Source organism: Rosenbergiella sp. YN46, from assembly GCF_036620675.1.
GTDB lineage: Bacteria > Pseudomonadota > Gammaproteobacteria > Enterobacterales > Enterobacteriaceae > Jejubacter.
In genome coordinates, this window is record NZ_JAZHEE010000017.1 from 1 (window position 1) to 84,204 (window position 84,204).

The 84,204-nt window shown below is 56.6% G+C and carries 76 protein-coding genes and 1 pseudogene; 32 read left to right on the forward strand and 45 right to left on the reverse strand.

The window, feature by feature from the left end; translation table 11 throughout:
• Nucleotides 1-150: 150 nt before the first annotated feature.
• Nucleotides 151-711 (reverse strand): D-glycero-beta-D-manno-heptose 1,7-bisphosphate 7-phosphatase, encoded by a 561-nt coding sequence (gene gmhB / locus V3W49_RS13225; RefSeq protein WP_500146068.1) that lies wholly within the window; start codon nucleotides 709-711, stop codon nucleotides 151-153.
• A 185-nt stretch (nucleotides 712-896) separates the two neighbouring features.
• On the opposite strand from gmhB, the gene metN reads away from it, so the two are divergent.
• From metN to V3W49_RS13260, 7 genes are all read left to right on the forward strand, one after another.
• The gene (metN, locus tag V3W49_RS13230) at nucleotides 897-1,928 is read left to right on the forward strand and encodes a methionine ABC transporter ATP-binding protein MetN (protein WP_500146070.1); all 1,032 of its coding nucleotides are present in this window, start codon (nucleotides 897-899) and stop codon (nucleotides 1,926-1,928) included.
• A complete protein-coding gene (locus tag V3W49_RS13235; RefSeq protein ID WP_500146071.1) occupies nucleotides 1,921-2,574 on the forward strand; it encodes a methionine ABC transporter permease MetI in 654 nt (217 codons plus the stop codon). Before metN ends, V3W49_RS13235 begins: the two co-directional genes overlap by 8 nt.
• Nucleotides 2,575-2,604: 30 nt before the next feature.
• Complete coding sequence (locus tag V3W49_RS13240; protein ID WP_154777578.1) at nucleotides 2,605-3,420, forward strand: MetQ/NlpA family lipoprotein; 816 nt, start codon at nucleotides 2,605-2,607, stop codon at nucleotides 3,418-3,420.
• 116 nt (nucleotides 3,421-3,536) lie between these two features.
• Nucleotides 3,537-3,941 carry an envelope stress sensor lipoprotein RcsF gene (rcsF, locus tag V3W49_RS13245; protein WP_500146073.1) on the forward strand — a complete coding sequence of 135 codons (405 nt, stop codon included), beginning with the start codon at nucleotides 3,537-3,539 and terminating at the stop codon, nucleotides 3,939-3,941.
• Complete coding sequence (tsaA, locus tag V3W49_RS13250) at nucleotides 3,938-4,660, forward strand: tRNA (N6-threonylcarbamoyladenosine(37)-N6)-methyltransferase TrmO (protein ID WP_500146075.1); 723 nt, start codon at nucleotides 3,938-3,940, stop codon at nucleotides 4,658-4,660. Before rcsF ends, tsaA begins: the two co-directional genes overlap by 4 nt.
• Before the next feature lie 158 nt (nucleotides 4,661-4,818).
• Nucleotides 4,819-6,537, forward strand: coding sequence for a proline--tRNA ligase (proS, locus tag V3W49_RS13255; RefSeq protein ID WP_500146076.1), 1,719 nt, complete (start codon nucleotides 4,819-4,821; stop codon nucleotides 6,535-6,537).
• A 63-nt stretch (nucleotides 6,538-6,600) separates the two neighbouring features.
• Nucleotides 6,601-7,389: a YaeF family permuted papain-like enzyme gene (locus tag V3W49_RS13260; protein WP_500146078.1), complete on the forward strand. Its 789-nt coding sequence runs from the start codon at nucleotides 6,601-6,603 to the stop codon at nucleotides 7,387-7,389.
• Nucleotides 7,390-7,432: 43 nt separating this feature from the next.
• On the opposite strand, the gene nlpE is transcribed toward V3W49_RS13260, so the two are convergent.
• The 3 genes from nlpE to V3W49_RS13275 are packed head-to-tail and all read right to left on the reverse strand — an operon-like array spanning nucleotide 7,433 to nucleotide 9,124.
• Nucleotides 7,433-8,131 carry an envelope stress response activation lipoprotein NlpE gene (nlpE, locus tag V3W49_RS13265; protein WP_500146080.1) on the reverse strand — a complete coding sequence of 233 codons (699 nt, stop codon included), beginning with the start codon at nucleotides 8,129-8,131 and terminating at the stop codon, nucleotides 7,433-7,435.
• A 31-nt stretch (nucleotides 8,132-8,162) separates the two neighbouring features.
• Complete coding sequence (gene arfB, locus V3W49_RS13270) at nucleotides 8,163-8,585, reverse strand: alternative ribosome rescue aminoacyl-tRNA hydrolase ArfB (RefSeq protein ID WP_500146082.1); 423 nt, start codon at nucleotides 8,583-8,585, stop codon at nucleotides 8,163-8,165.
• On the reverse strand, nucleotides 8,582-9,124 hold the full coding sequence (locus tag V3W49_RS13275; protein ID WP_500146083.1) for a YaeQ family protein: 543 nt from the start codon (nucleotides 9,122-9,124) through the stop codon (nucleotides 8,582-8,584). The genes arfB and V3W49_RS13275 overlap by 4 nt, the downstream gene beginning before the upstream one ends.
• A gap of 188 nt (nucleotides 9,125-9,312) precedes the next feature.
• Between V3W49_RS13275 and V3W49_RS13280 the strand changes: the two genes are divergently transcribed.
• Nucleotides 9,313-9,513: a YaeP family protein gene (locus V3W49_RS13280; protein ID WP_500146084.1), complete on the forward strand. Its 201-nt coding sequence runs from the start codon at nucleotides 9,313-9,315 to the stop codon at nucleotides 9,511-9,513.
• A complete protein-coding gene (rof, locus tag V3W49_RS13285) occupies nucleotides 9,500-9,760 on the forward strand; it encodes a Rho-binding antiterminator (RefSeq protein ID WP_500146085.1) in 261 nt (86 codons plus the stop codon). Before V3W49_RS13280 ends, rof begins: the two co-directional genes overlap by 14 nt.
• A gap of 37 nt (nucleotides 9,761-9,797) precedes the next feature.
• On the opposite strand, the gene V3W49_RS13290 is transcribed toward rof, so the two are convergent.
• The 23 genes from V3W49_RS13290 to rpsB form a co-directional block, all read right to left on the reverse strand.
• Nucleotides 9,798-10,112: a c-type cytochrome gene (locus V3W49_RS13290; protein ID WP_500146086.1), complete on the reverse strand. Its 315-nt coding sequence runs from the start codon at nucleotides 10,110-10,112 to the stop codon at nucleotides 9,798-9,800.
• A complete protein-coding gene (tilS, locus tag V3W49_RS13295) occupies nucleotides 10,109-11,422 on the reverse strand; it encodes a tRNA lysidine(34) synthetase TilS (protein WP_500146087.1) in 1,314 nt (437 codons plus the stop codon). Before tilS ends, V3W49_RS13290 begins: the two co-directional genes overlap by 4 nt.
• Before the next feature lie 140 nt (nucleotides 11,423-11,562).
• Nucleotides 11,563-13,701 (reverse strand): lysine decarboxylase, encoded by a 2,139-nt coding sequence (gene cadA, locus V3W49_RS13300; RefSeq protein ID WP_500146089.1) that lies wholly within the window; start codon nucleotides 13,699-13,701, stop codon nucleotides 11,563-11,565.
• 94 nt (nucleotides 13,702-13,795) lie between these two features.
• The gene (gene cadB / locus V3W49_RS13305) at nucleotides 13,796-15,118 is read right to left on the reverse strand and encodes a cadaverine/lysine antiporter (protein ID WP_500146090.1); all 1,323 of its coding nucleotides are present in this window, start codon (nucleotides 15,116-15,118) and stop codon (nucleotides 13,796-13,798) included.
• A 284-nt stretch (nucleotides 15,119-15,402) separates the two neighbouring features.
• The gene (cadC, locus tag V3W49_RS13310) at nucleotides 15,403-16,908 is read right to left on the reverse strand and encodes a lysine decarboxylation/transport transcriptional activator CadC (RefSeq protein WP_500146091.1); all 1,506 of its coding nucleotides are present in this window, start codon (nucleotides 16,906-16,908) and stop codon (nucleotides 15,403-15,405) included.
• A gap of 69 nt (nucleotides 16,909-16,977) precedes the next feature.
• Entirely contained in the window at nucleotides 16,978-17,367 is a 390-nt protein-coding gene (locus V3W49_RS13315; protein WP_500146093.1) for a VOC family protein, read from the reverse strand.
• A gap of 156 nt (nucleotides 17,368-17,523) precedes the next feature.
• Nucleotides 17,524-18,483: an acetyl-CoA carboxylase carboxyl transferase subunit alpha gene (accA, locus tag V3W49_RS13320; protein WP_500146094.1), complete on the reverse strand. Its 960-nt coding sequence runs from the start codon at nucleotides 18,481-18,483 to the stop codon at nucleotides 17,524-17,526.
• A gap of 12 nt (nucleotides 18,484-18,495) precedes the next feature.
• Nucleotides 18,496-21,978, reverse strand: coding sequence for a DNA polymerase III subunit alpha (dnaE, locus tag V3W49_RS13325; protein WP_500146095.1), 3,483 nt, complete (start codon nucleotides 21,976-21,978; stop codon nucleotides 18,496-18,498).
• A 21-nt stretch (nucleotides 21,979-21,999) separates the two neighbouring features.
• Nucleotides 22,000-22,596 carry a ribonuclease HII gene (gene rnhB, locus V3W49_RS13330; protein WP_500146096.1) on the reverse strand — a complete coding sequence of 199 codons (597 nt, stop codon included), beginning with the start codon at nucleotides 22,594-22,596 and terminating at the stop codon, nucleotides 22,000-22,002.
• On the reverse strand, nucleotides 22,593-23,741 hold the full coding sequence (gene lpxB, locus V3W49_RS13335) for a lipid-A-disaccharide synthase (RefSeq protein ID WP_500146097.1): 1,149 nt from the start codon (nucleotides 23,739-23,741) through the stop codon (nucleotides 22,593-22,595). Before lpxB ends, rnhB begins: the two co-directional genes overlap by 4 nt.
• A 15-nt stretch (nucleotides 23,742-23,756) precedes the next feature.
• A complete protein-coding gene (gene lpxA / locus V3W49_RS13340) occupies nucleotides 23,757-24,545 on the reverse strand; it encodes an acyl-ACP--UDP-N-acetylglucosamine O-acyltransferase (RefSeq protein ID WP_500146099.1) in 789 nt (262 codons plus the stop codon).
• 3 nt (nucleotides 24,546-24,548) lie between these two features.
• Entirely contained in the window at nucleotides 24,549-25,004 is a 456-nt protein-coding gene (gene fabZ, locus V3W49_RS13345; protein WP_500146100.1) for a 3-hydroxyacyl-ACP dehydratase FabZ, read from the reverse strand.
• 130 nt (nucleotides 25,005-25,134) lie between these two features.
• A complete protein-coding gene (gene lpxD / locus V3W49_RS13350; RefSeq protein WP_500146102.1) occupies nucleotides 25,135-26,157 on the reverse strand; it encodes a UDP-3-O-(3-hydroxymyristoyl)glucosamine N-acyltransferase in 1,023 nt (340 codons plus the stop codon).
• A gap of 3 nt (nucleotides 26,158-26,160) precedes the next feature.
• Complete coding sequence (gene skp, locus V3W49_RS13355; protein ID WP_500146103.1) at nucleotides 26,161-26,640, reverse strand: molecular chaperone Skp; 480 nt, start codon at nucleotides 26,638-26,640, stop codon at nucleotides 26,161-26,163.
• Between the two features lie 120 nt (nucleotides 26,641-26,760).
• Nucleotides 26,761-29,169: an outer membrane protein assembly factor BamA gene (bamA, locus tag V3W49_RS13360; RefSeq protein WP_500146104.1), complete on the reverse strand. Its 2,409-nt coding sequence runs from the start codon at nucleotides 29,167-29,169 to the stop codon at nucleotides 26,761-26,763.
• 34 nt (nucleotides 29,170-29,203) lie between these two features.
• On the reverse strand, nucleotides 29,204-30,556 hold the full coding sequence (gene rseP, locus V3W49_RS13365) for a sigma E protease regulator RseP (protein ID WP_500146105.1): 1,353 nt from the start codon (nucleotides 30,554-30,556) through the stop codon (nucleotides 29,204-29,206).
• 13 nt (nucleotides 30,557-30,569) lie between these two features.
• Nucleotides 30,570-31,430: a phosphatidate cytidylyltransferase gene (gene cdsA, locus V3W49_RS13370; protein ID WP_500146106.1), complete on the reverse strand. Its 861-nt coding sequence runs from the start codon at nucleotides 31,428-31,430 to the stop codon at nucleotides 30,570-30,572.
• 12 nt (nucleotides 31,431-31,442) lie between these two features.
• Nucleotides 31,443-32,201, reverse strand: a complete 759-nt coding sequence (gene ispU / locus V3W49_RS13375; protein WP_500146107.1) for a (2E,6E)-farnesyl-diphosphate-specific ditrans,polycis-undecaprenyl-diphosphate synthase — start codon at nucleotides 32,199-32,201, stop codon at nucleotides 31,443-31,445.
• A gap of 197 nt (nucleotides 32,202-32,398) precedes the next feature.
• Nucleotides 32,399-33,595: a 1-deoxy-D-xylulose-5-phosphate reductoisomerase gene (gene ispC, locus V3W49_RS13380; protein WP_500146108.1), complete on the reverse strand. Its 1,197-nt coding sequence runs from the start codon at nucleotides 33,593-33,595 to the stop codon at nucleotides 32,399-32,401.
• Nucleotides 33,596-33,731: 136 nt separating this feature from the next.
• Entirely contained in the window at nucleotides 33,732-34,289 is a 558-nt protein-coding gene (gene frr, locus V3W49_RS13385) for a ribosome recycling factor (protein WP_500146109.1), read from the reverse strand.
• A gap of 142 nt (nucleotides 34,290-34,431) precedes the next feature.
• Nucleotides 34,432-35,157 (reverse strand): UMP kinase, encoded by a 726-nt coding sequence (gene pyrH, locus V3W49_RS13390; RefSeq protein WP_500146110.1) that lies wholly within the window; start codon nucleotides 35,155-35,157, stop codon nucleotides 34,432-34,434.
• A gap of 222 nt (nucleotides 35,158-35,379) precedes the next feature.
• On the reverse strand, nucleotides 35,380-36,231 hold the full coding sequence (gene tsf / locus V3W49_RS13395; RefSeq protein ID WP_500146111.1) for a translation elongation factor Ts: 852 nt from the start codon (nucleotides 36,229-36,231) through the stop codon (nucleotides 35,380-35,382).
• A gap of 185 nt (nucleotides 36,232-36,416) precedes the next feature.
• Nucleotides 36,417-37,142, reverse strand: a complete 726-nt coding sequence (gene rpsB, locus V3W49_RS13400) for a 30S ribosomal protein S2 (protein ID WP_500146112.1) — start codon at nucleotides 37,140-37,142, stop codon at nucleotides 36,417-36,419.
• A 317-nt stretch (nucleotides 37,143-37,459) separates the two neighbouring features.
• On the opposite strand from rpsB, the gene map reads away from it, so the two are divergent.
• From map to V3W49_RS13420, 4 genes are all read left to right on the forward strand, one after another.
• Entirely contained in the window at nucleotides 37,460-38,254 is a 795-nt protein-coding gene (gene map / locus V3W49_RS13405) for a type I methionyl aminopeptidase (RefSeq protein WP_500146113.1), read from the forward strand.
• A gap of 42 nt (nucleotides 38,255-38,296) precedes the next feature.
• Nucleotides 38,297-40,966 (forward strand): bifunctional uridylyltransferase/uridylyl-removing protein GlnD, encoded by a 2,670-nt coding sequence (gene glnD / locus V3W49_RS13410; protein WP_500146115.1) that lies wholly within the window; start codon nucleotides 38,297-38,299, stop codon nucleotides 40,964-40,966.
• Nucleotides 40,967-41,008: 42 nt separating this feature from the next.
• Nucleotides 41,009-41,833: a 2,3,4,5-tetrahydropyridine-2,6-dicarboxylate N-succinyltransferase gene (gene dapD, locus V3W49_RS13415; RefSeq protein ID WP_500146117.1), complete on the forward strand. Its 825-nt coding sequence runs from the start codon at nucleotides 41,009-41,011 to the stop codon at nucleotides 41,831-41,833.
• A 246-nt stretch (nucleotides 41,834-42,079) separates the two neighbouring features.
• Nucleotides 42,080-42,466, forward strand: coding sequence for a DUF3461 family protein (locus tag V3W49_RS13420; protein WP_154777606.1), 387 nt, complete (start codon nucleotides 42,080-42,082; stop codon nucleotides 42,464-42,466).
• A gap of 2 nt (nucleotides 42,467-42,468) precedes the next feature.
• Here the strand turns inward: V3W49_RS13420 and V3W49_RS13425 are convergent, their stop codons facing one another.
• The 3 genes from V3W49_RS13425 to dgt form a co-directional block, all read right to left on the reverse strand.
• Nucleotides 42,469-43,638 (reverse strand): CdaR family transcriptional regulator, encoded by a 1,170-nt coding sequence (locus tag V3W49_RS13425; protein WP_500146119.1) that lies wholly within the window; start codon nucleotides 43,636-43,638, stop codon nucleotides 42,469-42,471.
• A gap of 155 nt (nucleotides 43,639-43,793) precedes the next feature.
• Nucleotides 43,794-45,221 carry a serine endoprotease DegP gene (degP, locus tag V3W49_RS13430; protein ID WP_500146120.1) on the reverse strand — a complete coding sequence of 476 codons (1,428 nt, stop codon included), beginning with the start codon at nucleotides 45,219-45,221 and terminating at the stop codon, nucleotides 43,794-43,796.
• 150 nt (nucleotides 45,222-45,371) lie between these two features.
• Nucleotides 45,372-46,886 carry a dGTPase gene (gene dgt, locus V3W49_RS13435; protein WP_500146122.1) on the reverse strand — a complete coding sequence of 505 codons (1,515 nt, stop codon included), beginning with the start codon at nucleotides 46,884-46,886 and terminating at the stop codon, nucleotides 45,372-45,374.
• A gap of 64 nt (nucleotides 46,887-46,950) precedes the next feature.
• On the opposite strand from dgt, the gene mtnN reads away from it, so the two are divergent.
• Genes mtnN through V3W49_RS13450 form a run of 3 tightly spaced genes read left to right on the forward strand, consistent with a single transcriptional unit; the run spans nucleotide 46,951 to nucleotide 49,085 of the window.
• Nucleotides 46,951-47,649 (forward strand): 5'-methylthioadenosine/S-adenosylhomocysteine nucleosidase, encoded by a 699-nt coding sequence (gene mtnN, locus V3W49_RS13440; RefSeq protein WP_500146124.1) that lies wholly within the window; start codon nucleotides 46,951-46,953, stop codon nucleotides 47,647-47,649.
• Complete coding sequence (btuF, locus tag V3W49_RS13445; RefSeq protein ID WP_500146125.1) at nucleotides 47,642-48,454, forward strand: vitamin B12 ABC transporter substrate-binding protein BtuF; 813 nt, start codon at nucleotides 47,642-47,644, stop codon at nucleotides 48,452-48,454. The genes mtnN and btuF overlap by 8 nt, the downstream gene beginning before the upstream one ends.
• 10 nt (nucleotides 48,455-48,464) lie before the next feature.
• Nucleotides 48,465-49,085 (forward strand): TRIC cation channel family protein, encoded by a 621-nt coding sequence (locus V3W49_RS13450; protein WP_500146127.1) that lies wholly within the window; start codon nucleotides 48,465-48,467, stop codon nucleotides 49,083-49,085.
• A 52-nt stretch (nucleotides 49,086-49,137) separates the two neighbouring features.
• Here V3W49_RS13450 and erpA read toward each other — a convergent pair whose 3' ends face one another.
• The gene (erpA, locus tag V3W49_RS13455) at nucleotides 49,138-49,482 is read right to left on the reverse strand and encodes an iron-sulfur cluster insertion protein ErpA (RefSeq protein WP_500146128.1); all 345 of its coding nucleotides are present in this window, start codon (nucleotides 49,480-49,482) and stop codon (nucleotides 49,138-49,140) included.
• A gap of 81 nt (nucleotides 49,483-49,563) precedes the next feature.
• Nucleotides 49,564-50,991 carry a H(+)/Cl(-) exchange transporter ClcA gene (gene clcA, locus V3W49_RS13460; RefSeq protein WP_500146129.1) on the reverse strand — a complete coding sequence of 476 codons (1,428 nt, stop codon included), beginning with the start codon at nucleotides 50,989-50,991 and terminating at the stop codon, nucleotides 49,564-49,566.
• A gap of 178 nt (nucleotides 50,992-51,169) precedes the next feature.
• Between clcA and hemL the strand changes: the two genes are divergently transcribed.
• Nucleotides 51,170-52,450, forward strand: coding sequence for a glutamate-1-semialdehyde 2,1-aminomutase (gene hemL / locus V3W49_RS13465; protein ID WP_500146131.1), 1,281 nt, complete (start codon nucleotides 51,170-51,172; stop codon nucleotides 52,448-52,450).
• A 36-nt stretch (nucleotides 52,451-52,486) separates the two neighbouring features.
• Here hemL and V3W49_RS13470 read toward each other — a convergent pair whose 3' ends face one another.
• Complete coding sequence (locus tag V3W49_RS13470) at nucleotides 52,487-53,269, reverse strand: NAD(P)H-dependent oxidoreductase (protein ID WP_500146132.1); 783 nt, start codon at nucleotides 53,267-53,269, stop codon at nucleotides 52,487-52,489.
• A 91-nt stretch (nucleotides 53,270-53,360) separates the two neighbouring features.
• Here V3W49_RS13470 and V3W49_RS13475 point away from each other — a divergent pair, with 91 nt between their 5' ends.
• On the forward strand, nucleotides 53,361-54,272 hold the full coding sequence (locus V3W49_RS13475) for a LysR family transcriptional regulator (protein WP_500146134.1): 912 nt from the start codon (nucleotides 53,361-53,363) through the stop codon (nucleotides 54,270-54,272).
• On the opposite strand, the gene fhuB is transcribed toward V3W49_RS13475, so the two are convergent.
• From fhuB to hrpB, 6 genes are all read right to left on the reverse strand, one after another.
• Nucleotides 54,269-56,254, reverse strand: coding sequence for a Fe(3+)-hydroxamate ABC transporter permease FhuB (fhuB, locus tag V3W49_RS13480; RefSeq protein WP_500146135.1), 1,986 nt, complete (start codon nucleotides 56,252-56,254; stop codon nucleotides 54,269-54,271). The genes V3W49_RS13475 and fhuB overlap by 4 nt on opposite strands.
• Nucleotides 56,251-57,147 carry a Fe(3+)-hydroxamate ABC transporter substrate-binding protein FhuD gene (gene fhuD / locus V3W49_RS13485; RefSeq protein ID WP_500146136.1) on the reverse strand — a complete coding sequence of 299 codons (897 nt, stop codon included), beginning with the start codon at nucleotides 57,145-57,147 and terminating at the stop codon, nucleotides 56,251-56,253. Before fhuD ends, fhuB begins: the two co-directional genes overlap by 4 nt.
• Complete coding sequence (fhuC, locus tag V3W49_RS13490; protein WP_500146137.1) at nucleotides 57,147-57,944, reverse strand: Fe3+-hydroxamate ABC transporter ATP-binding protein FhuC; 798 nt, start codon at nucleotides 57,942-57,944, stop codon at nucleotides 57,147-57,149. Before fhuC ends, fhuD begins: the two co-directional genes overlap by 1 nt.
• A 49-nt stretch (nucleotides 57,945-57,993) precedes the next feature.
• Nucleotides 57,994-60,231: a ferrichrome porin FhuA gene (gene fhuA, locus V3W49_RS13495; protein WP_500146138.1), complete on the reverse strand. Its 2,238-nt coding sequence runs from the start codon at nucleotides 60,229-60,231 to the stop codon at nucleotides 57,994-57,996.
• Nucleotides 60,232-60,506: 275 nt separating this feature from the next.
• On the reverse strand, nucleotides 60,507-63,014 hold the full coding sequence (gene mrcB, locus V3W49_RS13500) for a bifunctional glycosyl transferase/transpeptidase (protein WP_500146140.1): 2,508 nt from the start codon (nucleotides 63,012-63,014) through the stop codon (nucleotides 60,507-60,509).
• A 100-nt stretch (nucleotides 63,015-63,114) separates the two neighbouring features.
• Nucleotides 63,115-65,544: an ATP-dependent helicase HrpB gene (gene hrpB / locus V3W49_RS13505; protein ID WP_500146141.1), complete on the reverse strand. Its 2,430-nt coding sequence runs from the start codon at nucleotides 65,542-65,544 to the stop codon at nucleotides 63,115-63,117.
• 74 nt (nucleotides 65,545-65,618) lie between these two features.
• Between hrpB and thpR the strand changes: the two genes are divergently transcribed.
• The 9 genes from thpR to panD all read left to right on the forward strand — a co-directional run bounded on the left by thpR (nucleotide 65,619) and on the right by panD (nucleotide 72,653).
• Entirely contained in the window at nucleotides 65,619-66,149 is a 531-nt protein-coding gene (thpR, locus tag V3W49_RS13510; protein ID WP_500146142.1) for an RNA 2',3'-cyclic phosphodiesterase, read from the forward strand.
• A gap of 8 nt (nucleotides 66,150-66,157) precedes the next feature.
• Nucleotides 66,158-66,862 carry a DNA/RNA nuclease SfsA gene (sfsA, locus tag V3W49_RS13515; protein WP_500146144.1) on the forward strand — a complete coding sequence of 235 codons (705 nt, stop codon included), beginning with the start codon at nucleotides 66,158-66,160 and terminating at the stop codon, nucleotides 66,860-66,862.
• Between the two features lie 166 nt (nucleotides 66,863-67,028).
• Nucleotides 67,029-67,484 carry an RNA polymerase-binding protein DksA gene (gene dksA, locus V3W49_RS13520; RefSeq protein ID WP_500146145.1) on the forward strand — a complete coding sequence of 152 codons (456 nt, stop codon included), beginning with the start codon at nucleotides 67,029-67,031 and terminating at the stop codon, nucleotides 67,482-67,484.
• A 59-nt stretch (nucleotides 67,485-67,543) separates the two neighbouring features.
• Nucleotides 67,544-68,446 (forward strand): tRNA glutamyl-Q(34) synthetase GluQRS, encoded by a 903-nt coding sequence (gene gluQRS, locus V3W49_RS13525; RefSeq protein ID WP_500146146.1) that lies wholly within the window; start codon nucleotides 67,544-67,546, stop codon nucleotides 68,444-68,446.
• A gap of 51 nt (nucleotides 68,447-68,497) precedes the next feature.
• Nucleotides 68,498-69,892 (forward strand): polynucleotide adenylyltransferase PcnB, encoded by a 1,395-nt coding sequence (pcnB, locus tag V3W49_RS13530; protein WP_500146164.1) that lies wholly within the window; start codon nucleotides 68,498-68,500, stop codon nucleotides 69,890-69,892.
• Nucleotides 69,889-70,368, forward strand: a complete 480-nt coding sequence (folK, locus tag V3W49_RS13535; protein WP_500146147.1) for a 2-amino-4-hydroxy-6-hydroxymethyldihydropteridine diphosphokinase — start codon at nucleotides 69,889-69,891, stop codon at nucleotides 70,366-70,368. Before pcnB ends, folK begins: the two co-directional genes overlap by 4 nt.
• A 143-nt stretch (nucleotides 70,369-70,511) precedes the next feature.
• The gene (panB, locus tag V3W49_RS13540; RefSeq protein ID WP_500146149.1) at nucleotides 70,512-71,306 is read left to right on the forward strand and encodes a 3-methyl-2-oxobutanoate hydroxymethyltransferase; all 795 of its coding nucleotides are present in this window, start codon (nucleotides 70,512-70,514) and stop codon (nucleotides 71,304-71,306) included.
• A gap of 15 nt (nucleotides 71,307-71,321) precedes the next feature.
• Nucleotides 71,322-72,176, forward strand: a complete 855-nt coding sequence (panC, locus tag V3W49_RS13545) for a pantoate--beta-alanine ligase (RefSeq protein WP_500146151.1) — start codon at nucleotides 71,322-71,324, stop codon at nucleotides 72,174-72,176.
• 96 nt (nucleotides 72,177-72,272) lie between these two features.
• Nucleotides 72,273-72,653: an aspartate 1-decarboxylase gene (panD, locus tag V3W49_RS13550; protein WP_138095807.1), complete on the forward strand. Its 381-nt coding sequence runs from the start codon at nucleotides 72,273-72,275 to the stop codon at nucleotides 72,651-72,653.
• Between the two features lie 65 nt (nucleotides 72,654-72,718).
• Here the strand turns inward: panD and V3W49_RS13555 are convergent, their stop codons facing one another.
• The gene (locus V3W49_RS13555; RefSeq protein ID WP_500146152.1) at nucleotides 72,719-73,489 is read right to left on the reverse strand and encodes an ABC transporter permease; all 771 of its coding nucleotides are present in this window, start codon (nucleotides 73,487-73,489) and stop codon (nucleotides 72,719-72,721) included.
• On the reverse strand, nucleotides 73,486-74,412 hold the full coding sequence (locus V3W49_RS13560; protein ID WP_500146153.1) for an ABC transporter ATP-binding protein: 927 nt from the start codon (nucleotides 74,410-74,412) through the stop codon (nucleotides 73,486-73,488). The genes V3W49_RS13555 and V3W49_RS13560 overlap by 4 nt, the downstream gene beginning before the upstream one ends.
• Nucleotides 74,413-74,698: 286 nt before the next feature.
• Here V3W49_RS13560 and can point away from each other — a divergent pair, with 286 nt between their 5' ends.
• Nucleotides 74,699-75,361 (forward strand): carbonate dehydratase, encoded by a 663-nt coding sequence (gene can / locus V3W49_RS13565; protein ID WP_500146154.1) that lies wholly within the window; start codon nucleotides 74,699-74,701, stop codon nucleotides 75,359-75,361.
• 191 nt (nucleotides 75,362-75,552) lie between these two features.
• Here the strand turns inward: can and hpt are convergent, their stop codons facing one another.
• The gene (gene hpt, locus V3W49_RS13570) at nucleotides 75,553-76,089 is read right to left on the reverse strand and encodes a hypoxanthine phosphoribosyltransferase (protein WP_500146155.1); all 537 of its coding nucleotides are present in this window, start codon (nucleotides 76,087-76,089) and stop codon (nucleotides 75,553-75,555) included.
• A 204-nt stretch (nucleotides 76,090-76,293) separates the two neighbouring features.
• On the opposite strand from hpt, the gene V3W49_RS13575 reads away from it, so the two are divergent.
• On the forward strand, nucleotides 76,294-78,681 hold the full coding sequence (locus V3W49_RS13575) for a glucose/quinate/shikimate family membrane-bound PQQ-dependent dehydrogenase (RefSeq protein WP_500146156.1): 2,388 nt from the start codon (nucleotides 76,294-76,296) through the stop codon (nucleotides 78,679-78,681).
• 48 nt (nucleotides 78,682-78,729) lie between these two features.
• Here the strand turns inward: V3W49_RS13575 and cueO are convergent, their stop codons facing one another.
• The 3 genes and pseudogenes from cueO to V3W49_RS13590 form a co-directional block, all read right to left on the reverse strand.
• A complete protein-coding gene (gene cueO / locus V3W49_RS13580) occupies nucleotides 78,730-80,313 on the reverse strand; it encodes a multicopper oxidase CueO (RefSeq protein ID WP_500146157.1) in 1,584 nt (527 codons plus the stop codon).
• 111 nt (nucleotides 80,314-80,424) lie between these two features.
• A pseudogene (locus V3W49_RS13585) lies at nucleotides 80,425-81,259 on the reverse strand (HlyD family secretion protein).
• Entirely contained in the window at nucleotides 81,259-81,624 is a 366-nt protein-coding gene (locus V3W49_RS13590; protein ID WP_500146158.1) for a DUF3302 domain-containing protein, read from the reverse strand. The pseudogene V3W49_RS13585 and the gene V3W49_RS13590 overlap by 1 nt, the downstream one beginning before the upstream one ends.
• 331 nt (nucleotides 81,625-81,955) lie before the next feature.
• Between V3W49_RS13590 and V3W49_RS13595 the strand changes: the two genes are divergently transcribed.
• The 3 genes from V3W49_RS13595 (at nucleotide 81,956) to speD (ending at nucleotide 84,080) form a co-directional block, all read left to right on the forward strand.
• Nucleotides 81,956-82,303 (forward strand): YacC family pilotin-like protein, encoded by a 348-nt coding sequence (locus tag V3W49_RS13595; RefSeq protein WP_500146159.1) that lies wholly within the window; start codon nucleotides 81,956-81,958, stop codon nucleotides 82,301-82,303.
• Between the two features lie 101 nt (nucleotides 82,304-82,404).
• Nucleotides 82,405-83,271: a polyamine aminopropyltransferase gene (speE, locus tag V3W49_RS13600; protein WP_500146160.1), complete on the forward strand. Its 867-nt coding sequence runs from the start codon at nucleotides 82,405-82,407 to the stop codon at nucleotides 83,269-83,271.
• A 14-nt stretch (nucleotides 83,272-83,285) separates the two neighbouring features.
• The gene (speD, locus tag V3W49_RS13605; protein ID WP_500146162.1) at nucleotides 83,286-84,080 is read left to right on the forward strand and encodes an adenosylmethionine decarboxylase; all 795 of its coding nucleotides are present in this window, start codon (nucleotides 83,286-83,288) and stop codon (nucleotides 84,078-84,080) included.
• Nucleotides 84,081-84,204 lie beyond the last annotated feature (124 nt).

Here is an 84,204-nt window from a genome sequence, read left to right on the forward strand (position 1 = left end):
TAAATTTTCAGGCTTTTCCCTTCGAATCACCGCGTCGCGTTGCCGCTGCGCCGTGTCGATGGAGGCGCATTATAGGGAGCCGCCGCGGGATAGCAAGCGCTAAAACAGAAAAAACTCTCAACCGCTCAGTTTTCGCGCATAAAGGTGATTTTAGCGCCTTTTGATCAATTCGGGCAGCGCGGCCAGAGAATCAATCACCCAATCCGCAGCCGCCTCGGCATCCGCCGTCACCGGCTTGCCGGTACGAACCAGCACCTTATTGCCTACGCCTGCAGCGGCAGCAGCCAGCATATCTTCCTGCTTATCCCCCACCATATAAGAAGAAGCCATATCGATATGAAGAAAATCACGTGCCGATATCAACATCCCCGGCTGCGGCTTGCGGCAATCACACTGCTGGCGGAACGCGTCTACTTTTCCGTCCGGATGATGCGGGCAGTAATAGATGCCGTCGAGATCGACGCCGCGATCCGCCAGCGACCAGTCCATCCACTCCGTCAGTTGTTCAAACTGCGCCTCGCTGAAAATGCCGCGCGCGATCCCCGACTGGTTAGTGACCAGAACCAGCGCGAACCCCATAGCTTTCAGCTCGCGCATGGCGTCGATAACGCCATCGATAAACTGAAACTGGTCTATCTCATGGACATAGCCGTGATCGACATTGATAGTGCCGTCACGATCGAGAAAAATGGCGGGGACGTTTTTGGCCACCGAATACTCCTGTGATCGCTGATAATAACTGGCGCACATCATATCCCTGCCGAACGCTAATGGCGAATCAGACATTGATTGATTTAGACGTCTGGATGCCTTAACATCCATCTCCAATACGGTCATCCCCGTACACGGCAGCAGAAAATGCCACGGCTTACTTATATAAGATAATAAATAATCTGATGATTAAACTTTCCAATATCACCAAAGTGTTCCAGCAGGGGAATCGCACCATCCAGGCGCTGAAAGACGTTAGCCTGCATGTGCCTGCCGGACAAATTTATGGGGTGATAGGCTCATCCGGCGCAGGTAAAAGCACGCTCATCCGCTGCGTTAACCTGCTGGAGCGCCCCACCCAGGGAACCGTTCTGGTCGACGGCCAGGATCTGACCGCCATGAGCGCCGCCCAGTTAACCCGAGCGCGTCGTCAGATTGGTATGATCTTTCAGCACTTCAACCTGCTCTCTTCCCGTACCGTTTTCGGTAACGTCGCGCTGCCGCTGGAGCTGGATAATACTCCGCGCGACGAAATCAAACGCCGCGTGACAGAGCTGCTTGATCTGGTCGGCCTGAGCGAAAAACAGGATGCCTACCCGGCCAACCTGTCAGGCGGTCAGAAGCAGCGCGTGGCCATCGCCCGCGCACTGGCCAGCAATCCAAAGGTGCTGCTGTGTGACGAGGCCACCAGCGCTCTCGATCCGGCCACCACCCGTTCGATTCTGGAACTGCTGAAAGACATTAACCGCCGTCTGGGCCTGACCATTCTGTTAATCACCCACGAAATGGATGTAGTTAAGCGCATCTGCGACTGCGTGGCGGTGATTAGCAACGGCGAATTGATAGAACAGGATACCGTGGGTGAAGTGTTCTCCCACCCTAAAACACCGCTGGCTCAACAGTTTATCCAGTCCACCCTGCATCTGGATATCCCCGAGGACTACGCTCAGCGCCTGAGCGATAAAGCGGGCACGGATACCGTTCCCCTGCTGCGACTGGAATTTACCGGCCAGTCGGTCAACGCGCCGCTGCTTTCAGAAACGGCACGCCGCTTTAATGTGAATAACAACATTATTAGCGCCCAGATGGATTACGCCGGTGGCGTGAAATTCGGCATTATGCTGACTGAAATGCACGGCGAACAGAAAGATACCGAGGCAGCGATTGACTGGCTCACGCAGCAGCATGTGAAAGTGGAGGTACTGGGTTATGTCTGAAGCAATGATGTGGCTCCTGGGTCGCGGGGTGTGGGAGACCCTGATGATGACCTTTGTCTCCGGTTTCTTCGGTTTTGTAATTGGTCTTCCGGTTGGTGTACTGCTTTATGTCACCCGCCCGGGACAAATTATGGAAAGCGCGAATCTGTACCGCGTTGTTTCGGCGCTGGTTAACATCTTCCGCTCCATCCCCTTTATTATCCTGCTGGTGTGGATGATCCCCTTTACCCGCGTGATCGTCGGAACCTCCATCGGGCTGCAGGCCGCCATCGTTCCGTTGACCGTCGGTGCCGCGCCCTTTATCGCCCGAATGGTGGAAAACGCGCTGCTGGAAATTCCATCGGGCCTGATTGAGGCTTCGCGCGCCATGGGCGCCACACCAATGCAAATTATTCGCAAGGTTCTGCTGCCGGAAGCGCTGCCGGGCCTGGTGAACGCGGCCACCATCACACTGATCACCCTGGTCGGCTACTCCGCCATGGGCGGCGCCGTCGGCGCCGGCGGTCTGGGACAGATAGGCTACCAGTACGGCTATATTGGTTATGACGCCACCGTGATGAATACGGTACTGGTTCTGCTGGTCGTTCTGGTCTACTTGATCCAGTTCGGTGGCGATCGCATCGTCCGCGCTGTAACACGCAAATAACGCACTATCACATTTACGTAAGGAAGAGATATGTCTCTCAAATTTAAGACCGTTGCAGCAATTGGCGCCCTGGTCGGCGCCCTGGCTCTGGCAGGCTGCGGCCAGGAAGAGAAAGATCCGAACCATATTAAGGTCGGTGTGATTGTCGGCGCTGAGCAGAAAGTTTCTGAAGTCGCTCAGAAGGTCGCGAAAGAGAAATATGGTCTGGACGTTGAGCTGGTCACGTTTAACGACTACGTTCTGCCTAATGAAGCATTGAGCAAAGGCGATATCGACGTTAACGCTTTCCAGCACAAACCGTATCTGGATCAGCAGATTAAAGATCGCGGTTATAAGCTGGTTCCGGTCGGCAAAACCTTCGTTTACCCCATCGCCGGCTATTCCAAAAAAATTAAGTCGCTGGACGAACTACAGCCAGGTGCCCAGGTCGCGCTGCCTAACGATCCGACCAACCTCGGTCGCTCCCTGCTGCTGTTACAGAAAGTGGGGCTTATCAAACTAAAAGACGGCGTTGGCCTGATGCCGACCGTACTGGACGTGACCGAAAATCCGAAAAATTTGAAGCTGCTTGAGCTGGAAGCCCCACAGTTGCCGCGTTCACTGGATGACGCTCGCATCGCGCTGGCGATTATCAATACCACTTATGCCAGTCAGATTGGCCTGACGCCAGCCAAAGACGGTATCTTCGTTGAAGATAAAGACTCACCGTACGTGAATCTGATTGTGGCGCGCGAAGACAATAAAGACGCTGAAAACGTGAAGAAATTTGTTCAGGCGTTCCAGTCCGACGAAGTCTCTGAAGCCGCGAATAAAATCTTCAACGGCGGCGCAGTGAAAGGCTGGTAATATCCGGTTGCCACTTTTTTGGTAAAAATGAAAAGACGGGCTCAGGCCCGTCTTGTTATTTTAACAAGAGCTTGCTTCAATAAAGCCCATTTCGATTTATTTATTGAGGAAAAATTATGCGTGCTTTACCGATCTGTTTATTAGCACTCATGCTAAGCGGCTGTTCCATACTAAGCAGATCTCCTGTCGAACCCACTCAAAGCACAGCAATAGCGCCGAAAAAAGAACCGTCGCGACCGAAAATTACGCGGACGACGCCGGTCAAGATTTACACCGATGCTGAAGAGCTGGTCGGGAAACCGTTCCGGGATCTGGGTGAAGTCAGCGGTGACTCTTGCCAGATGAGCAACCAGGACTCACCGCCGAATATTCCTACCGCCCGTAAACGCATGCAGATTAATGCATCCAAAATGAAGGCTAACGCCGTTTTGTTGCACAAGTGCGAAGTAACCAGCGGTGCGCCGGGTTGCTATCGGCAGGCAGTTTGCGTCGGTTCGGCGCTGAAAGTTAATGCCAAATGACCTCGTTCAGTTTTGAACAAATCGGCGTTATCCGCTCCCCCTATAAAGAGAAGTTTGCCGTCCCCCGTCAGCCAGGACTGGTAAAAAGCGGCGGCGGCGAACTTCATTTGCTACCCCCCTGGCATCAGCCAGAGGCCGTTCGCGGCCTGGAAGGCTTCAGCCATCTGTGGATTCTGTTTGTATTTCACCAGACCATGGGCAGCGGATGGCGTCCGACGGTACGTCCACCGCGGCTGGGCGGCAATACGCGAATGGGGGTATTCGCCACCCGCTCCACCTTTCGCCCAAACCCCGTCGGTATGTCGCTGGTTGAGCTAAAAGGCATAGAAAGCCAGCGCGATCGTCTGATACTTAAACTGGGCAGTCTGGATCTGGTGGACGGCACGCCAGTGGTGGATATTAAACCCTACCTGCCTTTCGCCGAAGCGCTTACCCATGCTCAGGCGGGCTATGCGGGCGAGGCGCCCGTTGCCGAGATGGCGGTGAGTTTTACACCAGAAGTACAGCGACAGCTGGAGCGGGCGTCACGGCGCTATCCACAACTTGCGCGTTTTATCAGCGAAGTGCTGGCTCAGGATCCGCGCCCGGCCTATAGAAAAAGCGAGGAAGCTGGCCGTGAGTATGCCGTCTGGCTACTGGACTTCAACGTGCGCTGGCGCGTAACCGAACAGGGTGCCGAAGTTTTTGCCCTGGAACCCCGGCAAGAAAGCGCCGAATAGTAGTGAAAATGCATAACATAAAGATGAGGAGTGACGAATCGTTGAATTTCCACTCTCTCTCTTTTGGCAACTCTGCCACACTGGTACACTAAGCCACTTTTTCCGACTGGCCCTTTCCGGGGCCTGCGTTAGATCGTTCAAATGGAACCATTACAAACATGCGTACTAGCCAATATCTGCTCTCCACTCTGAAGGAGACACCCGCCGACGCCGAAGTTATCAGCCATCAGCTGATGCTGCGCGCCGGGATGATCCGCAAGCTGGCCTCCGGGTTATATACCTGGCTGCCGACCGGCCTGCGCGTCCTGAAAAAAGTCGAAAACATCGTGCGTGAAGAGATGAATAACGCCGGTGCCATTGAGGTGTCCATGCCAGTGGTTCAACCAGCTGACCTGTGGCAGGAAAGCGGTCGCTGGGAGCAGTATGGTCCGGAACTTTTGCGCTTCGTCGATCGTGGCGATCGTCCGTTCGTACTCGGCCCGACCCATGAAGAGGTCATTACCGATTTGATCCGCAACGAGCTGAGCTCCTATAAGCAGCTGCCGCTCAACTTCTTCCAGATCCAGACCAAGTTCCGTGACGAAGTGCGCCCGCGCTTTGGCGTCATGCGTTCGCGTGAGTTCCTGATGAAGGATGCCTACTCCTTCCATACGACTCAGGCCTCCCTGCAGGAGACCTATGACGCAATGTACACCGCCTACAGCAAAATCTTTACCCGCATGGGTCTGGATTTCCGCGCCGTACAGGCAGACACCGGCTCAATTGGCGGCAGCGCCTCCCACGAGTTCCAGGTACTGGCCCAGAGCGGCGAAGACGATATTGTCTTCTCTACCGACTCCGAGTTTGCCGCCAACATTGAACTGGCCGAAGCCGTCGCACCGGCAACCGAACGTGCAGCCCCCACCCAGGAGATGGAGCTGGTTGATACCCCGAACGCAAAAACCATCGCCGACCTGGTCGAGCAGTTCAATCTGCCTGTCGAAAAAACCGTGAAGACGCTGCTGGTGAAAGCGGAAGAAGGTTCCGCCTATCCGCTGGTCGCATTACTGGTACGCGGCGATCACCAGCTTAACGAAGTGAAAGCCGAAAAACTGCCGCAGGTCGCCGCTCCTCTTACTTTCGCAACGGAAGAAGAGATTCGCGAAGCCATTAACGCAGGGCCCGGCTCTCTGGGGCCGGTAAAAATGCCGCTGCCGGTAGTGGTTGACCGCAGCGTGGCCGCCATGAGCGACTTCGCCGCTGGCGCCAACATCGACGGTAAGCACTATCTCGGCATCAACTGGGAGCGCGATGTGGCGCTACCGGACGTCGCCGATATCCGCAACGTTGTGGAAGGCGATCCCAGTCCGGACGGTAAAGGCACCCTGCAGATCCGCCGCGGCATCGAAGTGGGCCACATCTTCCAGCTCGGCACTAAATACTCCGAAGCGATGAAAGCCAACGTTCAGGGCGAAGACGGCCGCAACCAGATTCTGACCATGGGCTGCTACGGCATTGGCGTCACCCGCGTAGTGGCTGCCGCCATTGAGCAGAACCATGACGAACGCGGTATCGTCTGGCCGGAAGCGCTTGCCCCGTTCCAGGTCGCCATTCTGCCGATGAATATGCATAAGTCGTTCCGAGTGAAAGATCTGGCTGAGCGTCTCTACAGCGAACTGCGCGCTCGCGGTGTGGACGTGCTGCTGGACGACCGCAAAGAGCGCCCTGGCGTGATGTTTGCCGATATGGAGCTTATTGGTATTCCGCATACTGTCGTTATCGGCGATCGCAATCTGGACAACGATGACGTGGAATATAAATACCGCCGCGCCGGTGAGAAAGAGCTGATAAAGACCGATGATATTCTCGAATTCCTGATGGAAAAAATCACCGGATAAGCCACTCACGCCCCGCTGGATGCGGGGCGTTTTTTTATCTTCGCAATGACAATGGAGTGTCTGATGGCGCCAAAGCTCCCCGCCCTGTTGTGTATATCGCTGCTTGCTGGCTGTACCCTGGATATCTCTCCTGCATCTGAAAAACAGCGCATGGCCATAAAAATACAGCGCCAGAGTTCTGCCCCCGGCAACAGCCTGCGAGATATCACACCTGAACAGTTGCGCGCTGGCGATGTCCTGTTCTCTTCCAGTCTGGGGCTGACTTCTTTGGGGATTCGGCTGTTCAGTACCTCTTCGGTCAGCCACGTCGCCATCTATATTGGCGACGGCATGGTCGCAGAGGCCGTCGGTGACGGCGTACAGTTAGCGCCACTTCAGGACGTGCTGAAACATAGCGACAAGCTTTTTGCGTTACGCCTGCCCGACCTAACCCTGTCACAGGCGGAGGCAATCACCCGCTTTGCCCGGGACAAAGAAGGCAGCCGCTATAATTACGGCGGAATCGTCGAAATGGTTCCCTTTATGCTCACCAGACAGCTCTGTTCGCTGAACCCCTTTTCCCGCGAGTTTCGCCAGCAGTGCGTTCAGGGGTTAGCCAGCGCTCAGCTCAGTACGCCCGATGGCCGCACGCAGGATAGCTATTTCTGTTCCGAATTTGTATTAGCCGCCTATGCCGCGGCGGGCCATCCGCTCACCACCATGGCCGCGGGCTGGGTGAGTCCGGCCGATCTGATGCATATGCGTGATGGTGACGTCGCATCGATGGCACCGGAACGGCCACTTAATTACGTCGGGCACCTGAAGCAGGGGGTTTACCTTAAAGCACGTAAAATGGCGCGACTGTGGCACTAAAACAGCAAATGCAGGTGGCGAGCATCGCCACCTGCCTATCGCATTAGTCGTTACAATCCTTGCCTGGAGCAAAGCGACCGTCGCTGTCAGGAACCACCGTCATCTGCATCTCACCGCTGTCCGGATTCGGCGTCAGCGTAAAGTGCGCTTCCAGCCTTACCAACACCGGTTGCATGTCCCGATCGCGCACCTGGCTATAGGCCCGCTCCATCTGCACATTATTGTCGAAGATGAAGGTGCGTCCGGTCGCGCAATCGGTGAAGACGGCGGCATCGGCCATATACTTATATTTGCCTTTCATCGCCATCGGGGTTTTGGGAAGCTGGCTCTGCACCGGATCCAACCGATAGTTCAGCGTCGACTCAATAGGATTACCTTCCCGATCCAGCATCTCCAGACCATCGCCATCAGGGCGGAAATAACGCTTCTCGCCACTGGCATCGGTCAGCACCAGCTTATCGGCAGTCCGCGCCCAGGTACCCCAGGATGCGAAAATATCAGGCTTTTTCGCCCCGATACCGCGTTCATTCATCACCCAGGTTCCGTCCTTTTCCAGGAACAGAGAGGTTTCTATACCCTCGCAGTCGGCGCAGGGCAACACGCCGCGGAAGCTCTGCTGCATGGGTTTCAGTTCGGCAGTCTGGGTTTCCGGCGCGCCCCTGACGCCGTCAGAAGGGTTGTTACATCCAAATAGCGACAATAATGTACAAACTGCAACTGCAGAAAAAATTAACTTTTTCACCGGCTTATCCTGTCATTCAATTTAGCGTTCATTACTCCGGCATACGACGAACCCGGCCACGCAGCGATTTAGTCGCCGACTTCTGCGACTTCGCCGCCAGCCGACGCTGCTTTGAAGCACGCGTCGGCCGGGTGGGCCTGCGGGTTTTTCGCGGCGCATTCAGTTCCTGAATCAGCGCCACCAGCCGTGCGATGGCGGCCTCCCGGTTCATCTCCTGACTACGATATTCCTGCGCTTTAATCACCACTACGCCTTCGGCGGTGATCAGATGATGGCTGACGGCCAGCATTCGCGCCTTATACTCTTCCGGCAGGCTGGATGCGCTAATGTCAAAACGCAGATGCACCGCCGTTGAAGCTTTATTTACATGTTGACCACCCGCCCCCTGGGCACGAATCGCGCTCAGGGCTATCTCATCATCGGGGATGGCCACGCGTCGGGATATCTCAATCATCGCTGCAGCCACGACACTGGCTTCAGCTCCAGATGGTTTTGAGCGTCAGAAAGCCAGAGAGTTCCCTCCTGCAATGTCGCCTGCAGCGTCATATTACGCGCCGCCAGGCTGCTCAGCGCTGCGAGCTGCTCGTCATCCAGATACCAGATGGTCAGATTACGATAGCCCGCCAGCCGCGTCTGGTTCTGCTGCCACCAGACCTGGGCGGCACGGCTATTATAGGCGAACAGCGCCACCTGCGCCCCCTGACTGCAGGCCTTCTTCAGGCGCTTCTCATCCGGCAGGCCCAGTTCGATCCAAAGAATGATATCGCCGCAGTCATTGCGCAACCACAGCTCCGGTTCGTCGTCAGCGCACAGACCGCGGGTAAAGGTCAGCCTCTCATCGGCATACATAATCCAGGCCAACAGACGCAACATCAGGCGCTGTTGGGTTTCCGACGGATGACAGGCAAGCGTCAGGTTGACATCCAGAAACTGGTTACGGTCGAGATCGGCGACATTGACCGCCGCTTTATAAATCGTTGCTTTTAAAGCCATTAGCGCCCCCAAATTTGCTGGCATTATTGTAGCGAAAAGCACCGCAATATTCTGCCGTTGTCCGCCGATTTTTCCCGTCAGTGCGCGCGTCGCCGGAAATTGTGCAACCTTGCGAAAGCCTGTTTATCTTCGTAGGCTTAGCATGTATCCTGGTAAAAGTCTGGCTTCAGACTCGGAAAGGAGGGCATATGGAAAGGTATTGTGAATTAATACGTCGGCGCTACAGCGAAATCGCCAGCGGCGAACTGGGTTACATCCCGGATGCGCTGGGCTGCGTATTAAAGGTTCTGAATGACACGGCTTCCGACGAGACGCTTTCGGATTCAGTCAGGGACAAGGCGGCTTACGCTGCCGCTAACTTACTGGTGAGCGATTATGTCAGTGAATGATACCTATCAACCCATCAACTGCGATGACTATGAGAATCTCGAACTCGCCTGCCAGCACTATCTGCTGCTGACACTGGAGTTAAAAAACGGAGAGAAACTCCAGGCTAACGCCCGCGACCTGGTGATTCGCAAAAAAGTCGAGTATCTGATTGTCGAAAATGGTGGTGACGAGCGCGCGCTGCGCCTGGACGAAATCAATATGTTCAGCCATCCGGAACTTAAAGGCGATAACTACATTCGCGAATAATATCCCCAGGGGCAGCCAGACGGCTGCCCTTTCACATTCAGGGCTTCATACTGGCGTAGTACGCCGCCAGATTATCAATATCCTCATCAGAAAGGCCACTGACGTAAGCCTTCATAATCTCCGCCTGCCCGCCACTACGCTCCCCCTTTTTGTACGCATGCAGCGCATGAGCCAGGTAGGCTTCGTTCTGGCCGGCCAGGTCAGGATAGAGCGGTACCGATACCTTTCCTTTAGCCCCATGGCAGGCAACGCACATTACCGCTTTCTCTTCCCCGGCTTTGGCATCGCCTTTAGCCAGCACGGGCAGCGCACACAGCAGTAGCGCTGCCGCCAGCCCCGTTCGTTTAATCATGATTCTTGCTCCTTTTGCCACAAAATTCGCCAGCATGGTTCGCCCTGTGGGGCACCTTCCCGGGTCACGAAAATCCCCGGAGCGGCGATAAGGCACTCATTGTAATAGAGCAGAGGCGAGGTAACACGCCGCCAGGGAGCAACCCCCAGCTCCTGCCACAGTTTTTTCATCGGCCGCCCGTGGGCACGCCCCAGAATATGAACCGTTCCTTTAGCCCGAAAGCGAACCGTCACCCGTTCACCCTCGGTGGGCGCTCGCACCGCCGTGCCCTGTCCGTCCAGATGCAGACTCCCCAATGCTTCCGGTAACCTCAGGGGCAGGCTGGGGTCGTTCCAGTCCAGCACCACATCATCCAGCGGCGCCCGGCACTTTACCCTCCACAGCGCCCCCTGGTAACGACGAACGTCCAGATCCCCTAGCCGCAGACGCGGCGCAGCGTCTGCCCGGGCGCAGGCCACCTCATCCCACAGACGAATCAGCATAGCGCGGGAAGGCGCCGGACTGCCGCCGCGAATCAGCCAACGTCGTAATATAGCCGCTCGCCGGATATCGCTCATAGCCGCCAGCGGCGTCAGGCGAAGCTCGCCCTGCGGGCCGATAAGTGCCGCCAGCTCATCCGCCAGCAGCTCATCAATCAGGCGTTCCTGCTCGCCGCACAGCGTCGCGCTACGGGCCACCGTACGGGAAAAGTAAGGCCAGCGCTGCGTCAGTTGCGGCAGCACCCGCAGGCGCAGAAAGTTACGATCGTAGCGATCGTCCTGGTTGCTGTCATCCTCGATCCATTCCAGCTCATTCGCCTCGGCATAGGCTGTAAGCGACGCTCGCGAACTTTCCAGCAGCGGACGTACGATGGCCCCGCCAGCGAACACCAGCGTTTCCGGCATCGCGGCAAGCCCCGCCGGACCGCTGCCGCGTTTTAAAGCCAGCAATAACGTTTCGCACTGATCGTCCAGGTGTTGAGCCGTAACCAGCGCCTCTTCTGGCTGCAGGGCCGCAGCAAAAGCGGCGTAGCGTGCTTCCCGTGCCTGAGCTTCAATGCCCTGTCCATTATCCTGAAGCTGAACCCGAACCACTTCCAGAGGCACATTCCAGCGTTCGCAAATCTGCCGACAGTGTACCGCCCAGTCATCGGCGTAACGGCTAAGGCCGTGGTGAATGTGAATGGCCCGCAGCCGGGCGCCCGTATGTTCGCGCAGCTGCGCCAGGCGATGCAGCAATACCGTGGAGTCAAGGCCGCCGCTAAAGGCCACCAGCCAGTGCGACCAGTGATTCAGTGCGGGAGAGAGTGAAATATCGCCGTAGTTGTCCATGTTCCGGAAGATTTAAAGAGGTATAGCGGCACGTTAACCACTCCGCCCACGACGATCAAGTAGTAACGCCGCGACCGGGAGAAAGTCAGGCGGGCAGGAAAAGACAGGGGGAGAGAGCCCCCCCTCCCCCCAGGCTGTGATTATTTATTTTTCAGCACCTTAACGGTATAACTTTCATCCGGCTGACGATAAGCGCCATGAATATCAGTTTCAAACCCAGGAAAGTGGGCCCCCGTCTCACACAGCATTTGCAGAAATTCCAGCACCGGCAGGCTGGCCTCGGTGATCATCTCGCCCGGCATAACCAGCGGAACGCCTGGCGGATATGGAAGGATCATATTAGCGCTGACTCGCCCGCTCATCTCATTAATGTCAATCTCCTCCACTTCGCCATGTAACTCTTTATGAAAGGCGTGATACGGCGTCATTACCATCTCCGGCAAAACTTCGAAAGCACGAAACATCAGATCCGACAGATTATGGTGCTCCACCAGTTGATGCATATTATGCGCCAGCTCCTGGATACGCATATTCTCATAGAACTCAGGCGCCTCGCTGTACAGCGAAGGCAGCATGTTTTTCACCCTCAAATTCAGACTGAAGGCGCGTTTAAATTCAGTCAACGCCCGCAGCAAACTCAGCGCTTTCGTTTTATCAATGCCGATACTGAATAAGAACAGCAGGTTATAAGGCCCGGTTTTTTCAACAATAATGCCGTGTTCGTCCAGATACTTCGCCACAATGCTGGCCGGAATCCCGAACGCCTCCATCTTGCCGTCTTCATCCATGCCCGGCGTCAGAATAGTGACCTTAATGGGATCCAGATACATATGTTCATTATCGATATGCTTAAAACCGTGCCAGGTACTGTCAGAGCGCAGCGGCCAGCATTCCGGCCCATCGATATGTTCCGGCTGCCAGATATCGAAGAACCAGCCTTCGGATTCGTTGTTCAGCCGTTTAATCTCTTTACGAAACTTAATCGCTCGCTGGATAGACCCCTCAATCATCCTCTTACCGGCATTGCCTTTCATCATCGCCGCCGCGGTTTCGGTCGAAGCCACAATGCCATAATAGGGTGAGGTCGTGGTGTGCATCATATAGGCTTCGTTAAAGGTGGCCTCGTTAATGTCTCCCTTCACATGAATCATCGATGCCTGCGAAAATGCCGCCAGTAGCTTGTGAGTGGACTGAGTTTCATAAATCACCTTACCTTCTACGCGGTCGCCGCTCATGCCGCTTTTCCCGGCGTAAATGGGGTGGAAATTGGTATAAGGCACCCAGGCGGAATCGAAATGGATCGATCTCACGTCCAGGGTTTTCTTGATGAAATCGGTGTTGTACAACAGACCGTCATAGGTAGAGTTGGTAATCACCGCATAGATCGGCCAGCTGGCATTCGGCGTCTCTTTAACCCGTTTAGCGATAGTGGCGTGCTGGAATTCGCTACGCGGAATACCGCCCAGAATCCCCCTGGCGTTACGGGTCGGGCGCAGATAGAGCGGCGTGATATCGCTCATCATCAGCAAATGTGTTAACGATTTATGGCAATTACGGTCAATCAGCACCGTACTGCCCGCCGGAGCGGCATACATCCCCACGATTTTATTAGACGTTGAAGTGCCATTGGTCACCATAAAGCTGCGTTCAGCGTTAAAGGTGCGGGCAATGTACTCTTCCGCCTCTTTATGCGGCCCGCTGTGATCCAGCAGCGAGCCCAGTTCCGGGACCGAAATCGAAATATCCGCCTTCATGGTATTCGCGCCAAAGAAATCGTAAAACAGCGAGCCGACCGGGCTCTTCTGAAATGCGGTTCCCCCCATGTGGCCAGGCGTACAGAAAGTATATTTCCCCTCACGAGCATATTTAAACAACGCTTTCGTCAGCGGCGGCAGGATGGTGTCGATATATTCATCAGTATGATGCCGAATTCTGGTGGCTATATCATCGGCGGAACCCAGGGAATATTCAAAAAAGCGCACCTGCATCCGTAAATCATTCAGACTAACGTCCAGGGTGGAATAGCTATTAGCAAATGCGTAGAGCGGCATATATTCATTAAGGCGACTTATCTCTTCGCAAAGTTCCAGGCTATATTTATCCCAGTCGAAAATCACGCCGCACAGCCGGGCATTGTTCTCTATCAGCTTCAGCAAATCTTCACGGTCATTCGGATAAACGATACGAAAATCCATCGCTTCCAGCGCCTGCCGTAATTCACGAATCGGCTCTTCCTTAAAGTAAACCCCCATGTGGTTCATAATAGCGATAACATTCATAATATAATCTCCAGGTATAGCGAGCCCCACCGGTTACGTTCTGGTGTGCGGAAAGGGCTCAGAAATGAATGGACGTTAATTAAAACGTGTGTGTCTAACGGACGCGTTTTTTGTCATCCGGATGCTGGCGCTGATACATCTTGCGGGCGTAAAACATCAGGATGATCAGACTCACAATGAAGGTGCCAGACAATTCGAAAGAGTTGGCCCCCATCAGCGCAATGAAGCAGAAAACGCATCCCTGAACGGAGCAGATCAGACTGACCAGGTTGCGAACGTTGACCCCTTCAAGGCGAATCAGATCAACGCAGGAATAGAAGTAAGGCAGCATGGTGAGTAGCACGGCAATCCCGGTTAATTCACCGAACAGATCCGATGCTTTGCCACCGCTGGAGTTCATAATAGTGATGAGTACCATCAGCACGGTCATTTTACAGGCCGCCAACAGCAGCCCCTTCTTCGGAATGCCGTTACTGTCCAGCTCGCCATAAATTTGGGGGAAGTTACCGTCATGAGCGGCTCGTACACCAGCCTGCCCGACCAGCATCATCCAGGATCCCAGCGATGTCAGACAGGCAAATGCCGTAAAGGCAGATACCAGCGGCGCGGCCCAGTGGCCCAGAATGGTGGAAGCGCTAATCGCGAACGGCGCGCCAGAGGCGGCGACCCTAGCCGCAGGATACATCCCTGAGATCACCTGCGTCGCAGCAATGTAGACTACACCAGCCAGCGCCGTCCCCATCATGGTCGCCAGCGGTACGGTATGTTTGGGATTTTTCACCATACCGGTACTCACCGCAGCAGACTCCACCCCAACAAAGGCCCACAGGCACAGCAGAATACTTTTGATAACCGCATGAATATCGGTGGTACCCGAAGTATTCCAGTTCGCCTGATAAGTCGCCAAATCGAACCAGTGCCACCCGGCAACGGCCGTGAGTATTATGGGAATCAGCACCAGTATCAGACCGATAGTGGTAAGCCGGCTGACCCAGGTTCCTCCCAGCATATTGATAAAGGTGAACAGCCAGACGATAACAATACAGGCGATAGCGGCAGGAACCGGGCTATTTAAAACGGAGAAAAATGTGGAAAGATATGAGACGGCGGTAATCCCAATGGCGAGATTACCAATCCAGTTAGCGTGGTAATAAAGTACCCCAGTCTGGAAGCCAAATACCGGTGAAATTTCTCCTGCGTAACCAATAGGCCCTCCTTCCTGAGGATCTTTCGTTGCCAGCCGGGCATAAACATAGGCCAGTGACATAGCGCCAATAATAGAAACCACCCATCCCCAGATTGAAATACCTCCAAGGCAGGCAAGGTTCGCGGGCAATAACGCTATCCCGCTCCCCATCATATTTCCGGCGACCACGCCAGTACAGGCTATTAACCCAATCTTTTTGACTGTCCCCATGAGATATATCTCCTGAATAATATTCTGGACAGATACAAAAACCATCCACTCAACAGCCAGAAAGATTACGCCGCGATAAAAACAAACTCCTGAAGATTAGATAAAATAATTCACCACGCTAATTAAATGATAAAATGACCGTATCTTGCTATAGCAGGAAAATAACACAGCGATATCAGGAAAAGATAAAATAACAGTAATTTCAAATGGTTAAGCAATTGAGAAAGGAGTAAGGGAAGGGATACTATGAAAAGCGCCAATGCCCTTCATAGCAGGATATGGGGCTACAGGGAGTGGGTGGATGTCGCTTGCTCTTTCCGGGCGTTAAAATACTTCAGATAAGGAACCACTTTTTCAACAGAACTCTGGAACACCGCATTTTCAATCCAGTAAAGCGTATCCTCTCCCGGTCGCAAATTAAATGCCGTAATATAGGCATCGGCAGCCTGGTGATTTTCCCCCTTCATTTCATAAACTTTCCCTAACAGGACATAATTCAGCCATGACATTTCACGTTTGATGCCCATATTAATCGTCCGATAGGCTTCATCGATTTTTCCTTGCCCTACCAGATCGATGGTTTTTATCTGGTAATAGATTGCATTGTCCTGCATTCCGGGGATTGTCGTTAAATTCGCGATTCCGGCATTCAGATTAACCAACGCTTTTCCCTCCAGCGGTTGTAGCGAATGACGAAGTACATCGACCAGAATTTTTTCGGCTCTGGCATAGGTGAAGGTCGGCCACTGGCGGGATATTGCATCCAGTTGCATGCTGGCTTTATCCAGAGCGTCAGTGCGGCAAGTCAGAAGCAGTCGATGAGCCTGATAAAACTGCGCCAGGGCGATTCCCTGGGGGGGAAGATACTGCGCCAGCATCGCCCGCATTCGCGGGGATGGTGGCTCTTTTAATACCTCACTCAAACTGGCGATCAGATCGGACTGAATACTGAGCTGATTATCGCGGGTAATGAAATAGCGGCGATCGAGCATAATGGAGCTATCGGCATTATCCACCAGTTGTACCGACATAAAGCATTGCTTTGTTCGATAGTGACGCTGATTCGTAAACTCAATGGTCAGAGTTTTACCTGCACCATTCGACTCAGGATAGTTAAAATCGGTCTTATCGTGGACGATAAAAGTTGAGAAGGTATTAAAGTAAGTTGCAATCAGGCCGCCCACGCCAACAGCATAAGAACGTTGAACCGACCAGTTGCTACAGGAGTTGCCGTTTTTCAACCGAATATCGATATCGCGCGGATTAATCAGCAGGCTACCTGTCGTCGCCGACGGGCGAGAAGCTGAACCCGCAGAGAGCATGACCAGCGCCAGACACAGACCCAACGCTACACCAAACACCAGCCAGTCGTAAAGCCACGCCCTTGCCTCCGGTAAATGCACGGATCGCGTATGGCTTACTGGCACAGAGACGCTTTCCCGAACGACAGTTCCGTCTTCTTGCGAGGTACACCAGATAACGGGAGCGGTCAGACGATAGCCACGTTTAGGGACAGTCACGATATAATCGCAACTCGTCGGTTGATCGTCCTTTAACCGTTTACGCAGTTCAGAAACGCTCTGAGTCACGACATGGTCGGTCACAGCGCTGCGGGTCCAGACATTGTCAATTAATTCATCCCGGCTCAATACTTCACCGGGATGGCGGGCAAAGAAGACCAGCAGGTCGATTAAGCGAGGCTCCAGCGTAAGTTGACGTCCTGGGCGGCTGATCTGGTTGGTTGCGGGAGAGACAATCCATTCACCTACACGTACCGCTAGCTGTTGCATAAAAACCCTCTAAAAAGCCAGGAAAGCGAGCATCATAACGTGCCCCGATCTCCTGTTTGGGGCAAAGAGTTACGCCTCGTAGAGTTCAAGCGGCAGCCCGTCCGGGTCAGTAAAGAAGGTAAAGCGCTTCCCCGTCAGAGGATCGACGCGTATCGTTTCACAGGCCACATTGTGCGACGTAAGATGGGCAACGGCCTGATCGACATCCGCTACGCTGAAAGCCAGGTGGCGCAAACCGCAGGCTTCCGGCTGGCTCGGACGTGATGGAGGGAAAGGAAAAGAGAAAAGTTCGATAACATACTGCCCATTCAACGCCAGATCCCCTTTCCAGGAATCACGGGCTTCGCGGTAGACCTCGGACTGGAGTGTAAAACCAAGAATATCGCAATAAAAGGATTTGCTCTGAGCGTAATTGGTAGCGATGATGGCGACATGGTGAACCTGTTGTAAATCCAGCATAATCTCTCCTTTTGTTATGCAGGGACAATAAAGGGCCGTATCGCCAGGCGCAAGACACCGAAGGTGCTTTCAGACGGCTCCTTAAAGGAAACCGCATCTATTGCCGCCATAAAAAAGGGCCGGATAAACCGGCCCTGTCATCGACATACGCGCTAATCAGGCGTAGCCGTAGCTCATCAGGCGCTGATAGCGGCGATTGAGCAGATCCTCTTTACTCAGGACGTCCAGGTCAGCCAGATCGGCCAACAGCTGGGCCTTCAGCGATTCCGCCATCGTTTCCGGATGGCGATGTGCGCCACCCAGCGGCTCCGGAATCACGGTATCAATCAGCTTCAGCTCTTTCAGGCGGTCGGCGATAATGCCCATAGCTTCTGCCGCCAGCGGTGCTTTATCCGCACTCTTCCACAGAATGGAAGCGCAGCCTTCCGGCGAAATGACCGAATAGGTGCTGTACTGCAGCATATTCACTTTATCACCCACGCCAATCGCCAGTGCGCCGCCTGAGCCACCTTCACCGATAACGGTGCAAATAACCGGCACCGTCAGCCTGGACATTTCACGCAAGTTACGGGCAATGGCTTCTGACTGGCCACGCTCTTCCGCGCCCACGCCCGGATAAGCCCCCGGAGTGTCGATGAAGGTAACGATCGGCATATTAAAACGCTCGGCCATCTCCATCAGGCGCAGCGCTTTACGATAGCCTTCTGGCGCAGGCATACCAAAGTTGCGACGAATCTTCTCTTTGGTTTCACGCCCTTTCTGATGGCCAATCACCATCACAGGACGACCGTCCAGACGGGCGATACCGCCAACGATGGCTTTGTCGTCCGCATATGCGCGATCGCCAGCCAGTTCGTCAAAGTCGTCGAACGCCATACGCACATAATCCAGGGTATAGGGACGTAACGGATGACGCGCCAGCTGGGCAATCTGCCAGGCGCCGAGATCGGCGAAGATTTTACGGGTCAGCTCTACGCTCTTTTCACGCAGGCGATGCACCTCTTCGTCGATATTAATATCCAGTTTTTCGTCCTGAAGGCCAACGGCGGTTAAGGAATCGATTTTCGCTTCCAGTTCTGCAATCGGCTGTTCAAAATCAAGGAAATTCAGACTCATAGTATTCCTGTATTAGTCAAACTCCAGTTCCACCTGCTCCGAACCGATCAGACCGCGCAGATCGTTAAGTAAACGATCGCTGGGCGACACGCGCCATGCAGCGCCAAACCGCAGCCGTGCACGCGCATCCGCCCTCTGATAGTAGAGGTGCACTGGAATAGTCCCCGAACGATGGGGTTCCAGAGATTGACGGAGTCGGTTTAAAAGCTGGTCATCAATTTGCCTGTCCGTCAGCGAGATAGCAAGCCCGCGCGCATACTTTTCGCGAGCCTCGTCAATGTCCATAACTTCCCGGGCCATCATTTTAAGGCCGCCGCTGAAGTCATCAAAGCTGACCTGTCCGCTGACGATCAGGATACGGTCTTTTTCCAGCAGTTGCTGGTATTTTTCCAGCGCCTCGGAGAATAGCATGACCTCCAGGCGTCCGGAACGGTCATCGAGAGTACAGATGCCGATGCGGTTTCCCCGCTTGGTGACCATAATGCGGGCGGAAAGCACCAGCCCCGCCGCCGTGGTCACTTTACCACGATCCGTCGGATGCATATCTTTAAGACGCACGCCGCCAACGTATCGCTCGATCTCTTTCAGGTACTGATTGATGGGGTGGCCCGTCAGGTACAGCCCCAGGGTTTCGCGTTCGCCGTCGAGCTGCTGCTGTTCAGGCCAGGGCAGGCAGTTCGAATAAGACTGCTCCACCTGCTCCGGTGCTTCCGCCAGCACGCCGAACATATCGGCCTGGCCGATGGCCTCTGCTTTGGCATGCTGATCCGCCGCTTTCAGCGCATCGCCCAACGAATTCATCAGCGCTGCGCGGTGCGGCCCCAGGCGATCGAAGGCACCGGACATGATCAGCTTTTCCATTACCCGGCGGTTGATCTTCTTGATGTCGGTTCGGGCGCACAGATCGAACAGCTCGCGGAAATAACCGCCGTTGTTACGAGCCTCAATAATGGCTTCGATAGGGCCTTCGCCGACGCCTTTAATGGCCCCGATGCCGTAGACTATCTCACCGTCGTCGTTAACGTGGAAGTGATACAACCCGGAATTGATATCCGGCGGCAGGATCTTAAGCCCCATACGCCAGCACTCATCCACCAGTCCCACTACTTTGTCGGTGTTATCCATATCGGCGGTCATGACCGCCGCCATAAATTCAGCGGGATAGTGCGCCTTAAGCCACAGGGTCTGATACGACACCAGCGCATAGGCGGCGGAGTGCGATTTATTAAAGCCATAACCGGCGAACTTCTCCACAAGGTCGAAGATTTTCATCGCCAGTTCGCCGTCGATGCCGTTCTTTTTCGCCCCATCCTCGAAAATGGAGCGCTGCTTGGCCATCTCTTCCGGCTTTTTCTTACCCATAGCACGGCGCAGCATATCCGCGCCGCCCAGAGTATAGCCCGAAAGCACCTGAGCTATCTGCATCACCTGTTCCTGGTAGAGGATGATGCCATAGGTTGGCTCCAGCACCGGTTTCAGGCTTTCATGCTGCCACTGAATATCCGGGTAGGAGATCTCTTCACGCCCGTGCTTACGGTCGATGAAGTTATCCACCATCCCCGACTGCAGCGGCCCCGGACGGAACAGAGCGACCAGGGCTATCATATCTTCGAAGCAGTCAGGCTGCAGACGCTTGATCAGATCCTTCATACCGCGCGATTCAAGCTGGAACACCGCCGTGGTTTCCGAGCGCTGCAGCATGTCGAAGCTCTTTTTATCGTCCAGCGGGATGGCGGCGATATCCAGCGGTGGTTCGCCCTGCTTTTCGCGCCTTTTGTTAATCATCTCCAGCGCCCAGTTGATGATGGTCAGGGTGCGCAGGCCCAGGAAGTCGAACTTCACCAGGCCCGCATATTCCACATCATTCTTATCGAACTGGGTAACCGGATGGCGGCCTTCTTCATCACAATAAAGCGGCGCGAAGTCGGTAATTTTGGTGGGCGCGATAACCACGCCGCCGGCATGTTTACCCGCGTTACGGGTCACCCCTTCCAGCTTGCGCGCCATGTCGATCAGCGCTTTCACCTCTTCGTCCGCTTCGTAGATCTCCGGTAGCTGCGGCTCTGCCTCGAAGGCTTTAGCCAGCGTCATTCCGGGATCCGGCGGCACCAGTTTGGAGATCCTGTCGACAAAGCCGTAGGGGTGGCCCAGCACCCGGCCTACGTCGCGGATAACCGCTTTAGCGGCCATGGTACCGAAAGTGATAATCTGCGATACCGCGTCGCGGCCATACATATCCGCCACGTGTTCAATAACCTGGTCGCGCTTCTCCATACAGAAGTCGACGTCAAAGTCAGGCATCGAGACACGTTCCGGGTTCAGGAAGCGTTCGAACAGCAGATCGAATTCCAGCGGATCGAGGTCGGTGATTTTTAGCGCATAGGCCACCAGAGAACCCGCGCCGGAGCCTCGTCCAGGCCCTACCGGTACGCCGTTATCCTTCGACCACTGGATAAACTCCATCACGATCAGGAAGTAACCAGGAAAGCCCATCTGGTTAATAACCTGAAGCTCTATCTCCAGACGTTCATCATAAGGAGGGCGCCGCTGGGCTCTGACTTCAGGGTCTGGATAGAGAAATTCCAGACGCTCCTCAAGCCCTTCGCGGGATTTCGCGACCAGGAAATCTTCAGTGGTCATCTCGCCGGTGGGGAACTGCGGCAGGAAATATTCACCCAGTCGTACCGTCACGTTACAGCGTTTGGCGATCTCCACGCTGTTTTCCAGCGCTTCCGGGATATCGGCAAACAGCTCGCACATCTCGTCTTCGCTGCGCAGATACTGTTGATTCGAGTAGTTACGCGGCCGCTTTGGGTCGTCCAGGGTATAGCCATCGTGAATAGCGACGCGAATTTCATGGGCGTCAAAATCGTCGGACACCAGGAAACGTACGTCGTTGGTCGCGACAACCGGTATCCCACGGTCTTCCGCCAGACGCACGGCGGCATGCAGGTAGCTCTCTTCATCCGGGCGTCCGGTACGAATCAGCTCCAGATAGTAGCGATCGGGAAAGTGCGTCTGCCAGAATGACAGGCACTGATTGACCAGGGCATCGTTGCCACGCAGCAGGCTGACGCCCACATCCCCCCGTCGGGCTCCGGACAGCACTATCAGTCCTTCGTTCAGCTCCACCAGCCATTCCTGGTCAATCAGGGGACCGGCAGCGCCGTAGCCGCGCTGATAGGCGCGGGAAATCAGCAGGGTCAGGTTCTGATAGCCAACGTTGTTCATCGCCAGTATGGTCAGTTCGAGTGGCTCATCGCCCAGCAGTTCATTGACCATATGGAAATCGGCGCCCACCAGCGGCTTCATCCCGGCGCCGTGGGCCCCGCCGTAAAACTTCACCAGTCCGCACAGATTGGTGAAGTCGGTAATCGCCATCGATGGCATACCGAGAGCGGCCGCTTTTTTCACCAGCGGCCCCACCTTCGCCAGGCCATCGATCATCGAGTAGTCACTGTGTATCCGCAGGTGGATAAAACGGGGTTCAGCCATATCTCTTTCCGGTTAACGCAGTCAGGCGCTCTGGCCCAGGGCACGTTTGACGGGCGCAAAGCTGCGGCGATGGTGTTCCGTGGCGCCGTACTGCGCCAGCTTCTCTAAATGTAAGGCAGTCGGATAGCCTTTGTGTTTCGCAAAACCGTATTCAGGAAATTCGCGATCCAGCTCCGCCATTTCACGATCGCGGGAAACTTTGGCGATAATCGAGGCCGCGCTGATTTCCGCCACCAGCCCGTCCCCTTTGATCACCGCCATGCTGGGCACTGGCAGAGTCGGACAGCGATTACCGTCAATCAGGACATACTCAGGCGCAATCGCCAATCCGGCTACGGCGCGCTGCATGGCAAGCATGGTGGCGTGCAGAATATTGAGCTGGTCTATCTCATACGGCTCGGCGCGCCCCAGGCTCCAGGCCAGCGCCTTTTCGCAAATCTCATCGTGGAGCTGAAGGCGGCGCTTCTCGGACAGTTTTTTCGAATCAGCCAGTCCTGTGATGGGGCGCTCAGGATCGAGGATCACCGCAGCAGTCACCACTGCGCCGACCAGCGGGCCGCGCCCGACTTCGTCAACGCCGGCCACCAGCCGGGTATGGGGATAGATAAATTCTGTCATCGCGCCAGCTCCAGTACCGCCTGTGCCGCCTGCTCATCCGCATTGCAGCGAATCTGCTGATGTAGCTGGCGGAAGATATCATGCATTTCATGACGCGTTTCGCTCTCTTCCAGCAGCGGCGTCAACGCCTGGGCCAACCGCTGGGGCTCGCACTCTTCCTGAAGCAGCTCTTTTACCAGCTCGCGCCCGGCCAGCAGGTTAGGCAGAGAAACATAATCGGTTTTCACCAGTCGCTTCGCCAGCCAGAAAGTGAAAGGCTTCATGCGGTAGCCCACAACCATTGGGCATTTCGCCAGCATACACTCCAGCGCCGCAGTGCCGGACGCCAGCAGCGCGGCATCGCTGGCGATCATCGCCTCGCGCGCCTGGCCATCCAGCAGCCGTACCGGCATATCCGGCGCCACCCCGGCCAGAATACGCTCAAACTGTTCGCGGCGTTTGCCGTTAACCAGTGGAACCAGCACCTCGAGGTCGGGAAAGCGGCCGCGCAGCAGCTGCGCTGTCTTCAGAAAGTCGGCGCTGAGCATCTCGACTTCCGCGCCACGACTACCGGGCAGTAATGCCAGACAGCGGGCATCGTGAGCTATACCCAGCGTATCCCGGGCGCCGTTTTTATCGGGATCCAGCGGCATGGCGTCCGCCATGGTATGACCGATAAAACGGCAGGGAACATTGAATCTGTCGTAAAACGCTTTTTCAAAAGGCAGAAAAGCCAGCACCAGATCGGTGGCTCGCCCTATTTTGAAAACGCGCTTCTGACGCCACGCCCAGACCGAGGGGCTGACGTAGTGAATGGTCTTAATGCCACGCTGCCTGAGCTTCCCTTCCAGGGTAATGTTGAAGTCAGGGGCATCGATACCAACGAAGACATCCGGCTGAAGTTCGCTAAAGCGGCGGGTCAGGGAGGCACGAATATGAAGCAAACGACGCAGGCGGCCAAGCACTTCGACAATGCCCATCACCGCCAGCTCTTCAATCTCGTACCAGGCTTCACAGCCTTCCGCCTGCATTCTCGGGCCGGCCACGCCAACAAAACGCGCATCCGGCACTTTAGCCTTCAGCGCGCGAATAAGCCCGGCGCCAAGAATATCGCCGGAGGTTTCTCCGGCGACCAGGGCGACAGTCAAAGGACGATTCGCTTTCATCTGCTATACGGCATCCTAGCGAATCAGGCCACGCGTAGAGCGCTCGAAGAACTCCACAAAGCGCTCAACCTCGGGATGTTTGGCCGCCAGCGCTTCAATTTCCGGACGAGCCTCTTCCAGCGTTTTGCCGCTACGGTACAGCAGCTTATAGGCGTTACGGATGGCATGCAGCGCCTCTTTGCTAAAGCCACGGCGCTTCAGCCCTTCAATATTAACGCCGAAGGGCGTTGCGTGGTTGCCCTGGGCAATCACATAGGGAGGCACGTCCTGCGCCACGCCGGAACATCCCCCGACCATCACGTGGGCGCCGATGATGCAGAACTGATGCACTGCGGTCATACCGCCGATAATGGCGTAGTCATCCACCGTCACGTGACCGGCCAGGGTTGCATTGTTCGCGAGGATACAGCGATCGCCTACCTGACAATCATGCGCTACATGAGCGTTGATCATCAGCAGGTTATCGCTACCCACCTTCGTTAGTCCCCCCCCCTGCGCGGTACCGCGATGGATGGTGACGCTTTCGCGAATGCGGTTGCGATCGCCAATCTCCACACGCGTCGGTTCATTCGCGTACTTCAGATCCTGATTCACTTCACCAATAGAGGCAAACTGGAAGATCTGATTGTCGCGGCCGATTTTAGTGTGACCGTTGACGACAACGTGCGATTTCAGCACGGTGCCCTCACCGATCTCAACGTTCGGCCCCACAAGCGAGTACGGGCCAATATGGACGCCGGCGCCGATAACGGCCCCCTCTTCCACAATGGCGGTGGGATGAATAAAGGCGGATTTATCAATCACGGATTAGGCCTCCCGGTTACGGGCACACATCATGGTCGCTTCACAGACAATCTTACCGTCAACCGTCGCTACGCCTTTAAAGCGCGTCAGACCGCGGCGAGTTTTCTCAAAGGTCACTTCCATAATCATCTGATCGCCAGGAGAGACAGGGCGCTTGAAGCGAGCCTCGTCAATGCCGGCAAAGTAGTACAGTTCACCCGGCTCCAGTTTGCCAACGCTTTTAAACGCCAGAATACCAGTAGCCTGCGCCATTGCTTCAAGAATCAGCACGCCGGGGAAAATCGGTTTACCAGGGAAGTGCCCCTGGAAAAACGGCTCATTAACCGAAACATTCTTCACCGCGCGCAGAAAGCGGCCTTCTTCGAAATCCAGTACGCGATCGACCAGCAAGAACGGATAACGATGCGGCAGAAGCTCCAGAATCTCTTCAATGCGCAGAGTATGAGTGTCAGTATTCAAAATACTCTTCCTGTCAAATGTATATTACATAAGGGACAATAATAACACGGCCCGCGGCGATCCGGAGATCGCTGGCAGGCCGCGAATCTGGCTCTGTATTCAGGCGTTATGAATGAGTGGTGCGGTGGACTTAGTCCTGATTAACTTTACGCTCCAGCGCCTTCAGGCGTTTACTCATCTCATCAATATTCATCACCAGCGCTGCGGTTTTACGCCAGACTTTATTAGGTTGCAGCGGAATACCTGATGAATAGACGCCGGGTTCCGTAATGGGGCGCATCACCATGCCCATACCCGTTACGGTCACCTTATCGCAGATCTCCATGTGACCATTGATCACGCTGGCGCCGCCAATCATACAGTAACGACCAATTTTCAGGCTGCCCGCCATAATGACGCCGCCTGCAACCGCGGTATTGTCGCCAATCACCACGTTATGTGCAATCTGGCACTGATTATCAATAATGACACCGTTGCCGATCACAGTATCGTCCAACGCGCCGCGGTCAATAGTAGTGCAGGCGCCAATCTCTACGCGTGAACCGATGATAACCCGCCCCAACTGCGGTATCTTCACCCAGTTGCCGCGATCGTTGGCATAGCCAAAACCATCAGCCCCAATGACGGTACCAGACTGCACCAGGCACTGTTCACCGATTTCCACATCGTGGTAAACGGAGACATTGGCCCACAGCCGCGAACCAGCGCCAATGCGGGTATTTTTGCCCACAAAGCACCCCGGGCCGACGATAACGTCGTCGCCCAGCACCACGCCTGATTCAATCACGGCGTTAGCGCCGACCGCTACGTTTTTTCCAAGCTTCGCGCTCGGGTCTATCACCGCGCCGGGCGCGATATTCTGCGCGGGTTTTGGCGTGGTGTCCAGAATCTGCGCCATACGCGCATAGGTCAGATAGGGATTTTTAACGATAAGCGCCGCACTCCGGGCATAAGGGAGATCGGCTTCGGTCATGACTACCGCAGACGCCTGGCAGTTTGAAAGCTGTTCACGGTAGCGGGGATTGACCATAAATGTAATCTGCCCCGCAACCGCAGACTGCATGGATGCCACACCGGCGATGACGATATCGCCATCGCCGTGCAATTCGGCATCCAGCTGCTGTGCAAGGTCAGCCAGTCGAATTGAAGGCATGAATTATTTAACCTGCTTCAGCACATCAGCGGTGATATCTTTAACGTCGCTACCGTGGTAAGCGATGCTGTTGGCATCCAGAACCACGTCGATATCTTTATCGTCAGCCACTTTCTTCACGGCAGTCTGGATACGAGTAACCAGCTTGCTGCGTTCTTCGTTGGAACGACGAGCGCGATCCTGCTCGAAAGCCTGCGCCTTAGCGGAGAACTTCTCACGATCGGCCATGACTTCTTTTTCCAGGCTGCTACGATTGCCTTTCGCATTCTGCAGACGCTGCATCTTAGACTGCAGGTTGCTTTCCATGCGCTGCAGTTCGCTAGCACGACCTTTGAATTCATTCTCCAGCGTTTTGGTGGTCCCGGTGCTCTGGGCTACCTGCTGGAACAGATTCGCCATGTTAACCACAGCGATGGTATCCGCAGCCTGTGCAGATGCAGCCATAGCCAGACCAAGACCTGCAGCAATAAACCACTTTTTCACTATAAACTCCTTACCATCCCATACGTACCCGCAGGTACCCGTTTTATGCGGACTCCGGCAGGAGGTATTCCTGCCCGGAACCTTCGCTATACTGAAACGCACGCCGTTGGTTCGGCGGCGTTACCAGGTTTTACCGATGTTAAACTGGAACTGCTCCGCTTTGTCGCCGCTGTACTTCTTGAACGGCTGAGCGTAAGAGAAGACCAGCGGTCCCAGCGGAGACATCCACTGTACGGCGATACCGGCAGACATACGAATGTTGCTCGGATCGCTGTAATCCGGAATACCGGCCGCACGAGTTTGAGCGGTGTTTTTCCACTCGGTATCCCAGACCGTACCCGCATCCACGAAGAAAGAAGTACGTACCGAGTTAGCGTACTTCTCGCTCAGGAACGGTGTCGGGGTGATCAGCTCAAGGCTGGCCACGCCCATGGCGTTACCGCCGATAGCATCGTCGGAATCACAGACGGTCGAGCCGTTGGAACAATAGCGGTTATCCGGGCCAAGATAGGCGGCCTTCGGACCGATGTTGTTGGACTGGAAGCCGCGCACCGTGCTGGAACCACCGGCGTAGAAGTTCTCGTAGAACGGCAGCTCTTTACCCCCCAGACCATCGCCGTACCCCCAACGAGTACGACCCAGTACCACCCACTTGCGATCCTGATCGATAGGCATGTAGGTCGCGGTATCAAGAGTCACCTTATAGAACTCGTTGTCGGAACCCGGAATAGTCACCTTACCGTTCAGGTTAACGCGCGACCCTTTGGTCGGGAAGTAACCGCGGTCGAGGTTGTTGAAGGTCCAGCCGTAGTTAAAGGTGAAGTCATCCGCCGAGAAGTCGTCATCTTTACCCGTATTAGACGGATGTTCGCCCTGAGCATTCAGATAACGCCACATGGCGACCTGCGGCTGCATATCGGACAGGTCGTTGTGGACATAGCCCAGACCGACGCGCAGCGTATTGTATTCGTTGATCGGGAAGCCCAGCGTACCGTCAAGGCCGTAGCTCTTGTTGGTGTACGTGGAAAGATCCGCATCATCCGCTTTAAAGTCGTTGTAGAACAGGCGCCCGCCCAGGCTCACGCCATCCACCGTAAAGTACGGGTTGGTGACCGCGAGTTCCGCATAGGTCTGGTAGTCGTTCTTGGTACCGTTGATACCTACGGAATAACCGGTACCCAGCCAGTTATCCTGCTGAACACCCGCCTGGAAGCTTACGCCGCTCTCGGTGCCGTAACCGATACCAAAGTTCAGGCTACCGGTGTTGCGTTCTTTCACCTTGTAGACCACATCGACCTGATCCGGACTGCCCGGAACGCGCTGAGTTTCGGTATCTACGGTTTCGAAGTAACCAGTACGATTCAGACGCTCTTTGCCCTGGTCGACCAGGTTGCTGCCCAGCCACGCCCCTTCCATCTGGCGCATTTCGCGGCGCAGAACGGAATCTTTCGAGGTGTCGTTACCTTCGAAGCGGATCTTACGTACGTAGTAACGGTTGCCGGCATCAACGCTGACGTGCAGCTTAACGGTCTTGTCGGCATCATTGATTTCCGGCTGGGTCTGAACGCGCGGATAGGCATAGCCATAACGACCGAGCAGCTTCTTAATATCGTCCTCCATGCGGGTCACCTTAGTGCCGTTATAGAGTTCGCCAGGCTCGATTTTGGTCAGCTTTTCAATTTCCGCGGAATGGCCGGCCAGATTACCGTTAACCTGAACGCCCGACAGCTTGTACTGCTGGCCTTCAGTGATGTTGACGGTAATGTAAATGCCTTTCTTATCCGGCGTCAGGCTGACCTGAGTGGAGTCGATGTTAAAACGCGCATAGCCGCGATCGAGGTAGAAGCTGCGCAGGGTTTCAAGGTCGCCCGCCAGTTTCTGCTTCTGGTATTTACGATCGCCGACTACGTTCCACCAGGGAACCTCATCGCGCAGCTGGAAGTTGGAGATCAGCTCTTCGGTGCTGTAGGCGTGGTTACCCACAATGTTGATCTGCTGGATCTTGGCCGAAACGCCTTCCTGGAACACCAGTTTCAGGTCAACACGGTTACGCGGCAGCGGTGTGACGACAGCTTTCACGCTGGCGCTGTATTTACCCACGCTGTAGTAGAAATCCTCCAGCCCTTTCTCAATATCAGACAGGGTGGTGCGATCCAGGGACTCCCCCACGCGCACGCCTGAAGCTTCCAGGTTCTGCTTCAGCATATCGTCCTTCACCGACTTGTTGCCGGAGAAAGTAATGCTGGCGATGGTGGGACGCTCCTTCACCTGAACCAGCAGCGTATCGCCGTCGCGCAGTACCCGCACGTCTTCGAAGTTACCGGTAGCAAACAGTGAACGGATGGTATTACCAATATCCTCGTCCGTTACCGTATCGCCGACACGCACCGGCATGCTGAGGAGGGCCGCACCAACGGCGACTCGCTGCAGGCCTTCGAAATGAATATCTCTCACTACGAACCCGTCTGCACCGTATACGGTGGCGCTGCTGAAGAGCAGCGACGCTATGAGCAACTTTTTCATCGCCATCGTTGTTATGCGTTCTTCCTAACCCTAATCTCTCTTATAACCGAGAGAAATCATTGAAAAGTGCAAGCCCCATTAACAGCACCAGCAGAATAGAGCCAATGCGATAACTAAAGTCTTGAACTCGCTCGGAAACCGGCCCGCCTTTCAGCTTCTCAATCGCCAGAAACAGCAGATGTCCACCGTCCAGAACAGGCAGCGGGAACAGATTAATTATCCCCAGATTGACGCTAATCAGCGCCAGAAACATCAGGAAGTAGATTAACCCATAGTCCGCTGACATCCCCGCCCCCTGGGCAATCGAGATTGGCCCACTGAGGTTGTTCAGTTTTACGTCACCGGTTATTAATTTCCCCAGCATGTTAACCGTCAGCTTCATCAACTGCCATGTCTTATCTGTGGCTTCGACGACAGCAGTAAACGGCCCATACTGGCGCACTGTCTTGTACTCGTCCGGCAGCGGGGTGACCTGTGGTACGACCCCTGCAAAACCTTCCGCCTTCGCTTTACCCGGTTTTGTATCCGGTATCAGCGTTAAAGACAAGGTCTTCCCTTGCCTTTTGACTTCAATCTCTAGCTGGCGCCCCGGATTATCGCGCACCAGCTTAACAAACGTCATCCACTCTTTTAGCGGCTGACCATCGACTTTAACGATCCTGTCGCCAGCTTGCAAACCAGCTTTCGCCGCCGCCGACTTCTCCTGAACCTGAGCCAATACCGGTTCGATCTTCGGCCCGAGGGGGATAATCCCCAGTGCGGAGACGGGATCCTGACGGTCAGGCTCGAAGTGCCAGTCCCGCAGATTAAGCGTTTTCTCACTCGTCCGATCGCTGCCAAAGGGCGCGACCGTGACCCGGGCTGACGCATCGCCGATTTTGCCAACCAAAGCGAGACGAACAGCATCCCAGTCAGGCGTTTCGATACCGTCAACCGCCTTAAGTTCCATTCCTGGCGTAATTTGTGCCTGTGCGGCCACGGAACTGGCGGTTATTTCACCAATAACCGGGCGAACGCTGGGGATACCGATAATGAAAACCAACCAGTAAGCAATGATGGCAAACAGGAAATTTGCGATGGGGCCGGCGGCGATAATCGCCGCCCGCTGCGAGACGCGTTTATTGTCGAAGGCCTGGTGACGCATTTCCGGCACTACCGGCTCTATGCGTTCATCCAGCATTTTGACATAACCGCCCAAAGGGATCAGGGCGATGACAAATTCCGTTCCCTGTTTATCGACCCGCCGCCACAGCGCCTTACCAAAGCCGATTGAAAAGCGTTCCACGCGAACGCCGCAGCGCCGGGCAACCCAGAAATGACCAAACTCGTGCACGGTGATCAACACACCGAGCGCCACGATAAAAGCCGCCAGATTCCAGAGAATGCTCAGCATATAAAATGTCCCTTTAGACCGTCCTGAAGACCAACAGTAACAGACAGGCGAAAACCGGCACTGCCGCCGTCAGGCTGTCGATGCGATCCAGAATACCGCCGTGTCCCGGAATCAGGTGGCCGCTGTCCTTAATACCCGCTTCACGCTTAAACATACTTTCCGTCAAATCGCCCAACACTGAAGCCAGAGTGGCAAAAATAGAACAGACGAACAGCGTGGTCGGCGCCACATCCAGATTAGCCCATGAACCAAACAGCCAGGCAATGACCGCAGCAGTCAACAGCCCGCCGATAAATCCCTGCCAGGTCTTACCCGGCGATACGCGTGGCGCCAGTTTGTGGCGACCAAACATCTTACCGAAGACGTAGGCACCGGAGTCGGCGCCCCACACCAACAGCATGACATACAGCAGCCAGATAGCGCCGGTGTAGTGGTTGATATCGTAATGCCAGTTACGCAGCACCAGCATGCCCCAGAAAAAGGGAACGATCGTCATCAAACCGAAGATAAGGCGCAGAACGCGTGAATGACGCCATATTCCCGCAGAAGCAGGATAAAACAGTACCAGAATCAACGCCGCTATCCACCAGGCCAGCGAAACCCAAAGGATGCCGGAAATCAGCGGCAAGTGTGCGCTATGGTGGTGATATTCAGGCAGAGTGTAGAGCATCCCGGCCAAAATCAGGCCGCAGAGTACCGCCAGCCAGACCCGCTGCGACCGGCTTTTAAAGCCACTCAGTTGCCCCCACTCCCAGGCGGCCAGCATACAGACCGCAAGCAGAGTAATCGCGAAGCCAACCGGCGGCAGCCACAATAGCGCGGCGATAACCGCGGGAATCAAAATTAAAGCGGAAATCAGGCGATACTTCAGCAAAAGCTCCCCCCATCAGGCATAGCTGCCACCGGGTGTCGTGCCGCCAAAACGTCGCTCGCGATTTGCAAAGGCATGCAACGCACCTTCAAAGTCTTGTTCATCGAAATCAGGCCAGAGAACATCGGTAAAGTAGAGTTCAGCATAGGCTATCTGCCACAGCAGAAAGTTGCTGATACGATGCTCTCCCCCTGTCCTAATTACTAAATCTACGGGAGCCAGCTCATTCATGCAGATCTGCTGGTTTAGCATCTCTTCATCGATGTGCTCAGGCTGAAGGTCGCCATTCTGAACCTGAGCAGCCAGACGCTTCACTCCCTGAATAATATCCCATCGACCGCCGTAGTTCGCGGCGATATTCAGCGTCAGACCGGTGTTCTGACTCGTCAACGCTTCAGCTTTGCGGATGCGCTCCTGTAGTCGGGCGTTAAAGCGCGAGGTATCGCCAATGATACGCAGCCGCACGTTGTTCCGATGCAGGTTCTTCACTTCGCTATCCAACGCCCAGGCGAACAGATCCATCAGAGAACTGACCTCCTGAGCAGGACGATTCCAGTTTTCGCTGCTGAAGGCATAAAGTGTCAGCGCACTGATGCCGTTATTGGCAGCAAAAGTGACCGCACGCCGGACTGATTTGGCACCAGCCTTATGGCCAAAGACCCTCATCTTCCCTTGTCTCTTCGCCCAACGGCCATTGCCATCCATAATAATGGCGACATGGCGTGCTCCATGCGCAGGTGAATTTTCGCTTAATGGTTGGTTAGCAGACAACATAACGCGTTTAATTTCCCTGATAAGGATTAAGCGGTTCTCAGGAATACAGAAGCCTTCACGTAAAAAAGCCGTGTCAACCACGGCTTAACCACCTGATAAGCACCAATGAGCTTCCATCGGGTGGCGCAGACTATATCACCTCAGCCCTGGAGCCACAAATATACCCTTCATACTTCGGGTATAACGACGCCGCTTTATCAATGGGTAAAGCGCGCAATTTTTGCCGATGCCTGCGCTCGCGCTTCGCTATCCACCCCCAGCACCTCTTCCACGCTGCGAGGCTCCGGGACGGCAAGCGTCGCCAGTACGTCGTGATTTAGCGCCGCAATATCGGTGAATCCAATGGCGCCCTCCAGGAAAGCCGCTACGGCTATCTCATTAGCCGCATTCAGCGCAGTGGTCGCCGCCTGCCCCTGCTCAAACGCCGTCATGGCCAGTTCCAGACAAGGGTAGCGCTGCATATCCGGCATCTGGAAGCTAAGCGAGCCCATCTTGCAAAAATCCAGCGGTTCAACGCCGGAATTAACGCGTTCCGGATAAGCCATAGCATGTGCGATAGGCGTGCGCATATCCGGCTCTCCCAGCTGCGCCAGTACGCTGCCGTCCTGGTAGCGCACCATCGAATGAATCACCGATTGCGGGTGAATCAACACCTCCATCTGTCCGGCGGAGGCGTTAAATAACCAGCGAGCTTCTATGTATTCGAGACCTTTGTTCATCATGGTGGCAGAATCGACGGAGATTTTACGCCCCATCGACCAGTTCGGATGCCGACAGGCCTGCTCGGGGGTTATTTCCCCGAAACTCGCCAGCGGCGTCTCCCTGAACGGGCCACCTGACCCGGTGAGAATGATGGAGCGAACCCCATTTTCCTCCAGGTCAGCGTATCCCAGCTGTTGCTGAATTGTTTCGGGCATACTCTGAAAAATGGCATTATGTTCGCTGTCGATGGGCAAAAGTTGCGCACCTGACTGCTTCACCGCATCCATAAACAGTCGGCCACAGGTCACCAGCGACTCTTTATTGGCCAGCAGCACCTGCTTACCGGCCCGAATCGCCGAAAGCGTCGGTAACAGCCCGGCTGCGCCGACGATCGACGCCATCACCTGATCGACCTCGTCCAGCGCCGCCATATCGCAGGCGGCCTGCCTGCCGGACAGCACTTCGGTGCGGCTTCCCGCCTCTTTCAATCGCGCGCCGAGCTCGCGCGCGCTGGCGTTATCGTCCATCACCGCATAACGCGGCTGGAACTCAAGGCACTGCGACAGCATGCGGGAGACGTTGCTTCCTGCCACCAGCGCGGAAACGGCGAACTGTTCGGAATTGTGGCGAACCACATCAAGGGTGCTGCAACCGATAGAGCCGGTCGAGCCAAGAATGGTCAAATGCTTCATGAAACGCTCTGAAACCCGAGGTATATATCGAACGCGCGGCTTGGCCGCACGACCTGAGAAGCAAAAAACGCCGCCAGCGCAGGCCGCTTGAGCAGCCGCCCTGTACGGCGTTTTTCATAAGGCTTGCGAAGAGCGATTAGAAATCCATCAGCTCTTTTTCTTTGTCTGCCAGCGCCGCATCAATTTTCTTAATGGCCGCATCGGTCAGTTTCTGAACATCATCCTGAGAACGACGCTCATCGTCTTCGCTGATCTCTTTATCTTTAAGCAGCGCTTTAACTTTGTCGTTAGCGTTACGACGAACGTTACGCACCGATACGCGCGCGTCTTCGGCATCGCCACGAACCACTTTGATCAGGTCCTTACGGCGTTCTTCGGTCAGCGGCGGCAGCGGTACGCGGATGTCCGCACCAGCTGAACTCGGGTTCAGCCCCAGATCGGAAGTCATGATAGCCTTTTCGACAGCAGCGGCAATGGAACGGTCGAACACGTTCACTTTCAGCGTGCGGGAATCTTCCGCAGTAACGCTTGCCAACTGACGCAGCGGCGTAGCGGCACCGTAGTATTCCACCATGATGCCGTCCAGCAGGCTCGGGGAAGCGCGACCGGTACGGACTTTGCTGATTTGGTTTTTAAACGCTTCTACGCACTTGTCCATGCGTACTTCAGCATCTTTTCTGATATCGCTAATCACGTTATAAGTCCTTGAATACTGGTTGTCAGGCTGCCCGCACCGCCAGCAGCGGTGTGCTTAAGTATAGCGCTCTTTGTCGGGCCAACCTGTGAGAAATCGATTTCGAAGGCGGAATCTTACCCTGATTCCAGGCAAACGAAAATTAGTCCGTAATCAAAGTGCCTTCTTTTTCACCCATAACCACCCGACGCAGCGCGCCCGGCTTGTTCATGTTGAAAACGCGAATCGGCAATTTATGATCGCGGGCCAGCGTAAAGGCAGCAAGATCCATGACTTTCAGCTCTTTCTCCAGCACGTCCTGATAGTGCAGTTGCTCATACAGGGTCGCGTTCGGATCTTTTACCGGATCGGCAGAGTAGACGCCATCGACCTTAGTCGCTTTCAGTACCACATCAGCTTCGATCTCGATACCACGCAGGCAGGCCGCCGAATCGGTAGTGAAGAAGGGATTCCCGGTACCAGCAGAGAAGATAACCACACGGCCATTGCGCAGCAGGCTGATCGCCTCCGCCCAGCTGTAGTTATCACACACACCGTTCAGCGGAATAGCGGACATCAGACGGGCATTCACATAGGCGCGGTGCAGCGCGTCGCGCATGGCCAGACCGTTCATCACGGTTGCCAGCATGCCCATGTGGTCGCCGACTACGCGGTTCATACCGGCTTCGGCCAGTCCCGCGCCGCGGAACAGGTTACCGCCGCCAATAACCACCCCAACCTGGATCCCCAACTCAACCAGCTCTTTAATTTCCTGAGCCATGCGGTCCAGTATGCTTGCATCAATACCGAAGCCCTCTGCACCTTGCAGCGCTTCGCCGCTCAGTTTGAGCAGAATGCGTTTATAGACGGGTTTTGCATTGGTAGCCATGTTTCTTTCCTGGAACAGTCAACAAATGGGATGGTTAAGCCTGGCGACAGAGTGTTGTCGCATAGCGGTCAAAGCGAAATCAGAGCAGGCTGATAATGGTCTCTGACCGTTGCGCCCGTTTGCCCGTCGGCGAAGGAAAAAATGCCCGACGACCGGAATTCAGGCGCAGTCCGTTAGTTACGGACAAAAAAGAGCCGCCCCCAGGCGGCTCCTTTAACAGCATTACTGCTGTCTGGACATAGCAGCTACTTCAGCCGCAAAATCAGCTTCAACTTTCTCGATGCCTTCACCCACTTCGAAGCGGATGAAACCGGTCACGTCAGCGCCTTTCTCTTTCAGCAGCTGGCCCACGGTTTTGCTCGGATCTTTAACGAAAGCCTGGCCGGTCAGAGAAACTTCGCCGGTGAATTTCTTCATACGACCTTCAACCATTTTCTCTGCGATCTCTTTCGGCTTACCGGACTGCATCGCGATGTCCAGCTGAACCTGGTACTCTTTCTCAACCACGTCAGCAGATACATCTTCCGGCTTCACGAATTCCGGTTTGCTGGCAGCAACGTGCATAGCGAGATCTTTCAGCAGCTCTTCGTCGGCACCGGTTGCGGCAACCAGAACACCGATGCGTGCGCCGTGCAGGTAGTCGCCCAACTGAGCGCCTTCCAGGATAGCCACGCGGCGGATATTGATGTTTTCACCAATTTTAGCAACCAGCGCAACACGCTCTTCTTCGAACTGAGCTTTCAGGGCTTCAACGTCAGATACTTTGCCGTTAGCGGCAGCATCCAGCACTTTGTCTGCAAATGCCTGGAAACCAGCATCTTTAGCCACGAAGTCAGTCTGGCAGTTAATTTCCAGAATCACACCGTAGTCGCCCATGATTTTGGTTTTAACAACGCCGTCAGCAGCCACGTTGCCAGCTTTCTTCGCCGCTTTGATAGCGCCGGATTTACGCATGTTCTCGATAGCCAGATCGATGTCGCCGTTAGCTTCGACCAGCGCTTTTTTACAATCCATCATGCCTGCGCCGGTACGCTCGCGCAGCTCTTTTACCAGGGAAGCGGTAATTTCAGCCATTATTTAATCCTCGGTTATCTCGTGCGATGAGATCTACCCCATACCTTCAAGGTATGGCGGTACAGTACGACTCATCAGAAGAATAGTCTGACAAGTCGGACTCAAACAAAAAAGGGGCCTGAGACAGGCCCCCTAACCAAACTTTTTATACCTGGTTAATAAGGGCTCTAAAAGAGCGAACCTTATTATTCAGCTTCAACGAAGCTTTCTTCCGCCTGGGTAGCCAGATCCTGAGAACGACCTTCGCGGATAGTCGCGGAAACAGCGTTCAGGTACAGGCTAACAGCGCGAATTGCGTCATCGTTACCCGGGATAACGAAGTCAACGCCGTCCGGATCGGAGTTGGTATCAACGATAGCAAATACCGGAATCCCTAAGTTGTTTGCTTCTTTGATAGCGATGTGCTCGTGATCGGCGTCGATAACGAACAGCGCGTCCGGCAGGCCGCCCATGTCCTTGATACCGCCCAGGCTGTTTTCCAGCTTGTCCAGTTCACGGGAACGCATCAGCGCTTCTTTTTTGGTCAGCTTGTCAAAGGTGCCGTCCTGAGACTGAGTTTCCAGATCTTTCAGACGCTTGATGGACTGACGAACGGTTTTCCAGTTGGTCAGCATGCCGCCCAGCCAGCGATGGTTCACAAAGAACTGATCGCAGTTGGTTGCAGCTTCTTTTACCGCTTCGCTTGCAGCGCGCTTAGTACCAACGAACAGGATCTTGCCTTTACGGGCAGAGATTTTGTTCAGCTCAGCCAGAGCTTCGTTGAACATCGGTACCGTTTTCTCAAGGTTGATGATGTGTACTTTGTTACGCGCGCCGAAGATGAACGGCTTCATTTTCGGGTTCCAGTAACGGGTCTGGTGACCGAAGTGAACACCAGCCTTGAGCATATCGCGCATGGAAACAGTTGCCATGTTTAAACCTCTATAGATTAAAGTGGGGTTATGCCTCCACGTATCCCATATTGCCGACTCCGAAGAGCACCCCGGAATATGTGTCGATACGTGTGTGTTATACACAAAGTGAGTTTTCGTCTGTTCCGTTCCGTATGCTACCTGCTATACGAAATAGAATTCCGGCGCGCTTTATACCACAAACCGGCGCTGGACTCCAATAGTTGTTGGCGGGTAACGGATAGCATCATTCGCAATTTGGCTACCTGGATCTGCCCTGATACCATTAGCGCTATCATTAATTATTGTCGAAACCCCGACACAGCGGATCACATTGCATGGCAATCTCAATCAAAACACCTGAAGATATTGAAAAAATGCGCGTCGCGGGCCGCCTGGCCGCCGAAGTGCTGGAGATGATCGAACCCCACGTGGTGCCCGGCGTCACAACCGGCGAGCTGGATCGCATCTGCAACGACTACATCGTCAACGAACAACAGGCAGTTTCCGCCTGCCTGGGCTATCACGGCTTTCCGAAATCGGTCTGTATCTCGATTAACGAAGTGGTGTGCCACGGCATCCCCAGCGACGATAAGCACCTGAAGGATGGCGATATCGTCAATATCGACGTCACTGTGATTAAAGACGGTTTCCACGGTGACTCGTCCAAAATGTTTATCGTTGGCAAGCCGACTATCCTTGGCGAACGCCTGTGCCGCATTACCCAGGAAAGCCTTTACCTGGCGCTGCGCATGGTAAAACCCGGCATCCGCCTGCGCACGCTGGGCGCCGCAATCCAGAAATTTGTGGAAGCGGAAGGCTTTTCCGTGGTGCGTGAATACTGCGGTCACGGCATCGGAGAAGGTTTCCATGAAGAGCCCCAGGTTCTGCATTATGATGCCGACGATGGCGGCGTGGTGCTGAAAACCGGTATGACTTTCACCATCGAGCCGATGGTTAACGCCGGCGATTACCGTATTCGCACCATGAAAGACGGCTGGACGGTGAAAACCAAAGATCGCAGCTTGTCTGCACAGTATGAGCATACTATTGTGGTTACCGAGAACGGCTGCGAGATTCTGACCCTGCGCAAAGATGACACCATCCCGCGCGTAATATCGCATGATGAATAACCGCTGAAGCCGGCGCATGCCGGCTTTTTTATGGGCCCCCGCATGGATAACAGTTCACCTCATCTGAATACGACACGGGCCACCCTCCCCGGCCAGCCGGAAAATCCCAACACCTGGCAGGAAGAAAACTTCTCTCTCGATATCCTGCGCGGTCATCTGGACGACTTCCATCAATGGCTGGGTTGCGCCTTTGACGATGGCGTAACGGTCGATAAACTTATCAACGCCCGCACCGAATTTATCGATCAACTCCTGCAACGTCTGTGGCGCCATAGCGGCTTCGGTGAGGTTCCCGGGCTGGCACTGATCGCCGTGGGCGGTTACGGCCGCGGCGAATTGCACCCCCTGTCGGATATCGATCTACTGCTCCTGAGCCGCGAACCGCTGCCGGAATCAATGGTACAAAAAGTGAGCAACCTGATAACCACGCTCTGGGATTTGCGTCTGGAGCCAGGGCACAGCGTGCGTCCCCTGGAGGAGTGTCTTCAGGAAGGGCTTAACGATCTGACCATCGCCACTAACCTTATCGAATCACGTCTGCTGACCGGCGACGTCACGCTGTTTCTGGAAATGCAGAAGCGGGTATTCAGCGACGACTTCTGGCCATCGGAGAGGTTTTTCGCCGCCAAAGTGGCGGAGCAGGAAGAACGCCATCAGCGCTATCATGGCACCAGCTACAATCTGGAGCCGGATATCAAAAACAGCCCCGGCGGCCTGCGCGATATTCACACTCTTCAGTGGGTAGCCCGTCGCCACTTCGGCGCCACGTCGCTAAATGAGATGGTCGGCTTCGGCTTTCTGACCGACGCTGAACGCGTCGAACTAAACGAATGCCAGATTCAGCTATGGCGTATCCGCTTCGCGCTGCATCTGGAGCTGAAGCGCTACGACAACCGTCTGTTGTTCGACCGACAACTGAGTGTCGCCCGGCGTCTGAACTATAGCGGTGACGGCAATGCGCCGGTCGAACAGATGATGAAAAACTTCTATCGCGTCATGCACCGGGTCAGCGAACTGAACCAGGTGCTGTTGCAGCTGTTCGACGAAGCGATTCTGGCGCTGCCTGCGGATGAAAGGCCTCGCCCTATCGATGATGACTTCCAGCTGCGCGGCTCGCTTATCGATTTGCGTGACGAAACGCTGTTTATGCGCGAGCCTCAGGCTATTTTGCGCATGTTTTACACCATGGTACGCAACCGCGAGATTAGCGGAATTTACTCCACAACCCTGCGCCAGTTGCGTCACGCTCGCCGTAATCTGAAACAGCCGCTGTGCTATATTCCGCAAGCCCGCGAACTGTTTCTGGCCATGCTGCGCCACCCCGGCATGGTGCGCCACGGCCTGCTGCCAATGCACAAATACAGCGTACTCTGGGCCTATATGCCGCAGTGGGGGCACATCGTCGGCCAGATGCAGTTCGACCTGTTCCACGCCTACACCGTGGACGAACACACCGTGCGGGTTTTGTTGAAGCTCGAAAGCTTTGGCGATGAAGAGACCCGCCAGCGCCATCCGCTGTGCGTCGATCTCTGGCCGCGGTTGAGTCACCCCGAACTGATCTTTATCGCCGCGCTGTTCCACGACATCGCCAAAGGGCGCGGCGGCGATCACTCCATACTGGGCGCCCAGGACGTTCAGGCTTTTGCCGAACTGCACGGTCTGAACTCCCGCGAAAGCCAGCTGGCCGCCTGGCTGGTGCGCCAGCATCTGCTAATGTCGGTCACCGCCCAGCGCCGCGACATTCAGGATCCAGAAGTGATCAAACAGTTTGCCAAAGAGGTGCAGACCGAAAACCGCCTGCGCTACCTGGTATGCCTGACGGTGGCAGATATCTGTGCTACCAACGAAACCCTGTGGAACAGCTGGAAACAGAGCCTGCTGCGCGAGCTCTATTTCGCTACCGAAAAGCAGCTCAGGCGCGGAATGCACAATACGCCGGATATGCGTGAGCGGGTGCGCCATCATCAGAGCCAGGCGCTGGCGCTGCTGCGAATGGAGAGCATCGACGAAGAGGCGCTGCATCAAATCTGGCGCCGCTGTCGCGCCAGTTATTTCGTGCGCCACAGTCCGAATCAGCTGGCCTGGCACGCCCGCCACCTGCTACGCCACGATCTGAACCAACCTATTATCCTGCTCAGCCCGCAGGCCACCCGCGGCGGCACCGAAATCTTTATCTGGAGCCCGGACAGGCCTTACCTGTTCGCCGCAGTCTGCGGCGAACTGGACAGACGTAATCTGAGCGTCCACGACGCCCAGGTCTTCACCACCCGCGACGGTATGGCGATGGATACTTTTATCGTTCTGGAGCCAGACGGCACGCCGCTTTCCGCCGATCGCCACGACGCCATCATTCAGGGACTGGAACAGACCATCACCCAGCGCAGCTGGCAACCGCCGCGCCCGCGTCGCCAGTCTGCCAGGCTGCGCCACTTTAATGTGCCGACCGAAATCACCTTTCTACCGACCCATACCGAGCGCCGCTCGTTTATGGAGCTGATTGCCCTCGACCAACCGGGGCTGCTGGCTATCGTTGGGCAGATCTTCGCCGATCTCGGTATCTCCCTGCACGGCGCGCGGATCACCACCATTGGCGAGCGGGTAGAGGATTTGTTTATCCTGGCGACCGCAGAAGGACGGGCGTTGGGGGAAGATCTACAACGCGAAGTACAGCAACGGTTGACAGAGGCCCTTAATCCAAACGATAAAGGGTAACTTCTTTTAAGTAACAATTAGCCATCAGGAAAGAGCAAAACAATGCAGCAGCTTCAAAAAGTGATTGAGTCCGCCTTCGAACGCCGCGCCGACATTACGCCGGCCAACGTTGATTGTGAAACCCGCGATGCTATCAACCAGGTTATCGCCCTGCTCGACAGCGGCGCACTGCGAGTAGCCGAGAAAGTTGACGGCCAGTGGGTGACCCATCAGTGGCTGAAGATGGCGGTCCTGCTCTCCTTTCGCATTAATGATAACCAGGTCATGGAAGGAGCGGAAAGCCTCTATTTCGACAAGGTGCCGATGAAATTCGCCGACTACGACGAAGCGCGCTTCCAGAAGGAAGGCTTCCGCGTGGTGCCGCCAGCCGCGGTACGCCAGGGCGCGTTTATCGCCCGCAACAGCGTACTGATGCCCTCTTACGTTAACATCGGCGCATACGTTGATGAAGGCACCATGGTGGATACCTGGGCGACCGTAGGCTCCTGCGCCCAGATCGGTAAAAACGTACATCTGTCCGGCGGTGTGGGCATCGGCGGCGTCCTGGAGCCGCTACAGGCAAACCCGACCATCATCGAAGACAACTGCTTTATCGGCGCGCGCTCTGAAATCGTCGAAGGGGTTATCGTTGAAGAAGGCTCCGTGATCTCCATGGGCGTCTATATCGGCCAGAGCACCAAAATTTATGACCGCGAAACCGGCGAAGTACACTACGGCCGCGTTCCGGCAGGTTCTGTCGTGGTTTCCGGCAATCTGCCTTCCAAAGATGGCAAATACAGCCTCTACTGCGCAGTCATCGTCAAAAAAGTCGACGCGAAAACTCGCGGCAAGGTTGGCATTAACGAACTGCTGCGCTCTATCGACTAAGCGCCCGTCAGTTACGTTCGGGGCGGCGCCGGCTTCCGGCGCCGCCTTTTTTATCCCTACGCCGCATTGAGCACGCCGCCAGACCGACCTGGCTCTTTCAGCGCTATGTCTTACCGTCTTATGTCCTGACGCCCAATAGTTACGAGAACCCAACCGGGGTTTTCACTCTTCGGACTGGCAAAAAATCCGCTTTCCGGTAACTATCTACTGGTTGCTCTCGTTTCGCTTAAAGGGGAAAACGCCGCTATGTACGATAATCTGAAAAGCCTTGGCATCACCAACCCGCAAGAGATTGACCGCTACAGCCTGCGCCAGGAGGCGAACAACGATATCCTGAAGATCTACTTTCAGAAGGATAAAGGCGAATTCTTCGCCAAAAGCGTGAAGTTTAAATACCCGCGCCAGCGTAAAACAGTCGCTGCAGGCGGCGCCGGTCAGGGATACCGGGAAGTTCAGGAAATCAGTCCTAATCTGCGCTACGTGATCGACGAACTCGATCAAATCTGCCAGCGCGAGCGCAGCGATGTCGATTTGAAGCGCAAGATTCTTGACGACCTGCGCCATCTGGAAAGCGTAGTGGCCAACAAAATCAGCGAGATCGAAGCCGATCTCGAAAAGCTGACCCGCAAATAGCTTTAGCCAACGCCGCCCTGCTGCTCATCCAGTTGCAGGGCGATATACAGCAACAGCCGATCGTCGAAATGACCCAGATTAAGCCCCGTTAACTCCGCGACCCGATTCAAGCGGTATTCCAGCGTATTACGATGAATAAACAGCGCCCTTGAGGTTGCCAGCGGCTGAACATTATGGCGGAACCAGGCATTCAGGGTACGGCGCAGCAGGCCGTTGTTGTCCATCGATTTAAGGCGGGCCAGCGGCCGGGCCAGTTCGTTAGCCTGCCAGCCGCCGCGCAAACCATCAAGCAGTACCGGCAACATCAGATCCTGATAAAAATAGCAGCGCTGTTCCGGCATTCTCTGTTTACCCACCATCATGGTGGTTCGGGCCGTACGCCACGATCGGGCAATCGCCCCCTGGCCGGTGAAATAGTTCCCCAGTGCGATACGAAAACGCGGATGGCCGCTCTCTTCCATACGGGATAATAGCTGTTCTACACGTTTGCGGTGATCGTCCGCGTCCCAGCGGCCAAACGCGTTCAGGGCCGGTTTCAGCACCACCATTTCCGTCAGGGAGACAATCGCTATCAGATTATTACGTTCCGGCGTGGTCAGGGCATTCTGCAGGCGCTGTAACTCCTCCATCGCGCTGTCCACCCCCAACTGGCCGCTGTCCACCTCGACTACGGCCACCACCCGTGGCTGATTAAGATCAATGCCCAGCCGCTGCGCCCACTCCACCAGCGCTGGCGTATGCTCTTCTGCCTGAATCAGGTTCATCACCAGTTCTTCGCGCAGCCGGCGATCCTGGGCCAGCAGATGCATCAGCCGCGACTGCTCCAGCATCATCTCCGCCGTCATACAGACCAGTTCACCATACTGGCGCAGCGTCTGTGGGGCACCAGTCAGCCCGATAACGCCGACTATCTCGCCTTCCAGACGCAGCGGCAGGTTAATTCCCTGACGCACCCCGTGCAGATGGCGCGCTACCGCATCGTCGATATCCACAACCCTTCCCTGAGAGAGCACCAGTAACGCACCTTCGTGCAACTCGCCAACTCGCTCCTGGTCTCCACTACCAATAATCCTGCCACGCGCATCCATGACGTTGATATTGGTATCGATAATGCGCATCGTCCGATCCACAATCTCCTGCGCCATCAGGTCATTCAGGTGCCAGTCCGCCATAATTCCACCTCTTGCTCATCCGACGTTCCAGCATATGCCAGAGATACGGCGATAACATTGTGCAAATGCCCAAAGCATGGCATCAGGATATGGAGATGTGTAAAACTTCACAAAAAAAGGCCGCATAAGCGGCCCTATTCTCGATGGCAGAAAAATTACTGCATCAGCAGGTAGATGGAGGTATCGCCGCGCTGAATGTTCAGCGCCAGTACCGACGGTTTACTGTCGAGAATCTTACGCAGTTCCGCAATATTGTTAACCGGCTGCTGGTTAGCGCCAACGATGATATCGCCCTTCTTCAGGCCGATACGCGCCGCCGGAGTATTACCTTTAACGCTATTGACGATAACACCTTTATCTTTACCCGCGCGGTTGCTCAGTTCAGCCCCTTCGATACCGTTGAAGACGCTGGAAGAGTCCACCTGGTTCTGGCTGCTCTGCTGCAACTCCAGGTTAACGGAAACCTGCTTGCCTTCACGCAGCAGACCCAGCGCCACTTTGCTGCCCACCGGCATGCTGCCTACCTGGGCGCGCAGCGCGGCAAAGCTGCTGACAGGCTTACCGTTCATAGAAACAATAACGTCACCCGCCTTGACGCCAGCCTTCGCTGCGGAAGAGTTCGGCATCACCTGGCTTACGAAGGCGCCACGCTGGGCATCGACCTTCATGGCTTTCGCCAGATCGGAGTTCAGCTCGGTTCCCATAATTCCCAGTTCACCGCGCTTGACCTGACCATATTTCACCATCTGTTCGGTCAGGCTCTTCACCATATTGCTGGGGATGGCGAAACCGATACCGATGTTGCCGCCGTCCGGCGCCAGAATAGCGGTGTTGATACCAATCAGTTCGCCGTTCAGGTTAACCAGCGCGCCGCCGGAGTTACCGCGGTTAATCGCGGCATCGGTCTGAATGAAGTTTTCATAATTTTCCACATTCAGCCCGCTACGCCCCAATGCGGAAACAATACCTGAGGTCACAGTTTCCCCCAGACCATAGGGGTTACCGATAGCGACGGTGTAATCACCCACCCGCAGAGCGTCGGAATCCGCCAGTTTAATCGCGCTCAGGTTCTTCGGATCTTTCAGCTCAATCAGTGCGATATCAGACCTGGGATCCTTACCAACCACCTTGGCGTCGAACTTACGTCCATCGCTCAGTTGAACCTTAATGCTGGTCGCCTTATCGACAACGTGGTTGTTGGTCACCACATAGCCTTTTTCGGCATTAATAATGACCCCGGAGCCCAGCGCCATAAATTTCTGCTGCTGGCCGCCATCAGCACCGCCCTGCTGACAGAAGGGCGAACTCTGGAAAGGCGACCCGTCCTGGCAAAACGGCGAATTATCGCCAAAGAATTGCTGGAAATTACGCGGCATACGCGGTGTATTAACCGTAGTACTCCCTTCTACGTTAATACTCACCACCGATGGCATCACTTTTTCCAGCATCGGCGCCAGACTTGGCATCTGTTGCGACGCGACGGAGGAAGAAGCAGTCTCAGCGGCGGAGGCGAATGACGCAGGGGTCAGCGCCAGGCCCAGACTCAGAGCCAGCGCACTCATTGCTAACGTGGTTTTTTTCATCAGTTTCAATCTCAAATTTCTTTAAATACTGAGCGAGCCAGAATGGCTTTTGTTTATGGCAATAATCAGAGTGAATTTATAGCGCGAAGTTCCCCTAAATAACTTACGGAAAAAGTAAAAATTTATTGTACGTCTTTACAAAGCGGCAACTCAGGTCACCGCCATCAGCCGCCGGTATTCGTCCCAGGCGTAGAGATCGGTCATTCCGCTGATATAGTCCTGAATCAAACGACAGCGATAATAAAACTCCATTACCTCCATGTCAGACGAGTTTTCTGGCAAATTCCTGATTGCCTCAATATAAGAAAGGCAGTGTTTGGTCGATAATTTATGGTACAGCCGGGTTTCGATCGGCAAATGGCGTACGCTATTATTCGCCACCATTTCCTGAAAATCCTGAAACGACATCATTAACAGCGGACGATAAATATCCAGCAGGCCGCTAATGACGCGGTAGCCCTGAAGCTCCAGTTGCTCCACTTCGGGATGGCAAAAAACGTGGCGCTTCGCTACCTGCTTATACAGCTCCAGCAAACGGCTGAATGGGCTGTCGTCCTCCAGCAGCGCATGATTAAACGACCCAGCGTATATTTGCTCAATATTATCAATAAAGCGCTGGGCGGCATAGGGCACCAGCTTGTTCAGCGTATTGACCCGCAGGTACATAAAGAACTGATCTTCCGAACTACGCCGCATGGTATTAGTGCCTGATTTTTCCCAGGCGTCATTAACCACGACAGAAAACAGATCGCCGGGACGAGGTTCTCCCCAACTGGTTTTCAGGTGCTGGTAAAGCTGCTCTACAGTGAAAATATTTTTTTCTACCGCATCTTCCAGATCCGCCACGCAGTAAGAAATATCATCGGCCGCTTCCATAATCCACGTCAAAGGAAAACGACAGTATTCGTCCATATCCAGCTCGCGCCGCAGCCGGGCGATATAGGCCTCTTCAGAAAGATAAAAGCCGGGCTTTTTCATCAGATAGCGAAAGGCTTCCGGTGGTTGGTCGGCATCCCAGGCTGGTCGGGTATATTTCAGAATACAGCCCACCTGAGCCCAGGTTAAATTCATCCGCAGTAGTGAATGCACCAGACGAATGCCCTGGGCGTTACCCTCAAAATGGCAGAGATCCTGACGTACCCGAGCCCGCAGGACATTCTGCTCATGCTCCCCTTCCCGCAGCCGCAGGCAGGCTATTTCACAGCGCGTATCGCGTTCGGCGCCATGACGGGAGTCTTCCGGAAACAGGCGCTGGCGAAACCAGTCATTGATGGCCGCTTCGCCAAAATGGCCGAACGGCGGGTTGCCGATATCGTGCATCAGGCAGGCCATCTCGACGATACTCTCAAAAGGCCCGGTCAGTTCATCAAGTCCGTAAGGTTCCAGCAGCTTCAGCTCTTTCAGGCGGCTCAACACCTCACGGGCGATATAACGCCCTACCTGCTGCACCTCCATGGAGTGAGTTAGCCGGGTACGCACCGCCGCATTGCGCTCCAGCGGAAAGACCTGAGTCTTCTGCTGCAGGCGACGGATAGCCGGCGAATTGATTATCCTGCCGCGATCGCTTTCAAAAATCCGCAGAATTTCATGCTCCGTTTTCTCTCCCTGCGGCGAACGAAACCGGCGGTGCCAGTTTATTTTCCTGCGAAAATCAATACCGTTCATGCTCCCTCCCGTTTTTCCAGCCATGATAGACTATACAGCCAAATTAGCCCTGGAGAGTACCCGAATGAAAGTTGGCATCATTGGTGCAATGGAAGAAGAAGTCACGCTACTGCGCGACAAAATTGAAAACCGCCAGACGCTCAAACTGGGCGGCAGCGAAATCTATACCGGCACGCTGAATGGCGTAGAGGTGGCCCTGCTGAAATCAGGCATCGGTAAAGTGGCCGCCGCGATGGGCGCCGCTCTGATGCTGGAGTGCTGCAAACCAGACGTGGTGATCAATACCGGTTCGGCGGGTGGCCTGGCGCCGTCGCTGAAAGTGGGTGATATCGTCGTTTCCGACGAAGTCCGCTACCATGACGCAGATGTCACCGCATTTGGCTATGAATACGGCCAGATGGCGGGCTGCCCGGCGGCCTTCACGGCCGACAAAGGGCTGATTAACGCAGCCGAACGCTGCATTGACGCATTAAGCCTGCACGCCGTGCGTGGTCTGGTGGTCAGCGGCGACGCATTCATTAACGGCGCGGAAAACCTGTCGAAAATTCGCAGCCGCTTCCCGCAGGCGATTGCCGTAGAGATGGAGGCTACCGCTATCGGTCACGTCTGCCATAATTTCGCTACCCCGTTCGTGGTGGTACGCGCCATTTCCGACGTAGCCGACCAGGAGTCGCACCTGAGCTTCGAAGAGTTCCTGACTGTCGCGGCCCGCCAGTCCAGCCTGATGGTAGAATCGCTGGTGCAAAAGCTGGCCCATGGCTAACTGGCGTGGCAGAGCCATGCTCTGCGCTCTGCTGATGCTGGTACCGGCGTGGCTGTTTGCCGCGCCGCGCGTTATTTCACTCTCTCCTGCTAATACCGAACTGGCCTTTGCCGCTGGCATTACCCCCGTGGCTGTCAGCGCCTGGTCAGACTATCCCGAACAGGCGAAAAATATTGAACAGGTGGCGGACTGGCAGGGCATTAAGGTCGAACGAATTCTGGCTCTGAAACCAGACCTGATCCTGGCCTGGCGCGGCGGAAACCCCCGTCGTCCCATCGAGCAACTGTCCCGATTCGGCGTAAAGGTGCTGTGGCTCGATCCCGTCCGGGTCGAAGAGGTCGCAGACGTACTACAGCAACTGGCGGAGTGGAGTCCGGCGCCAGATAAGGCGCACCAGGCGGCGGCCCAACTGCGCGAACAGTGGAAAATGCTACAGCGGCACTACAGCGAACGCCCGAAACGGCGGGTATTTTTACAGTTTGGCGACCGTCCACTGTTCACAAGTTCTGCCCGTTCACTCCAGAATCAACTGCTGGAAACCTGCGGTGGTGACAACATCTTTGCCGAAAGTAAGGTGCCCTGGCCCCAGGTGAGTCGGGAACAGGTGCTGGCCCGTCGGCCTCAGGCTATTATTACGCCAGGTGGGGAACAAAAAGCGGCTGCCGTTCGGCGCTTCTGGGGAACCACGCTGCCGGTGCCGGTAATTAGCCTGAAAGAGGACTGGTTTGAACGGGCCGGGCCGCGTATTATCCTCGCCGCCCGGCAGCTTTGCGGGGCGTTGTCGCATCTGAAATCACCGAGTTGAGGCTCTCTGCATGCTGGTCTACTGGCTGGATATTATTGGCACGGCCGTCTTTGCGATTTCCGGCGTTCTGCTGGCGGGAAAACTCCGTATGGATCCCTTCGGAGTACTGGTTCTCGGGGTGGTAACCGCAGTGGGTGGCGGAACCATTCGCGATATGGCGCTGGATAACGGCCCGGTATTCTGGGTGAAGGATCCTACCGACCTGGTAGTGGCGATGGTCACCAGCATGCTGACTATTATACTGGTGCGACAGCCCAGACGTCTGCCGAAATGGACGCTACCTGTACTGGACGCTGTCGGCCTTGCGGTATTTGTCGGCATCGGGGTGAATAAAGCCTTCCAGGCCGGAACCGGGCCGTTGATAGCCGTTTGCATGGGAGTGCTGACCGGCGTGGGGGGTGGCATTATCCGCGACGTACTGGCGCGTGAAGTTCCAATGATCCTGCGCACCGAAATCTATGCCACTGCCTGCATCGTTGGCGGTATCGTCCACGCCACCGCATGGGATATCTTTCAGGTTCCGCTGGAGCAGGCCAGTATGATCGGTATGGCCGTGACGCTGAGCATTCGTCTGGCCGCCATCCGCTGGCATCTGAAGCTGCCCACCTTTGCGCTCGAAGACCGCCAGTAAAAACAACAAGGCCGCGCATTATGCGCGGCCCCATGTCAGCCAAAGCTGAAAATTAAATGCTGAACGAAGAACCGCAACCGCAGGTGCTGGTCGCGTTCGGGTTGTTCACCACAAAGCGGGAGCCTTCCAGACCCTCGGTATAATCAACGGATCCGCCGACCAGATATTGCAGACTCATGGGATCCACCACCAGCGATACGCCCTGTTTCTCAATGGTCATATCGCCTTCGTTGACCTGGTCATCGAACGTAAAGCCATACTGGAAGCCGCTGCAACCACCACCGGTGATGTACACGCGCAGCTTCAGATTCGGGTTTTCCTCATCTGCGATCAGGTGTTTTACTTTACTGGCTGCCGCATCGGTAAACTGCAGGGGCAGCGCTACGTCATCACTCATTTTTTGCTCCCAACTAAGGACATCGTCGGGTAAAAATCAACCCGATCTTTGATGCCATTATCCAATACCCTGGTAAATCGTTCAAGTATTCTCCTGAACCGGGACTTTCTCCTTCTGCTGCCCCAGTTGCCTGTCCGCCTCCTGTTTTGCCAGGGTGCGAGCAAGGATCGACGAATAGAGCGGTTTACCTCCCAGGAACTGGGCTAACAGGGTAGCGCCCAGACAGGTGATAATCATCGGCAAAATGAGCTGGTAATTATCGGTCATCTCCAGAACCAGAACGATACCGGTCAGCGGCGCCCGCACCGAGGCGGCGAACAGCGCCCCCATACCGGCAATGGCAAAGGTACCCGCTTCCAGATTATAGCCGGGAAACCAGACCGTGCAGACCATGCCGAATGCGGTACCGAACAGCGTGCCCAGCGCCAGCATCGGTGCAAAAATGCCACCGGGAGCGCCGGAAGAGAAGCACAGCAGCGTGGTCACGACCCGGGCGATAAAAATAAACAGTAGCGTCGTCACCGTATAGTTACCGGCGGCGGCAATGGGGATAAGCGCAAAACCGCCGCCCGCCGCTTCCGGCTCGATCAATCCCAGAACACCGCATATACCACCCAGCAACCCGCCAATCAGCACCCACTTCTTAATATTGCCACCGTGCAAGCGCTGGAACATATCCTGAGTACGAAAGACCATGCCGTTAAATAGCGGCCCCAGCACCCCAAATATCATCCCCAGCACCAGGTAGAGCCAGAGCGTCTCTACCGGCGCGTTAATCAGTTTACCGACTTCGATGACCGCCCCTTCCCCGTTAAAGATGCGGAACACCACACTCGACATAATCACGCCGGTAAAAACGGCTTTAATCGAGATCAGGTTGTATCGGAACTGCGGGCGCATCTCTTCAAGAATGAACAGAATCCCGGCCAGCGGCGCGTTAAAGGCCGCAGAAAGCCCCGCCGCCGCGCCGGTGGCTAGTAGCGTATGACGCGCCTCGGCGCCGCGTACCCGGAAAATATCCAGCACCATACGTCCGATATTGCCACCAATCTGCACCGTCGGCCCTTCGCGCCCCAGCACCATGCCGCCGCCCAGAGTTCCCATACCGCCGATAAATTTGACCGGCAGAACCCGCCACCAGCGTACCGGGCGCATCTCTTCCAGCGCCCCTTCGATCTCCGGAATCCCGGAACCGCCCGCTTCCGGCGCAAAACGCCGCACCAGCCAGTAGCCCACCATCGCAAGCCCCGCCGAAACGATAAACGCCGTCGGCCATACCAGCCACCAGCGATATGCCGTTTCAGCTAATAGCCCGATTCGGTTGTGCTGTACCCAGGTCACGGCCTTCTCAAACGCCACCCCGACCAGCCCAGCCAGGGCGCCGACCACGGCAGCCATCAGCAGAATAGCCAGCGGTGTTTTATCACGATGGATCAGGCGACGCACGATATCACCACGCCGCAGACGGACGACCTGGCGTGACTCGAAAGAGGGAGATTCAGGATTCATAGGTAATCATAAATTGGTATGACCAAAAACCATCGCACATTCTATCACCTTACTGGCTTACGTCATCAGAAAAAACCTTACAAAGCACCATGGTTCCATCGGGCAAAGCTTTTATAAACTTTGCATAATCCCGTAGAATAACCAGTTACACACCACCATACGAATCAGGAGTCGATTCATGAGCCAGTCTGAAAACCTCTACGCTACCGCTCGCCAGCTTATTCCCGGGGGGGTTAACTCACCGGTGCGCGCCTTTACCGGCGCAGGCGGCGCGCCGCTGTTTATCGAGCGAGCCGACGGCGCATACCTCTATGATGTCGACGGCAAGGCCTATATTGACTATGTTGGCTCCTGGGGCCCAATGGTGCTGGGCCATAACCATCCTGGGATTCGAAGCGCGGTTATCGAAGCGGCGCAGCGCGGCCTGAGCTTTGGCGCACCGACCGAGATGGAAGTCAAAATGGCGCAACTGGTCACCGAGCTGGTGCCGACCATGGATATGGTGCGTATGGTGAACTCCGGTACTGAAGCCACCATGAGCGCCATCCGTCTGGCTCGCGGCTTCACCGGCCGCGACAAAATCATCAAATTCGAAGGCTGTTACCACGGCCATGCCGATTGCCTGCTGGTGAAAGCCGGTTCCGGTGCCCTGACCCTGGGCCAGCCTAACTCGCCGGGGGTGCCCGCCGACTTCGCGAAGCACACCCTGACCTGTACCTATAACGATCTCGACTCCGTGCGCGCCGCCTTTGAACAGTATCCACAGGAGATCGCCTGCATCATCGTCGAACCGGTAGCAGGCAACATGAACTGCGTGCCGCCGCTGCCTGAATTCCTGCCGGGGCTGCGAGCGCTGTGCGACGAATTCGGCGCGCTGTTGATTATCGACGAGGTGATGACCGGCTTCCGCGTGGCGCTGGCGGGCGCTCAGTCTTACTACGATGTGGTGCCTGACCTTACCTGTCTGGGCAAAATCATCGGCGGCGGGATGCCGGTAGGCGCCTTTGGCGGCCGCCGCGAAGTAATGGAGGCCCTGGCTCCCACTGGCCCGGTCTATCAGGCGGGTACGCTTTCCGGCAACCCCATCGCCATGGCGGCGGGTTATGCCTGTCTGAGCGAAGTGGCCCAGCCCGGCGTACATGAAACCCTGGACGAACTGACTACTCGCCTGGCGCAAGGGCTGCGTGAAGCGGCTCAGGACGCAGGGATCCCACTGGTGGTGAACCACGTGGGCGGGATGTTTGGCCTGTTCTTTACCGATGCGCCGACCGTCACCTGCTATCAGGACGTAGTGGCCTGCGATGTGGAACGCTTCAAACGCTTCTTCCATCTGATGCTGGACGAAGGCGTCTACCTGGCGCCTTCCGCCTTCGAAGCGGGCTTTATGTCCATCGCTCACAGCGCCGAGGATATCAACCGCACCGTCGACGCCGCCCGCAAGGCGTTCGCGAAGCTGTAACCCCATTCGCCGCCGACCTCCGTCGGCGGCGTTTTCCTACGATCGTAAATGAATCCCGAAGCCGCTCTGCCCCGGCGCAATATCTTCACGCAGCGTCAGATCGGGAATGGTGTAATCACCGCCGTTCTGATAGCGCCAGCCCATGATCGGCTGCTGCCATAGGGTATCCAGCCGCTCCCCCAGTGCGGCGCGCTCCCGGGCAAAGCGCTGCTCGTCCACTTTGCCGGTGCGCCAGACCAGATGCGGCGCCAGCACGTCAAAGCCAGGATACCACAACATGCCGTGATGAATCGGAAACAGAATATCGTCGATCGGGCCGTTAACGCCCCTGGGGCCATAGTGGGACTCCCATCCACCAATCGTGACCACCAGCATGGCGCGCTTACCAACCATGCTGCCTTCCCCATAGCGATCTCCCCAGTGGCGGTCTGAATGCTCCCCGACCCCATAGGCAAGCCCGGCGGCGTAAACCCGCTCCACCCAGCCTTTCATAATCGCCGGCATCGACATCCACCACAGCGGAAACTGAAAAATCACCGCATCCGCCTGGCGCAGTTTTTCCTGTTCCCGGGTGATATCTGCCGCCTGAGTGCCTTCGTTAAACGCCCTGAGCGAATCCATAGTGGGGTTAAGGGGCAACGCTGGATCCCGGGCCGGATAATCCCGGGCATCCAACTGCGCCTTCCAGTTCATGGCATAGAGATCGGAAAGCATCACTCGATGGCCTGCCGCCTCCAGTCGTTCAATGATAAATGTCTTGATCGCCCCATTCAGGGAGCGGGGCTCCGGGTGGGCATAAACCAGCAGAACATGGCTCATCTCTGTCACTCCTTACGGGATTGATGTTATGAGCAGACTAGTGCGCCACCAGGTATAGTTGAAATGAATAACCTAAATAGCAGGTATAGCCATGAACAATTTTGATGGTCTGGATCTGAATCTGCTGGTAACGCTGGACACCCTGTTGCATGAGCAAAGCGTAACGCGCGCGGCGGCCCGGCTTCATCTTTCCCAGCCTTCGGTCAGCATCCAGTTAGCGAAGCTACGCGACCATTTTCAGGATCCTCTACTGATCCCCGGCCCCAGAGGGATGCGCCCCACCGCCAGAGCCGAAGCGCTGCGGGAACCTCTGCATCTGGCGCTCGGCACGCTAAGGCAGGCCGTCGCGCCCCCTTCCCGTTTCATTGCGGAGCAGGCCTGCCTCACCTGGTGCGTGATGGCTTCAGACTTCAGTGAACAAACGGTGTTGCTGCCTGCACTTAACCGGCTACGGGCCGAAGCGCCTGGATGCCGGCTGGCGATTATCAGTCAGGCGCCGTCGCGTCTTGCGGAAATGACCGAGCGCGGCGGCGTCGATCTGGCCTTTAATACCCGGGAGGAAGCCCCGCCGGGGCTACGCAGCCGGGTGCTGTTCGAAGAGCGCTACGTGCTGGCCTGTCGGCGCGACCATCCGCATCTGATGACCCTGCCCACGCTGGAAACCTTCTGCGCACTGGAACACATTGTCATTTCACCGGAGGGGGGTGGCTTCGCGGGCATTACCGATAAAGCGCTGGCGACGCAGGGTATCCGGCGTCGGGTGGCGCTCTCCGTGCCTCGTTTCAGCTTTGCGGCCGCTATTGTAGCCCAGAGCGATATGGTGGCGGTGCTGCCAGAGCGTCTGGTACATGGTCAGCCAGGGCTGCGGACCTGGGAGCCCCCCGTCGCCCTGCCCGGCTTTGAGATGCTGATGCTATGGCCCGAGCGACTGCACCGGGATCCGGCACACCGCTGGTTAAGAGAGCGAATCGCGACTCCGCCCGGGGAGCCGATATCCGTTTAACGCCCCTGCCTGCGCAGCAGCAGCACGAAGTAAGGCGCGCCGATAAAGGTGGCCAGCAGACCCGCCGGAACCTGATCCGGGAACAGCAGCATCCGCCCGCACCAGTCGGCCAGCACCATCAGCGCTCCACCGAGCAGCACCGCGATAATCAGCTGCGGCATGGCGCGACGAAACCCCATCATTCGGGCGATATGGGGCGCCATCAGCCCGACAAAGCTCAGGGGGCCGATGGTCAGGGTCGCCGCGGCCGTCAGACAGGCGGCCAGCAGCAGCAGCGCGATCCGGGTCGGCGTTAGCGCCATCCCCACCGCCCGGGCGGTGGGGCCACCCAGCGGCAGAACCTGTAGCCAGCGGTGGCAAAGCGGCGTCAACGCCAGCAGCACCACCATCACCAGCGCGGTACGACCCGCAGCGGCGCCGGTCACGTTATAGGTCGAACCGGAAAGCCAGGTCAGCAGAGAAGCCATGCGCGGATCGCCGCTCGCCATCAGCATCATCAGCAGCATGGTGAAGGCGGTGCCGATCGCCATCCCCGCCAGCAGCATACGCTGGGGTGAAAAACCGCCGCGTCCGGCAGCGGCCATGATAACCATCAGAGTCAGGGCGGCACCCAGACTCCCCGCCGGCAGCAGCCAGCCGAAGGCGTCTCCCGGCACCATAAACAGCATCACCACCACGCCGAAGGCCGCACCAGAGCTAATCCCCAGCACTTCCGGGCTGGCCATGCCGTTACCGGTCAGGCGCTGGATAATACAGCCCGCCGCCGCCAGCATCATCCCGGCGCTCAGGGCCGCCAGCACTCGCGGCCAGCGCCAGTGCCAGAGCTGCCCCAACAGCTCACCAGAGGCCCAACGCCAGCCGACGGCATCGCGCCCCAGAATCAACGCGACAGCCAGCAACGCCAGCAGCAGCCCGACGCCCAGTAACGCATAGCCAATCACATGGCGGCGCTCCGCACTGACGCTGGCCCCTTCGTTCATTGAGGGGGCGCTCATAGTGCGCAGACGCGGCAGCAGCCACAGCAGCAGCGGCGCGCCGATAAGCGCAGTCACCGTCCCGGTAGAGAGCTCCCGCCACACCCGGGTCAGCCAGACAATAATCTGATCGGAGAGCCACAGGATCAGCGCGCCAGTCAGTGCCGCCAGCACCAGACGGGCCAGCAAGCGCCTGGCTCCCAGCATTCGCGCCAGCAGAGGAGCGAACAGACCGATAAAGCCGACGATCCCCACCGCATTGACCAGCAGCGCGCTGATGGCAATGGCCAGCGCCAGAGTCCCCAGTCGCACCATAGAGAGCGCCAGCCCCAGATTACGCGCCACGCCGTCGTCCAGCCCGATCAGCGTCAGCGGACGCAGCAGCAGCAGGGTCAGCACCACGCCGCCCAACAGCTGCGGCCACAGGCTGTCGACAATGCGCCAGTCGGTCTGATTCAGAGCGCCGGTGCTCCACAGGAACATATTCTGGAGCTGGTCATGGTGGAAAATCGCCAGCAGCTGGTTGATGGCGCCGCAATACAGGCTTACCACCAGTCCCGCCAGGATAAGAGTCACCGGCGACAGCCGCTTGCCCCAGGCCACGCCGAATACCAGCAAACCAACAATGCCGGCCCCGATCAGCGCCGCAAACTGCTGGGTCAGCAGCCCGCCCGGTAACGCCCACAGCGTGGCGACGGTGACGCCCAGCTGCGCGCCGGTGGCGACGCCGAGCGTGGTGGGCTCCGCCAGCGGGTTGCGCAACACCTGCTGGAACAGCACCCCGACCAGCCCAAGACCCGCCCCCACCAGCAGCGACACCGCCAACCGCGGCAGCGCGCTATAGTGAAACAGCATCTGCGCAATACTGTCGATATCTGGCTGACGCAGGGCACGCCCCCATTGCGCCAGCGGTAACTGGGCGTTCAGGTTGAAGCCGGTTATCGCCAGCGCGGCAATGAACAGCACGCTCAGCAGAATTCCCGGTATCATCACGTGACGGTGCCTCATGCACGGCCTCCCAGCGCCTGATCCAGCAGGCGGCAGAAGTGCATGGCCGACAGAGTCGCGCCATAAAACCAGACCGGCGGCATGCGCTGAAAACGCCCGGCGCGCACGAACGGCATAGCCTGCCACAGCGGCGTAGCGGCGATCCTCTCCATCATGGCGTCGTCACCATGGGCGAAACACAGCACGTCGTGGGCTTCGATGGCGGCCAGCCGTTCAAGGCCGACCACCGCGCTGCCCCAGAAATTCACCTCGCCCTGCCAGGCATTTTTCAACCCCAGCATATCCATCACCTGCTGGAACAGGCTGTTAGGCCCAATCACCAGCGCATGGCGCTCATCAAGCAACGACATCAGCAGCAGCGGACGCTCGCCCCGCCCGGCAAAGCGCGGCCGCATCTGTTCGATAAAGGCGTCGAACGCATTCAGATGGGCGCGGGCCTGAGATTCCAGCCCCAGCGTTTCCCCCAACTGGAGAAGCGACTGGCGGGAACTGGTCAGCGGCTGGCGACCATCGCTAAAGTTAACCCCCAGGCCTGGCGCGATACGCTTAATTTTATCTTCTCCCGGCCCGTAGCCGGCGGAGTAAACAATGAGCGAGGGCCGCAACTGGGTCAGCAGCTCCAGGTTGGGCTCGGTACGCAGCCCAACCTCGATAATACCTTCCGGCAGCGGCGGCTCCCCGACCCACAGGCGATAGTTAGTGATATCTGCCACCGCCATCGGGGTAACACCCAATGCGACCAGCAGCTCCACCGGCAGCCACTCCAGCGCCACCACCCGGCGGGGATCGACCGTCGCCGCCCGCACGTTGCGGGAATGCCACAGCAGCGGCGCCAGGGCCAGCGCCGTCACCAGCCGACGACGGCTGATGCCCGTTGCAAACAGATTATTCATTACCAGACAAAACTTACCGGCGAACCGCCCGCCGGATGCGAAAGAATGCCCATCGGAATACCGTAGACTCGCTCCAGAATTTCGCCGTTCATCAGCGCCTCCGCAGAGCCTTCGGCAATCATCTCGCCGCCGCGCAGCGCCACCAGATGATCGCAGTAGCGGGCGGCCATATTGATGTCATGCAAAACCGCTACTACCGTCAGCCCCCGCTTCTGGCTCAGGCGGTGAATCAGCGCCAGCACTTCCACCTGATGGGCGATATCCAGCGCCGAAGTGGGCTCGTCCAGCAGCAGGCACTGGCTGTCCTGGGCCACCAGCATCGCAATCCAGGCACGCTGGCGTTCACCGCCGGAAAGGCTGTCCACCAGGCGTTGAGCCAGCGGTTTCAGCCCCACCAGCGCGATGGCTTCATCCACTTTTTCGCGATCGGCTACGCCAAAGCGCCCCAGCGCCCCGTGCCACGGATAACGACCAATAGCCACCAGCTCGCGCACCGTCATCCCTTCGGCGGCAGGAAGCTGCTGGGGCAGATAGGCCACCATGCGGGCAAACGCCTTGCTGCTCCAGCTCTCCAGCGGTTGGCCTCCGAGCATGATCTCGCCGCCAGAAGCCTTCTGATGGCGTCCCAGCATTTTGAGCAGCGTTGATTTTCCTGAACCGTTATGACCGATAAGGCCGGTCACTTTCCCGGCGGGAAAAGTGAGCGTGAGAGGGTGAAGCAGCGTGCGCCCCGGCACGCGAAAAGAGACATCGGAGAGGCTGAACGTCGCCCCGGGGGCACTCGGTTTATCCTGCATAGCTCGCCAATTGGTTGGTGGGCGCGGCTCTGCCGCGCCCGGGTAAATATCAGAAGCGGAAAGTCGCGGTGGCGGTCACCTGACGCTCTGCGCCCCAGTAGCAGGCGTAGTCGCGATAGCAACTGGAGACATATTCGCGATTAAACAGGTTGGTCACGTTAACCCCCACCGACGACCCCGGCATACCGAAGCGGGCCAGATCGTATTTCACGGTGGCATCGGCAACGGTATAGCTCGGCACGTTAAAGGACTTGTTCCTTTTGCTCTCGTCGTAATAGGTATTGGAGTAGAAGCTGGAACTGGAGCCTACATAGCGAACGCCCGCGCCCATCGTCAGCCCGCTCAGCGCTGTTTCATGGAAGGTGTAATCCATCCACAGCGAAGCCATATTACGCGGCACTTCAACCGGGCGCTGGTGATTATACAGCGTGTCTTCCGTATATTCGGCGTCGGTATAGCTGTAGGCCGCCGTCATATTGATATTGGCCGTCAGCGCCGCTTTCGCTTCCAGTTCGAAGCCGCGTGAACGAATCTCGCCGCCCATGGTGCTATAGAGTTCATTGCGCGGATCCACCGTCAGGTTTTTATCTTTGGTTATCTGGAACACCGAAGCGGTCACACTAACCGGCTTATCTTTAGGAATATATTTCACCCCGGCTTCATACTGCTTGCCGCGTGACGGATCGAACGCTTTTCCATCCAGTGAGCGTCCAGAGTTGGGCTCAAACGACTCGCTGTAGCTGAAGTACGGGGAAACGCCGTTATCAAACAGATAGTTCAGGCCGCCGCGCCAGGTGAAGGCTTCATCACGGTTGATATTGTTAGAGGCGCTGGCATAGCTGGTTTCACGGGTATGCACGCTGGATTTGGCGAAATCATAGCGTCCGCCCAGGGTCAGCACCCACTTATCCCATTCCGCCTGGTCCTGTACATACAGACCTGTCTGCTCAAGACGGTTAACCACCTGATATTTATCCGCATACGGATAAATATTGGACGGCGTTACGCCGCGGCTACCGAGGTCGAGCGGATCGGCATCGCCGTACTGGGCGTCTACGTCGTTACGACTGCGCAGATAGTCCACCCCGGTCAGCAGCGTGTGGGCCACCGGGCCAGTATGGAATTTACTTTCCAGTTGGGTATCGACGCCGAAATCCGTCAGATCTTCATCTGAACGCACATAGCTGCGCTTCAGCATATTGCCCTGCCCCGTCATCCCAAAACCATAGACTGAACGATACAGGGTATGTACCCGGGAGTAGCGCAGATTCTGACGCACGGTAAAGGTGTCGTTAAAGGCATGCGCGAAGCTGTAGCCCACCATCTGCTGGCGGCGCTGCATTTTGTTGTCCGGATCGCCTTCGTTATAGTCGGTCGGCAGCTTGTGCGAGTGGCCGTTAGCATCCACGTATGGCACCAGGGTACCGGTGCGCGGCAGCCAGCCATAGTAGCCCGCGTGTGGATCGCTCTGGAAGTTGCTCAGGAAAGTGAAGTCGGTTTTATCGTCCGGCCGCCAGCTAAAGGAGGGGGCGATAGCATAGCGGTTAGATTTGACCCGATCCTGCTGGGCGTCCTGGCTGAAGGCCAGACCGGTTAAGCGGTACGAGAAAACGCCGTCGTCGTCCAGGGCGTCGCTAAAGTCAAAGCCGGTCTGCCACAGATTACGCGACCCCGCCTTAAACTGAATCTCGCGCAGCGGTTCAGTGGTCGGACGCTTGCTGACCATCGATACCACCCCGCCCGGGTTGCTGTTGCCGTACAGTACCGATACCGGCCCGCGAATCAGCTCCGCACGCTCCAGGAAGTAAGGGTCCATCGACACTTCAGAATAGTTATTGCCCTGTAAACGCAGGCCATCCAGATACTGGTTAGTGTTCACCGTTGAAGGCGAAGTAAATCCGCGAATCGAAACGACGTCGTAGGTACTGGAACTGCCGCGGGTGGCAAATACGCCGGGCGTATAGCTTAACGCCTCTTTCACGGTCTGCGGCTGGCGCATGTCCATCTCTTCACGGGTCACGACGGAGATAGACTGCGGTACTTTCTCGATAGGCGTATCGGTTTTCGTCCCGACGGCGCTCTGTTTGGCGGCAATGGTCAGTGCCGGCCCCCAGGCGCTCTCCTGAGGCACGTTCGCCGCGTCGGCGGAAACGGTAATGGTATCTTCGGGTTTAGCCTCATCGGCGGCGAATGCCGGCGCGGTAAAGCCGCCCAATGCCGCAGCTATCAGCACGGCCAGTCGACAAACAGGGGGAGTGGCTGTCTGTTCGGTGAAACAACGCGTCATGGTAAATTCTCTTAGTGAGAGTAGCCAGGTTGAACGAAAACGAGAATTATTATTATGACTGCGGATGATATGCGAAAGATTGCGCGTATATCAAGCACCGCTCCGCCCGGAGCCCCCTGTAAGCTCGGGAAATAACCAGGCAAAGCGCGCGGTCATTTCATTCTGTGCGAAATGTTGCATTGATGTTCTACGCAACGTTAGAGAAATGGTGGCCGTGTTAGCAAAAAAAATCCCCCGCTAAAGCGGGGGATTTTGCATAGCGTCGTATCGCTCGGTTAGTCGCCGCCGAACATATCTTTAATCCAGCCGGCAACGCCGTCGCTCTTTTTCTCTTGCGGCTGTTGCTGCTGTTGCTGCTGCGGCGCACTCTCAGCGTTATTGAACGGGTTGCGGGCGTCCATCTCCTGCTGACTCTGCTGGCAAAGCGCGTCCGGATTGGTCGTCCAGACCGGAAGCTGACGATAACCGCCTGAACACTGGAAGTTGCCCATATCGTCCACGCCCATCTCCACGATATCTTCCGGCGGGGTCAGGGTCAGCGGAATCGGCGACTGATCGCTGAGATAGCGCTGATAGATAGACATCGCTCCGCTGGCGCCATACAGATGCGTCGGCTGGTTGTTGTCGCGGCCCACCCAGGTAATTACCACCTCTTTACCGTCGATACCGGCAAACCAGGTATCGACCTGATTATTGGTGGTGCCGGTTTTACCCGCCAGGTTAAGACCCGGGAACTTCGCCCCCAGCGCCCGGCCGGTGCCGCGCTTCATCACCTGCTGCATGGTGTAGAGCGTCAGATAAGCGCCCTGAGCCGGAACCGCACGCTCCGCCTGAGGATAGCTCTGGTAGAGCACAGTGCCGTCTTCAGCAATTACCGAACGCAGCACCGACAGTTCGGCCCGGTTGCCGCCGCTGGCGATAGTCTGAAACGCCTGCGCGACTTCAACCGGCGTCAGGTTCAGCGCGCCCAGCAGCATCGCCGGTACCGGATGCAGCTGATCTTTCGGTACGCCCAGTTTAGCCCAGGTATCCGTTACCGCAGGCAGTCCCAGCGACAGACCCAGGTTCACCGTCGGGACGTTCATTGAACGGGTCAGCGCATCAACCAGCATCACCTGACCGCTAAAGCGGCGATTATCGTTCTGCGGCGACCAGGTCTTGCCACCCGGCTGCGGCAGCGAGATAGGCGCATCGGCTATCCAGGTATTGAGCCGGTACTTGTTCGGCTGGCTCAGGGCCGTCAGATAGGTCGCCGGTTTCGCCAGCGAGCCGATAGAACGGCGTGCCTGCATGGCGCGGTTGTAACCGGCAAAGTTGGGATCGGCGCCGCCGACCATAGCGCGAACTTCGCCGCTAAAGCGGTCAACCACCACCATCGCCGTTTCCAGATCCTTCAGCTTACGCTGTTTTTTCAACGCCGGAATACCGTCGGTTACCGCTTTTTCCGCGGCATCCTGCGACACCGAATCGAAGGTGGTGAAGATCTTCACGCCGGAAAGATCTTTCACCTTATCGCCCAGTTTTTCATGCAGCTGCTGGCGCACCATCTGCATAAAGGCAGGCTGCGGCGAAATCACGCCGCCACGTGGCTGAACGCCAAGCGGGCGGGCGCTGAGCATGTCATACAGTTCCTGGTCGATAATCTTCTGCTGTTGCAGAAGTCTCAGCACCAGATTACGGCGCTCCAGCGCCAGCTTCGGATTACGCCACGGGTTATACAGCGAAGCCCCTTTCACCATCCCCACCAGCAGCGCCTGCTGATCGAGACTCAGCTCCTCGACCGGACGCCCGAAGTAATAGAGGCTCGCCAGCGGGAAGCCGCGGATCTGATCGTTGCCGCTCTGGCCGAGATACACTTCGTTCAGATACAGTTCAAGAATACGATCCTTGCTGTAACGGGCATCCATAATCAGCGCCATATAGGCTTCATTGGCCTTACGCCACAGGGTACGCTGGTTGGTCAGAAACAGGTTCTTCACCAGCTGCTGGGTCAGGGTGCTGCCCCCCTGTACCGCTTTACCCGCGGTAATATTGGCGATAAAAGCGCGACCAATGGAGTAAAGGCTGATGCCGTCATGCTCGTAGAAATGGCGGTCTTCGGTGGCCACCAGAGTATCGACCAGCAGCTCCGGGAAGCCGCTGCGCGGCACGAACAGACGCTGCTCGCCGTTAGGCGAAGAGAGCATGGTAATCAGGCGCGGATCGAGGCGGAAGAAGCCAAAGTCGCGACCGGTTTCCATATTCTTGATGGACTCCAGACGGTCGCCGTCAAAGGTGAGGCGCGCGCGAATCTGCCCTTCTTTGCTGTCAGGGAAATCGAACGGACGGCGCAGCATCTCGATGGTGTTGCCCTTCACGGTGAACTCGCCCGGGCGGGTAATCCGCGTAACCTGACGGTACTGCGTCCCTTCCAGCAGCTTCACCATCTCTTTTTCGCTGAAGGCCATATCCGGCTCAAGATTCACCATCCGCCCATAGACCGCCGCCGGCAGTTGCCAGACTTTACCGTCGATGCGGCTGCGAATCTTCTGATCCAGCCAGACGCCGTAGGCGACAAACAGCACCAGCAGTACGATCAGCAGCTTAACGAAAAACCAGATCCAGCTGCGTTTACGGCGTGGCGGACGCCCCTTCTTTACCTTGCGCGACATGGGCGCCTCATCATCATCGTAATCATCATCGTCATACCGCTCATCGCGCAGGCGACGACGGCTCACCTTCTCTTTAGGCGGACGCTTCGGTTTACCTTTGCGTCCGATAGGTTCGCGGTCATTCCCCGCCATTCTCTTTCTCCACAAAAGTGCAGGCGCAAAGGCCCGATTCTCCTGTCTTCCGCCGCTGGCGAAAGAAGAAAGCTCTCAAAATCTGCTCAATCCGGCGCCATTACTGGTAACGTTTAGTGCGTCGGGTGGGCTGCGCCGTCGCCGGAGAGTCCGGCCAGGCGTGTTTGGGATAGCGCCCTTTCATCTCTTTTTGCACCTCGCGGTACGCGCCCTGCCAGAAGGCGGCCAAATCGCGGGTTACCTGCAACGGACGATGGGCCGGAGACAGCAGCTCCAGCACCAACGCGACTCGCCCTTCGGCAATCGCAGGCGTCGTCACTTCGCCAAACATCTCCTGCATCCGCACCGCCAGAGCCGGGGGATTATCCGCATCATAGCGAATGGCGATACGACTCCCGGTCGGCACAGTGTAATGAGTTGGCAGCTTACTATCCAGCCGCTGACGCAGTGACCAGTCAAGCAGACTGTAAAGCCCCGGGCAGAGATCCAGATTCCTCAAGGCCTGGAGCGACTTAACTCCGCCCATCAGCGGCAGCAGCCATTGCTCAAGCGTCGCCAGAAGCGCTTCGTCATCCACCTTCGGCCACGGGTGCTCCGGCAGCCAGCGGGCGGCGCAGCTGATACGCAGCCGCAGCTGCTGCGCCGCCTCGCTCCAGTTAAGCAGGGAAAGCCCCTTATCGCGAATGCCGTTCAGTATCGCCTGATGAAGCTGTCCCTCATCAGGGCGATTCAGCGGCTGGCGTTTGACCGTCAGATTGCCGATACGCCAGCGACGCCAGGCCTTCAGCGTTCCCTGGCCCTCGTCCCACTCCACGCTGTCGCTCTGCGCTAACAGCCCCGGGACATCAGCCGCCAGCCGCTCAGGTTCTACAGGCAACGCCTGAAGAATGCGCGCATCCGGCGAACTCGCCCCCTGGAGCAGCAGCGGTGCCAGCAGCCATTCATGACGGGTCAGGGGGGAATCAGGTTCCAGAGTGGCACCCATACCGTTAGCCAGTAGATAGCGCCCCTGTTGACCACGCCGCAGCGCAATACGGTCGGCGAAGCCGTGCGCCAGCAGGCTCGCGGCCAGCTCAGGGTCGCAGCTTCCGCTTTCCTCTCCAGTGCGTTTAAGCAACTGACGCGAACGCGCCCGCCAGTTGCCCTGGGGACGCATCAGCGCATCGCTCAGTTCATCGCCTGCACCACGCGGCGGCTCTTCAAGAATGGCAGCAAGCATCGCCGCAGTGCTGCGTTGGTCCGGCGTGGTGGCCGCCGTCAGCATCGCCGCCAGCCGGGGATCGACCCCCAGCCGCGCCATCTGTCTCCCCTTCGCCGTCAGGCGTTCCTTGTCATCCAGCGCGCCCAGTCGCTGTAACAGTAACCGTGCCGCCGCCAGGTTTTGAGCCGGAGGCGCGTCCAGCCAGTTCATCTGCGCCGCATCGGTACAGCCCCACAGGCTCAGCTCCAGCAGCAAACCGGAGAGATCGCTTTGCGCTATCTCCGGCTGGCCCTGGGCGGCGGCACGCTCCGCCTGCTCCGCCGCGACCAGATGCAGGCAAATACCCGGTTCCAGACGCCCGGCGCGACCGGCGCGCTGAGTCATCGATGCCTGGCTGATGCGCTGGGTGATAAGCCGGGTTAAGCCACTGCGCGGATCAAACTTCGCCGTACGCTCCTGAGCGCTATCCACCACCAGGCGGATCCCTTCGATGGTCAGACTGGTTTCAGCGATATTAGTCGCCAGCACGACTTTGCGCTGGCCCTGCGGCGCGGGCAGAATAGCTCGCCGCTGTTCGCTCAGTGGTAGCGCACCATACAGCGGACACAGCACCACATCCCGGGGCACCCGTTCGCGCAGTTGTTCCAGCACCCGCTGGATCTCGCCGACCCCGGGTAGAAACAGCAGCAGCGATCCTGACTCCTCACGCAGTAGCTGCGCGGTGGCTATCGCCACTGCTTCGTCAAAACGCTGATGGACAGGCAGCCCCTGGTAACGCCGTTCCACCGGCCAGCTTCGCCCTTCGGAAATCACTACCGGAGCTTCAGGCAGCAGCTGGCTCAGGCGTCGATCGTCCAGGGTTGCCGACATAATCAGTAGCTTCAGATCGTCGCGCAGCCCCTGCTGTACTTCCAGCAGCAGCGCCAGCGCCAGATCGGCCTGCAGGCTGCGCTCATGGAACTCATCCAGCAGCACCAGGGAAATGCCGCTCAGTTCCGGATCGCGCTGGATCATGCGGGTCAGGATCCCCTCTGTCACCACCTCCAGCCGGGTGTTCGGCCCCACGCAACTCTCAGCGCGCATTCGGTAACCTACGGTTTCTCCCGGCTGCTCGTCCAGCTGTTCGGCCAGGCGCTGGGCGACATTACGGGCCGCCAGCCGCCGCGGCTCCAGCAGCAGAATGCGCCCGGCGGGCATCTCACGCAGAAGGATAAGCGGCAGCCAGGTCGATTTACCGGCGCCGGTGGGGGCGATAAGCAGCGTTTGCGGTGCCTGGCGCAGCGCGCTAAGCAGTTCCGGCAGAACCGCCGCAACAGGTAATGTGGACACAATGCGTTTCCCGGGGTTAACAATCGCGTGGCGGCATTGTAGCATCCTGCCAAACCTTTGACCTCGAGAGTGCCATGTCCGCCACGCGTCGCCTGTTTTTCGCCCTGGAGATCCCCGCCGCCATCCAGCAACAGATACTGCACTGGCGTGCTCAGCAGTTCCCCCAGCAGACCGGGCGCCCGGTGGCGGCGGCCAACCTGCATATTACGCTGGCCTTTCTGGGGGAGGTAGGCAGCCAGAAACAGCAGACGCTGGCCACTCTGGCCGGACGAATCCGCCAGCCCGGCTTTGCCCTCACGCTGGATGACGCCGGGCACTGGCCGCGCTCCCGGGTGGTATGGCTGGGAACGCGGCGCGCTCCTCGCGGATTGTTACAGCTCGCCTCTGTGCTGCGCGCTCAGGCCGAGCGCAGCGGCAGCCCCCAGGGAACGCGCCCGTTTCACCCCCATGTGACGCTCTGGCGCCACGCGCAGTCGCAGGTCAAACTGCCCGCGCCAGGCTTCAGCTGGCGCTGGGAGGTGGAAACCTTCGCGCTCTATGAATCACTGTTCGAACAGGGCCGCACCCGCTATCGGGCGCTTGAGCGCTGGTCGCTAATCCAATAAGGAAGAGTATGGAATTCACCCCGCCGCTGCAGCCCGCTACCCTGGTGCGACGCTACAAACGCTTTCTGGCCGATGTCATTACCCCATCGGGAGAAGAACTGACGCTGCACTGCCCCAATACCGGCGCCATGACCGGCTGCGCCACGCCAGGCGATACGGTCTGGTATTCCACCTCCACCAATGCAGCCCGCAAGTATCCCCACACCTGGGAACTGACCGAAACCGCCCAGGGCGCGACTATCTGCGTAAATACGCTGCGCGCCAACGCGGTAGTAAAGGAAGCGCTGTGTAATAATCTGATTTTAGGGCTGGACGGTTATACCCAATTACACAGTGAAGTCAGGTACGGGGCCGAACGTAGCCGCATCGATTTTATGCTCCAGGCGGACGACCGGGTTAACTGCTATATTGAAGTAAAATCAGTCACGTTAGCCGAGGCGAATCGAGGCTGGTTTCCCGACGCAGTCACTGAACGCGGGCAGAAACATCTGCGGGAGCTGATTAGCGTGGCACAGGGGGGTGAGCGAGCTGTACTGCTGTTTGCGGTGCTGCATTCAGCCATCGACAGTGTCTCACCGGCACGGCACATCGATGTGAAATACGGGCAGCTTCTTGACGAAGCCATCGCCCGGGGAGTGGAGGTACTGGCCTGGAAAGCCAGTCTGACCCGCACCGCGCTGCAGCTTAACGCGCCGGTTCCCTTCATTCCTTAGGGTTGTCTGATTTATGATCGGGGGCGCAGGCTAAATACGCTTTCCTTCACAAGGTTGTCAAGAGGCGGATTTAATACAATTGCCATCCGGAAACGCTTCTGTTATTTATAGCGGCCTGATTTTCCCCCGTCATGGGGACCGATAGTGCGTGTTAAGGAGAAGCAACATGCAACAAGGGCAAAACCGTAAGACATCGTCCCTGAGTATTCTCGCCATCGCTGGGGTGGAGCCATATCAGGAGAAGCCGGGCGAAGAGTATATGAATGACGCCCAACTGGCGCACTTCAAGCGGATTCTGGAATCATGGCGTAATCAGCTCAGGGATGAAGTCGATCGTACCGTAACTCACATGCAGGACGAAGCTGCCAACTTCCCCGATCCGGTAGATCGAGCCGCTCAGGAAGAAGAGTTCAGCCTTGAACTGCGTAACCGTGACCGCGAGCGTAAACTGATCAAAAAGATCGAAAAAACGCTCAAAAAAGTGGAAGACGAAGACTTCGGCTACTGCGAATCCTGTGGTGTTGAAATCGGCATTCGTCGTCTGGAAGCACGTCCGACCGCCGATCTATGCATCGACTGTAAGACACTGGCTGAAATCCGCGAAAAACAGATGGCTGGCTGACAGCCCGCGGTAACCACAAACTTTCCCGGGGTGGGGGTAATCCCCCCGCCTTAGAATTCATGTCGCGACAAAACTACATTGGGCGTTTCGCCCCCTCTCCTTCCGGTGAACTGCATTTTGGATCGCTTATCGCCGCGCTGGGCAGTTGGCTTCAGGCCCGCGCCATGCAGGGCAAATGGCTGGTACGTATTGAAGATATCGATCCTCCCCGGGAGCTACCCGGCGCCGGCGACACCATTCTGCGTCAGCTCGAACATTACGGACTAAGCTGGGATGGCGAGGTGCTTTGGCAGTCGCAACGTCATAACGCCTACCGTGCCGCCCTGGCCTGGCTCCATGACCAGGGACTCTGCTACTACTGCACCTGTACCCGACGCCGCATCCATGAGACAGGCGGGATTTACGATGGCCATTGCCGAACACAGGGGCTGGGGCCGGAAAACGCCGCCGTGCGCTTGTGGCAGCGCCACCCGATTTATCACTTCACCGATCGCCTGCGTGGCCGTCTGGAAGCTGACCAGGCACTGGCCCAGGAAGATTTCATCATCCACCGCCGCGACGGCCTGTTTGCCTATAATCTGGCGGTGGTGGTGGATGACCATTTTCAGGGCGTCACCGAAATCGTGCGCGGCGCCGACCTGATAGCCCCCACCGTGCGCCAGATAGCGCTGTATCACACCTTCGGCTGGTCAGCCCCGGACTACATCCACCTGCCGCTGGCCCTTAACGAACGCGGCGATAAACTGTCGAAGCAGAACCACGCTCCTGCGTTGCCCTGGAGCGATCCACGCCCCGTGCTGGTAGAAGCGCTGAGATTTCTTAACCAGGCTCCGCCCCCCGACTGGCGCGATATGCAGCGGGATGCGCTACTGGCTTACGCTGCGGACAACTGGTCGCTGGCGGCGATATTGCCAGAAACACCGCGAATCCGCCATTCTCAAATGCGTCGCACTGAGCTATGATTAGCCGCTGTTTTTTTTGTCCCCTGATGATTGACACAACCGAGGTGTACCATTTTTACTCGAGTCGCTAATTTTTGCCGTAAAGTGCTGAACCGCGAAGACAGCGCCCAGCAGGCGCACTCCGCACAGCCCGCTCTGACGGTGATCCCCCGCGATCGGCACACCATTTCCCGCAAAGACATCAGTGAAAATGCCCTCAAGGTGCTCTACCGTCTCAACAAAGCGGGATATGAAGCCTGGCTGGTTGGCGGCGGCGTCCGCGATCTGCTGCTGGGGAAGAAGCCAAAAGATTTTGACATTACGACCAATGCCACACCGGAGCAGGTTCGTAAGCTATTTCGCAACTGCCGCCTGGTAGGGCGCCGTTTCCGTCTGGCTCACGTGATGTTCGGGCCGGAAATTATCGAAGTCGCCACTTTCCGCGGCCATCATGAAGCACAAACCGACCGCCAGCTTTCGCAGCGTGGACAAAACGGAATGCTGCTACGCGATAATATCTTCGGCTCCATTGAAGAAGATGCCCAGCGCCGCGACTTCACTATTAACAGCCTTTATTACAGCGCGGCCGACTTTACGGTACGCGATTACGTGGGTGGGCTGCGCGATCTGCAGGAAGGCCGCATTCGCCTGATTGGCTCCCCCGAAACCCGCTATCGCGAAGATCCGGTGCGAATGCTGCGCGCGGTGCGCTTTGCCGCCAAACTCGGCATGACCATCAGCCCGGAAACCGGCGAACCGATTCCCCGTCTGGCCAATCTGCTCAACGACGTGCCCGCAGCCCGTCTGTTTGAGGAGTCGCTCAAGCTGCTGCAGGCGGGTTACGGCTACGAAACTTATCGCCTGCTGCGCGAATATCAGCTATTCCAGCCGCTGTTCCCCAGTATCACCCGCTATTTTACCGAAAACGGCGACAGCCCCATGGAGCGTATTATCGCCCAGGTGCTGAAAAACACGGATAACCGTATTCTGAATGGCAAGCGCGTCAATCCGGCCTTCCTGTTCGCCGCCATGCTGTGGTATCCGCAGCTGGAAATGGCTCAGAAGCTCGCACAGGAAGGAGGGCTTGCCTGGTACGATGCCTTTGCCCTGGCCATGAACGAAGTGCTGGACGAAGCCTGCCGTTCCATCGCCATTCCAAAGCGCATCACTTCGCTTATCCGCGATATCTGGCAGCTCCAGCTGCGTCTGTCCCGACGCCAGGGCAAACGCGCCTGGCGTCTGATGGAACACCCCAAATTCCGCGCCGCCTACGATCTGCTGGAACAGCGCGCCGTTGCCGAAAACAACAGCGAGCTGCAGCGCCTGACGCAGTGGTGGGGCGAGTTCCAGGTTGCTCCGCCGCCGCAGCAGAAAAATATGGTCAGCCAGCTTGGCGACGAACCCGGCGGTCGCAAACGCCATCGTCGTCCGCGCCGCCGCGCTCCCCGGCGCGAGGAGAGGTCGTGACCCTGTGCTACATCGCCATCGGCAGTAATCTGGCTTCTCCGCTGGCGCAGGCTCGCGCCGCGCTAGAGGCCATGGACGACATTCCCCAAACCCGGCGCGTGGCGCTCTCTGCGTTTTACCGCACGCCGCCTCTTGGCCCTCAGGATCAGCCCGACTACCTCAACGCCGCCGTGGCGCTGGAAACCGGGCTTGAGCCCGAAGCGCTGCTCGACCACACCCAGCGGATCGAACTGGAGCAGGGGCGTACCCGCAAAGCGGAGCGCTGGGGGCCGAGAACGCTGGATCTCGACATCATGCTGTTTGGCGCAAGAACCCTCGCGACTCCGCGTCTGACGGTTCCTCACTACGACATGAAAAATCGCATGTTTATGCTGTGGCCGCTGTTTGAAATCGCACCGGAACTGGTGTTTCCCGACGGCGAAAGCCTGCGCGACTGCCTGACGAGGCTGCCCGACGAGCCGCCAGTGCCGTGGTAACATACCAGATATAATTTTATTAACGCGCGCTTAAATCAGACATATTATCCGGCATTTGTATTGAATACGGAATAAAATCAAACATCTGGCATTCTTCCCCTGGATCTTCCAGAATGCGCTATCGTTTTGTCACGGGGGATATTATGAAAGCGACAACCATCACCCACCTACGCCAGCTCAAAGAGCAAAACAAGAAGTTCGCCAGCATTACCGCCTACGATTACAGCTTTGCCAGACTCTTCGCCGATGAAGGTATTGGCGTGATGCTGGTGGGCGACTCTCTGGGGATGACCGTTCAGGGTTACGACTCCACGCTGCCTGTTACCGTTGAAGATATCGCCTGGTGCACCCGAGCGGTACGGCGCGGCGCGCCCGGTAGCCTGCTGCTCGCTGACCTGCCGTTTATGGCCTACGCCACGCCCGAGCAGGCGTTTGATAACGCCGCCGAAGTCATGCGCGCGGGTGCCAATATGGTCAAGATTGAAGGCGGCCAGTGGCTGGCGGAAACCGTACGCCTGTTGAGCGAGCGCGCCGTGCCGGTCTGCGGCCATCTTGGCCTGACGCCGCAATCGGTTAACATCTTCGGCGGATATAAAGTCCAGGGCCGCAGCGACGCGGCAGCTCAAACGCTGCTGGAAGACGCCCGGGCGCTGGAAGCCGCAGGCGCACAACTGCTGGTGCTGGAGTGCGTGCCTAAAGCGCTGGCCAAACGCATTACCGACGCCCTTTCCATTCCGGTGATAGGTATCGGCGCCGGTAACGGCACCGACGGCCAGATCCTGGTAATGCACGACGCCTTTGGTATCACCGGCGGCCATACCCCGAAATTTGCTAAAAACTTTCTTGCACAAACCGGCGATATTCGCGCAGCCGTGCGCCAGTATATCGCTGAAGTTGAGTCCGGCGCTTACCCGGGCGCCGAACACAGTTTTGAATGACAGGAGTGAATAGCCGTGCTTATTGTTGAAACCTTGCCGCTACTGCGTCAGCAGATTCGCCGCTGGCGGAAGGAAGGGAAGCGGATTGCACTGGTTCCCACCATGGGCAACCTGCACGATGGCCATATGAAGCTGGTCGACGAAGCCCGCGAGCGCGCCGACGTAGTGGTGGTCAGTATTTTCGTCAATCCGATGCAGTTCGACAGACCTGATGACCTTGCGCGCTATCCACGCACGCTGCAGCAGGATAGCGAAAAGCTCAACAAGCGCCGCGTCGATGTGGTGTTCGCCCCCACTCCCCAGGAAGTCTACCCCAAAGGCATGGAAGGCCAGACCTTTGTCGAGGTGCCGGAGCTTTCCACCATCCTGGAGGGCGCCAGCCGCCCCGGCCACTTCCGCGGCGTGGCGACCGTGGTCAGCAAACTGTTCAATCTGGTGCAGCCGGACGTTGCCTGTTTCGGCGAAAAAGACTTCCAGCAACTGGCGCTTATCCGCAAAATGGTGGAGGACATGGGCTACGATATCGATATCGTCGGCGTTCCCACGGTGCGCGCGAAAGATGGTCTGGCGCTGAGTTCCCGTAACGGCTATCTCAGCGCCGCACAGCGTAAAATCGCCCCTGGGCTGCATCAGGTGATGCAGGAGATAGCCGGCAAACTTAGCGCTGGCGAGCGCGACTGCGAAGAGATCCTCGCCATTGCCGCCCAGACGCTGAATGACAAAGGCTTGCGCGCCGACGATCTGCAAATTCGCGATGCCGACAGCCTGCAGGCCCTGACGCCGGAAAGCCAGCGTGCCGTGATTCTGATGGCCGCCTGGCTTGGCGAAGCGCGCCTGATTGATAATATGCAGGTGGCGCTTACCGAGTAGACAGCAGGCGCCTGATGGGGTAATACTGCCCCTCTTCCCGGGACCAGGCCCGCCTGGCCCCTGTTCCGTATGACTAAATGACCAGGGTTCAACGCTATGATTCGTACTATGCTGCAGGGCAAACTCCACCGCGTCAAAGTGACGCAGGCCGATCTGCACTATGAAGGCTCCTGCGCCATTGACCAGGATTTCCTCGACGCGGCAGGCATTCTGGAATATGAAGCTATCGACATCTATAACGTCACCAACGGCAAGCGTTTCTCAACCTATGCCATCGCCGCCGAACGCGGTTCGCGCATCATCTCGGTGAACGGCGCTGCGGCCCACTGCGCCAGCGTCGGCGATATCATGATTATCGCAAGCTATGTCACCATGCCGGATGAAGAAGCCCGTAGCTGGCAGCCGAAAGTCGCCTACTTCGACGGCGATAACGAAATGAAGCGTATTGCGAAGGCCGTACCGGTTCAGGTCGCCTGATTCCCACGTATAGCGTAAAAAAAACCTGAACGCCGGATGGCGTTCAGGTTTTTTATCGGTGCTAATCAGCTGCGCAAACCGCGTCCGCGCTGAATCAGACGCCAGCACAGCAGATAAAAGACGGCAATAAAAATAAACAGCACGCCAACGGTCAACGGTAGCTGGACGTCGCTCACGCCCAGGAATCCGTAACGGAATCCGCTAATCATATAGACGATGGGGTTCAGCTTCGACAGCGCCTGCCAGAAGGGCGGCAGCAGCGTCAGCGAATAGAACACGCCGCCCAGATAGGTCAGCGGGGTCAGTACGAAGGTCGGAATCAGGCTGATATCGTCGAAGGTAGTGGCGAATATCGCGTTGAGCAGCCCCGCCAGCGAAAACAGAATCGCGGTCAGCAGCAGCGTCAGCGCCACGAACAGCCACGAATGTACGTGAAATGGCACAAAGAACAACGAAATCGCCGTCACCAGAATTCCGACGCACAGGCCGCGCGCCACGCCGCCGCCGACATAGCCGGCGATAATCACGTGGGTGGGCACCGGCGCTACCAGCAGCTCCTCAATATTGCGCTGAAATTTAGAACCGAAGAAAGAGGAAGCCACGTTGGCGTAGGCGTTGGTGATAACCGCCATCATGATAAGCCCCGGGACGATAAACTGCATATAGCTAAAGCCGTGCATCTCGCCAATGCGCGAGCCTATCAGGTTACCGAAGATAATAAAGTACAGGGTCATGGTGATCACCGGCGGCACCAGCGTCTGAACCCAGATACGCATAAAGCGGTGAATCTCTTTCGCCCAGATACTCTTCAGGGCGACCCAGTAAAGCTGCATCATGCCGGCTCTCCTTTCTTCTCGTGTACCAGCGTGACAAACAGCTCTTCCAGCCGGTTAGCTTTGTTACGCATACTTAATACCTGAATACCCTGCGCGCTCAACTGAGAGAACACGCTATTGATGCCCTGTTCGCGCAGCACTTCCACCTCCAGCGTCGAGGTGTCTACCAGTCGGTACTGGTAGCCGTCCAGCTTCGGGATCGGACTTTTTGGTGCCAGATCGAGAATAAAAGTTTCCGATTTCAGTTTGGAGAGCAGCTCTTTCATCGAGGTGTTCTCCACCAGCTCGCCGCTCTGGATAATGCCGATGTTGCGGCACAGCATTTCGGCTTCTTCCAGGTAGTGGGTGGTCAATATGATGGTGGTGCCCTGATCGTTGAGATCTTTCAGAAAAGTCCACATTGAGCGACGCAGTTCGATATCCACGCCAGCGGTAGGCTCATCCAGGATCAGCAGCCGCGGCTCATGCATCAGAGCCCTGGCGATCATCAGGCGACGCTTCATACCACCAGAGAGCATGCGCGCGCGTTCGTTGCGTTTCCCCCACAGGTCGAGCTCTGTCAGGTACTTTTCGCTGCGCGCCAGCGCTTCGCGGCGCGGTACGCCGTAGTAGCCCGCCTGGTTAACAACGATCTGCTGCACCGTCTCGAAGGGGTTAAAGTTAAATTCCTGCGGTACCAGCCCGAGCTGGCGTTTGGCGTTTACCACATCGCGCTCCAGGTCGTAGCCGAAGACCCTGACCTGGCCTGCGCTCTTATTGACCAGTGAGCTGATAATGCCGATGGTGGTGGATTTGCCTGCGCCGTTAGGCCCCAATAGTGCGTAAAAATCACCGGCTTCTACGCGCAGATCGATGCCGCGCAGCGCCTGAACGCCGCCGGGGTAGGTTTTCGTCAGTTGCTCCAGTTCCAGTGCATATGCCATAGATAGTAGTAGCCTTAAGTTATTGCTTCTGCTCTAAATAATTCTGATTGCAGGTCATATATGCCACAGACAGATATGAACGTGCTTCAGCACGGCCCCGAAAGGGCGAGGCCCGCCAGGGTCTTGTAACGCGGCAAACGGGTGAATCCTCGGGAGCTTACATCAGTAAGTGAACGAGTGCAGCCAGCGCATCTGCAACCTGAAATATGACGAGCAGGTTTAAAAAAAAGTTGAGTTGCCCTATATTACCTCAACGCACTAATCTGGTTACAGGTTGTTAACCTCTATGAAAGATATCGACAGTCTCATCAGCAATAACCGTCTCTGGTCTAAAATGCTGGTGGAAGAGGATCCCGGCTTCTTTACTCAGCTTGCACAAGCACAGAAGCCCCGTTTTCTATGGATCGGATGTTCCGACAGCCGCGTTCCCGCAGAACGCCTCACCGGCCTGGAGCCGGGCGAGATCTTCGTGCACCGTAACGTGGCGAACCTGGTTATCCATACCGACCTGAACTGTTTATCCGTGGTTCAGTACGCCGTCGATGTGCTGGAAGTCGAGCATATCATTATTTGCGGCCACTACGGGTGCGGCGGCGTGCAGGCAGCGGTGGAAAACCCCGAACTGGGCTTGATCAACAACTGGCTGCTGCATATTCGCGATATCTGGTTCAAGCACAGCTCCCTGCTGGGCGAGCTGCCGGAAAACCAGCGCATGGATACGCTCTGCGAGCTGAATGTGATGGAGCAGGTCTATAACCTGGGCCACTCTACCATCATGCAGTCAGCGTGGAAGCGTAACCAGAAGGTCACCATCCACGGCTGGGCTTACGGCATTCACGACGGATTGCTGCGCGATCTGGACGTCACCGCCACCAGTCGCGAGTCGCTGGAGCAGAACTACCGCAAAGGCGTCTGCAATCTGCGCCAGAAGCTCCACAATCACAAATAAAGCTAAGGGCCGCATCACGGCCCTTAAGGTTGATGACAAAGAGGGAAAAAACGTGTTTTTTCCCTCTTTGTGGTTATCAGTCGAAAATCAATAAATTGATTTTCCTTGTTTATTTTTCTGGTGGTTCTGGCCGAATGTGTTCGACCCAGGTTTGTCATCAGTCTCAAGGGCCGCATCGCGGCCCTTTTTTATTACTCGTCCAGCAGAACGACTTTGCCAACGTAGGGGAGATGGCGATAGTGTTGGGCATAATCAATGCCGTAACCCACCACAAATTCGTCGGGAATCGAGAAGCCGATAAATTCGACCTTCACATCCACTTCTCGGCGCGAAGGCTTGTCCAGCAGCGTACAGATAGCCAGTGATTTTGGCTCACGCAGGCGCAAAATCTCGCTCACCCGGCTCAGGGTATTACCGGAATCGATAATATCTTCCACGATAAGCACATCTTTACCGCGAATGTCTTCATCCAGATCCTTGATGATCTTCACGTCGCGGGTGCTGGACATGCCGCTGCCGTAGCTGGAAGCGGTCATAAAGTCGACTTCGTGGGGCACTTCCACCGCCCGGCACAGATCCGCCATAAAGATAAAGGAGCCGCGCAGCAGCCCCACCAGCACCATTTCGCTGCCGCTATCGCGATAGCGTTCGTTAATCTGCTGCCCAAGCTCTGCGACACGCGCCGCGATCTCCGCTTCCGGGATCATCACTTCTACTTTATGTTTCATCTGTATAACCAAATAATATGCTGATAATGCTCTGATCCGCGGTCATTCACTCAGGAAAGCGTCCGCGTGAATCGAAAGACCGCAGAGTATAACAGCAAACCCCCCCTCTTCGCTTCTTTGCATCAAAAAGCATTTTTGTGATCGCCGTCACGGGTGTAACTAACTATAATTAATTGCTATTAAAAATTAATGGAATTAATCGCTATGGAAAATCAACAACCCCGACCACGCCTGGTCGTGATGTTATCCGCTCTGTTTGCGCTGCTGACAGGGCTCTGGCTTCTGGGAGGAGGTGTCTGGCTGGTCGCTATCGGCGGCTCCTGGTACTACCCGATAGCAGGCATCATCATGCTGGCGGTCGCCTGGTTGCTGTGGCGTCGCAGCGCCGCTGCACTATGGCTGTATGCCCTGCTGCTGCTCGGCACCATGCTATGGGGCGTCTGGGAAGTCGGCTTCGACTTCTGGGCGCTGACGCCGCGCTGCGATGTGCTGGTCTTCTTCGGGATCTGGCTGCTGCTGCCCTTTATCTGGCGCAACCTCACCTATTCACGCCCGGCGATTCCCGCACTGATCGTCACTCTACTGGTAAGCGCCGGTATTCTCACCTGGGCCGGTTTCAACGATCCTCAGGAAATTCACGGCACCCTGCCGACCGATACCACGGCGGCGGCGCAGAGTTCCGATATTGCGGACGGCGACTGGCCGGCTTATGGACGTACTCAGGAAGGCCAGCGCTATTCACCCCTTAAGCAGATCAACGCCGACAACGTACACCAGTTGAAAGAAGCCTGGGTGTTCCGTACCGGCGATCTGAAGCAGGACAATGACCCGGTGGAGATAACCAACGAGGTCACGCCGATCAAAGTGGGCAATACCCTGTTCCTGTGTACCGCACACCAGCGTCTGTTCGCCCTGGATGCCGCGACCGGGAAAGAGAAATGGCACTTTGATCCCGAACTGAAGACCGATCCTTCGTTCCAGCACGTGACCTGCCGCGGCGTGTCTTATCACGAGGCCAACGCAAGCAATGCCGCGCCGGACGTGGTGGCGGACTGCCCGCGCCGTATCATTCTGCCGGTTAACGATGGTCGTCTGTTCGCCATCAACGCTGACAACGGCAAACGCTGCGCCAGCTTCGCCAATAACGGCGAACTGAATCTGCAAAGCAATATGCCGGTCACCACGCCAGGCATGTACGAGCCGACTTCACCGCCCATTATTACCGACAAGGTTATTGTGATTGCCGGCGCAGTCACCGATAACTTCTCGACCCACGAGCCTTCCGGCGTGATTCGCGGCTTCGACGTTAATACCGGCAAGCTGCTGTGGGTCTTCGATCCCGGCGCTAAAGATCCGAATGCGATTCCAGCCGACGAGCATCACTTTACCCCGAACTCGCCGAACTCCTGGGCGCCGTCGGTCTATGATGCGAAGCTGGATCTGGTCTACATCCCGACCGGGGTGACCACGCCGGATATCTGGGGCGGCAACCGTACGCCGGAACAGGAACGCTACGCCAGCTCCATTCTGGCACTTAACGCCACCACCGGTAAGCTGGAATGGTCGTATCAGACCGTGCATCACGATCTGTGGGATATGGATATGCCTTCCCAGCCGACCCTGGCGGACATTACCGATAAGGACGGCAACACCGTTCCGGTGATTTACGCGCCGGCCAAAACCGGCAACCTGTTCGTACTGGACAGACGCACTGGTAAAACCGTGGTTCCCGCTCCGGAGCGTCCGGTTCCACAGGGCCCGGCGAAAGGCGATCGTCTGTCGCCGACTCAGCCGTTCTCTGAACTGACCTTCCGTCCGGAGAAAAAACTGACTGGCGCGGATATGTGGGGCGCCACCATGTACGATCAGCTGGTATGCCGGGTAATCTTCCACGGTCTGCGCTATGAGGGCACCTTTACACCGCCTTCCGAACAGGGCACCCTGGTATTCCCGGGCAACCTGGGGATGTTTGAATGGGGCGGCATTTCAGTCGATCCGAACCGTCAGGTGGCTATCGCTAACCCGATGGCGCTGCCGTTCGTGTCGAAGCTGATTCCGCGCGGGCCGGGCAACCCAATGGAGCCGCCGAAGGATGCCAAAGGATCCGGCACCGAATCTGGTATTCAGCCGCAGTACGGCGTGCCTTTCGGAGTTACCCTGAATCCGTTCCTGTCTCCCATTGGCCTGCCGTGTAAGCAACCGGCCTGGGGTTACATTTCCGGGATCGATCTGAAAACCCACAGCATCGCCTGGAAAAAACGTATCGGAACCCCGCGTGACAGCATGCCGTTCCCGATGCCGTTCCCGGTTCCCTTTAACATGGGGATGCCGATGCTGGGCGGCCCGATCTCCACTGCCGGTAACGTACTGTTTATCGCCGCTACCGCGGATAACTATCTGCGCGCTTATAACATGACCAACGGCGAGAAACTGTGGCAGGCGCGACTGCCCGCAGGCGGCCAGGCCACGCCCATGACCTATGAGGTTAATGGTAAGCAGTATGTGGTGATAGCCGCAGGCGGTCACGGCTCGTTCGGAACCAAAATGGGCGACTATATCGTCGCGTACGCGCTGCCGGATGAGGCGAAATAACCGCAACGCATAATGCAAAGCGGCTCCCATCGGGAGCCGCTTTTTTTATCAGGAGACGGTAAAGCCCAGCATCATGCCGGTGTCTTCATGTTCCAGCAAATGGCAATGGGCCATATAGCTGTGTTCAGCAGGGGCGGTATGATCGAAACGCACCAGCACTTCGCTGCGTTTACCTTCCACCCGTACCGTATCTTTCCAGCCGCGGCGATGCGCCGCCGGCGGTTTACCGTCTTCCGACAGAATACGGAACTGGGTGCCGTGAATATGGAACGGATGCAGCATCATGTCGCCTTCGCCGGAGATGGTCCAGCGCTCGTATTGGCCGTGCGGCACGTTAAACGACGGCGTATTCATATCAAAGGCTTTTCCATTGATCTTATTGGCGTTATGAATATCCAGCTTCGTCTTGCCATGCGCCATATGCCCCATTGCGCCGTGCGCCATTCCCTCTTTCATCTGCCCCATATCGCCGTGGCCCATCATCGCGCCATGGTTCATACCGGCCATGGCTCCCTGACCATATTTTTTCATCAGCGCCTGCATACCCATCTGATCCAGACGGGGATCCATCATCAGCTGCAGCCAGCGGGTGTTAAGCCCTTCAAGCGCCGGTAATTCAGGGACTTTCACCAGCGTATCCGGCAGCGCGCCAGAGCCGTGAACCGGTACCGGCTGGATGTGTACCACCGGCTGGGGCTTATCAAAGGGTGCCACCTGCATCCCCATCTGCTTTACCGGCAGCGCCATAATATCGAAGGGGCTGGCATCCTTCACTTCCACCAGCACCTCGAAGCGCTCTCCCATCAGGACAGGCAGGCTTTCAACCTTCACCGGCTCCGCCAGCAGACCACCATCGCTACCCACCACGTACATAGGGCGGCCATCGCTGGTCGCAAGTTCCAGCGAACGGGCGTTACAGCCGTTCAGCAGCCGCAGCCGCAGCCAGCCGCGCAGCGCGCCGAACTGAGGGTAGTTCACGCCGTTGCACAGCAGCGTATCGCCAAACCAGCCTACCGCGGCGCTCATCACGTCCAGTTGATAGTCTATCTGGCCATCAGCGCCAAAACGCTTATCCTGGATAATCAGCGGAATATCGTCGATGCCCCACTGCTTCGGCAGCATTAACTGGCGGCTTTCCAGATCGTCAATTAGTACCAGACCGGCCAGCCCCATCGCCACCTGGTGGCCGGTTTTGCCGTGCTGATGCGGGTGAAACCAGCAGGTAGCGGCGCGCTGCTGCGGCGTGAAGGAGACCTGACGGCTCCCACCCGCGGCTATCACGCCCTGGGGGCCGCCATCCACCTCGCCCGGAATCTCCAGTCCGTGCCAGTGAACGGTGGTGGCTTCCGACAGCCGGTTATGAATCTCGACGTTAACCTTTTTGCCCTGTTCCAGGCGCAGCGCCGGCCCCAACAGCGGCCCGTTGTAGCCCCAGGTGGTTGCCTGGTGGCCAGCCAGAACGCTTTTTCCGGCCTGGGCCGTCAGGCGAATCGTACTCTGGGCGTCAGGCTCCAGTAGCGTGGGGATGGGCAGCCGCGGACGCTCTGCGGCGCAAAGACGACGGCTGAGCAAAGGAAAGCTACTGAGTACGCCCAGCGCGGCGGAGTACTTCAGAAAATCGCGGCGATGCATTATCCATTGTTCCTTATTAACCGGTATCGGAGCCCCGAGCATAGACCTTCCCCCAAGGGGAGGGTCAAGTCTTTGCCGGTTATTTGCACAATTTTTTCATCACCGGGGAGATTAGTGATCCAGGTAAAGGAAATTCTGCCAGCTTTTCATACGAATCAGGATCTTACGAATCATCGCCAGGTGGTGAAAATGTTCCGAATAGACCGCCACCTCAACCGAAGCCCCCTGCGGCAGATGATAATGCGCCAGACGCTTGTCGGTAACGTTAAGCTTCACCAGAGCGCGACCGTCAGTCTGCAATGCCGAAGTGGTCAGCAGTTTCCCCTGAGCCTGAAGCTGGCTTTCGCCAATGGCGGGCAAAACTTGCTCAACTTCGCCTGCAAACACCTTGCCGGGAATGGCCGGGAAGATGAACTCCGCTTTGTAGCCGGGCTTCAGACGCTGTAGCGAATTCTGACGAAACGCGGCGACGTAACTTGCGGACTGATGAGGATCGGTCGGAATAAAAGTCATTACCGGCGCCAGCCCCAGCGCCGTCGCCATAACGCCCGGACGCAGCCCCACCTGAGTGACATAGCCATCGGATGGCGCGCGCACTACGGTATGGTCCAGCTTAAACTGCGCTTTGCGCAACTGAGCCAGCAGCGCCGCGACTCTGGTATTAGATACGGAACAGCACATCCCCCTGCCTGAGCGGCTGATTCGGCTTCACCGGCACTGCCGTCACCCGCCCGCGTACCTGCGGCACAATCGGTACCGAACGAAAAACCTGGCTGCCCGTTCGGGTATAGGGCGTGTTGTAGTTCATCACCAGCACAATAGCGCCAATCAGAATAACGCCGCCTAATACCGCAGTCGGTACGGTCCATTTATTAAGAGGTATTTTAAATAGCTTAAAGATAGCAATACACAAGGCCGCATAAGTCAGTAGCAGTAACGTTTCCATTATTGTTCCTCCACCTGCGCACCTGTGTTATTCCGCGATTTAAGGGCGACGATGTCCTGACGTAACGCCTCTATCTGATGATTCAACTGCGTCACATGATGCTGAATATCATGCTGTTCCTGGGCGATTTGCTGAATGCCCCAGCCCCGATCTTCGCGCCACAGCGTGGCCCATATCCACAGTAACGGCCATAAAACATGCAGGGTAAACAGGCTGACCCATCCGGCATAGTGGATGGCATCCTGATGAGGATGATTGCGCTTTTTGGCAATCTCATAGGGAATATCGTGTATCACGATAATGCCGTAGAAAATAATCAACACCACGGCAATGAGTATTCCCAGAGCGATATAATCCAGGGTCATGGTTTCTCCATAAGGGGCGTAGCAAAAACCACCTGAAGCAGGCGAAAAGAGGCAGCTTGCGAACAAACAGAAAAAATAGGATGGCGCCCCGGGCCGGATACCGATGACGAAAAGAGTTCGCACTCGGCCCGAGCGCTGGCGAACGTTATATCAGCCTTATCGAATAATCAGAACTTAATACGTGATTAAGCAAATCTTCTGCAATCTATTGTCAGTGCTCAGCTCAATGCCTTTCGGGCTAAAAAATACGTACATTTCCTGGCAATAACCACTCGTCGGGCTTTGGCAAAATATGCTAACGTCTGGTATCCATCCAGAAGCGGTAGTCGTAATGAAGAAGTTTGTCAGGGTAGTGCTGTTGAGCGGCCTGCTGGGGTTTTCCACCACCAGCCAGGCGCTTAGCGAATCCGAAGCGGAAGATATGGCCGATCTGACGGCGGTTTTTGTCTTTCTGAAGAATGACTGCGGCTACGATCACCTGCCTAACGTCCAGATTCGACGCGCGCTGGTTTTCTTCGCACGCCAGAATCAGTGGGATCTGAGCAACTACGAAAGCTACGATATGAAGCGCCTTGGCGAAGAGAGCTACCGCGATCTGAGCGGTATTGCGGTTCCCACCCAAAAGAAATGTAAAGCGCTGGCCCGCGACTCCCTCAGCCTGCTTGCCTGGGCGAAGTAATCCTCCGTCCTCCTTCGTTGAAATAATGTGCATCCCCCATCATTGTTAGCTATTATGTTGCGCCCATTTTTAGGGGAAGTTAACGAAGGAGGTTTCCGCCAGTGAGCGATAACAAGCTGTGGCATGAAACGCTGCATGACCATTTTGGTCAGTACTTTAGCGTCGACAATGTACTTTACCATGAGAAGACCGACCATCAGGATCTGGTCATCTTCGAAAATGCGGCCTTTGGCCGGGTAATGGCGCTGGACGGCGTGGTGCAGACCACCGAGCGCGACGAATTTATCTACCATGAAATGCTGACTCACGTTCCGCTGCTGGCTCACGGCCACGCGAAACGGGTGCTGATTATCGGCGGCGGAGACGGCGGTATGCTGCGCGAAGTCTGCCGTCATCGCAATCTGGAAAGCATCACCATGGTGGAAATCGACGCCGGCGTGGTCTCTTTCTGCCGCCAGTACCTGCCTAACCATAGCGCAGGCGCCTATGACGATCCGCGTTTTAACCTGGTGATCGACGATGGCGTTAACTTTGTCAACAGCACGACGCAGACCTTTGATGTGATCATCTCCGACTGTACCGATCCCATCGGGCCGGGCGAGAGCCTGTTCACTTCAGCCTTCTATGAAGGGTGCAAACGCTGCCTGACTCCAGGTGGAATTTTTGTGGCCCAGAATGGCGTCTGCTTCCTGCAGCAGGACGAAGCCCTCGACAGTCATCGCAAGCTCAGTCACTACTTTAAGGATGTGAGCTTCTATCAGGCCGCGATTCCGACCTACTACGGCGGCATCATGACTTTTGCCTGGGCGACCGACAACGAAGCGCTGCGTCATCTGCGCCCCGACACCATTCAGGCACGGTTCCACAGCGCCGGTATCCGCTGCCGTTACTACAATCCGGCGATCCATTCGGCAGCTTTCGCTCTGCCGCAGTATCTACAAGATGCCCTGTCCGGACAGGCATCCTAAGGGGGTGGACCAAATTGAAAAAACTCAAACTGCATGGCTTTAACAACCTGACCAAAAGCCTGAGTTTTTGCATTTACGACATCTGCTACGCTAAGACGGCAGAAGAGCGTGACGGTTATATCGCTTACATCGACGAGCTGTACAACGCGAACCGTCTTACCGAAATACTGACCGAAACCTGCTCCATTATCGGCGCCAATATTTTGAATATCGCGCGTCAGGATTATGAGCCGCAGGGGGCCAGCGTCACCATTCTGATGAGCGAAGAGCCCGTAGACCCCAAATTGATTGACCCGAGCGAACGTCCCGGCCCGCTGCCGGACGCCGTCGTGGCCCACCTCGATAAGAGCCATATTTGCGTGCACACCTATCCGGAAAGCCATCCGGAAGGCGGGCTCTGCACCTTCCGTGCCGATATCGAAGTCTCAACCTGCGGCGTGATTTCCCCGCTCAGCGCGTTGAACTATCTGATCCACCAGCTGGAATCCGATATCGTCACCGTCGACTACCGGGTAAGGGGCTTTACCCGCGATGTGAATGGTATGAAGCACTTCATCGACCACGAGATCAATTCGATTCAGAACTTTATGTCCGACGACATGAAGGCGCTGTATGACATGGTTGATGTCAACGTCTACCAGGAAAACATCTTCCACACCAAAATGCTGCTGAAGGAGTTCGACCTGAAGCACTATATGTTCCACACCAGACCGGAAGATTTAACCGAAGAAGAGCGTCAGACCATTACTGACCTGTTATGGAAAGAGATGCGCGAGATCTACTACGGACGCAATATTCCGTCGGTCTGAAGCCATCATATTGAATCAATGCCGGTAAATTACCGGCATTTTTTCGATTCATCGCGGATTAGCGTGAAGCCGGAGCCAACCGGGGAGCGGCACACCTGGGCTGAGTATATTGCGTTGAGGGAAG

Coding starts and splice junctions, on each gene's coding strand:
- metN (WP_500146070.1), top strand. CDS start 897: ATGATTAAACTTTCCAATATCACCAAAGTGTTCCAGCAGGGGAATCGC.
- V3W49_RS13235 (WP_500146071.1), top strand. CDS start 1,921: ATGTCTGAAGCAATGATGTGGCTCCTGGGTCGCGGGGTGTGGGAGACC.
- V3W49_RS13240 (WP_154777578.1), top strand. CDS start 2,605: ATGTCTCTCAAATTTAAGACCGTTGCAGCAATTGGCGCCCTGGTCGGC.
- rcsF (WP_500146073.1), top strand. CDS start 3,537: ATGCGTGCTTTACCGATCTGTTTATTAGCACTCATGCTAAGCGGCTGT.
- tsaA (WP_500146075.1), top strand. CDS start 3,938: ATGACCTCGTTCAGTTTTGAACAAATCGGCGTTATCCGCTCCCCCTAT.
- proS (WP_500146076.1), top strand. CDS start 4,819: ATGCGTACTAGCCAATATCTGCTCTCCACTCTGAAGGAGACACCCGCC.
- V3W49_RS13260 (WP_500146078.1), top strand. CDS start 6,601: ATGGCGCCAAAGCTCCCCGCCCTGTTGTGTATATCGCTGCTTGCTGGC.
- arfB (WP_500146082.1), bottom strand. CDS start 8,585: ATGATTGAGATATCCCGACGCGTGGCCATCCCCGATGATGAGATAGCC.
- V3W49_RS13275 (WP_500146083.1), bottom strand. CDS start 9,124: ATGGCTTTAAAAGCAACGATTTATAAAGCGGCGGTCAATGTCGCCGAT.
- V3W49_RS13280 (WP_500146084.1), top strand. CDS start 9,313: ATGGAAAGGTATTGTGAATTAATACGTCGGCGCTACAGCGAAATCGCC.
- rof (WP_500146085.1), top strand. CDS start 9,500: ATGTCAGTGAATGATACCTATCAACCCATCAACTGCGATGACTATGAG.
- V3W49_RS13290 (WP_500146086.1), bottom strand. CDS start 10,112: ATGATTAAACGAACGGGGCTGGCGGCAGCGCTACTGCTGTGTGCGCTG.
- tilS (WP_500146087.1), bottom strand. CDS start 11,422: ATGGACAACTACGGCGATATTTCACTCTCTCCCGCACTGAATCACTGG.
- cadA (WP_500146089.1), bottom strand. CDS start 13,701: ATGAATGTTATCGCTATTATGAACCACATGGGGGTTTACTTTAAGGAA.
- cadB (WP_500146090.1), bottom strand. CDS start 15,118: ATGGGGACAGTCAAAAAGATTGGGTTAATAGCCTGTACTGGCGTGGTC.
- cadC (WP_500146091.1), bottom strand. CDS start 16,908: ATGCAACAGCTAGCGGTACGTGTAGGTGAATGGATTGTCTCTCCCGCA.
- V3W49_RS13315 (WP_500146093.1), bottom strand. CDS start 17,367: ATGCTGGATTTACAACAGGTTCACCATGTCGCCATCATCGCTACCAAT.
- accA (WP_500146094.1), bottom strand. CDS start 18,483: ATGAGTCTGAATTTCCTTGATTTTGAACAGCCGATTGCAGAACTGGAA.
- dnaE (WP_500146095.1), bottom strand. CDS start 21,978: ATGGCTGAACCCCGTTTTATCCACCTGCGGATACACAGTGACTACTCG.
- rnhB (WP_500146096.1), bottom strand. CDS start 22,596: ATGACAGAATTTATCTATCCCCATACCCGGCTGGTGGCCGGCGTTGAC.
- lpxB (WP_500146097.1), bottom strand. CDS start 23,741: ATGAAAGCGAATCGTCCTTTGACTGTCGCCCTGGTCGCCGGAGAAACC.
- lpxD (WP_500146102.1), bottom strand. CDS start 26,157: ATGCCTTCAATTCGACTGGCTGACCTTGCACAGCAGCTGGATGCCGAA.
- bamA (WP_500146104.1), bottom strand. CDS start 29,169: ATGGCGATGAAAAAGTTGCTCATAGCGTCGCTGCTCTTCAGCAGCGCC.
- rseP (WP_500146105.1), bottom strand. CDS start 30,556: ATGCTGAGCATTCTCTGGAATCTGGCGGCTTTTATCGTGGCGCTCGGT.
- ispU (WP_500146107.1), bottom strand. CDS start 32,201: ATGTTGTCTGCTAACCAACCATTAAGCGAAAATTCACCTGCGCATGGA.
- ispC (WP_500146108.1), bottom strand. CDS start 33,595: ATGAAGCATTTGACCATTCTTGGCTCGACCGGCTCTATCGGTTGCAGC.
- pyrH (WP_500146110.1), bottom strand. CDS start 35,157: ATGGCTACCAATGCAAAACCCGTCTATAAACGCATTCTGCTCAAACTG.
- tsf (WP_500146111.1), bottom strand. CDS start 36,231: ATGGCTGAAATTACCGCTTCCCTGGTAAAAGAGCTGCGCGAGCGTACC.
- rpsB (WP_500146112.1), bottom strand. CDS start 37,142: ATGGCAACTGTTTCCATGCGCGATATGCTCAAGGCTGGTGTTCACTTC.
- map (WP_500146113.1), top strand. CDS start 37,460: ATGGCAATCTCAATCAAAACACCTGAAGATATTGAAAAAATGCGCGTC.
- glnD (WP_500146115.1), top strand. CDS start 38,297: ATGGATAACAGTTCACCTCATCTGAATACGACACGGGCCACCCTCCCC.
- dapD (WP_500146117.1), top strand. CDS start 41,009: ATGCAGCAGCTTCAAAAAGTGATTGAGTCCGCCTTCGAACGCCGCGCC.
- V3W49_RS13420 (WP_154777606.1), top strand. CDS start 42,080: ATGTACGATAATCTGAAAAGCCTTGGCATCACCAACCCGCAAGAGATT.
- V3W49_RS13425 (WP_500146119.1), bottom strand. CDS start 43,638: ATGGCGGACTGGCACCTGAATGACCTGATGGCGCAGGAGATTGTGGAT.
- degP (WP_500146120.1), bottom strand. CDS start 45,221: ATGAAAAAAACCACGTTAGCAATGAGTGCGCTGGCTCTGAGTCTGGGC.
- dgt (WP_500146122.1), bottom strand. CDS start 46,886: ATGAACGGTATTGATTTTCGCAGGAAAATAAACTGGCACCGCCGGTTT.
- mtnN (WP_500146124.1), top strand. CDS start 46,951: ATGAAAGTTGGCATCATTGGTGCAATGGAAGAAGAAGTCACGCTACTG.
- btuF (WP_500146125.1), top strand. CDS start 47,642: ATGGCTAACTGGCGTGGCAGAGCCATGCTCTGCGCTCTGCTGATGCTG.
- V3W49_RS13450 (WP_500146127.1), top strand. CDS start 48,465: ATGCTGGTCTACTGGCTGGATATTATTGGCACGGCCGTCTTTGCGATT.
- erpA (WP_500146128.1), bottom strand. CDS start 49,482: ATGAGTGATGACGTAGCGCTGCCCCTGCAGTTTACCGATGCGGCAGCC.
- clcA (WP_500146129.1), bottom strand. CDS start 50,991: ATGAATCCTGAATCTCCCTCTTTCGAGTCACGCCAGGTCGTCCGTCTG.
- hemL (WP_500146131.1), top strand. CDS start 51,170: ATGAGCCAGTCTGAAAACCTCTACGCTACCGCTCGCCAGCTTATTCCC.
- V3W49_RS13470 (WP_500146132.1), bottom strand. CDS start 53,269: ATGAGCCATGTTCTGCTGGTTTATGCCCACCCGGAGCCCCGCTCCCTG.
- V3W49_RS13475 (WP_500146134.1), top strand. CDS start 53,361: ATGAACAATTTTGATGGTCTGGATCTGAATCTGCTGGTAACGCTGGAC.
- fhuB (WP_500146135.1), bottom strand. CDS start 56,254: ATGAGGCACCGTCACGTGATGATACCGGGAATTCTGCTGAGCGTGCTG.
- fhuD (WP_500146136.1), bottom strand. CDS start 57,147: ATGAATAATCTGTTTGCAACGGGCATCAGCCGTCGTCGGCTGGTGACG.
- fhuC (WP_500146137.1), bottom strand. CDS start 57,944: ATGCAGGATAAACCGAGTGCCCCCGGGGCGACGTTCAGCCTCTCCGAT.
- fhuA (WP_500146138.1), bottom strand. CDS start 60,231: ATGACGCGTTGTTTCACCGAACAGACAGCCACTCCCCCTGTTTGTCGA.
- mrcB (WP_500146140.1), bottom strand. CDS start 63,014: ATGGCGGGGAATGACCGCGAACCTATCGGACGCAAAGGTAAACCGAAG.
- thpR (WP_500146142.1), top strand. CDS start 65,619: ATGTCCGCCACGCGTCGCCTGTTTTTCGCCCTGGAGATCCCCGCCGCC.
- sfsA (WP_500146144.1), top strand. CDS start 66,158: ATGGAATTCACCCCGCCGCTGCAGCCCGCTACCCTGGTGCGACGCTAC.
- dksA (WP_500146145.1), top strand. CDS start 67,029: ATGCAACAAGGGCAAAACCGTAAGACATCGTCCCTGAGTATTCTCGCC.
- gluQRS (WP_500146146.1), top strand. CDS start 67,544: ATGTCGCGACAAAACTACATTGGGCGTTTCGCCCCCTCTCCTTCCGGT.
- panB (WP_500146149.1), top strand. CDS start 70,512: ATGAAAGCGACAACCATCACCCACCTACGCCAGCTCAAAGAGCAAAAC.
- panD (WP_138095807.1), top strand. CDS start 72,273: ATGATTCGTACTATGCTGCAGGGCAAACTCCACCGCGTCAAAGTGACG.
- V3W49_RS13555 (WP_500146152.1), bottom strand. CDS start 73,489: ATGATGCAGCTTTACTGGGTCGCCCTGAAGAGTATCTGGGCGAAAGAG.
- V3W49_RS13560 (WP_500146153.1), bottom strand. CDS start 74,412: ATGGCATATGCACTGGAACTGGAGCAACTGACGAAAACCTACCCCGGC.
- can (WP_500146154.1), top strand. CDS start 74,699: ATGAAAGATATCGACAGTCTCATCAGCAATAACCGTCTCTGGTCTAAA.
- hpt (WP_500146155.1), bottom strand. CDS start 76,089: ATGAAACATAAAGTAGAAGTGATGATCCCGGAAGCGGAGATCGCGGCG.
- V3W49_RS13575 (WP_500146156.1), top strand. CDS start 76,294: ATGGAAAATCAACAACCCCGACCACGCCTGGTCGTGATGTTATCCGCT.
- cueO (WP_500146157.1), bottom strand. CDS start 80,313: ATGCATCGCCGCGATTTTCTGAAGTACTCCGCCGCGCTGGGCGTACTC.
- V3W49_RS13590 (WP_500146158.1), bottom strand. CDS start 81,624: ATGACCCTGGATTATATCGCTCTGGGAATACTCATTGCCGTGGTGTTG.
- V3W49_RS13595 (WP_500146159.1), top strand. CDS start 81,956: ATGAAGAAGTTTGTCAGGGTAGTGCTGTTGAGCGGCCTGCTGGGGTTT.